Source organism: Periweissella fabalis (assembly GCF_012396505.1).
Taxonomy (GTDB): Bacteria; Bacillota; Bacilli; order Lactobacillales; family Lactobacillaceae; genus Periweissella; species Periweissella fabalis.
The window spans coordinates 1-115,343 of record NZ_JAAXPN010000005.1 but is presented as its reverse complement, the minus strand read 5'-3'; the positions used below and the strand labels follow the sequence as shown (position 1 = coordinate 115,343).

118 protein-coding genes, 4 tRNA genes and 1 other annotated feature (1 of these 123 running past the window's edge) are annotated in these 115,343 nt (G+C 35.6%); of the genes, 113 read left to right on the top strand and 9 right to left on the bottom strand.

The window, feature by feature from the left end; genetic code table 11:
- The 13 genes from HF964_RS06085 to tsaD all read left to right on the top strand — a co-directional run.
- Positions 1 to 78 carry the end of a redox-sensing transcriptional repressor Rex gene (locus HF964_RS06085; RefSeq protein ID WP_168722157.1) on the top strand. Its footprint begins 567 nt before the window's first position, so only the last 78 of its 645 coding nucleotides appear in the window; the start codon falls outside the window, past its left edge; the stop codon is at positions 76 to 78.
- Positions 79 to 394: 316 nt separating this feature from the next.
- Positions 395 to 679, top strand: coding sequence for a co-chaperone GroES (groES, locus tag HF964_RS06080; RefSeq protein WP_168722156.1), 285 nt, complete (start codon positions 395 to 397; stop codon positions 677 to 679).
- Between the two features lie 28 nt (positions 680 to 707).
- A complete protein-coding gene (gene groL, locus HF964_RS06075; RefSeq protein ID WP_168722155.1) occupies positions 708 to 2,330 on the top strand; it encodes a chaperonin GroEL in 1,623 nt (540 codons plus the stop codon).
- 179 nt (positions 2,331 to 2,509) lie between these two features.
- Positions 2,510 to 3,151: a dTMP kinase gene (gene tmk, locus HF964_RS06070; RefSeq protein ID WP_168722154.1), complete on the top strand. Its 642-nt coding sequence runs from the start codon at positions 2,510 to 2,512 to the stop codon at positions 3,149 to 3,151.
- A gap of 43 nt (positions 3,152 to 3,194) precedes the next feature.
- Complete coding sequence (locus tag HF964_RS06065; RefSeq protein WP_168722169.1) at positions 3,195 to 3,524, top strand: cyclic-di-AMP receptor; 330 nt, start codon at positions 3,195 to 3,197, stop codon at positions 3,522 to 3,524.
- 16 nt (positions 3,525 to 3,540) lie between these two features.
- Entirely contained in the window at positions 3,541 to 4,542 is a 1,002-nt protein-coding gene (gene holB / locus HF964_RS06060; protein ID WP_168722153.1) for a DNA polymerase III subunit delta', read from the top strand.
- Positions 4,543 to 4,576: 34 nt separating this feature from the next.
- Positions 4,577 to 4,903 (top strand): DNA replication initiation control protein YabA, encoded by a 327-nt coding sequence (locus HF964_RS06055; protein ID WP_168722152.1) that lies wholly within the window; start codon positions 4,577 to 4,579, stop codon positions 4,901 to 4,903.
- A 9-nt stretch (positions 4,904 to 4,912) separates the two neighbouring features.
- Positions 4,913 to 5,800, top strand: a complete 888-nt coding sequence (gene rsmI, locus HF964_RS06050; protein WP_168722151.1) for a 16S rRNA (cytidine(1402)-2'-O)-methyltransferase — start codon at positions 4,913 to 4,915, stop codon at positions 5,798 to 5,800.
- Positions 5,800 to 6,549 carry an acyl-[acyl-carrier-protein] thioesterase gene (locus HF964_RS06045; protein ID WP_168722150.1) on the top strand — a complete coding sequence of 250 codons (750 nt, stop codon included), beginning with the start codon at positions 5,800 to 5,802 and terminating at the stop codon, positions 6,547 to 6,549. Before rsmI ends, HF964_RS06045 begins: the two co-directional genes overlap by 1 nt.
- A gap of 145 nt (positions 6,550 to 6,694) precedes the next feature.
- Positions 6,695 to 7,408 (top strand): tRNA (adenosine(37)-N6)-threonylcarbamoyltransferase complex dimerization subunit type 1 TsaB, encoded by a 714-nt coding sequence (tsaB, locus tag HF964_RS06040; protein ID WP_168722149.1) that lies wholly within the window; start codon positions 6,695 to 6,697, stop codon positions 7,406 to 7,408.
- A complete protein-coding gene (gene rimI, locus HF964_RS06035; protein WP_168722148.1) occupies positions 7,389 to 7,985 on the top strand; it encodes a ribosomal protein S18-alanine N-acetyltransferase in 597 nt (198 codons plus the stop codon). The genes tsaB and rimI (HF964_RS06035) overlap by 20 nt, the downstream gene beginning before the upstream one ends.
- Positions 7,986 to 8,417, top strand: coding sequence for a ribosomal protein S18-alanine N-acetyltransferase (gene rimI, locus HF964_RS06030; protein ID WP_168722147.1), 432 nt, complete (start codon positions 7,986 to 7,988; stop codon positions 8,415 to 8,417).
- On the top strand, positions 8,414 to 9,424 hold the full coding sequence (gene tsaD, locus HF964_RS06025; RefSeq protein WP_250786652.1) for a tRNA (adenosine(37)-N6)-threonylcarbamoyltransferase complex transferase subunit TsaD: 1,011 nt from the start codon (positions 8,414 to 8,416) through the stop codon (positions 9,422 to 9,424). Before rimI (HF964_RS06030) ends, tsaD begins: the two co-directional genes overlap by 4 nt.
- 118 nt (positions 9,425 to 9,542) lie before the next feature.
- Here tsaD and HF964_RS06020 read toward each other — a convergent pair whose 3' ends face one another.
- Positions 9,543 to 10,229 carry a carbonic anhydrase family protein gene (locus HF964_RS06020; RefSeq protein WP_168722146.1) on the bottom strand — a complete coding sequence of 229 codons (687 nt, stop codon included), beginning with the start codon at positions 10,227 to 10,229 and terminating at the stop codon, positions 9,543 to 9,545.
- Positions 10,230 to 10,364: 135 nt separating this feature from the next.
- On the opposite strand from HF964_RS06020, the gene HF964_RS06015 reads away from it, so the two are divergent.
- The 9 genes from HF964_RS06015 to HF964_RS05975 all read left to right on the top strand — a co-directional run bounded on the left by HF964_RS06015 (position 10,365) and on the right by HF964_RS05975 (position 20,020).
- Positions 10,365 to 10,436: transfer RNA gene (locus HF964_RS06015), tRNA-Arg, on the top strand.
- A gap of 170 nt (positions 10,437 to 10,606) precedes the next feature.
- Entirely contained in the window at positions 10,607 to 10,990 is a 384-nt protein-coding gene (locus HF964_RS06010; protein WP_168722145.1) for an aggregation-promoting factor C-terminal-like domain-containing protein, read from the top strand.
- Between the two features lie 212 nt (positions 10,991 to 11,202).
- A complete protein-coding gene (locus HF964_RS06005; protein WP_168722144.1) occupies positions 11,203 to 12,903 on the top strand; it encodes a septation ring formation regulator EzrA in 1,701 nt (566 codons plus the stop codon).
- A gap of 86 nt (positions 12,904 to 12,989) precedes the next feature.
- Complete coding sequence (locus tag HF964_RS06000; protein ID WP_168722143.1) at positions 12,990 to 14,225, top strand: nuclease-related domain-containing protein; 1,236 nt, start codon at positions 12,990 to 12,992, stop codon at positions 14,223 to 14,225.
- 31 nt (positions 14,226 to 14,256) lie between these two features.
- Complete coding sequence (locus HF964_RS05995; RefSeq protein ID WP_168722142.1) at positions 14,257 to 14,694, top strand: hypothetical protein; 438 nt, start codon at positions 14,257 to 14,259, stop codon at positions 14,692 to 14,694.
- Between the two features lie 54 nt (positions 14,695 to 14,748).
- Positions 14,749 to 14,821 (top strand) — tRNA-Val (locus tag HF964_RS05990).
- 160 nt (positions 14,822 to 14,981) lie between these two features.
- The gene (gene murB / locus HF964_RS05985) at positions 14,982 to 15,878 is read left to right on the top strand and encodes a UDP-N-acetylmuramate dehydrogenase (RefSeq protein ID WP_168722141.1); all 897 of its coding nucleotides are present in this window, start codon (positions 14,982 to 14,984) and stop codon (positions 15,876 to 15,878) included.
- Between the two features lie 213 nt (positions 15,879 to 16,091).
- Positions 16,092 to 18,203 carry a cation:proton antiporter gene (locus tag HF964_RS05980; protein WP_168722140.1) on the top strand — a complete coding sequence of 704 codons (2,112 nt, stop codon included), beginning with the start codon at positions 16,092 to 16,094 and terminating at the stop codon, positions 18,201 to 18,203.
- A gap of 260 nt (positions 18,204 to 18,463) precedes the next feature.
- A complete protein-coding gene (locus HF964_RS05975) occupies positions 18,464 to 20,020 on the top strand; it encodes a YfhO family protein (protein WP_168722139.1) in 1,557 nt (518 codons plus the stop codon).
- Positions 20,021 to 20,477: 457 nt separating this feature from the next.
- Here HF964_RS05975 and HF964_RS05970 read toward each other — a convergent pair whose 3' ends face one another.
- The 4 genes from HF964_RS05970 to mscL all read right to left on the bottom strand — a co-directional run bounded on the left by HF964_RS05970 (position 20,478) and on the right by mscL (position 22,513).
- Positions 20,478 to 21,014: a 3'-5' exonuclease gene (locus tag HF964_RS05970; protein ID WP_168722138.1), complete on the bottom strand. Its 537-nt coding sequence runs from the start codon at positions 21,012 to 21,014 to the stop codon at positions 20,478 to 20,480.
- 21 nt (positions 21,015 to 21,035) lie between these two features.
- On the bottom strand, positions 21,036 to 21,548 hold the full coding sequence (locus HF964_RS05965; RefSeq protein ID WP_168722137.1) for a GNAT family N-acetyltransferase: 513 nt from the start codon (positions 21,546 to 21,548) through the stop codon (positions 21,036 to 21,038).
- Positions 21,545 to 22,006: a tRNA (adenosine(37)-N6)-threonylcarbamoyltransferase complex ATPase subunit type 1 TsaE gene (gene tsaE, locus HF964_RS05960; protein WP_168722167.1), complete on the bottom strand. Its 462-nt coding sequence runs from the start codon at positions 22,004 to 22,006 to the stop codon at positions 21,545 to 21,547. Before tsaE ends, HF964_RS05965 begins: the two co-directional genes overlap by 4 nt.
- 114 nt (positions 22,007 to 22,120) lie before the next feature.
- Positions 22,121 to 22,513, bottom strand: coding sequence for a large-conductance mechanosensitive channel protein MscL (gene mscL, locus HF964_RS05955; RefSeq protein ID WP_168722136.1), 393 nt, complete (start codon positions 22,511 to 22,513; stop codon positions 22,121 to 22,123).
- Positions 22,514 to 22,902: 389 nt separating this feature from the next.
- Here mscL and HF964_RS05950 point away from each other — a divergent pair, with 389 nt between their 5' ends.
- The 76 genes from HF964_RS05950 to HF964_RS05575 all read left to right on the top strand — a co-directional run bounded on the left by HF964_RS05950 (position 22,903) and on the right by HF964_RS05575 (position 97,781).
- Entirely contained in the window at positions 22,903 to 23,535 is a 633-nt protein-coding gene (locus HF964_RS05950; protein WP_168722135.1) for a hypothetical protein, read from the top strand.
- Entirely contained in the window at positions 23,535 to 23,753 is a 219-nt protein-coding gene (locus HF964_RS05945; RefSeq protein WP_168722134.1) for a hypothetical protein, read from the top strand. Before HF964_RS05950 ends, HF964_RS05945 begins: the two co-directional genes overlap by 1 nt.
- On the top strand, positions 23,737 to 24,432 hold the full coding sequence (locus tag HF964_RS05940; RefSeq protein WP_168722133.1) for a CPBP family intramembrane glutamic endopeptidase: 696 nt from the start codon (positions 23,737 to 23,739) through the stop codon (positions 24,430 to 24,432). The genes HF964_RS05945 and HF964_RS05940 overlap by 17 nt, the downstream gene beginning before the upstream one ends.
- A 12-nt stretch (positions 24,433 to 24,444) precedes the next feature.
- Complete coding sequence (locus HF964_RS05935; RefSeq protein ID WP_168722132.1) at positions 24,445 to 27,261, top strand: DUF3427 domain-containing protein; 2,817 nt, start codon at positions 24,445 to 24,447, stop codon at positions 27,259 to 27,261.
- Positions 27,262 to 27,342: 81 nt separating this feature from the next.
- Entirely contained in the window at positions 27,343 to 29,562 is a 2,220-nt protein-coding gene (pcrA, locus tag HF964_RS05930) for a DNA helicase PcrA (RefSeq protein ID WP_168722166.1), read from the top strand.
- Positions 29,563 to 29,582: 20 nt separating this feature from the next.
- Entirely contained in the window at positions 29,583 to 31,616 is a 2,034-nt protein-coding gene (gene ligA / locus HF964_RS05925) for an NAD-dependent DNA ligase LigA (protein WP_168722131.1), read from the top strand.
- 9 nt (positions 31,617 to 31,625) lie between these two features.
- Positions 31,626 to 32,777 carry a CamS family sex pheromone protein gene (locus tag HF964_RS05920; RefSeq protein WP_168722130.1) on the top strand — a complete coding sequence of 384 codons (1,152 nt, stop codon included), beginning with the start codon at positions 31,626 to 31,628 and terminating at the stop codon, positions 32,775 to 32,777.
- 337 nt (positions 32,778 to 33,114) lie between these two features.
- Complete coding sequence (locus HF964_RS05915) at positions 33,115 to 34,461, top strand: glucose-6-phosphate isomerase (RefSeq protein ID WP_168722129.1); 1,347 nt, start codon at positions 33,115 to 33,117, stop codon at positions 34,459 to 34,461.
- 73 nt (positions 34,462 to 34,534) lie between these two features.
- Positions 34,535 to 34,606, top strand: a tRNA-Glu gene (locus HF964_RS05910).
- Positions 34,607 to 34,729: 123 nt separating this feature from the next.
- Positions 34,730 to 36,652 carry an HAD family hydrolase gene (locus tag HF964_RS05905; protein WP_168722128.1) on the top strand — a complete coding sequence of 641 codons (1,923 nt, stop codon included), beginning with the start codon at positions 34,730 to 34,732 and terminating at the stop codon, positions 36,650 to 36,652.
- Positions 36,653 to 36,673: 21 nt separating this feature from the next.
- Positions 36,674 to 37,474 (top strand): recombination regulator RecX, encoded by an 801-nt coding sequence (gene recX / locus HF964_RS05900; protein ID WP_168722127.1) that lies wholly within the window; start codon positions 36,674 to 36,676, stop codon positions 37,472 to 37,474.
- Positions 37,475 to 37,579: 105 nt separating this feature from the next.
- Entirely contained in the window at positions 37,580 to 38,131 is a 552-nt protein-coding gene (ntdP, locus tag HF964_RS05895; protein ID WP_168722126.1) for a nucleoside tri-diphosphate phosphatase, read from the top strand.
- Positions 38,132 to 38,248: 117 nt separating this feature from the next.
- Positions 38,249 to 39,175 (top strand): glycosyltransferase, encoded by a 927-nt coding sequence (locus tag HF964_RS05890; protein ID WP_168722165.1) that lies wholly within the window; start codon positions 38,249 to 38,251, stop codon positions 39,173 to 39,175.
- A 175-nt stretch (positions 39,176 to 39,350) separates the two neighbouring features.
- Positions 39,351 to 40,493, top strand: coding sequence for a D-alanine--D-alanine ligase family protein (locus HF964_RS05885; protein WP_168722125.1), 1,143 nt, complete (start codon positions 39,351 to 39,353; stop codon positions 40,491 to 40,493).
- Between the two features lie 118 nt (positions 40,494 to 40,611).
- Positions 40,612 to 42,069 (top strand): cardiolipin synthase, encoded by a 1,458-nt coding sequence (gene cls / locus HF964_RS05880; protein ID WP_168722124.1) that lies wholly within the window; start codon positions 40,612 to 40,614, stop codon positions 42,067 to 42,069.
- A 33-nt stretch (positions 42,070 to 42,102) separates the two neighbouring features.
- Positions 42,103 to 43,368 carry an EF-P 5-aminopentanol modification-associated protein YfmF gene (gene yfmF / locus HF964_RS05875; RefSeq protein WP_168722123.1) on the top strand — a complete coding sequence of 422 codons (1,266 nt, stop codon included), beginning with the start codon at positions 42,103 to 42,105 and terminating at the stop codon, positions 43,366 to 43,368.
- On the top strand, positions 43,355 to 44,650 hold the full coding sequence (yfmH, locus tag HF964_RS05870; protein ID WP_168722122.1) for an EF-P 5-aminopentanol modification-associated protein YfmH: 1,296 nt from the start codon (positions 43,355 to 43,357) through the stop codon (positions 44,648 to 44,650). The genes yfmF and yfmH overlap by 14 nt, the downstream gene beginning before the upstream one ends.
- Positions 44,651 to 44,766: 116 nt before the next feature.
- Positions 44,767 to 45,693, top strand: a complete 927-nt coding sequence (locus tag HF964_RS05865; RefSeq protein WP_168722121.1) for a helix-turn-helix domain-containing protein — start codon at positions 44,767 to 44,769, stop codon at positions 45,691 to 45,693.
- A 2-nt stretch (positions 45,694 to 45,695) separates the two neighbouring features.
- Positions 45,696 to 46,280 (top strand): CDP-diacylglycerol--glycerol-3-phosphate 3-phosphatidyltransferase, encoded by a 585-nt coding sequence (pgsA, locus tag HF964_RS05860; RefSeq protein WP_168722120.1) that lies wholly within the window; start codon positions 45,696 to 45,698, stop codon positions 46,278 to 46,280.
- 136 nt (positions 46,281 to 46,416) lie between these two features.
- Entirely contained in the window at positions 46,417 to 47,679 is a 1,263-nt protein-coding gene (locus HF964_RS05855) for a competence/damage-inducible protein A (RefSeq protein WP_168722119.1), read from the top strand.
- An 84-nt stretch (positions 47,680 to 47,763) separates the two neighbouring features.
- Positions 47,764 to 48,837, top strand: coding sequence for a recombinase RecA (gene recA / locus HF964_RS05850; RefSeq protein ID WP_168722118.1), 1,074 nt, complete (start codon positions 47,764 to 47,766; stop codon positions 48,835 to 48,837).
- Positions 48,838 to 49,016: 179 nt separating this feature from the next.
- Entirely contained in the window at positions 49,017 to 49,874 is an 858-nt protein-coding gene (locus tag HF964_RS05845) for a bifunctional 5,10-methylenetetrahydrofolate dehydrogenase/5,10-methenyltetrahydrofolate cyclohydrolase (protein ID WP_168722117.1), read from the top strand.
- 12 nt (positions 49,875 to 49,886) lie between these two features.
- Entirely contained in the window at positions 49,887 to 51,221 is a 1,335-nt protein-coding gene (gene xseA / locus HF964_RS05840) for an exodeoxyribonuclease VII large subunit (RefSeq protein WP_168722116.1), read from the top strand.
- Between the two features lies 1 nt (position 51,222).
- The gene (locus tag HF964_RS05835) at positions 51,223 to 51,456 is read left to right on the top strand and encodes an exodeoxyribonuclease VII small subunit (RefSeq protein WP_168722115.1); all 234 of its coding nucleotides are present in this window, start codon (positions 51,223 to 51,225) and stop codon (positions 51,454 to 51,456) included.
- Positions 51,457 to 51,467: 11 nt separating this feature from the next.
- Positions 51,468 to 52,328: a polyprenyl synthetase family protein gene (locus HF964_RS05830; protein ID WP_168722114.1), complete on the top strand. Its 861-nt coding sequence runs from the start codon at positions 51,468 to 51,470 to the stop codon at positions 52,326 to 52,328.
- 2 nt (positions 52,329 to 52,330) lie between these two features.
- Positions 52,331 to 53,179 carry a TlyA family RNA methyltransferase gene (locus HF964_RS05825; RefSeq protein ID WP_168722113.1) on the top strand — a complete coding sequence of 283 codons (849 nt, stop codon included), beginning with the start codon at positions 52,331 to 52,333 and terminating at the stop codon, positions 53,177 to 53,179.
- Entirely contained in the window at positions 53,176 to 53,628 is a 453-nt protein-coding gene (locus HF964_RS05820; protein ID WP_168722112.1) for an arginine repressor, read from the top strand. The genes HF964_RS05825 and HF964_RS05820 overlap by 4 nt, the downstream gene beginning before the upstream one ends.
- A 23-nt stretch (positions 53,629 to 53,651) precedes the next feature.
- Positions 53,652 to 55,352 carry a DNA repair protein RecN gene (gene recN / locus HF964_RS05815; protein WP_168722111.1) on the top strand — a complete coding sequence of 567 codons (1,701 nt, stop codon included), beginning with the start codon at positions 53,652 to 53,654 and terminating at the stop codon, positions 55,350 to 55,352.
- Positions 55,345 to 55,740: an MFS transporter gene (locus HF964_RS05810; protein WP_168722110.1), complete on the top strand. Its 396-nt coding sequence runs from the start codon at positions 55,345 to 55,347 to the stop codon at positions 55,738 to 55,740. Before recN ends, HF964_RS05810 begins: the two co-directional genes overlap by 8 nt.
- Positions 55,741 to 55,852: 112 nt before the next feature.
- Positions 55,853 to 55,985: a sequence feature (ribosomal protein L20 leader region), on the top strand.
- A gap of 56 nt (positions 55,986 to 56,041) precedes the next feature.
- Positions 56,042 to 56,539 (top strand): translation initiation factor IF-3, encoded by a 498-nt coding sequence (gene infC, locus HF964_RS05805; protein WP_168722164.1) that lies wholly within the window; start codon positions 56,042 to 56,044, stop codon positions 56,537 to 56,539.
- Positions 56,540 to 56,597: 58 nt separating this feature from the next.
- The gene (rpmI, locus tag HF964_RS05800; protein WP_168722109.1) at positions 56,598 to 56,795 is read left to right on the top strand and encodes a 50S ribosomal protein L35; all 198 of its coding nucleotides are present in this window, start codon (positions 56,598 to 56,600) and stop codon (positions 56,793 to 56,795) included.
- A 53-nt stretch (positions 56,796 to 56,848) separates the two neighbouring features.
- A complete protein-coding gene (gene rplT, locus HF964_RS05795; protein ID WP_168722108.1) occupies positions 56,849 to 57,208 on the top strand; it encodes a 50S ribosomal protein L20 in 360 nt (119 codons plus the stop codon).
- Between the two features lie 91 nt (positions 57,209 to 57,299).
- Entirely contained in the window at positions 57,300 to 57,632 is a 333-nt protein-coding gene (locus tag HF964_RS05790; RefSeq protein WP_168722107.1) for a hypothetical protein, read from the top strand.
- Between the two features lie 93 nt (positions 57,633 to 57,725).
- The gene (locus tag HF964_RS05785) at positions 57,726 to 58,256 is read left to right on the top strand and encodes a YqeG family HAD IIIA-type phosphatase (RefSeq protein ID WP_168722106.1); all 531 of its coding nucleotides are present in this window, start codon (positions 57,726 to 57,728) and stop codon (positions 58,254 to 58,256) included.
- Positions 58,249 to 59,385, top strand: a complete 1,137-nt coding sequence (gene yqeH / locus HF964_RS05780; protein ID WP_168722105.1) for a ribosome biogenesis GTPase YqeH — start codon at positions 58,249 to 58,251, stop codon at positions 59,383 to 59,385. The genes HF964_RS05785 and yqeH overlap by 8 nt, the downstream gene beginning before the upstream one ends.
- 16 nt (positions 59,386 to 59,401) lie before the next feature.
- Positions 59,402 to 59,716 carry a ribosome assembly RNA-binding protein YhbY gene (yhbY, locus tag HF964_RS05775; protein ID WP_168722104.1) on the top strand — a complete coding sequence of 105 codons (315 nt, stop codon included), beginning with the start codon at positions 59,402 to 59,404 and terminating at the stop codon, positions 59,714 to 59,716.
- Between the two features lie 35 nt (positions 59,717 to 59,751).
- Positions 59,752 to 60,393, top strand: coding sequence for a nicotinate-nucleotide adenylyltransferase (locus tag HF964_RS05770; RefSeq protein WP_420850126.1), 642 nt, complete (start codon positions 59,752 to 59,754; stop codon positions 60,391 to 60,393).
- Positions 60,380 to 60,982, top strand: a complete 603-nt coding sequence (yqeK, locus tag HF964_RS05765; protein ID WP_168722102.1) for a bis(5'-nucleosyl)-tetraphosphatase (symmetrical) YqeK — start codon at positions 60,380 to 60,382, stop codon at positions 60,980 to 60,982. Before HF964_RS05770 ends, yqeK begins: the two co-directional genes overlap by 14 nt.
- Before the next feature lie 42 nt (positions 60,983 to 61,024).
- A complete protein-coding gene (rsfS, locus tag HF964_RS05760) occupies positions 61,025 to 61,384 on the top strand; it encodes a ribosome silencing factor (RefSeq protein WP_168722101.1) in 360 nt (119 codons plus the stop codon).
- 2 nt (positions 61,385 to 61,386) lie between these two features.
- The gene (locus HF964_RS05755; protein WP_168722100.1) at positions 61,387 to 62,130 is read left to right on the top strand and encodes a class I SAM-dependent DNA methyltransferase; all 744 of its coding nucleotides are present in this window, start codon (positions 61,387 to 61,389) and stop codon (positions 62,128 to 62,130) included.
- 57 nt (positions 62,131 to 62,187) lie between these two features.
- Positions 62,188 to 62,724, top strand: a complete 537-nt coding sequence (locus HF964_RS05750) for a 3'-5' exonuclease (RefSeq protein WP_168722099.1) — start codon at positions 62,188 to 62,190, stop codon at positions 62,722 to 62,724.
- A gap of 60 nt (positions 62,725 to 62,784) precedes the next feature.
- Positions 62,785 to 62,868, top strand: a tRNA-Leu gene (locus tag HF964_RS05745).
- A gap of 458 nt (positions 62,869 to 63,326) precedes the next feature.
- A complete protein-coding gene (locus tag HF964_RS05740; protein WP_168722098.1) occupies positions 63,327 to 64,244 on the top strand; it encodes an ATP-binding cassette domain-containing protein in 918 nt (305 codons plus the stop codon).
- A complete protein-coding gene (locus HF964_RS05735; RefSeq protein ID WP_168722097.1) occupies positions 64,241 to 65,047 on the top strand; it encodes an ABC transporter permease in 807 nt (268 codons plus the stop codon). The genes HF964_RS05740 and HF964_RS05735 overlap by 4 nt, the downstream gene beginning before the upstream one ends.
- Before the next feature lie 209 nt (positions 65,048 to 65,256).
- The gene (locus HF964_RS05730) at positions 65,257 to 66,144 is read left to right on the top strand and encodes a 3-hydroxyacyl-CoA dehydrogenase (protein WP_168722163.1); all 888 of its coding nucleotides are present in this window, start codon (positions 65,257 to 65,259) and stop codon (positions 66,142 to 66,144) included.
- 28 nt (positions 66,145 to 66,172) lie between these two features.
- Positions 66,173 to 66,391 carry a 3-hydroxyacyl-CoA dehydrogenase NAD-binding domain-containing protein gene (locus HF964_RS05725; protein ID WP_168722096.1) on the top strand — a complete coding sequence of 73 codons (219 nt, stop codon included), beginning with the start codon at positions 66,173 to 66,175 and terminating at the stop codon, positions 66,389 to 66,391.
- 173 nt (positions 66,392 to 66,564) lie between these two features.
- On the top strand, positions 66,565 to 67,032 hold the full coding sequence (locus HF964_RS05720; RefSeq protein WP_168722095.1) for a DUF1453 domain-containing protein: 468 nt from the start codon (positions 66,565 to 66,567) through the stop codon (positions 67,030 to 67,032).
- Between the two features lie 189 nt (positions 67,033 to 67,221).
- On the top strand, positions 67,222 to 69,849 hold the full coding sequence (gene mutS, locus HF964_RS05715) for a DNA mismatch repair protein MutS (protein ID WP_168722094.1): 2,628 nt from the start codon (positions 67,222 to 67,224) through the stop codon (positions 69,847 to 69,849).
- Between the two features lie 14 nt (positions 69,850 to 69,863).
- A complete protein-coding gene (gene mutL, locus HF964_RS05710; protein ID WP_168722093.1) occupies positions 69,864 to 71,903 on the top strand; it encodes a DNA mismatch repair endonuclease MutL in 2,040 nt (679 codons plus the stop codon).
- Between the two features lie 33 nt (positions 71,904 to 71,936).
- Complete coding sequence (gene ruvA, locus HF964_RS05705; RefSeq protein WP_168722092.1) at positions 71,937 to 72,533, top strand: Holliday junction branch migration protein RuvA; 597 nt, start codon at positions 71,937 to 71,939, stop codon at positions 72,531 to 72,533.
- Between the two features lie 34 nt (positions 72,534 to 72,567).
- Complete coding sequence (ruvB, locus tag HF964_RS05700) at positions 72,568 to 73,584, top strand: Holliday junction branch migration DNA helicase RuvB (RefSeq protein ID WP_168722091.1); 1,017 nt, start codon at positions 72,568 to 72,570, stop codon at positions 73,582 to 73,584.
- A 95-nt stretch (positions 73,585 to 73,679) separates the two neighbouring features.
- Entirely contained in the window at positions 73,680 to 74,081 is a 402-nt protein-coding gene (gene yajC, locus HF964_RS05695; protein ID WP_210726996.1) for a preprotein translocase subunit YajC, read from the top strand.
- A 117-nt stretch (positions 74,082 to 74,198) separates the two neighbouring features.
- A complete protein-coding gene (gene dinB / locus HF964_RS05690) occupies positions 74,199 to 75,275 on the top strand; it encodes a DNA polymerase IV (protein WP_246220256.1) in 1,077 nt (358 codons plus the stop codon).
- Between the two features lie 90 nt (positions 75,276 to 75,365).
- Positions 75,366 to 76,322 carry a DHH family phosphoesterase gene (locus tag HF964_RS05685; protein ID WP_168722089.1) on the top strand — a complete coding sequence of 319 codons (957 nt, stop codon included), beginning with the start codon at positions 75,366 to 75,368 and terminating at the stop codon, positions 76,320 to 76,322.
- Between the two features lie 14 nt (positions 76,323 to 76,336).
- On the top strand, positions 76,337 to 77,704 hold the full coding sequence (locus HF964_RS05680; RefSeq protein ID WP_168722088.1) for a DEAD/DEAH box helicase: 1,368 nt from the start codon (positions 76,337 to 76,339) through the stop codon (positions 77,702 to 77,704).
- 70 nt (positions 77,705 to 77,774) lie between these two features.
- Positions 77,775 to 78,341 carry an elongation factor P gene (gene efp / locus HF964_RS05675; protein WP_168722087.1) on the top strand — a complete coding sequence of 189 codons (567 nt, stop codon included), beginning with the start codon at positions 77,775 to 77,777 and terminating at the stop codon, positions 78,339 to 78,341.
- A gap of 105 nt (positions 78,342 to 78,446) precedes the next feature.
- Positions 78,447 to 78,881 (top strand): Asp23/Gls24 family envelope stress response protein, encoded by a 435-nt coding sequence (locus HF964_RS05670; RefSeq protein ID WP_168722086.1) that lies wholly within the window; start codon positions 78,447 to 78,449, stop codon positions 78,879 to 78,881.
- Positions 78,882 to 78,883: 2 nt separating this feature from the next.
- The gene (gene nusB, locus HF964_RS05665; RefSeq protein WP_168722085.1) at positions 78,884 to 79,300 is read left to right on the top strand and encodes a transcription antitermination factor NusB; all 417 of its coding nucleotides are present in this window, start codon (positions 78,884 to 78,886) and stop codon (positions 79,298 to 79,300) included.
- A gap of 78 nt (positions 79,301 to 79,378) precedes the next feature.
- A complete protein-coding gene (locus HF964_RS05660) occupies positions 79,379 to 79,951 on the top strand; it encodes a xanthine phosphoribosyltransferase (protein WP_168722084.1) in 573 nt (190 codons plus the stop codon).
- A 116-nt stretch (positions 79,952 to 80,067) separates the two neighbouring features.
- On the top strand, positions 80,068 to 80,508 hold the full coding sequence (locus HF964_RS05655; protein ID WP_168722161.1) for a universal stress protein: 441 nt from the start codon (positions 80,068 to 80,070) through the stop codon (positions 80,506 to 80,508).
- A gap of 28 nt (positions 80,509 to 80,536) precedes the next feature.
- The gene (locus HF964_RS05650; RefSeq protein ID WP_168722083.1) at positions 80,537 to 81,547 is read left to right on the top strand and encodes a lipoate--protein ligase; all 1,011 of its coding nucleotides are present in this window, start codon (positions 80,537 to 80,539) and stop codon (positions 81,545 to 81,547) included.
- An 18-nt stretch (positions 81,548 to 81,565) separates the two neighbouring features.
- A complete protein-coding gene (locus tag HF964_RS05645) occupies positions 81,566 to 81,946 on the top strand; it encodes a hypothetical protein (protein WP_168722082.1) in 381 nt (126 codons plus the stop codon).
- Between the two features lie 9 nt (positions 81,947 to 81,955).
- The gene (locus tag HF964_RS05640) at positions 81,956 to 82,459 is read left to right on the top strand and encodes a hypothetical protein (protein ID WP_168722081.1); all 504 of its coding nucleotides are present in this window, start codon (positions 81,956 to 81,958) and stop codon (positions 82,457 to 82,459) included.
- Between the two features lie 399 nt (positions 82,460 to 82,858).
- Positions 82,859 to 83,782: an aspartate carbamoyltransferase catalytic subunit gene (locus tag HF964_RS05635; protein WP_168722080.1), complete on the top strand. Its 924-nt coding sequence runs from the start codon at positions 82,859 to 82,861 to the stop codon at positions 83,780 to 83,782.
- A gap of 1 nt (position 83,783) precedes the next feature.
- Positions 83,784 to 85,040, top strand: coding sequence for a dihydroorotase (locus tag HF964_RS05630; protein ID WP_168722079.1), 1,257 nt, complete (start codon positions 83,784 to 83,786; stop codon positions 85,038 to 85,040).
- Between the two features lie 10 nt (positions 85,041 to 85,050).
- Positions 85,051 to 86,130, top strand: coding sequence for a carbamoyl phosphate synthase small subunit (locus HF964_RS05625; protein WP_168722078.1), 1,080 nt, complete (start codon positions 85,051 to 85,053; stop codon positions 86,128 to 86,130).
- The gene (gene carB / locus HF964_RS05620) at positions 86,130 to 89,303 is read left to right on the top strand and encodes a carbamoyl-phosphate synthase large subunit (RefSeq protein WP_168722077.1); all 3,174 of its coding nucleotides are present in this window, start codon (positions 86,130 to 86,132) and stop codon (positions 89,301 to 89,303) included. The genes HF964_RS05625 and carB overlap by 1 nt, the downstream gene beginning before the upstream one ends.
- Before the next feature lie 27 nt (positions 89,304 to 89,330).
- Positions 89,331 to 90,044: an orotidine-5'-phosphate decarboxylase gene (pyrF, locus tag HF964_RS05615; RefSeq protein WP_168722076.1), complete on the top strand. Its 714-nt coding sequence runs from the start codon at positions 89,331 to 89,333 to the stop codon at positions 90,042 to 90,044.
- Between the two features lies 1 nt (position 90,045).
- Complete coding sequence (gene pyrE / locus HF964_RS05610; protein WP_210726994.1) at positions 90,046 to 90,684, top strand: orotate phosphoribosyltransferase; 639 nt, start codon at positions 90,046 to 90,048, stop codon at positions 90,682 to 90,684.
- A gap of 20 nt (positions 90,685 to 90,704) precedes the next feature.
- On the top strand, positions 90,705 to 91,640 hold the full coding sequence (locus HF964_RS05605) for a dihydroorotate oxidase (protein WP_246220255.1): 936 nt from the start codon (positions 90,705 to 90,707) through the stop codon (positions 91,638 to 91,640).
- Positions 91,641 to 91,833: 193 nt separating this feature from the next.
- Positions 91,834 to 92,289, top strand: coding sequence for a transcriptional regulator NrdR (gene nrdR / locus HF964_RS05600; RefSeq protein ID WP_168722075.1), 456 nt, complete (start codon positions 91,834 to 91,836; stop codon positions 92,287 to 92,289).
- A 17-nt stretch (positions 92,290 to 92,306) separates the two neighbouring features.
- Entirely contained in the window at positions 92,307 to 93,704 is a 1,398-nt protein-coding gene (locus HF964_RS05595) for a DnaD domain protein (protein ID WP_168722074.1), read from the top strand.
- The gene (gene dnaI, locus HF964_RS05590; protein WP_168722073.1) at positions 93,701 to 94,639 is read left to right on the top strand and encodes a primosomal protein DnaI; all 939 of its coding nucleotides are present in this window, start codon (positions 93,701 to 93,703) and stop codon (positions 94,637 to 94,639) included. The genes HF964_RS05595 and dnaI overlap by 4 nt, the downstream gene beginning before the upstream one ends.
- A gap of 71 nt (positions 94,640 to 94,710) precedes the next feature.
- Positions 94,711 to 95,835 carry a YibE/F family protein gene (locus HF964_RS05585; RefSeq protein WP_168722072.1) on the top strand — a complete coding sequence of 375 codons (1,125 nt, stop codon included), beginning with the start codon at positions 94,711 to 94,713 and terminating at the stop codon, positions 95,833 to 95,835.
- On the top strand, positions 95,835 to 96,599 hold the full coding sequence (locus tag HF964_RS05580; RefSeq protein ID WP_168722071.1) for a YibE/F family protein: 765 nt from the start codon (positions 95,835 to 95,837) through the stop codon (positions 96,597 to 96,599). The genes HF964_RS05585 and HF964_RS05580 overlap by 1 nt, the downstream gene beginning before the upstream one ends.
- 222 nt (positions 96,600 to 96,821) lie before the next feature.
- Positions 96,822 to 97,781 carry a peptidylprolyl isomerase gene (locus HF964_RS05575; protein ID WP_168722070.1) on the top strand — a complete coding sequence of 320 codons (960 nt, stop codon included), beginning with the start codon at positions 96,822 to 96,824 and terminating at the stop codon, positions 97,779 to 97,781.
- A 47-nt stretch (positions 97,782 to 97,828) separates the two neighbouring features.
- Here HF964_RS05575 and HF964_RS05570 read toward each other — a convergent pair whose 3' ends face one another.
- Together HF964_RS05570 and HF964_RS05565 are read right to left on the bottom strand one after the other, a co-directional pair.
- Positions 97,829 to 98,119 (bottom strand): hypothetical protein, encoded by a 291-nt coding sequence (locus HF964_RS05570; RefSeq protein WP_168722069.1) that lies wholly within the window; start codon positions 98,117 to 98,119, stop codon positions 97,829 to 97,831.
- A gap of 11 nt (positions 98,120 to 98,130) precedes the next feature.
- Entirely contained in the window at positions 98,131 to 98,559 is a 429-nt protein-coding gene (locus tag HF964_RS05565) for an HIT family protein (protein WP_168722068.1), read from the bottom strand.
- Between the two features lie 185 nt (positions 98,560 to 98,744).
- Here HF964_RS05565 and HF964_RS05560 point away from each other — a divergent pair, with 185 nt between their 5' ends.
- The 8 genes from HF964_RS05560 to msrB all read left to right on the top strand — a co-directional run bounded on the left by HF964_RS05560 (position 98,745) and on the right by msrB (position 107,725).
- Positions 98,745 to 99,473 carry an ABC transporter ATP-binding protein gene (locus HF964_RS05560; protein WP_168722067.1) on the top strand — a complete coding sequence of 243 codons (729 nt, stop codon included), beginning with the start codon at positions 98,745 to 98,747 and terminating at the stop codon, positions 99,471 to 99,473.
- Between the two features lie 2 nt (positions 99,474 to 99,475).
- Positions 99,476 to 100,681, top strand: coding sequence for an ABC transporter permease (locus tag HF964_RS05555; RefSeq protein ID WP_168722066.1), 1,206 nt, complete (start codon positions 99,476 to 99,478; stop codon positions 100,679 to 100,681).
- A gap of 21 nt (positions 100,682 to 100,702) precedes the next feature.
- A complete protein-coding gene (gene trmB, locus HF964_RS05550) occupies positions 100,703 to 101,365 on the top strand; it encodes a tRNA (guanosine(46)-N7)-methyltransferase TrmB (RefSeq protein ID WP_168722065.1) in 663 nt (220 codons plus the stop codon).
- Between the two features lie 127 nt (positions 101,366 to 101,492).
- Positions 101,493 to 102,788: a bifunctional folylpolyglutamate synthase/dihydrofolate synthase gene (locus HF964_RS05545; protein ID WP_168722064.1), complete on the top strand. Its 1,296-nt coding sequence runs from the start codon at positions 101,493 to 101,495 to the stop codon at positions 102,786 to 102,788.
- A 24-nt stretch (positions 102,789 to 102,812) separates the two neighbouring features.
- Positions 102,813 to 104,351: a UDP-N-acetylmuramoyl-L-alanyl-D-glutamate--2,6-diaminopimelate ligase gene (locus HF964_RS05540; protein WP_168722063.1), complete on the top strand. Its 1,539-nt coding sequence runs from the start codon at positions 102,813 to 102,815 to the stop codon at positions 104,349 to 104,351.
- 317 nt (positions 104,352 to 104,668) lie between these two features.
- Positions 104,669 to 106,618, top strand: a complete 1,950-nt coding sequence (gene thrS / locus HF964_RS05535) for a threonine--tRNA ligase (protein ID WP_168722062.1) — start codon at positions 104,669 to 104,671, stop codon at positions 106,616 to 106,618.
- Between the two features lie 296 nt (positions 106,619 to 106,914).
- Positions 106,915 to 107,271: an iron-sulfur cluster biosynthesis family protein gene (locus HF964_RS05530; protein ID WP_168722061.1), complete on the top strand. Its 357-nt coding sequence runs from the start codon at positions 106,915 to 106,917 to the stop codon at positions 107,269 to 107,271.
- A 16-nt stretch (positions 107,272 to 107,287) separates the two neighbouring features.
- Positions 107,288 to 107,725: a peptide-methionine (R)-S-oxide reductase MsrB gene (msrB, locus tag HF964_RS05525; RefSeq protein WP_168722060.1), complete on the top strand. Its 438-nt coding sequence runs from the start codon at positions 107,288 to 107,290 to the stop codon at positions 107,723 to 107,725.
- 118 nt (positions 107,726 to 107,843) lie between these two features.
- On the opposite strand, the gene HF964_RS05520 is transcribed toward msrB, so the two are convergent.
- On the bottom strand, positions 107,844 to 108,173 hold the full coding sequence (locus tag HF964_RS05520; protein ID WP_168722059.1) for a hypothetical protein: 330 nt from the start codon (positions 108,171 to 108,173) through the stop codon (positions 107,844 to 107,846).
- Between the two features lie 93 nt (positions 108,174 to 108,266).
- Here HF964_RS05520 and HF964_RS05515 point away from each other — a divergent pair, with 93 nt between their 5' ends.
- The 4 genes from HF964_RS05515 to HF964_RS05500 all read left to right on the top strand — a co-directional run bounded on the left by HF964_RS05515 (position 108,267) and on the right by HF964_RS05500 (position 112,479).
- Positions 108,267 to 109,808: a patatin-like phospholipase family protein gene (locus HF964_RS05515; protein ID WP_168722058.1), complete on the top strand. Its 1,542-nt coding sequence runs from the start codon at positions 108,267 to 108,269 to the stop codon at positions 109,806 to 109,808.
- 171 nt (positions 109,809 to 109,979) lie between these two features.
- Complete coding sequence (locus HF964_RS05510; protein WP_168722057.1) at positions 109,980 to 110,675, top strand: response regulator transcription factor; 696 nt, start codon at positions 109,980 to 109,982, stop codon at positions 110,673 to 110,675.
- 48 nt (positions 110,676 to 110,723) lie between these two features.
- A complete protein-coding gene (locus HF964_RS05505) occupies positions 110,724 to 112,181 on the top strand; it encodes a HAMP domain-containing sensor histidine kinase (RefSeq protein ID WP_168722056.1) in 1,458 nt (485 codons plus the stop codon).
- 19 nt (positions 112,182 to 112,200) lie between these two features.
- Positions 112,201 to 112,479, top strand: a complete 279-nt coding sequence (locus HF964_RS05500; RefSeq protein ID WP_168722055.1) for an acylphosphatase — start codon at positions 112,201 to 112,203, stop codon at positions 112,477 to 112,479.
- A 146-nt stretch (positions 112,480 to 112,625) separates the two neighbouring features.
- Here HF964_RS05500 and HF964_RS05495 read toward each other — a convergent pair whose 3' ends face one another.
- Positions 112,626 to 113,276, bottom strand: coding sequence for a VTT domain-containing protein (locus HF964_RS05495; RefSeq protein ID WP_168722054.1), 651 nt, complete (start codon positions 113,274 to 113,276; stop codon positions 112,626 to 112,628).
- A gap of 120 nt (positions 113,277 to 113,396) precedes the next feature.
- On the opposite strand from HF964_RS05495, the gene HF964_RS05490 reads away from it, so the two are divergent.
- The 3 genes from HF964_RS05490 to HF964_RS05480 all read left to right on the top strand — a co-directional run bounded on the left by HF964_RS05490 (position 113,397) and on the right by HF964_RS05480 (position 114,966).
- The gene (locus tag HF964_RS05490; protein ID WP_338091085.1) at positions 113,397 to 113,984 is read left to right on the top strand and encodes a peptidylprolyl isomerase; all 588 of its coding nucleotides are present in this window, start codon (positions 113,397 to 113,399) and stop codon (positions 113,982 to 113,984) included.
- Positions 113,985 to 114,199: 215 nt separating this feature from the next.
- A complete protein-coding gene (locus HF964_RS05485; RefSeq protein ID WP_168722052.1) occupies positions 114,200 to 114,595 on the top strand; it encodes a CvfD/Ygs/GSP13 family RNA-binding post-transcriptional regulator in 396 nt (131 codons plus the stop codon).
- Positions 114,596 to 114,612: 17 nt separating this feature from the next.
- Positions 114,613 to 114,966 (top strand): hypothetical protein, encoded by a 354-nt coding sequence (locus HF964_RS05480; protein WP_168722051.1) that lies wholly within the window; start codon positions 114,613 to 114,615, stop codon positions 114,964 to 114,966.
- Positions 114,967 to 115,343: the final 377 nt, after the last annotated feature.

The window sequence follows — 115,343 nt, the reverse complement described above, 5'->3', positions numbered from 1 at the left end:
CAAAACGTTGATTTGACGAATGAATTACAAACATTAATTTACTTTATTGAAAATTATGCCGATAATGAAATCAAGTAAATTAAAGGTTTAGATATTCTTTACGGTAAGTGTGATAAAAGGTAATTAGCAAAAATCCTAGGGAAGAAAATGAAATTCCCTGGGATTTTTGTGTATATGTTGAAGTATATCAAGATTTTGAAGTACGTTTTAACTAGAAATTACTGTTGGAAAATATTTATGGCATATTTTCTTGTATTTGTTAACAAAATTTTTGACTTTATTTGACCTTTAACTGTTGCAATCTTTATTCATCGTGATAGTATATATATTGTAATTAGCACTTTGATAACAAGAGTGCTAATTACAATAAAAGTCATTTTTGGAGGTGTGTAACGTGTTAAAACCACTTGGAGATCGCGTTATTTTACAAGTTGAAAAAGAACAAGAAAAAAGTATTGGAGGCATTGTGATTGCCGGAGCTACTGAAGAAAAACCAATGACTGCTAAAGTAGTAGCAGTTGGAAATGGTTACTTGTTGCAAGACGGAACGATTACTCATCTGACAGTTAACGAAGGTGATACGGTTATCTTTGATAAATTCGCAGGTAGCGAAGTTAAATACGATGACAACGAATATTTAGTTGTTCATGAAAAAGATATTATTGCAATTGTTGATTAATTAACCAAAGTAGACGAGGTAAATAATAATGGCTAAAGATTTAAAATTTTCTGAAGATGCCCGTAGTGCAATGCAACGTGGTGTTGATAAATTAGCAAATACAGTTAAAACAACAATTGGTCCTAAGGGACGGAATGTCGTTTTAGAAGAATCATATGGTGCACCGACTATCACTAATGATGGGGTAACAATTGCCAAAGCGATTGAATTAGAAGATCACTTCGAAAATATGGGTGCTAAATTAGTTGCGGAAGTAGCATCTAAAACTAATGATATTGCTGGAGACGGAACAACGACTGCTACAGTCTTAACACAAGCAATTGTAAATGAAGGACTTAAAAATGTTACTGCCGGTGCTAATCCAGTTGGTATTCGTCGAGGAATTGAATTAGCAACTAAGGCAGCTGTGGCAGAATTACATAAGATGTCACATGAAGTTGCGACTAAAGATGATATCACTCAAGTAGCATCAATTTCTGCAGCTAATCCTGAAATTGGTGCATTAATCGCTGACGCAATGGAAAAGGTTGGTAACGATGGTGTTATCACTATTGAAGAATCTAAAGGAATTGAAACTTCACTTGACGTAGTTGAAGGAATGCAATTTGATCGTGGTTATATGTCACAATATATGGTCACCGATAATGATAAGATGGAAGCTTCTTTAGACAATCCATATATCTTGATTACTGATAAAAAAATTGGTAATATCCAAGACATCTTGCCACTACTTCAAGCAATTGTTGAACAAGGTCGTTCATTATTAATTATTGCCGATGATATTACAGGTGAAGCTTTACCAACACTTGTGCTAAATAAGATGCGTGGTACATTTAATGTTGTTGCTGTTAAAGCACCTGGCTTTGGTGATCGTCGTAAAGCCATGCTTGAAGATATTGCAACATTGACTGGTGGTCAAGTAATTACGGAAGATTTAGGTTTAAACCTAAAAGATACTACGCTTGAACAATTAGGACAAGCTGCTAAGATTACAGTGACTAAGGATAGCACAACGATTGTTGAAGGCCACGGTGATAAGACAGCAATTGCTGAACGAGTTGAAAATATTAAGCGTCAAATTGCAGAAACAACTTCTGAATTTGATCGTGATAAGTTACAAGAACGTCTTGCAAAATTAAGCGGTGGTGTTGCTGTTATTAACGTCGGAGCTGCAACTGAAACTGAGTTAAAAGAACGCAAGTATCGCATTGAAGATGCATTGAATGCCACACGTGCCGCTGTTGAAGAAGGGTTTGTGTCTGGTGGTGGAACTGCTCTTGTTAATGCTATTCCAGCAGTAGCAGCTCTTGAAGAATCTGGGGATGTCCAAACAGGGATTAACATCGTTAAACGAGCTCTTGAAGCACCAGTGCGCCAAATTGCCATTAATGCTGGTCTTGAAGGCTCAGTGATTGTTAATAAGTTGAAGGAACAAGAAATTGGAATTGGTTACAATGCCGCTGATGATACATGGGTCGATATGGTTAAAGCTGGAATTGTTGATCCAACAAAGGTGACCCGTTCTGCGTTACAAAATGCAGCCTCAGTTTCTGCATTATTACTTACAACTGAAGCAGTAGTTGCTGAACAACCTAAGCCAACTGGTACGGATGCAGCTGCCCAAGCTGCTGCCATGGGCGGTATGATGTAATCAAACCGTTCCGTATGTAGAATTAAATATTTATTAAAACGCCGTGCGAAAATTTATTCGTACGGCGTTTGGCGTATATGAACGCCTATTGATACTTAATTCTAAATTGCATTGCATAGACAAGCTAACTAATTTCAAGTAAAATTAATCTATTAATAGTTGAACAGGAAGTGAAATCATTGGCGGGTATATTTATAACATTCGAAGGCCCTGACGGAGCCGGGAAAACAAGCGTATTAAACGAAATAATAACTAAACTCTCAGCTAGACTGGGTCCAAAGCTAGTTGTTACTCGAGAACCGGGGGGTACGCAAATTGCCGAAGCAATTCGCAATGTGATTTTGGATACACAAAATACCGAAATGGATGCACGGACTGAGGCACTATTATTTGCAGCGGCACGGCGGCAACATATTAGGGAAATTATTCAACCAGCACTAGATGAAAATAAATTTGTTTTTTGTGATCGATTTGTTGATAGTTCAGTTGCTTATCAAGGAGCTGGACGACAAATTGGTGCTGATGAAGTGTGGCAAATGAACAAATTTGCCACAGAAGGTCTGATGCCTAATTTGACACTATATTTTGATGTTCCGTCAGAGGTTGGCTTAGCGCGTATTCAAAACTTCCGAGCAGATGAAATTAATCGTTTAGATCAAGCATCTTTGAGTTTTCACAAAAGAGTACGCGAGGCATATTTAAATTTACAAGCAACTTATCCACAACGAATTATTTTAATTGATGCAGCGCAACCTTTTGAAAATGTTGTTGCAGACGCTCTTGAAGCGATTATTCTCCGTTATCCAGAGTTGAATTTATAAAATTAAATAATTTAACTTATATTTCAGAAAGTAGGGTTATATGATGAAAATGGTTATGGCGATTGTCCAAGACAAGGACAGTAATAAAGTTAGTAGCGAATTAGCTAAAGCACGTGTACAAGCAACACGCCTTAATTCAGCAGGAAGTTTTTTACGTTCAGGAAATACCACCTTCATGATTGGAGTGGATGATGAACGAGTTGAAGAAGTTATTGAAATTGTTAAGACTTATTCACGTGCTCGGAAACAATTTATGACACCACCATTGAGTATGGATTCAATTATTGATTCTGGTTCATCATTTCCAATTGAGGTTGAAGTCGGTGGTGCAACAGTGTTTGTTCTTCCAATTGAAGGCTTTTATCACTTTTAAGTTGTAGGAGTAAATTGTGAACCAAATAGCAAATAAAGAGCAATCAATGCCCAATGATCAAATAATTATGGCGTATTTTAATAAAACCATTACAAAACAAAAACTTGCCCATGCATATTTGTTCAATGGTCCCAAAGGTGCAGGTCAGGAAGTCATGGCACAGTGGCTTGCTATGCGCCTTTTTTGTCAGGAATTAAGAGCTGATCAACCATGCGGTCAATGCCGTAACTGTCGGCGAATAAAAGCTGGTGAGCATCCCGATGTCATTAATATAAAATCCGAAAAAGCAACGATTAAAGTGGACGAAATTCGGCTACTTAAGCAAGAGTTTACCAAAAGTGCGGTTGAAGGTACTCACAAAATTTTGATTATTTATCGGGCTGATACAATGACAGTTAGTGCTCAAAATAGTTTACTTAAATTCATTGAAGAACCAGTTGGTGACACAGTGATTATCCTATTAACTGAAAACCGGAGTTTGTTGTTACCGACAATTATTTCACGAACTCAAATTGTTGAATTTGAGCTACCAGGTTTTAAAAAAATTGAAGAACAATTAAAAAATAACTATCAGCTAGCTGAAGTTAGATTAGCATTACGGTTAACTGGTGATGCTGATATTGCTCAAGAATGGCTAACAAATGGTTCAATCACCAAGTTAAATAATTTAATTTGGCGTTGGTTTAATGTTTTGTTGCAAGGTGACAGTGCAGCTTTTGCGATGGTTCAAACAGGCTTTATCCCACTGTTACAAGATCCAGAATTACCATTTACTGCAAATAATATTTTGGATAGCATGATGTTTATTTTTCGAGACCTTTTAATAATTGAGGATAGTCGACAATTAGTTTTTGAAGATAATCGCCAAAAGTTAGGTATATTAGGACAAAAAATTGCACTAACTAAGCGCATAGTATTTGTTGATATTGTTTTACAAGCTCGTCAAGACGCACAAATGAATATCAATATTCAAACGACTTTAGAGGCGCTTACTTTAAAAATTTTAGCTAATTTATAATTTTAAAATAGCTAATTAATGGAGAATTCAAGCAATGGAAAAAAAACAGATTTATGATAAATTCTCGGATGTAATTATAGAGTTACAAACTTTAATTACCGAAACCACAGAAATGAAACAGTTAATTAGTACATTAATTGAAGAAAATGCGGAATTAACAATTGAAAATGAACATTTACGTAATCAAATAATGACTAAACAAAATGCTAAAAAGCAGCCACGATTATCACGCTCACGTGAAAATTTACGAAAATTATATGAATCGGGCTTTCATATTTGTAATCCATCATATGGACGCCGCCTTGATGATGGAGAGTCTTGTTTGGAATGTTTAGACATTATTTATGGTAGCAACTCATAAGGAGATATTATGCATACGCAATCAAGTTTTGCCAAACAAGTGACGGGGTCATTATATTTAGTACCGACACCGATTGGGAACCTAGAGGATATGACTTTTCGTGCATTAAATATATTAAAGGAAGTAGATTTAATTGCAGCTGAAGATACTCGCCATACACAACAGCTATTAAATCATTTTGAGATTCAAACTAAACAAATTTCATTTCACGAACATAACACACAAATGCGGATTCCAGAACTAATTGATAAAATGATAGCTGGTGAAAATATTGCTCAAGTTAGTGATGCGGGGATGCCGTCGATATCTGATCCAGGGGCTGAATTAGTGGAAGCCGCAATTGCAGCTGGGCTTGCAGTTATTCCGTTACCAGGAGCTAATGCTGGGTTAACTGCTTTAATTGCCTCCGGTTTAGTACCACAACCATTTTATTTTTATGGTTTTTTGGGTCGTAAGGCAACAGAGCAAAAGGTTACGTTAGCAGGACTTGCCAATCGTGAAGAAACAATGATTTTTTATGAATCTCCATACCGTTTGAAAAAGACGTTAGCAACGATGATAGCGGTAATTGGTGCTGAGCGCCAAGTTGTACTAGCACGTGAATTAACAAAGCGATATGAGGAATTTATTCGTGGTTCATTAGCTGAAGTCAGCCAATGGGCCCAGGAAAATGAGATTCGTGGCGAGTTTGTTATGATTTTAGCTGGAAATGAAAATCCCGAATTAGATACTAAAATCAACGAAACTGATGATTTATCAATTGTGGACTATGTTAATCAATTGATTAATCAGGGAAATAAACCAAATGATGCAATCAAAGTGGTTGCAAAAAATCGTGGTTTGAAAAAACAGCAAGTTTATAATATTTATCATGAACTTGATGATGGAGAAGAATAATGAGTGGTGAAATATTTTCGCAGGAACATCAAATAGTTTATTACGAAACTGATCAGACAGGCAAGCTATCAATTCCAATGATTTTTAATTTGGCGATTTTAGCTTCCGCTAACCAAAGTAAATTACTTGGTCAAGGAGAAGAACAAGTCCATGCTAACAAGAATGGTTGGGTTGTTTTACAATATGATTTACATATCACTAAGCGGCCCCAAAATGGCGATGTAATTGTTATTAAAACTCAGGCCCAAGAATATAATCCGTATTTTGCAGTCCGCAATTTTTGGTTAGAAACTTCAACAGGTGAAGAGTTAGTAAAAATTAAATCCATTTTTGCGATGATTGATATGGAACAACGAAAAATGATTCGAATTCCACAAGATATTATGGATGCTTATCAAGCAACTAAAGTAAAGTACATTGATAAGATTCCTGCACCTCAAACTATTGACGCAACACTGCCTACGGTCAAGCAAGCTTATCATGTTCGCTATTTGGATATCGATTCAAATCAACATGTTAATAATGCACAGTACTTTGATTGGCTAATTGATCCTTTAGGCACCGAATTTTTACAAAGTCATGAATTAGTTAATCTAAATATCAAGTACGCCACAGAGGTTCGCTACGGTCAAGAAGTGGAAAGCCATTTTCAAGTATTTGATAACCAAATGACTACCGTCCATCAAATTAAAGTTGGTGAGTCGATAAATACCGAAGCAAGTCTTAAATGGCGAAAAATTATTAATTAATATATTATATGGATGAATGAATAGAGATGTAAGTCTTTTATTTATTCATCTTTTTTAATTTAAAAGCAATTTAAAGTCGTTAAATATCGTGCTATCATAGACACTGAAACGATAAATAGAATGGGTGTTATAGGAGATAAAAGAAGTGAAAATATTGGCAATTGATACATCTAATCAGCCTTTGGCCGTGGCATTATATGCTAACGGCCAGGTATTAGCACATCGTGAAACTAATCAGAGCCGTAATCATAGCTTGCAGTTATTACCACTAATTGTAGAAATGATGCAAACAGTAGGGTGGCAACCAGCTGAATTAGACCGTATCGTGGTCGCTCAGGGACCGGGGTCATATACGGGTGTTCGAATTGGAGTGACAACAGCTAAAACACTAGCGACAACATTAAATATTGAATTGGTTGGTGTTTCAAGTTTAATGACACTAGCAGCAAATATTGATAATCCAAAAGTACTAGTTGTGCCAATTTTTGATGCGAGAAATGATAATTTATATAGCGCAGTCTATCAAGATGGGCAAGTGATTTGGCCGGATAAGCATACTAATATTAACGATTTAATAGCTTTCTTAACAACAACTAGCGGAGCAATTCGGATTATTGGAGAATATGAAGGCTTTGCGGAACGGTTAGCGACAATATTTGGATCACGGGTCAGTTTTGGTAAGGATGATGAAAATCGGCCACAAGGAGCTCGTCTGGCTCAAATTGGGTCAAATATGGTGCCAATATTATCACCACATTTATTTGTTCCTAATTATTTACGTGTATCTCAAGCTGAAGCTGATTGGCAAGCAGCACATCCCAATGAAATAGGACAGAACTATGTTGAAGAAGTTAACTAAAGACCACTTACACAAGAAATTTAAGCGGTTATTTGATAATATTATTGGTGTTAACGAGCAACAAGCCGCAATGGCAATGAAAGCTTACCAAGTAAATATTAATGGTTTAATGTATTATGTTGGCCGAGCACAAGTTTCAGATATCGACGAGATACTAGATATTGAACGAGCAGTTTATAATGGAGCGACACCTTGGAATAAACAAGCTTTTATCAGTGAGTTACATCGAAAACATGACCGGCTATACTTGGTGATTCGTAAGGATGATCAATTAATTGCTTTTATTGGTTCGAGTTATTCGCGTGGGACTAAAGATATGCACATTACAAACATTGCAGTATTACCGGGTTGGCAATGTCGTGGCATCGGGAGCTTTTTATTAAATGTTATTATTGATAAAGCACGTCAGATTAATGCATGCCAAGTATCGTTAGAAGTTCGAGTCTCAAATACCAAAGCTCATAAAGTATATAGCGAGTTGGGCTTTGAATCACAGGGAATTTCTGCTGGTTACTATTTTGGTGATCATGAAGATGCTTTAAAAATGGCTTTGCTACTCAGTGAGGATAAAAATTAGATGAAATATAAATACCGGCAACCGGTTAATGCAAATGAGGTATATAATATTGCCGATGTAGCTTATCATGGATCGCCGTGGAGTAGTGATGTGTTTCACCATGATCTAGCCAATGAACATGCTTCTTATTTAGTCCTAACAGTCGACGAACAACCCATTGGTTTTGTTGCTGGAACATTGATTATTGATGAATTGTCGATTTCTAATGTTGCTATTTTGCCAGCCTTTCAACGGCAACATATGGCCGAGCTTCTTTTGAAAGAATGGTTTAGCTTGTTTGATGATGGCATCCGTGTTTTATTAGAAGTTCGAGCAAAAAATATAGCAGCTCAAAAGCTTTATATCAAATTAGGCTTTCAAGAAATTGCACAACGTCAATCTTATTACCAGCATCCTATTGATGATGCCTTAATTATGGAGAAAATATTGTGAGTATTATATTAGCATTTGAATCAAGCGCAGATGAAACAAGTGTTGCGGTTGTTAAAGATGGAACAGAAATTTTAAGTAACGAGATTGCCACACAAATTAAATCTCATCAGCGATTTGGCGGTATAGTCCCAGAAGTTGCTAGTCGCCATCATATTGAACAAATTACAATTTTAGTTGAAAAAGCTTTAGCTGATGCTGAGGTAACTTATAAAGATTTAGATGCAGTGGCAGTAACCTATGGACCAGGTTTAGTTGGATCACTATTAATTGGTTTAACAGCTGCTAAAACAATTGCCTGGGCCCATAATTTACCGCTTGTTCCGACAAGTCACTTAGCTGGTCATATTATGGCAGCACGTTTTGTTAAACCCATCGTGTACCCTGCATTGGCATTATTGGTTAGTGGAGGCCACACTGAATTAGTGTACTTACCTGAGGAAGGCACCTTCAAAATTATTGGTGAAACACGTGATGATGCTGCTGGGGAATCTTATGACAAAGTTGGCCGTGTAATGGGAATCCCTTATCCTGCCGGTAAAACAATTGATGAGATGGCTCATCGTGGTAAGGACACATTTAAGTTCCCACGAGCTATGGAAAATGATGGTACATATGATTTTAGTTTTTCAGGTTTGAAGTCAGCATTTATTAATACTTACCATAATGCAGAACAACGCAATGAGATATTGAATAAAGATGACTTGGCAACAAGTTTTCAAGCTGCAGTTGTGGATGTTTTAGTCGATAAAACTAAAACAGCTTTAAAGCAATACCCAGTAAAACAATTATTGTTAGGAGGAGGAGTGGCTGCAAATCAAGGGCTACGTGCGGCATTAAATGATATGCTTATTGAATTTCCAAACACCGACTTTATTCCGGTACCTTTAAAATTAGCTGGTGATAATGCTGCCATGATTGGTGCGGCCGGCGAGATATTTTTCCGTCAAGGCCGCCGTGGTGATTGGAGTTTAAATGCTGATCCTTCACTAGAATTTGATTATGAATAAAATAAAAACCTGAAGAACAAACAAATGCTCTTCAGGTTTTTATTTTATTTTTTTGATAAATATTATTACTAATTTAATGTAAAACGTTTACCAAAGGAAAAACGTTTTCCTACATAGATTAATACATATGGACATGGCGACCGTTAAGTGGTTGCGTAGGTCGATTATTGTCCCCACATGGAAGTTCTTGACGAATACTATCAAGCCACGTAGCAGAAGCGGTCTGGATGTCTTTTAATAGTAGCCAAGTAACCGGTCCGTTAGTAGGTGGGGTTGTTAGTGATCCTGAATAATTAAAGAAATGAGTAGTAGGGCCTAACAATGAAGCAGGATTTAGACTTAATTTAGTATCTTTAGTCCAACTTATTGTCGGTAACTTAGGGCCATTCTCACCAATTTTTACAAATAAAGCCATAACCAAGATCTCTTGGTTTTCATTACGATGAACAAAGTGAATTTCAAGTGGCTGCATGACACCATCGATGACGTGTTCATTTGGCATATGCACATGAATGTCTTGTAATTGATACGTTTTATTATCAAACTGAAGAGAATTGCTAAATGTATCTGGAACAAGATGAATACTTTGTGTAAATTTATCAACTGTAAACAATTGTTCCTGATAATTAATTATTAGTGAATTCAATGCTGAACCCGAAAGACAATTAGCAGTATTAAATGCAATAGGTGACTGGTATTGATAAGCTGCAGCAGTAGCGAATTCTGGACAAAGAGAAGCCCATTGATTTGGACCGAGTGTGTTAGAATAATCCCAAAAAGGAATTGTTTCAATTGATGTACTCATGTAAAACTCCTTCTTAATCAAATTGTTAATATTATATACTATTATTTTGTAAAGTGTAATGGAAAGTTTCAAATTAAAAATAACATTGTACAATTTTGGTACAACCGTGTATAATATAGTATGTTGTTTAAATATGCGTCCGTAGTGTAATGGATATCACTCTAGATTCCGGTTCTAGCAATGGGGGTTCGACTCCCTCCGGACGCACTAATTTGCACCTAACAGTTGACTTAGTCGGTTGTTAGGTGTTTTTTCTATTTTAGAATGACGCCCCAATGTAATATTAATTTTTTAATGTTACATAAATGAAATATCCGTTGTTGAATTGGCATCTTTTGATAACACTTATGAAACGGACTAATAGTACTATTGTAGGTATGAAAAAAAATAATAACAATAAACTCATTAAATTAATTAAAATTTTGACAGTTACATTCGCCTTAATGATGGCGATTGTTGCTACTAATAATAAACATGCAGAGGCTTCTGTAGCTTCTGATAAAGCAACTATCTTTTGGGCAGCGCAACGTTATTACCATTGGGATGGATCACAACAATATTATCTTAACCGAATTATTACTCGTGAATCGGGGTGGAATATTAATGCACGTAATGGTCGCTACTATGGATTATTCCAAACCACAAATGTTTGGGGACGAAATGCACTTGACCAAGGTTGGCAAGGGATGAACTACATTCGTGCACGATATGGGAGCCCTTATTGGGCATGGATGCATATCTTACGTACCGGTTGGTATTAGAATTAAATTTAACTTTAAAATCTGGGCAAAACAAATGTTTTGGCTAGATTTTTTTGTGAAAGTTTTGAGATAGATATTTAAATATTCGGGTACTATTTATGCAAATTTCTTGAATGTATTTTTAGTATAGAACTCTTGATGTGCTATACTTATTCAAAAGGTAACTTGTCTAAAAAACAAGTTAGTAAAATTAGATTACGAAAGGATTATTTATGAATAGCGGGCCTTTACGTGTAATTATAGGGATTGTAATTGTTGCAATTGTTGTATACGTGGTAATTTTTGTGATGCAACGCACCACAACAAAAAAAGTTAAAGAACTACAGGATAAAAAACAAAAATTAACGGAATTGGATACTAAATTAAGTCTGGTCGAAGGTAAAAAACTTAGTTTAACTGGACAATCATTAAAAAGTTTTGATGATTTACAAGCCGAATATAGTCAAATTGAAGATGTTGATTTTAAAACATTTGATCAAAATGCAGAGGATGTTCTTTTTGAAAGTAAAGGTTGGAATGTCGTTAAAGCAAAACAAAGTTTAAAAAGTTTAAATACGTTCCTTGACGACATCGCTGCACATATCGTGGAAGTTCGCCAAGGAATTGAAGAATTACAACGAGTTGATGCAGAGCATCGTGAAGCAGTTAAAAATTTAGAAGTAGAATATCAAGCGTTACGTAAAACGTTATTAACGCGTAATTTTGAATTTGGGGAATCAATCGATAAATTAGAAGAAATGTTAGCTAATTTAGAAGACGATTTCGATGAGTTTACGCGTTTAACTGAACAAGGGGATCACACCGCTGCTTCGGATATTTATACGCAATTACATTCTGAAACCGAACACTTAGAACAAATAATTGAACAAATTCCATCTGTCGAAAAGCAGTTACAAACAGATTTTCCAGCGCAAATTAAGGAACTTGAAGCAGCCTATCAACAATTAACAGCCGATGGTTATTTATTTCCAAATAAGCGCATATTAACTGAGATTAAAGAAATTGAGACTAGCCGAGTAATTTCAAACAATATGTTACGTGACTTAGCAATTGATGAAGCTAGTGCAAATACTGAAGTTATTTCAAAACAAATTGATAGCTTATATGCTCAATTTCAAGTTGAAATGGATGCTAAAAAAGCTGTTAGTCACAGTAAAAAACAAGTTGAAACTTTTATCAATCACGCACGACATCAAAATCATTTATTAATGATTGAACTTGATCGAATTGGTCAACGATATATTTTAACTGATCGTGAAGAAGCAAAAACTCAAGAGTTTGCTCAGCAAATTAAGCAAATTGAAACTGAATATCGCCAAACGGTATTGGATATGCAGTTTGGTAAAGCAATTTATAGTCAAATTGGTCAACAATTTACAAAATTTGAAGATGCTTTAACTAATGTTGAGACTAAGCAACAAGATATTTGGGAAGAACTTCAAGGACTTAAAGATCTTGAAAAAGATGCACAAAAACAATTTGAAGCAGCTGCGTTTACAGTCCGAGATATTAAACGTGAGGTTGAACATTGGAATCTACCAGGATTACCCATTGATTACCGGCAATTATATGAAAAAATTATTAATCAAATTGATCGCTTAGATCGCATAATGCAAAATTCACATATCAATATGCATGAGATAAAAGCACAATTAGATAATATTCAATCTGATATTGTCACATTAACGCATGCAACAGATCGATTATATTACGATGCTAAATTTGCTGAACAATTATTTCAATCATCAAATCGTTATCGGATGAAGAATAAAGCGATTGCTACCGCGTATAATGATGCTTTACTAGCTTACCAAAATCATTTTGATTTTGGTAATGCTCGAGAAATTTTAGGAGCCGCACTTGAACAAGTGGAGCCAGGGATACAAGCAAAGATTGATGAACAATTAAGATAATTAACAAATAATTGAAGGTGTAAGTGACTAAACGACTAAATTCGATAAGAAGATAGTCGTTTTCGCTTTATTTAAGAGGATGTAAAATGGAATTTCATGGTAAAGTACGAGAAATCGTGCCTTATGACCATCGTCGGCATACTGGAGGGTATGGCTTTATTCAAAGTGAGGATAATCAATCAATTTTCTTTCTGTTGTCATGGGCTAATTATCAGCCGGTACAAGTGGGAGATTTAGTTGAATTTGAAACAGAATATGATGAGAATCAGCGCCTACATGCAAATCCAGTTGCTCGAGATGAAAGCAAATTAGTTAAAAACTTAAAACAGTGTTTAGAACAAGGTGGTTATAAATCATCACGCAAAAAATTACCGGTGCCAGGTGTTACGGCAATTAATACGAATATGACAGCCGCATATGAAGCCTTGAATGCGATGCAAAATAAATTTGGTATTGATAATGATGTCCAACCAGCTTCAATGCTATCAACTATTAATGAATGGATTTCTTTGACTGTTGAATTAAGTAATAAATTTGAAGATGAAACAACTTTACAATCAATGCTAATTAAACGTAATATTTTGCCTAAACGAAAGCAACTTGAAGAACTGCAAAATTTACAGGTTATGATTCGTAAGATGAATTATGAGCAACGTGGACGTTATTATGGGGTACGTGGTGAACAAATTGTGCAAGCCAAGCTTGAACAACACCATTTACAATATATTAAAAATCCGACGTTACCCGAATTTGATACTAATGGCAATGTTGTTGGGGCAACCGAAATTGATTTTATTGTGATTTCAATGTTTGGAATTCATGTGTTAGAAGTCAAAAATTATGGTGCTAATAAAAATCAAGATCAACGTTTGACAATTAGTAAAGATGGGCAATGGAATCGAATTGGTGCCACACAAGAAAATGTAACTAATCAGAATGATTTACACATTGCAGCAGTTGAAGGTGTGTTATTTGATGCACCTGAACTTAAGAAAATTAACCCGGTCAAGTTATTAGCAACGCCAGTGTTTGTGATTCCAAATGAAAATGTTGAAATTGTTAATCATTCAGCAGAGTACGTTGTACGCACAGGATTGTTATATGATACGTTAGTACAGGATGTTCGTCGAGCACGCCAAGCAGTTTTAGAAAAAGCAGAGATTGAAAAGGTTATGACAGTATTGAAATCAGCATTAGAAGAAAATCGTGAATTTCAATACTTTTTACCAAATAGCGAATTTTTAACTGATGCATATGAACTTAAACGGCGTTATAATATTGCACAATATATCTATGATCAACGTGAAAGTATATATCAATAAATAATGTATCAATGAAATAGAAGGTGGATAAATGATTTTTAAAAAGAAAATAGAAGCAGTTAGTCCCAGTGGGCAAAATGATGAACTACGAGATTTATATTTAGTAGAAGTACAGCAAATTGTAACAGAAGCTATCGAGGATCGTTTTGGGACATCGGTAGTTGTTTTTCCGGCTTTTTCATGGACAGAAGATGCTCTAACAGCGGATTTTATTGTTTACCGTAGTTTTGCAGCTCGAATCCAAATTATTTTTAAAACTAAGCATCATGCTGAACAAGGTGAGCTTAAAATCATGTTAGGGGTTGGTCCTTTATGGGAAGAGTTGAGTGGTTTGTTAGAAACAGAATTACGTAACAATGTTGCTAAAGAATTTAGTCAAGATAATTTAATTAATAATCTTGAATTAGCAGATCATTACTTCCAATGGCGCTTAACACCTGATCAAAAGGCTAAGTTTGGTAAAAGTTAAAAATAAGCCTTGTAAATAAATATGACTGTGCTATAATTTTATGTATAGTCATTTGGAAGATTAGCTCAGTTGGGAGAGCATCTGCCTTACAAGCAGAGGGTCACAGGTTCGAGCCCTGTATCTTCCATTAATTAAAAAGCATGTGCTTTACAAGTGAAGCTAGATTCGCAATGCGGGTCTAGCTTTTTTGTTTAGATTTGAGCTAAAATTACCTATAGTTGCACAGCTAATACTAACGTATGGGTGTAAAATGATTATTTGGAATTATAAAATAAGAAGGTTAAGATATGACAACTGATTTGATGCAAAAGTTTCCAACAATTGAAATTTTAAAAAATGAACCATTAAATAAATATACGCATACAAAAATTGGTGGACCAGCTGATTGGTTAGCATTTCCTACGACGATTGCTGAAACAAAAGTTTTAGTTGATTATGCACGTCAAGTACAATTGCCATTGACTGTCTTAGGTAATTCATCAAATTTAATCATTAAAGATGGTGGCATTCGAGGATTAGTATTAATGATGACGAAACTCTTAGGCATCAAGAGACAAGGCAACGAAATTGCAGCTATGGCCGGAGAATTAACAATTGCAACCTCAGAATTTGCCTACCGAGAAGGGCTAATGGGACTTGAATGGGCAGCTGGTATTCCTGGCTCAATTGGCGGAGCTATTTTTATGAATGCTGGTGCTTACGGTGGTGAAACTAAGGATGTTATGAGTAAAGTTGATGTTTTGACGCGCGAAGGTGAGTTTAAAACATATACTTTAGCAGAAGCAAAGTTGGCTTATCGTGATAGCATCATGCAACATAATCATGATGTTGTATTATGTGCTTATTTCACACTCAAACCGGGAGATAAAAGGGCAATTAGGGCCGTGATGGACGACTTAAACTTTCGGCGTGCATCTAAGCAACCACTTGAACTTCCTTCGGCAGGATCAACTTTTAAACGCCCTGTTGGCTATTTTGCCGGTAAACTAATTATGGAAGCTAATTTACAAGGCTATCGTGTTGGTGGAGCAGAAGTGTCAAAAAAACATGCGGGATTTGTTGTTAACATTAACAATGCAACTGCTAAAGATTTTTTAGCAGTTATCAAACATGTTCAAGAAACGGTCTGGGCTAAAGATAAAGTTAAACTTGAGACTGAAGTACGTATTTTAGGTGATGATTAAAACCTAATTAAGGGTAATATTAGAAATAATAGCAAAATGGCTGGTGAAAATTTATTTTCGCTGGCTATTTTATTTCGTGCAGGTATGATGTATTTTAAATCAATTTACAAGATTATATAAAATCAAATAATCTTTTTTAACCACATAGTCTAAATAAATTCTAATAGTATGCTAAACTTAAATAGTACAAATAAATTGACAGGGGGATATTAGATGCCAATTTTAGAATTAGTATTATTACTAATTGTTCTTGTGATTACTTCACATGTTATTGGTCAGGTGTTACCTAAAATTCCAGTAAGCATTATCCAGATTGCACTAGGAATTTTAGTTGCCTTGACATTAAATGTTTCTATTAAACTAGAAACAAGTTGGTTCCTATTATTATTCATTGCACCGTTACTATTTAACGATGCATGGTGCTTTCCAAAGCGTGAATTGTGGGAATTACGTGGCCCAATTTTTGGAAATGCGATTATTTTAGTTTTAATTACAACCGGAGTCGGTGGATATTTAATTAATCTATTAATACCAGAAATGCCACTAACGGCAGCTATTGCCTTAGCAGCTATTTTATCACCAACTGATCCGGTCGCAGTGCATGCAATTGGGAAATCGGTTCATTTACCAGAAAACATTATGCACTTGGTTGCTGGTGAAAGTCTAATTAATGACGCTAGTGGATTAGTGGCATTTAAATTTGCGGTTGCAGCTACTGTTAGTGCAACATTTCACTTCACATTTAGTTCAGCGATAAATATCTTTAGTTCAATGTTTACAACAACAGTTTTAGGAATCATTGTTGGGCTACTGGCAATGCAAATTATCAATGCTGCACGTGATTATTTATTGATGAAGGGTATTGATGATATTATCTTTCATGTTGTCTTACAATTAATTACTCCTTTTGTTGTATTTTTCATTGCTGAAGAAGGATCCCACGCTTCAGGAGTTATTGCCGTAGTAGCAGCCGGAATTTTGGCTAATTTACACGATAGTAAAAAAATTGGAGATTCACCTGAACTATCATTGATTGCAGTTAACTCTTGGAATATTATTTCTTACATACTAAATGGGTTATTATTTGTTATCTTAGGTATTGAATTACCATTGGCAACACAGATTAATACTAGTAAAAATGATTTTGATTTGTTAACAGTCATCTTATATGCATTTATAGTTTGGCTTATTATTTTTGTAATTCGCGTCTTATGGGTTTACGGTGGCCAATTAATTAGGAAAGCTATTACCAAAGATAGCTCTGCACAGGTTTCATTCAAAGTAGCGGTACTATCAGGATTAACTGGGGTTCGTGGTGCGATTACCATGGCCGGAATATTATCAGTTCCTGTAGCAGTCGAAGGTGGGGCTCCATTTCCGATGCGTGAATTAATGATAGGGATTGCGGCTTTGGCAATTCTATTTAGTTTAATAATTGCCATAATTACATTGCCATTTGTTGCTGATAAAATTGGTAAAGTAACTTTTGATGATGACGATGATGAATTAGTAATTGATGATGATTCTGAGACAGAAACTATTGTAAAAATGAATGAAAAAGATGCGCGTATTTTTACCCTTCAAATGGCAATTCGAACATTAGAAGGCAAGCGCCGTGAAAATAATCAAACGACAGTTTATGATATTATTTTAAAATATCAGTTTTTAATTCGAAAACTACAATTACAAGCGCACACTGATGCAGAAATCGCTCCGGTAATTAAAGAGGAAATTGAAGTTCGTAGTGTAGGCTTTGATATCGAACGGCAATGTTTGATGCGACTACTAGCTGAAGAACGGATTGATCCATTGGTATATCATTCTGAACTTCGTCAAATTGAGCGCCAAGAAAGAGAATTAGAAAGTTATTTACAACAACATTTCGTATTTTCAAGTAAATGGATTGAACGTTCAATTCGTAGTTTTTTCCGATTATTAAGAATTTGGCTTAGTGATGGACACACGGCTGAATTACGTGCGCAATATGATCTTGCAAGGCATGAGATGGCTAAAGCAGCTATCAAGGGTTTGTCAGAATATATTGAACAACATAATCGCGAACATCAGTATAAACATCAAGCAGTTTATAATTTGATTATTCAATATCGAAATCGTATTGAAAAAATTAAATTAAGAAATCAAGTTGATTCTATTGATACTAAACAACAATATTCAGAATTAGCAATGGTTGCATTAAACACTCAGCGTGAAGGGGTAAACTTACTTCAAGAAACACAACAGATAACTAGTAAGACGGCCATGAATTTACGACAGTCAATCAATTATGCTGAAAATGCAGTTTTAAACGAGTTTTTATCACATTAATTAAAAATAAGTTGTAATATAATTATTTGCTAGTATTAAATTGCAGTTAAAATGTATTTCAAAAATTTGATATATTCAAAATATACACAAAAACCAGGAAATTATTTTTCCTGGTTTTTGTGTATATTTATTAAGAAGGCTCGACTTTTAGCACACTCTAATTATCGAAACCAAGCATAGTTCATTTTAATTAAAAGGCTACTAAAAATAAACAAAGTAACATATAATTAATAGAATTATCAAAAATAAGGAGTGCGGACGTGTTAAAAAATAAAAATTTTAGGCATAATCTGTATGTAAACATCTTTTTTGTATTAATAGCAATTATTTTTACTATGGTGTTTGCAAAAACAGGGTCAATTGTTATGGGGGATGACGCATTATGGCATTTAAATCGTATCAGTGAATTTATTAATGCTATCCATAACCATAATGACATTATTAATTTATATAGCTTTGCTAATGTTGGGAGTGCAGTTCAAAATTTCTATCCGAATATATTATTATTCCCGTTTGCAATTTTTTTCTATTTTACACATAGCTTAGTAATGAGCTTTTATTTAGGAGTAATTTTATTTACATATTTAACCTTGAGTATAGGATATTACTGCTTCAAAAATTTTAGCGGTAAGATATCTGCATCGTTACTTTTTACAATACTCTACACCTTTTCTAATTATCGATTAACAAATATTTTTATTCGTTTTGCCGTTGGTGAATGGATTGCTATGACTTTTTTCCCGATAGTTATTTTAGGTTTATACAAACTTTTTGTAACGAAGCAAAAGATAGGTAGTTACTTATTAGCAGCTGGAATTGGTTTGATATTGTATTCACATGTATTATCAGGATTTATTGCGATTGGTCTTGTGATTCTTACATGGTTAATAAGTTTAGTTGTAGATTACAAAAATTGGCGTCAAGCAACTATTAATTGTATTAAAAGTGGCATCTTAGTTTTGATAGTCGCTTTACCATTATTTAGTAATTTAATAAAGTTAAAAGGTTACATTGTAACACCAACTGCTCATCAACTAGTACAGGGATCTATTCCAATTAAGCAATTAATTGATTATAATTGGCATAATTATATTGGGATTGATACTGGATTTGTTTCAATTGTGATTATAATTGGGTTTGTTTTCTTGGTAAAACGCGCACCCAAAATATATGTTTATGCATATATTTTAATGTTAGTATCTATTTTTGTAACCACAAATCTTTTTCCATGGGCAATATTTCAAAAGACACCGATTACAATTATTCAGTTTCCATCCCGGTTCTTAGTAATTGCGAATATTTTTATTGCTATTACTGGTGCATATGTATTTGAAAATGTACTAGTAGTATTTAAAAGATATCATTGGTGGGGATTATTTATAATTTTAGCAGCAATATTAAGTGTTAATTTACGAGCAGAGCAACGTTTAGCTAATGCACGTTTTGCAACTTATCAGCAAATAACCACAGTGCAACCAACAAATGTGAGTACGATTGTTATTAATGATAAGACAATGCCAATTTTTCTAAATTATTTACGAACGGTAGGTAATTTACAAGATTATTGGCCTAAAATTAGTTTTAATCATCGACAATCAATTGCAAATCAAATTATCTTAAGTAAAGATAACACTGTTAAGTTTATTAAAATGCCAATACAGCAATATAATATTGTTAAATTTAGTGTTGTTAATAGTGGAAAAAGTCAAATGGTTGACTTACCAATTTTAAATTACAAAAATCAATATCAATTTTTAGATAATGGTAAAGAAAAAAATATACACTTTCACAACGAGGTACAATTAACGTTGAACTAGCACCAGGTAAACATGAAATCCAATTAATAACTAAGCCTTTATTTTTACAACATGTAATTGAGATATTAATGATAGTTACATGGCTTTTTATAATAGGACAATTAATTAGATACAGAGCTGAGAAAAATTAAGGCCTTAAATAATATAAGACTAGCTATACAATTAACTATTTTAAAATCAATGTGATACAACTATTCACTTTAGTAGCAAATGGTTATTAAAACCCGATTCAAGAGTTTGATATATGTAAAGTATACACAAAAAATCCCAGGAGAATTCAATTTTTTCCTGGGATTTTTACTAGTATATTACCTGACTTTTAATACTTAATAATACATGGTTAATAACTTTATAACTAACTATCGTAGAAGTGTTTAGATAAGACATATAATGAATAGTATTTTCTTGAAACACATATTATATTTAAATTTGTCATTCTCGTTAAATAATTTCACTGCTATTCCAGTGTTTTGATAAACGGTTGAATAATACTAGGACCAAATTGACGGTTAATATTTAATAAAATATTAGCAGCAGCAACGCTATCATCAAGTGCATTATGGTGATGATCAAGCGGAATACGTAGATATTTAGCAACTGTGTTTAACTTGTGATTATCTAAATTAGGAAATACTTTTTTAGCCACGCGTACAGTGTCTAGTGATTGATATGACGGCACTTGAATTTGATTAGCTAATAGTGAAGCTTTTAAGACACTGTTATCAAAAGTAGCATTATGGGCGACAACTAATTTATCAGGTTCAAAAAATGGTGCAATAACTGGCCATAATTCATTAAACGTTGGGGCATTAGTAACGTCACTAGCATGAATACCATGAATTTTGATATTCCGCCAGTGAAAGTCAGTATGTGGATTAAGTAAACTATAAAATTCATCAACAATACGATCATTACGGACTACAGTTAGTGCTAGTGAGACTGCACTATTCCGACTAGCATTAGCCGTTTCAAAATCAAAAGCAACAAAATCCATTTAAAAAGCCTCCAAAAATAATTAGCCGATTAATGGGGCTAAATCATAAGTCATCGCACGCAAGTTAGTAACAATATCAGGTTGAATATCATTATCTTCAAAACCTAATTTTTCATAGATTTTAATTGCAGCAGTATTATTGTTTAAAACAGTTAATACAAGTTTGTCTAGGGTACTATATGATTCAGCCCAATAGATAAGCTCATCAACCAATGCAGTACCAAGACCGTTGTTATAGAATTCTTTAAGTACAGCAACGCCTAATTCACTTGTATTAGAATGATCATTGCGTTCAATAGCAGTTGCTACCCCGATAAGCTGATCATCAAGAGCAGCAACTAAAATAATATTAGTCGTAGTTGCTTGGATTAATTCGATTTGATGAGTCTCTTTTGCAATCGTTAATTCATTAAGGTTATTTGCGACTTCAAAAGTTGAGCTTTCTGTTTGGAGCTGTTTAAGCAATTCTAATAGAGCGGCAGCATCAGTTGGTATCGCTGGCCGGATACTTACTTCAGTTTGGTTAGTTGTCATAATTGAGCCATCATTCCTTCATAATGTGCATCAGAAGCGGTGATTGTAATTGTACGATTGGTTGAATCTAAATTGCTGTCATCACGTTTAAATGAAATTGTTAGATGATTTTTGGGTAATTCATTGGCTACAAACTGTGACCATTCAATAACACAAACACCATTACCATTAAAGTACTCATCAAGACCAAGTTCATCGCCACCACCATCTTCAAGTCGATAAACATCCATATGATAGAGTGGGAGACGTCCAGTTTTATATTCTCTAATAATGGTAAAAGTTGGACTTTTGATGTTACGTTGGATACCTAGGCCAAGTGCAATGCCTTTAGTAAAAGTTGTTTTACCAGCACCAAGATCACCATCCAAAAGGATGACATCCCCAGGGCTAACAATTTGACCAAGACGTTGGCCTAAAGCTTGGGTAGTTTCAGAATTATTAATTTTAAAAGTTTTCATGTCCATATTATAGCAAACTCCATAAAAGAAAATACGTCGATAGTTAAAATGAAAGAAAAAAACGACAGAGAAAATTTCCCCACCGCTTTTTACTTGTTTAGATAAAATAGAAATTTAGTGCTTTTCAATACTATTAGTATTTTGTGCTTTTAATAAATCACGAATTTCTTGTAGTGTATCTAATTCTTCGTTTACAGTTACTTCTTCTTCATCTTTTTTCTTCATGAAGAATGTATTAACAGTTTTAACTAGGATAAATAATACAAACCCAGTAATTACAAATGAAATAACAGCTTCAAGGACAGGTCCAATTTGGAACGTTGCTTGGCCAATACTAAATTTTAATTTACTTAAGTCAATTTTGAACATAAATAAGTTAACTAAAGGCAAAATAATCCCTGATGACAAAGCTTTAACAATAGCTGTTAAAGCAGTCCCAATAATAACCCCCACAGCTAAGTCAAGAACGTTACCACGAAGAAGGAATGTTTTGAATTCTTTGAGCATGAAATGCCTCCTATAAAATTAAATAATTTCAGTTTATAAAGCTTATTATACCATAGCGTTTATATATATGAAAAAACTTGAATTTTGTGGATAGTAAATTTAAAGCTATCTAGATAGCGGGGATGATTAACGTTTGTTAAAATAAAATAGAAAGTGAAGGTTAATTATGTATAAAATAAAAGTTAGTTAGATATAATGCTAAATATTGACGGATTAATTAGATAGCCATTTGTTAAGTATAATTATATATACGTAATTAGCCGGCATAACATGCAATTTTTTATAACAGCTAATGGCACGGCTAGAATGATAAATCATAGTTACGGGTACGAGTATAGCTAGTAACAAAACAAATAATAAAGGAGTACCTACTGGAGCTTGAAATAAAAATGTTGCCAGTAGTCAATAAAGTAGTGATAGTAAATTCAGAAAGTATTAAAAACTTACAAGAAGCACAGCAGCTAGTTGAAATTCATCATTTTGTTAGCCCTGACACGTATACAATTGGCGTGGTTGTTGCATATGATAGCCAGTTTTGCATGGTTAAAGGAATTGATCCAGATGGTAAGATAAACGGTTTATTATTAATTAATCGAGCGGATATTTATAATATAGAAACGCAATCAGATTACTTGTGGGCATTGAATGTTAGAATTAAATTAGCTCAAATAGAAGGCTATTATGATATTTGGAAAGTTGACGCATTAATTAGCAAGATTGATTTAACGCAAATCAATTTTTTGTGGACTTTTTTACAATCTGCTTTTCAACAAAGACAAGTTTTAACGATTGGTTTTACTGATGATGCTCAGTTAGACGCAACAGTGACTGGTTACATTAAGCAATTAGACCATGAAGATGTTCAAGTTAATTATGTGGATGATTATGATTTGAGTTCACTTTGGACGTTAACATGTCGACTTGAACAAATTAATTACTTAAGGCTATCATCTTTTCAAACGCATGAGTATGCAGCATTAATGCGTACAATTTTTAATGAACAAGTAAGAGGGGAATATTAGTGAAGGTTGTAATTCAAATTTTTGTTGGCTTAATAATTATTAGTATGTTTATTGTAGCGACAATTCTAGGCATTTACTATCATTTAAGTACTGGCCTCTTAATTTTAATATATGGAATTTTATTTATTTTACTTAGTGGCTTAATGACATGGATTGTTTATTGGTTGCAGAAAGCAAAATTGGAAAGTGAGCGTGAACAGGATGAAAAGAACCGGTGATCAATTAACCATTATTACCAGAATTTTAATATTAATTGGGATGTTTCTTTTAGTATTATTTGTACCAAGTATTCTACAAATTGGTGGTCTTTTTCAAAAGACTCCAGGGGTAATTTATATTGCAGCGATATTATTTTTAGTGGTATATATCGGGATTGCAGTACTAGGATGGTGGATTTTAAAGCCTAACCTTTCTAAACCGCAATTTAAACGTTTTTCTAGTGAAGAGATTAATACCGTTTTTAAAACGTATGGATTAATATTAGTTTTAAATATTGTCTTTAATTATTTTATGAAAATTGTTTTTAATAGTGGTTCAACAGAGAATCAAGCCAATATCAATAGTCTACTATCGAGTAACGTAGTAACGTTAATTGTTTTTGGTTTTGCAGGGGCCTTCATTGCTCCATTTGTAGAGGAGTTTATATTTCGAGGAATTGTTATTAATTATTTTTTTAAACACCGAGCTTGGTGGCTTAATGTTGTTTTAAGTGGCATTATATTTTCATTAGGGCATGCAAGTAGCAATCCTATTAGTTTTGCCTTGTATGCAACCATGGGGATGATTTTGGCATATACATTCAAAAAGAGTGGTCAGATAAAGATGTCAATCGCAGTACATATGCTCAATAATACTGTGGCAATGATTATTACAATTGTCAGTTTATTATTCATGTGATCGGAGAAAGATATGCAAAAGGATTTATTAGCAAGTTTGACGCATGGAATGGTAAATGCTCAAACGAATTTTCAAAGTCCTTTAACACCAACTTTAATTACAAATACTGACTTTAATTTAGGCGATTGTTTAAATAATGAATTAGCGACGGCTGAGACATTTATTTTTGCAGTCGCCTTTATCACTGAAGGTGGGCTTTTAATGCTCAAAACAAAGTTAGCTGATTTGGCATTACGAGGAGTTAAAGGGAAAATTATTACCTCAACATATTTAGGATTTAATCAACCTAAAATGTTTGCTGAACTTTTAAAAATACCAAATATCGAAGTCGAAATTGTAACAGAAAATGCCTTTCATACTAAGGCATATTATATTAAACATGCACAACACCATACGATTTTGGTTGGTAGTGGGAATTTAACCGCCACCGCCTTAAAAACTAACTTAGAATGGACGGTTAAGTTAAGTTCATTAACGGAAGGAGCCTTTACCCAACAATTTCAACATGCCTTAGCGCAATTAAGTAGCCAAGCCGTGCCGTTAACACCGGCGTGGTTAGCCGAATATACCGTGCAATATCAAGCGCCATTACCTACTAAGCCATTTGTGAGAGAAGATCCAAAGGTTACCCCAAATAAAATGCAAGTGGCCGCTTTGACGGCGCTCCAAGCGTTACGGAAGCAGGCTGCTAAACGGGCTTTGGTGGTATCAGCAACCGGAACAGGGAAAACATATTTAGCGGCATTTGATATTCAACAAGTTCAACCAAAACGGGTATTGTTTATTGCTCACCGGGAACAATTATTACAACAGGCAATGACGACTTTTAAACGGATTTTTACCACTACAGAAGATACATTTGGGATTTATAGTGGTAGCCAACATACCAGTTCGACACGATTTGTCTTTGCATCAATTCAGACTTTAACCAAGCATTATGCTGAGTTTGATGCAACTGCATTTGATTATATTGTTATCGATGAAACCCATCGAGCCAAAGCACCATCATATCAACAATTGTTTACGTATTTTAAGCCAAGCTTTATGTTAGGGATTACTGCTACTCCTGAACGGACAGATGGCTTTAATGTATATGAACTATTTGATTATAATTTAGCATATGAAATTTCATTGGCCGATGCCTTAGCAGCCGATATGTTAGTGCCATTTAATTATATTGGGGTCGCAGATTACCAAGTAGATGGTGAATTAATTACGGATTTAACGGCTTTAAAATATTTGGTAGCCGATGAACGGGTCGAACATTTAATTACCAAAACAAATTATTATGGCTATGCTGGTGAACAATTACGGGGCTTAATTTTTGTCAGTCGGATTGAAGAAGGGGAGATTTTGGCCGCTAAGTTAACTGAAAGGGGCTTGGCGAGTCAATTTTTAAGTTCCCAATCAAGTAATGGTGTCCGTGAGGAAGCGGTGGCAGCGTTGGAAGCTGGGACATTAACGTATTTAATTGCGGTTGATATATTTAACGAAGGGATTGATATTCCATCAGTTAACCAAATTGTGATGTTACGTAGCACCCAATCTAAGATAATCTTTTTACAACAATTAGGCCGCGGGTTACGTAAATTTGGCGGCAAAGACTATTTAACAGTGATTGATTTTATTGGTAATTACCAAAATAACTATTTAATTCCCCAAGCTTTTGAAACAGGCACAATTACTGATAAAGATCATTTACGATTACAAGTTTTACAACCACAAATAAGTGGCCTTTCAACGATTAATTTTGAAGCAATTGCCGCCCAACAAATTTTACAAGCGGTGACGGCTGTTAAATTTGACAAGATTACGGAATTAAAACAGCAATTTCAAGCGTTATGTAATCGTTTTGGCCGGCTACCAACGCTGGTGGAAGTTTATCAAAGTAATCAAATGGATGTCCGGCTAATTCTCAATAAGTTCAAAATGTATCCGGCCTTTGTTAGTAAAATGACGGGGACAGTTGCACCTGAGTTAGCACCTGATTTTACTGCGTGGCTCCAATTTATTAGTCAGGAATTGGCATTTGGTCAGCGGCGCCATGAATTATTAATTTTAAAAGCATTATTAAAACAAGGCCCATTAACAACAATGGAAGTATTAACTATTCTAGAAGATGAGTATCATGACCAAGCCACGTTAAATTCAATCATTAATGTCTTAGGCATCAAAGATTATTTCACCGCGATTGATCGGCGTAAATATGGGGAGCAATCAATCGTTGATGTGATAGGCGATACATGGCAATTACCACGATTATTTAATGATTTAGAACAAATAATGTTATTAGATGTGATTGAAGTGGGATTATTAATGATTAGTGCAAGTAATGATAGACAAAATCAATTTACGTTATATCAAAAATATCGCCGTAAAGATGTCGTCCGGCTATTGAACTGGGCGAGTGATTTACCAAGTATTGATATTGGAGGATATAAGTATGATGTGCCCACGCAAACCTTACCAATTTTTGTCACAGTTGAAAAAAGTGGTCAAGCAGCAACGGCACTCACATATGATAATAATTTTATCGCACCCAATCGGTTACCATTTTATAGTAAAGCCAATCGAACGTTAAGTTCACCAGTTGAAGCAGCATTATTTGATGCCCAAAAACGTAATATTTTCGTACCATTATTTGTTAAGAAATCAGATGATGAAGGTGCAGCGTTTTATTATTTAGGCCCAGTTACAGTTGATCAACAAGCAACCTACGCGACGGAATTATTAAATCAACGTACGCAAAAAATGCAACCAGTTGTCCGTTTTGAATTGGTATTAAATACGGATGTGCCAATGCATTTGTGGGAATATTTGGTACAATAATAAATGAGATGCCATTTTTATTTTGGCGAGACAAGTTGATGTGTGGAGGAACAATTCGTGGAAAAAAATTTTTTAGCTGGTATGAATAATCGGCAACAAGAAGCAGTTGTACAAACTAGTGGCCCGGTATTAATTATGGCGGGAGCTGGTTCAGGTAAGACGCGGGTCGTAACGCATCGGATTGCTTATTTAGTTGAAACAATGAATGTTGCCCCATGGCATATTTTAGCAATTACTTTTACGAATAAAGCAGCGCGTGAAATGAAGGAACGGGTTGGTAAACTCCTTGATGAAAAGGAAGCTAATGAGGTTTGGATTTCAACTTTCCATAGTTTAGCGGTTCGGATTTTACGGCGTGATATCGAGCGGTTAGGATTTAATCGCAATTTTACGATTGCTGATCCTTCAGCGCAGCGAACATTAATCAAGCAGATTTTAGCTGACTTTAATATCGATAGTAAACAATATGATCCCAAGGCAGTTTTAGGAACAATTTCTAATGCCAAAAATGACCTGATTTATGCAAAAGAATTTCAGGAAAAGGCATACAGCCCATTTGAAAAAATTGTTGGTCAAGTTTATGTTGAGTACCAACGTCGCTTGAAGCTAAGTCAAAGTGTCGACTTTGATGATTTGATTATGTTGACAATTGAATTGTTCAAACAAGAACCCGAAGTCCTAGAATATTATCAAAATAAATTTCAGTATGTGCATGTTGACGAGTACCAAGATACAAATGATGCCCAATATACGATTGTTAACATGCTAGCTGGTGGTTACCGGAACCTATGTGTAGTGGGGGATGCTGACCAAAGTATTTATGGTTGGCGTGGTGCTAATATGAATAATATCTTGAATTTTGAAAAAGATTATCCAGATGCCCACACAGTGATGTTAGAACAAAACTACCGCTCGACGAGTACGATTTTAAATGCCGCCAATGCCGTTATTGATAACAACGTTGTGCGACAACCTAAAAAATTATGGACTGAAAACGTTGGCGGTGAAGAAATTACGTACTACCGGGCTCAAACGGAAGCCGAAGAAGCGTTATATGTAGTTGCTGAAATTAAAAAAGCAATTGAAGCTAAAACGGCTACTTTTAATGATTTTGCTGTGCTTTATCGGACTAATGCCCAATCACGGTCAATTGAAGATAAGTTAGTGAAAGCCAATATCCCATATACAATGGTCGGTGGGAGTAAATTCTATGATCGTAAAGAAATTCGCGATATTTTAGCTTATTTAACCTTAGTAACTAACTCTGCCGATAATATGAGCTTTGAACGAATTATTAATGAGCCCAAGCGTGGAATAGGGACAACCTCTGTTGAGAAGTTACGGGCCTTTGCCATTGATAATAATATGTCAATGCTAGAAGCTGCGCATAATGTTGATTTAGCTAACGATTTAAGTAGTCGTGCTAAGCAAAATTTTGCTGATTTTGCCGTATTAATTGATAATTTTATTAAACAACGTGAATTCTTAAACATTACTGATATGACTGAAGAAATTTTAGCAAAATCAGGTTATCTTGATTTTTTAGAAGCACAAAAAAATTTAGAAGCCGAATCACGTATTGAAAACTTACAAGAATTTTTATCAGTTACCAAACAATTTGACGAGCGTTATGTCGATGAAAATGAAGACGATACTAATAATATGTTTGTTGATTTTTTGGCTGATTTAGCATTAGTTTCTGATTTAGATAATGTTGAGGAAACAACAGCTGAAGTTACCTTAATGACTTTGCATGCAGCTAAAGGATTGGAATTTCCAACGGTCTTTTTGATTGGAATGGAAGAAGGTATTTTTCCATTATCACGAGCAATGATGGAAGAAGATGAATTAGAAGAAGAACGTCGCTTAGCATACGTTGGGATTACCCGTGCTAAAGAAAAATTATATTTAACAAATGCTTATTCACGTTTGCTATATGGAAGGACCCAAAGTAATCAAGCATCTCGCTTTATACGTGAAATTCCAGATGAATTACTTGAATTTGTTGGAAATAATGCCGGTGCAATGGTTACCGGTACGGGACGGTCACCTTGGCAACAAACTAATAAAGTTTCTAAGCCTGTATATAAGCGACCAACTGAAACTACTAAAAGTAACAATGGCACCGGTGCAGACCGTGAGGCATGGATTCCTGGTCAAAGAGTTCAACACAAAGCTTGGGGAATTGGGACAGTTATTAAAGTTGACGGTCAAGGTGAAGATACAGAATTAGATATTGCGTTTCCAGAAAAAGGAATAAAACGCTTATTAGCGGCTTTTGCTCCAATTACTAAAGCTTAAAAGTAAATGAGGAAGATAAAATGGATGAATTTGATGCTGCCTTAGATGTCAAAACTGCTAAGGAACATATTAGTAAATTACGTGTGCAAATTAAACAATGGGGGCAGGAGTACTATGAAAATGACGCTCCAACGGTTGAAGATGCTACGTATGATGCAGCTTACGCCTCATTAGTTGCTTTAGAAGAACGTTTCCCACAATTAATTACTAAAGATTCACCGACTCAGCAAGTTGGTGGTTCAGTACAAAAATCAGCTTTACCTAAAGTAGAACATCCAATACCAATGCTATCATTAGGTGATGTTTTTTCGATGGAACAGTTAACCATGTGGGCGACTCGTACAGAAAAAAATGCAGTCTCAAAGTTGGATTACAATTTGGAATTAAAAATTGATGGTCTAGCAATTGCATTGGATTATCAAGAAGGTAAACTTGTTCAAGCATCAACGCGTGGTAATGGAGTTATTGGTGAGGATGTTACGGCCAATATTTTGACGATTGATGCCATCCCTAGGCAACTAACTGAACCACTAACAATTGAAGTACGTGGGGAGGTTTTCATGCCCAAACAGGCTTTTGTTAATTTAAACAAGCAACGAGAAGCTGATGGGTTAGCAACATTTGCTAACCCACGGAATGCTGCTGCAGGTTCCTTACGTCAGCTAGATGCTAAAATCACTAAAGCTCGTCAATTAAGTGCATTTATTTATTACACTGATCAGGCTGATATACTCAATGTAACCACACAGGCACAAGTATTAAAACGTTTTGCTGAACTGGGCTTACCAGTTAATTTGACAAATCGAGTAGTTACTAATGCAAATCAATTTGAAACAGTCATTAAAGACTTTAACCAACAGCGTGAAGAACTACCATATGGAATTGATGGTATTGTAGTTAAAGTTAATTCGTTGGATGAACAAGCTAAACTTGGTAATACCGTCAAAGTTCCCCGATGGGCAATAGCATATAAATTTCCACCAGAAGAGGCTATTACCCAAGTGCTAGATGTTGAATGGACGGTTGGTCGTACTGGTGTGGTAACACCGACCGCTATTATGACTCCAGTACAATTAGCTGGTACAACTGTAAGTCGAGCTTCATTGCATAATCCAGATTATTTAGCACTTAAAGATTTATACAAAGGTGATTATGTTGATTTACACAAGGCGGGTGATATAATTCCTGAAATTGGTCAGGTATATACTAAGCGTCGAAAAAAGGATGCATCCAAATTTATGGTACCGACTATATGCCCATCGTGTGGGCAACAATTAGTTCACGTTGATGGCGAAGTAGCTTTACGTTGCATCAACCCCGCTTGCCCAGCTCAGTTACTTGAGCAGTTAACACACTTTGCAAGCCGGAATGCGATGAATATTGACGGATTAGGGCCACAAATTATTAACCAACTGCTTAATAAAGGTTTGGTAAAAGATGTTGCAGACCTCTATCAATTAACATATGATGAACTTATTATGTTAGATAAGTTTGCAGAAACAGCAACTAATAATTTGTTAGCAGCTTTAACAGCCTCTAAAGCAAATTCAGCTGAGCGCCTTTTATTTGGCTTAGGAATTCGTGGGGTTGGTGCTAAGGTCGCTAAACAAGTAGTTAGCCACTTTGGTAATATTCCAGCACTTATGCAAGCAACAACTGCTGAAATTGCTGAAATTGCTGGAATTGGGTTAGTTATTGCTGAAGCTATTACGCAGTTTTTTGCTAATCCTCAAGTAGTAATTTTAATTAATCGCTTAAAAGAATTAGAGTTGAATATGGCGTATTTAGGAACAGAAAGTTCAAAAATCACTGATAACGCTTTTAGTGGTCAAAAGGTTGTATTAACTGGTAAACTTACTACATTAACACGTGAAGGTGCAAAAGAATGGTTAGAAGCTCACGGAGCTGATGTCGTTGGAAGTGTTTCAAAAAAGACTAATTTAGTAATTGCTGGAATGGATGCTGGAAGTAAACTAACCAAGGCTGAAGCTTTAGGAATTGAAGTATGGTCAGAAGAACGCTTTGTTTCAGCGATGAATGAACAAGGAGAATAAATTAGTTTAATGGCAAGATTTAAAAAAATTACAATGCTAGTTGGTGGTGTTGCAATGGCAGCGTTGTTAGCAGCGTGTGGAAATATTGGTAGTTCTACTGGTGGTGGAACAGCAAGTACAAATTCAAACCAAGCCGGAGTACAGACAACTGGGCAAATTTCCAAAAGTGAATATTCTGGTGTTATTAAAAACGGTCATTATTTGACTAGTAATGCACGTGGGCTGACCGCTACTACAATGAACAATACTTTTAATTTAACTAGTTTTGAAGGTGGACTATTAAATATTTCAAAACAGTTCTATGATCCAGCCAATTATATCTTTCAAGAAGGGCAGTATTTAAGTGGTAGCACGTTACGCAGTTGGTTAGGTCGAAAATCAAAAAATAATCCGAATGGTTTAAATCCTAAAGACAACGGTAAGAAAGATGATAGTCGTAATCCAATTTATGTTCAGTCAATTGAAGAACAAGACTTTATGCAAAAAAATGGTGACAATTTAGTACTCAAAGGGATTACTATTGGGATTGCAATGAACGCAATTGATTACTATCAAAAAGAACAATATGGTGCGACTTTTAAGCAAAATATTAGTAAAGCCGCAATGCAAAATTATGGAAATGATGTTGCCAAACAAGTTGTACAACGTTTACGTAAAACTCGAGGTATTTCAAGTGACTTACCGATTGTAGTTGCCATGTATGTTCAAGCACCGACTGATAATTTATCTGGAGGGACTTTTTATGCAAGCACACAAACAAAGAGTTCAACAATCGATAACTGGAATAAATTAGATGTGGTAAATAAAGTATTTCCATTGATAGGTGCAAGTACAAAAGATTTTGCAAATAACGATAGTAAAAGTTTTCAAAATTTCCAATCACAGGTTGAAAATTTTTTCCCAACAGTTTCTGATATCACTGCACAAGCACAGTATTTAGATCAAAAAATTCAAGGCGAACACGTGACAATCACAACGCAGTTTTATAGCCAAACAGAAATTATTAGCTTCACCAATTTCGTAGCACAAGTTGCTCCTAAATTTCTACCAAGTGGTGTCCCAGTTGATATCACAATAAACTCTGCCAATGGTATTCAAGCTTTCTTAAGCCGTAATAGTAATGATCGGAATTTTGAAAGCCACGTATTTACTAGCTATTAAGTATAATATTACAGTTTCACTGGAAACAGCTAAGTTTATAATTAAAGCCGAACCGCTTTTATTTGCACATGGTTCGGCTTTTTTATTATTTATTTTTTAAATAATAAAAAAATTAAAATGTATATTGTTGTTGATATGAAAGCTTTTTTAGGTTTTTTATTAATTTATAATTAGCAAGAAAAAAATTTTTTGATTAATCAAAGTAATAAGAATATGCTAAAATTAAGAAAATGTTGAAAAAACGCAAATTTTTCGAAAAATTGGACTATACCACTGGTTTTGAAAGCGCTTTTACAATATAATATAAGTATCTTAATTATCTAGGAGGCTTCACATAATGGCACGAATTAAATTTGATTATTCTAACGTTAAGAATTTTGTTAACGATCACGAACTTGCGCAAATGCAAACAATGGTTAATGCTGTTGACCGTGATTTACGCGAAGGTACAGGTGTAGGTTCTGATTTTACGGGTTGGGTTACTTTGCCAACTGATTATGATAAAGATGAATTTGCCCGTATTCAAGCTGCAGCTAAGAAAATTCAAAGCGATTCTAAAGTTTTAGTGGTTATCGGAATTGGTGGATCATATCTTGGTTCACGTGCTGCAATTGATTTTTTACATGAATTCTATAATAATTACTTACCAGATGATCAACGTGAATTTCCACAAGTTTTATTCGCGGGTAATTCAATTAGCCCAGCCTATATTAATGATTTAATTAAAGTAATTGGTGATCGTGATTTCTCAGTTAATGTTATTTCAAAATCTGGTACAACTACGGAACCAGCAATTGCTTTCCGTATTTTTAAAGATTTATTGGAAAAGAAATATGGTCAAGAAGGTGCTAAGAGTCGTATCTATGCTACAACTGATGCTAAACGTGGGGCTTTAAAGAGTGAAGCTGAAGCCGAAGGTTACGAAACTTTTGTTGTTCCTGATGCCGTTGGTGGTCGCTTTACAGTCTTAACTGCATGTGGTTTATTGCCAATTGCTGCTTCTGGAGCCAACATCGAAGAGTTAATGGCAGGTGCACGACAAGCCCAAGCTGATTACGCTGATCCAGACTTACAAACTAATGGTGCTTATCAATATGCCGCTATGCGTAACATCTTATATCGTAAAGGATATACCACAGAAATTCTTGCTAATTGGGAACCTACTTTACAATACTTTGCTGAATGGTGGAAACAATTGCAAGGTGAATCTGAAGGTAAAGATCATAAAGGTATTTACCCATCATCAGCTAATTACTCAACTGATTTGCATTCACTAGGCCAATATATCCAAGATGGTCGTCGTGATTTAATGGAAACAGTTGTTAAGATAGCAACGCCAGTTAGTGATTATGTTGTCCCTGTAGCTGATGAAGATTTAGATGGTTTAGGTTACTTACAAGGTAAGAACATGTCATATGTTAACGATACTGCAGCGCAAGGCGTTGTTATGGCTCACGTTGACGGTGGAGTGCCTAATATGATTGTTGAAATTGAAAAACAAGACGAATTCTCATTAGGATACTTATTCTATTTCTTTGAAATTGCAGTCGGTATTTCAGGTTACTTAAACGGCATTAATCCATTTGACCAACCCGGCGTTGAAGCGTATAAAACAAATATGTTTGCCTTGCTTGGTAAGCCTGGATATGAAGAAAAAACAAAAGAATTACAAGCACGATTATAATTAATGGTTATAAAAATATAATTAATAATATATTGACTACAGGTTTAAAAGGACTATAATTTAGTATTGAAATGGCCTGTTGGTCAAGTGGTCAAGACGTCGCGTTCTCAGCGCGGAATCCTGAGTTCGATCCTCAGACAGGCTATTTAAGTACTAGGTAGTAGCCTAAATTGTAGAAGTATTGTATATTAGCTATTAAATCTAGCATTAAAAAATCCTTATGGTGGTTATTCATCATAAGGATTTTTTTATCATAAAGGGGGATGTGATGCTTAGACAATTTAAACGTAAATTAGCAACTTATCCGATAATTAATTATGACCAATTATGGTCACAATTAATTGATGCAGAGGTTGTCATCTTTGATATTTTCAACACATTATTGAAAAGTAGTATACCGAATAAGCCAAGTATGTTTATGTTAATAGCTAATATTTGGCAACGGGAAAATCAACTTGAACTTAAAAATTTTGTTAAGCTACGTTTGAATGCGGAAAGTAAAGCACATAAAAAATATGGAAATAAAACGACACTAGCCAATATTTATGAATTTTTATCAGTTCCCAAAAGTGTGATGGAAGTTGAAATATATATAACCCATGAACTTAATCAAGCAAATGCACCAATGCAGATGCTATATCAGGCGTTAAAGAGAATTGGTAAGAGGCTAATAGTAATTGCCGATACTAATATCGATAAACAAGTAGTAGCACAACTATTAGCACAAAATGGGTATAGTGATTATGAAAAATTATATGTAGCTAATGAGTATGGAAGTAGTAAAAAAAATAGTCTATTGTTTGAACGGATATTAAAAGAGTTAAATATTAAGCCTAATAAAGTGCTACATGTTGGGGATGAATGGCAGGCTGATTATTTTGCAAGCTTGGGTGCACATATCAAGTGCTTTAAGATACCTAGGGTTAGCATTAATAGTCTACAACCATTAATTGCTAATGATGCGATACTTAATACGATTCAACTCTTTAGTAATAATATGCTAGATAAATATGAGTTTGATAGTTACCAAGAATTTGGATATAGTGCTTTTGGGCCGGTTATTCTAGGCTTTAGCCAATGGATAGATGCTAATGTTGCAAGTGATTATAGAATCTTTTTCTTTGCCCGTGACGGATATATCTTGCAAGAAGCCTATCAGAAATTATATCCTAACCAAGTGACGGATTATTTGTATGTATCACGGCGTGCGTTACAAGTTCCATTACTGAAAAATTCGTTGAATATTGAGGATGTACTAAACTATATCAATTTACCTCGTGAATTTACGGCTAGTCAATTTTTAAAAGCATGTGGGATTGATAAAATACGAATGAAAGACTCTCAAAGTAAAGTTAAGTACACAAAAGATATTACGTCTCTTTCTTGGCTTAATGCTTTATATCAAGAATACAAAATCGAAATAATAACTAATGCACAGTTAGAATTTGATTATCTAAAAGAGTATTTGTTAAAAATCGGATTTACCGATAAAGTTGCAGTTGTTGATATCGGGTGGCATGGTAATAAACAACGAGCATTGGAGAAATTTTGTCAGCTAGCTGATATCCCAGTTATCATCAAAGGATACTATTTTGGTGTAGCAAAGACTGCTAAACGAGACCAAGTTACATCGTATGGATTTTGGTTCGATCAAGTTAAGAACCAAAATCAAAATAATTTAGCACGACCTATTAACGGAATATTAGAATTTTTATTTTCGGCTAAACATGGTACAACGATTCGATATGACAAAAGTAATGGTCAAGTGCAACCAATTTTGGCACCATATGAATTTGAAGGAAATCATGATTTGATTGTTCAAGGCCAATTACTTAAAACAATTCGACAAGCAGCTTTGCAATTTGTAGTTGATTTTACAGATTCCAAGTTAAATCCAATTATTCAGTTAGCACCTAAGAGTGCTATGAAATTATTTGAATTAAATGTATTTAAACCGAGTAATGATTTCATGCGTCGGTTTGGCCATTTTGTATTTATTGATCGTAACGTTAAATACTTAGTAACACCTAGAAGCAATTGGTATTATTGCTTTCATCCAGGTCAATTCAAACGCGATTTTTTACTTTCAAGATGGGCAATTGGTTTTTTAAAACGTATATTCAAATTGCCAATAAATTATTTTAATATATATGCATTGCTAATGAAATATTTTGATAAGATGCATTATTAAAAGAAAGGAATTTATGAATTAATGCAAGTAGTAAGTAAAGTGGAACAACAAAAAAGGCCTGGCCGCTTTAATATTTATATTGCGGATGAATTTTCTTTTGCAGTGTCCGAGACAGTATTAATAAAGTTCAATTTATTTAAAGGCCGTGAATTAACTAAGGCCTTGATTGAGGAAATTAAACAAGCAGATCAAGAAGCTAAAGCATTACAAACAGCATATGTATATTTAAGTCAACAATTACGTTCACGATATGAAGTTAAGCAAAAATTACAGCTAGCTGAAATAAATACAGTAACTATTGAAAATATTTTGAAAAGACTAACTGAAGAACGTTTAATTGATGATGTAGCTTTTGCTCAAAGCTTTGTTCGTACTATTGCTAATACTAGTATAAAAGGCCCTAAAGTTATTCAACAATTACTATATCAAAAGCGGATTACTAATGATGTAATTGAAATTGCCCTTACTGAGTATTCCATTGAATTACAATTAGAAAACGCGACAAAATTATATTTTCAATTGGCTAAACGTTATCAAAAATTAGCTGGCTTTGCCAAACAACAAAAAATACAACAGGCAATGCTCCAAAAAGGTTACGATATGGAAATTATTGAGCAAGTAAAAGTACGTAATGTTTTACCAGTCGATATAGATCAAGAAAAACAAAATTTACAGCGTGAAGCGGAAAAAATTTGGTACCGCAATCGAAAATTTGAAATGGGCAAACGAACTTTAAAAACAAAACAAGCACTATATAATAAAGGCTTTCAAAGCGATGATATCAATACAGTAATGGTAACGTTATCAGATGAAAATGATTAAAATTTTTATTATATCAACGATATATTTATAATCTTTACACAACTTATCATATTCCGTGTATAATGAATAATGAAATTCGATGTTTAGTCAGAAAGTTGGTTTGGTATGGTCAAGGAACGCGGACCGCGTGAGGGCGACTTTATTACCATTAAAAGCTATAAGCATGACGGGAGTTTACATCGGACTTGGCGCGATACCATGGTGTTAAAAACCAGTGAAAATGCAATTATTGGGGTGAATGATCATACTTTAGTGACCGAAGATGATGGTCGCCGATGGGTGACACGGGAACCAGCAATTGTATACTTTCATAAACATTATTGGTTCAATATTATCGCAATGATTCGGGATAATGGCGTTTCGTATTACTGTAATTTGGCATCGCCATATACTTTAGATAAAGAAGCATTAAAATATATTGATTACGATTTGGATGTTAAGGTTTATCCAGATGGTGAAAAACGATTATTAGATGCAGACGAATACGAGGCCCATGGTAATCAGTGGCATTACTCAAAAGAAGTCGATCGGATTTTAAAAGAGAATGTGAAGATATTAGTAGATTGGATTAATAACGGTAAGGGCCCTTTTTCAAAGGAATATATTAGCCTTTGGTATAGTAGATATCAAGAGTTGTCTCGTCGTGCAGACAGCTAGTCGCTGTAGCGTATAAAAGGGTGGGGGGTATTATCCTCCATCCTTTTATTGTATATTCATAAAAATAAGATAAAATGGTTGTATTAGTATTTTATGCAAAAAAGAAATAGGAGCTAAATTTTGAGATTATCAATTATTGTACCTGTATATAATGAAGAAGAAACCGTGGCACTTTTTTATGACGCAGTTGAAGCAGTACATTCAGAATTAACTGATATCGAATACGAATACTGGTTTATCGATGATGGTTCATCTGATCAGACGATGGCAGAAGTTCGTAAGTTACAGGCTAAAGATGATGCAGTTCATTATGTAACCTTTGCTCGGAATTTTGGGAAAGAAGCTGCTTTATACGCAGGCTTAAAAAATGCTACGGGTGATTTAGTTACAGTGATGGATGTTGATTTACAAGATCCACCAGCATTGCTGCCAGAAATGATAGCTGGTGTAGTATCAGGTGAATGGGATTGTATTGGAACTCGGCGTGTAAGTCGTGAAGGTGAGTCTAAAATTCGGACTATGTTCGCTAATACTTTTTACTGGCTAATTAATAAGATATCACCAGTTGAGATGGTTCCTGGAGCTCGCGATTTTCGTGTGATGACGCGTCAAATGGTTGATGCGATTTTAGAATTAGGAGAATATAATCGATTCTCGAAAGGTATCTTTAGTTGGGTTGGATTCAAAACTAAATACTTGGAATATAAAAATATTGAACGAGTTGCAGGAACTACATCATGGTCATTTTGGGGTTTGTTCCGATATGCAATTGAAGGAATTGTAACATTCTCTGAGACGCCATTGATGATAGCATCAGGTCTTGGAGCTGCTATGGCTGGGGTTGCAACAATTTCATTGATTTTTGTTATTATTCGTGCCTTAATTAATAACTCAAGTGTTGCGGGCTGGGCTTCGACTATTTCAATCTTACTATTTATTGGTGGGGTTCAATTATTAGTATTAGGTATTATTGGTCGATATATTGGTAATATTTATATGGAAGTTAAGCGGCGTCCGATTTATGTTGCACGTGAAATAAAATAATTTAGCTTAAAATGGTGTTTATTTTGTAAATATCATTTTTTTGTTGGGGTTGAATACGCCATTTGGAGAGTTACAAAAATTTTAACGTGATACAAATTTAAAAAGGTTACAGTTATGCTTAATATGGTATAATAATGTGTCAATGGTATGGACAAAGATAAGGATGGAATATTTAATGGCAACTAAAAAAATACACGTAGGATTACTTTTTGGAGGAAATTCTTCAGAACACGACGTTTCAAAGCGTTCGGCACGTAATGTTTACGATGCTCTTGATAAAGAAAAATATGAGATTAGTATTTTTATGTTCTCAAAAGACGGTATTTTGATGGGAACAGAAGTATCAAATAAAATTTTGGATGGCGCAGCTGAAGATGAGTTAGTTGCAGCTGAAATGGCCAAGATGGATACTAGTAACCCATTAGCACCAATTGCTGCATTGAGTGAAGTAAGTGATATTGATATTTTTTGGCCAGTAATTCACGGTAACTTAGGTGAAGATGGTACGATTCAAGCGCTTTTCAAATTACTTAATAAACCATTTATTGGAGCACCTCAAACTGCTTCAGGAATGGCATTTGATAAAGAATTAACAAAACGTATTTTAAACCAAGCGGGTGTTCGTAATACGAAGTACGTATTAATTACACCAGAAAATAAAGATCAATATACTTATGAAACATTGGCTGCAGAACTTGGTGAAACCTTATTTGTTAAACCAGCTAAGCAAGGTTCATCTGTTGGAATGCAAATGGCCCACAATGCTTCTGAATATGAAGCTGCTTTGAACAATGCATTACAATATGATTATAAAGTACTGGTTGAACAAACAATTGATCAACCACGTGAACTTGAAATTTCGATTTTAGGAAATGAAAAGCCTAAGGTTTCTAAATTAGGTGAAATTATTGTTCCTGAAAATGAAGAATTTTATGATTACAATAATAAATTTGTTGATGCTTCAGGAGTTGTCTTTGATTTACCAGCTGTTATTGAACCAGCTTTAGCTAAAGAAATCGAAGAAATGTCATTGAAGGCCTATAAAGCACTTGAACTTAAAGGATTGACACGAATTGACTTTTTAGTTGATAAAAATGGGGTACCATACTTAGGTGAACCAAATACGTTACCGGGTATGACTAATATCTCATTATATCCACAAATGTGGCAAGTTTCTGGTATCGGTTATACTGAATTATTGGATGAAATCATTAATTATGGTTTTGCTGAGTTTGAACGTAACTCAAAGATTAGTTATGCTTTCCAAGAACTTGGTGAAGAACGTGTTGGTGAAAAACGTTATACTGAAGAAATTTAAATTTGCATAAATATGGGGAGGTTGACATTTTTAGTGTCAACCTCTTTGCCTTTTTAGGTGTAATCGAGTAGAGTAGTTCTGATAAAGGTTTATTAAAAAATTAGGGGGACTACTTATCATGGATGTATTACTAATCGTTGAAATTACAACATTGATAGTAATAATTAATACCATTGTGGCAGTAATAACAGTTTTTCATGAAAAACGTGATATTTCAGCAATTTGGGCCTGGTTATTAGTTTTAATTGTTTTTCCGATTATTGGCTTTTTTGTTTATGCTATTTTTGGTCGCAAAATGACTGATAAAAAAATTTTTAATATGAAGTCGCAAATCAGATTAGGGATTGATACTATTGTTACTAATCAAGAATTACGTTTAAATAGTTCGCAATTCACGGAGACCCAAAAGATAACTAAAAGCGCCAAAGAATTAGTGAATATGTTTTTGAAAACTGATAAAGCAATTTTAACTGAACAAAATCATGTTGAAATATTTACAGATGGTAAAGAAAAATTTGCTAGTTTATTTAGGGATTTACAGCAGGCACAGCATCATATTAATATCGAATATTTCACAATACGCAATGATAAAACTGGACAGAAATTAGTCCAAATTCTAGAAGAACGTGCAGCAGCTGGTATTCGGGTTCGGGTGATTTATGATCAATTTGGCTCGCATGGCCGCAATAAAAAATTATTCAAGAAATTAGTTGAACTTGGCGGAGAAGTAGAACCATTTTTGGCAAGCCGATTTCAAATCTTAACTTTTCGGGTTAATTTTCGTGACCACCGCAAGCTAGTAGTTATAGATGGTAAGATTGGGTATATTGGCGGCTTTAATGTATCTAATCAGTATATTGAGCCTTCAAAGAAATTTGGTTATTGGCGTGATACTCATTTACGAATTCAAGGTGATGGTGTCTTAGCATTACAATCACGTTTCTTTCTAGATTGGAATGCTACCCATAAGACAAGTCGAGTTGAATTTAATGATAAGTATTTTCCACGAGCAACAACGATTAATGGCTCAACGGCGATGCAAATTGTTTCTTCAGGCCCTGACAGTGATTTACAACAAATTAAACGAGGGTATATGCAAATGATTGCCACTGCAAGAGAATCAATTCTAATTCAAACCCCATATTTTATTCCAGATAGTGGGATGTTAGAAGTTATTCAGAATGCTTCATTATCAGGCATTGATGTGCATGTTATGATTCCAAGTGTTCCTGATCATCCATTTGTATATCAAGCAACTAAATATTATGCAAATGAAATTCTTCAATGTGGTGCAAGTGTATCAACTTATAATGGTGGTTTCTTACATGCTAAAGTACTAGTTGTTGATGGTAAAATGGCGTCAGTAGGTTCAGCTAATTTTGATATTCGTTCATTTAGACTCAATTTTGAAGGCAATGCATTTATGTATGACAAAAAGGTAGCACAAGAGTTACAAAATATTTTCAATGAAGATTTAAAAAGATGTACACCATTAACATTACAAGATTTTTTAAATCAATCATTATGGCAAAGCTTTAAACAGCGTTTTAGTCGGTTATTAAGTCCGATACTATAAATATTATTTAATTAAGAAACCGAGGAAACAATATTGGATTTTGAATTACGTGAAGGGGTTCGACTACATATATTACCGAACCAACAATTTAAGACGACACAGATTGTGGTCAATTTGACAACTAAGCATCAACAAACAACGATAACTAAACGGTCACTTCTGGCAAATATATTGGAATTAGGAACCCAACGATATCCTGATCAAACTAAAATTGCTCAAAAATTAGCGAGTATGTATGGTGCTAATTTCGGGACTGATTTGCAAAAATATGGGCAATTACATAGTTTCAGGTTTATGATGCGGATTGTAAATGAAAAATTTTTACAAACCTCAGATAACTTACTCACTGAAGCAGTTGCCTTTTTACAAGATGCTATTTTTAATCCGCTTACTGAAAATAATCAATTTAATCAGGCTATTTTTGATCGGGAAAAGGAAAATATGCAAGCTGACTTTGAAGCCCTTGTCGACGATAAACAAAGTTATGCTAACAGTCAACTAGCTCAACTTTATTTTCAAAATGAGATGGCAATTCCGAGTTATGGTCAAATTAATGATTTAACACCTTTAACAGCTGAAAATTTGTACACCTATTATCAAACAATGTTAGCAGAAGACTTAATTGATATTTTTGTGATAGGCGATGTTGATGAACAACAAATAGTTACGCTTTTTGAAAAATTACCATTTTCACCACGGCCAGTTATAGATATTAAATTAAACTATCAACAACCATTAAAAGAAACTGTTAGTCAAAAAATTGAACAACAGCCACTGAAGCAAGCTAAATTAAATATGGCATTTCAGATTCCACACCAAAATGCCCCAATTGAGCGATACGCAGCAATTGTATTGAATGCATTATTAGGTGGCTATCCGTTATCAAAATTATTTGTAAATGTGCGTGAAAAGGCCAGTTTAGCCTATTATGCTCAAAGTGGCGTAAGCTTAGCAACACAAACGCTGACGGTTCAAACGGGAATTCAAAGTAGTGATTTATCACGCGTAATTGCACTAGTTCAAGAACAAGTTGTAGCAATTCAACAAGGTGATTTTACTGAAGAAGAAATTCAACAAATTATTGCTTATTTGATTAATTCATTTGAAGCATCACTTGATTCACCGCGTTCGATTGTTGAACGTGCAACAATTCAAGCACTCAGTAAAAAAGTAACAGCACCTGCGCAATGGGTAGCTAATTTACAAAAAGTAACTAAAGAAGATGTACAGCATCTTGCACAAAAAATTAAATTACAAGCAATTTTTGCCTTGGTGGAGGAAAATTATGAAACAAATTAATTATCCAAATTTAGAAGAAAAGCTCTACACCAAGCAGTTAACGAATGGGTTGACAGTTAACTTGTTGCCTAAAAAAGGATTTCATAAAACTTATGCGGTAATGACAACTGACTTTGGAGCGTTAGACTTAAGTTTTATTCCTATTGGTGATAAAGAAATGCAAACAATGCCAGCAGGGATTGCGCACTTTTTAGAACATAAATTATTTGAAAAGGCTGACTATGATGCATTTGCCTTATTTGGCAAGTATGGTGCCAATGCTAATGCTTACACGAGTTTTACGCGCACAAGTTATTTATTTTCAACAACGCGGCGTTTACATGAAAATTTAGATATCCTATTAGATTTTGTTCAGGATCCATATTTTTCTAAAGAATCAGTCGCAAAAGAGCAAGGTATTATTGGCCAGGAAATTCAAATGTACGCCGATGAACCCAATTGGCAAGTATATACAAATTTGTTAGGTGCAATGTATCCTAACCAAGCATTGAGTGAAGATATTGCAGGAACAATTCCATCAATAGAAGAAATTACTCCTGAGATGTTGTATACGACATATGCGACTTTTTATCAACCAAGTAATATGAATTTATTTATTGTGGGTAACTTTGACGTTACCGAAACTTTAACGTGGATTGAAGCTAATCAAACTAACAAAAAATTTGTGCCAGCACAAAAAATTAAACGTGGTAATAATGTTATTGAAAATAATGTTATTCCTGAGATGACATTGAATCTGAATGTTCAACGACCTAAAGTTGCTATTGGAATTCGAGGATATGATCAATTACCAGCTGGTATTGAAGGTTTGAAATATAGTTTGGCTATTAGCTTAGCTTTTGATTTATTATTTGGTGATACAGGTAAACATTATCAAACACTTTATAATAATGGTATTATTGATGATAGTTTTAGTTATGATTTTGAAGCACAACGTGGCTTCCATTTCGCAACAATTAGTAGTGAAACGCAACAAGCAACAGAATTTAAAACAAATATATTAGATATCTTAACTCATGGATTTAGCGAGTTGTCTGCAGTTGCTGATAATTTTGATTTAATCAAAAAAGAAGCCCTAGGTAGTAATTTTGGCATGTTAAATTCTTTAGAAGCAATTGCTAATCAGTATGATGGTGAATTATTTGATGGAGCCAATCTTTTAGATGAAGTTGGCTTACTTGAAAATTTGACATTTACTGATGTCCTAAATTACTTTAAAATATTCATTGATGCTAGTCAAATAACCACGATTACAGTTCAACCTAGAGAAGATAATAACTGATAGCAAATAAACTAAAATTAGTTGGTAAAAGTATAAAATCGACACTAAATGAATAAAAAAATTATGCTATACTAAATTGTATGTATAAGTAGATCAGTATGGAGAAGTGTGTAGACATGAGTGAACAACGCAACATTGAAATTGGGGAAAAGCTTCGGGCAGCCCGTTTGGAAAAAGGATTCACGTTGGATGATATTCAACAAAGTACAAAAATTCAAAAACGCTATTTGAATGCCATTGAAAATGGGGACTTTGATCAATTACCGGGAGATTTTTATGTCCGGGCTTTTACTAAACAATTTGCCCAAGCAGTTGGTATTGATGCGGATGAACTTTTAGTTAATGCCCCAAAAGAGGTTATTGAACCAACTACAGATCTAAGTAATTCACGCACTGATTTAGATAATGTTACCCGTACAGGGATGGATATGGAGCCAACTAAGGCAGACAAGATTCAATCATTTGTTCCTAAAATTATCATCGGTGTGCTAGTAGTTGTAGTCCTATTAGTTATCTGGGTAATTGCTAACTCCCTTTCGACTAAGTCTAATAGCCAACAAAATGCGGATAATTCTTCAGTATCTGTTTCGAGTTCAAAAGTAAATAAAGCTGATAAAGTTGCTGATAGTTCGTCAAAAGCATCTTCAGAGAAAAAGCCAACTAAAAAAGCAAAATCAGAAGATAAAGCAAAAGATTTAAAAATATCTGATGGTCAAGTCACTGGTAATGAAACTAGTTTTAATGTGACCGGAGCTGATGCAGTTAGCAAGGATCATACAATGGTAATCAGTTCAAAAAATCGTACATGGGTAACGGTTCGAGTTAATGGATCAAGTGTTGTTAATCAAATGATTCAAGCTGGCGATTCAAAAGAAGTTAGTTTACCAGCTAACACAACCGCTGTAAAAGTAACGTCTGGCTTTGCAACTGGTACAAGTATTCAATTAGATAAACAAGATGTAAATATTCCTGATAGTTCAAGCTTGACACGTAACTACGACTTTAATTTTGCCGCTGGAAGCGATGCAAAGGATGATAATTAATTATGAATTTACCAAATAAATTAACTGTTTTTCGAATTTTTTTAATTCCAATATTTATCTTATTATTGGTTATACCATCACTGGGAACGATGAATTTTCTTGGTGCAACTAATACATCAATAAATCAAGTTATTGCAGGTGTAGTCTTTATTATCGCTTCATTAACCGATTTGCTTGACGGTAAAATTGCACGTGCCCGTAAATTAGTAACTAACTTTGGTAAGTTTGCCGATCCATTGGCAGATAAATTGTTGGTTATGACGGCGTTAATTTTCTTAGTTCAATTTGGTAAGGCCAGTGCGTGGGTTATCTCAATTATTGTTATTCGTGAATTAGCAGTTACAGGGCTACGCTTATTGATTGTCGAAAACAATGGTCAGGTGATGGCAGCTGCTTATCCAGGTAAAATTAAAACAACTACACAGATGATTGCGATTATCCTATTTTATTTTAATAACGCCTTTTTCAATCCATTTAATATCCCAATGGCAGAAATTATGCTATGGATTGCACTATTCTTTACTGTTTATTCAGGTCTTGACTATTTTATTCAAAATCGCAGTGTCTTTAGCGATGGATTCAAATAATTAACTTAAAAACATTAGCTTGCTACTTAATTAAATCTTGCTAATGTTTTTTTGTGTTTTTAAGCGTTTTTTTTGCTAAAATTAAGAACATAAAGACTGAAGAAGTACGTAGTATATTTCATAAGGGAGGTTAGCAATGCAAGCTGAAATAATTGCAGTTGGAACAGAGATTCTATTAGGGCAAATTACAGATACTAATAGTCCCTTAGTAGCCAGATTATTAGCAACTCTTGATATCGATACCTATTATCAAACAGTAGTTGGTGATAATCGTACACGGCTCTTGTCAGCACTTGATATCGCACAGAAACGAGCAGAGTTAATTATTACAATTGGTGGGTTAGGACCAACACCAGATGATTTGACTAAACAAACAGTTGCCGAATTTGTCAATCAAAAGCTAATTGAAGATCAAGTTGCATTAGATAAAATTCTTGACTATCATGCTCGTACGCAACGACCAATGTCAGAAAATAATCGTTTGCAAGCGTTATATATGGCCGATGGTGTACCTTTAAAAAATGAAGCTGGATTTGCTGTAGGGTGTTTTTACCAAAACCCAAATGTGCCTGACATTTTATTACTTCCTGGACCACCTTGGGAATTAGAGCCGATGCTAGTTAAACATGCATTACCACTGTTAGCAGAGAAATATCAACAATCGGGAGTTTTATTTTCACGAGTGCTCCGTTTTTATGGGATTGGTGAATCTCGTTTGGTTACACAATTAGCCAATTTGATTGAACAACAAACGAACCCAACTATTGCACCGTATGCTAAAGCCCATGAAGTGACTTTACGAATTACGGCTCAAGCGGCAACAAGAGATGAAGCAATTAAACTAATTGATAAAATGGAAGCTGATATCATGCTAGAGGTGGGTGACTACTTCTATGGTTATGGTGATGATTTTTCTTTAGAAGAGTGCGTAGGACAGCTATTAATTGATAGTAACTTGCATATCACTGCTGCTGAAAGTATGACGGCCGGATTATTCCAAAGTACATTAGGTAAAGTAGCTGGTATTTCACAAGTGTTCGATGGTGGTTTTGTCACTTATTCACCAGCTACTAAAGTCGCATTGCTTGACGTTAATGCGGAAATTATTGGCCAACATGGTGTTGTTAGCGAAGCAACCGCGTGTGCAATGGCTCAAGGTGCTAAAGATAAATTAGGTACAGATATTGCAATTAGTTTTACCGGTGTTGCATCTGGTGAATTAGAGTCTCAACCGGTAGGAACCGTCTGGATTGGTATTGCCTTTGAAGATGAACCTGTCGAAGCAGTATTATATCATTTTGGGACAGAACGCCAAAAAAATCGTGAACGTGCAGTTATGGCAGGCCTTGATTTAGTACGGCGGAAAATTTTAGGCTTGCCCTTAGTGAAGTATAAATAAAAACATTTGTTCGATTTAGCTTGCCTTTTGGCGAACGTAAAGGTAAGATAACTATATTGAAAAGTAGTGAATGGAGGAACCGATTTGGCTGATGAACGTAAAGCAGCACTTGATGCTGCACTAAAAAAGATCGAAAAGAATTTTGGTAAAGGTTCAATTATGCGTTTGGGTGAAAATGCACAAACGCAGATTTCTACAGTACCATCTGGGTCATTGAAACTTGATATTGCATTGGGAGTTGGCGGTTATCCCAAGGGACGAATTATTGAAATTTACGGACCTGAATCATCTGGTAAGACAACTTTAGCTTTACATGCAGTTGCTGAGATCCAAAAAGCTGGGGGAACTGCAGCTTATATCGATGCTGAAAATGCATTAGACTCTAAATATGCCGAAAATTTGGGTGTCAATATTGACGACTTACTTTTATCACAACCCGATACTGGTGAACAAGGGTTAGAAATTGCTGATGCCTTGGTTTCTTCTGGTGCTATTGATATTTTAGTTGTTGATTCGGTTGCGGCATTAGTTCCACGTGCTGAAATCGAAGGTGAGATGGGTGATGCTCACGTTGGTTTACAAGCACGATTAATGTCACAAGCATTACGTAAGCTTTCAGGATCAATTAACAAAACAGGAACTATTGCAATTTTTATCAATCAAATTCGTGAAAAAGTTGGTGTTATGTTTGGGAACCCAGAAACTACACCTGGTGGCCGAGCATTGAAATTTTATTCAACTGTTCGTTTAGAAGTACGTCGTTCTGCACAAATTAAAGATGGAACTGACATTATAGGTAATAATACTAAAATTAAAGTTGTTAAAAATAAGGTTGCACCACCATTTAAAGTAGCAGAAGTTGATATCATGTATGGTGAAGGGGTATCCCAAACTGGTGAATTAATTGATTTAGCAGTTGAAAAAGATATCGTTGATAAATCCGGCTCATGGTTTGCATATAATGGTGAACGTGTTGGTCAAGGACGTGAAAATGTTAAACGATACCTTGATTCAGAAGAACATGCCGATATGCGTCTAGAAATCTATAATCGCGTACGTTCAGCATATGGAATTGGTGATGACGTAGAGGACACTTATGATGAAAAATCAGGCTCTGAAGATGGTGAATCAACAATTTTAAATAGTAGTGAAGATTAATAAGAAGAAAGTTCATACTTATAAAGTGTGAACTTTTTTGCGTAAAAAATAAATTTTACGTAATTTAATTGAATAATCAATATTTAATTGATAATCAATAGAAATTATCCAATATATCAGCAATCAATATCCTAAAAATGTTATAATTAAGCACTATTATTTGTGAAAGGGATTTTAAAATGACGAAATTAATTGATGGAAAACAGGTTGCCGAAAACCTTAAAGTACAAATTGCTAGTAGTGTAAAAAAGTTGATAGCATTGGGAATTACACCAGGAATTGCAGTAATTCTAGTCGGCGATGATCCAGCTTCACAAATTTATGTTCGAAATAAACAGCGAGCTGCCGAAAAGCTGGGCATTGATTCAGAAGTAATTACCTTTCCAGCAACGGTAAGTGAAGAAAAAATACTAGCTAAAATTAACGGATTAAATGCTAATCCAGCAATTGATGCGATTTTAGTTCAATCACCGTTACCAGATCACATTGATGAACATCATATTCAAAGTGCTATTGCACCTGAAAAAGATGTTGATGGTTTTCATGCGCATAATGTAGGAGCATTATTTGCTAATTCTGAAGGCTATTATCCAATGGCTAATACGCCACGAGGAATTATGACCTTGCTAAAAGAATATGTGCCTGACTTAACTGGTAAAAACGCTTTAGTAATTGGTCGCTCGATTTTAGTGGGCCGGCCAATGATGGCTATGTTAAATAACGCGAATGCGACAGTAACTTTAGCTCATCGGCATACCAAGAACTTGGCACAATTAGTTGCAACTGCAGATGTGATTATTGTGGCAGTTGGTAAACCACATTTTCTCAAAATGAGTGCTGCTAAGGCAGATGCTGTTGTAATAGATGTTGGTATTAATCGCTTAGAAGATGGCCAATTAGTTGGTGACGTATTAGATGATATGCCGGATTCAGAACAATTATTAACACCGGTTCCTGGGGGCGTTGGTCCGATGACGATTGCAACTTTGATGCAAACGACAATTGAGTTGGCACAACAACACAGTATATTTGAATAATTGGCAATAATTATGGAAAAACAACAGTATTTATCAATTAGTGGATTGACAAAGTATTTAAAACGTAAATTTGATGCAGATCCGTATTTAGAAAAGGTTTTTTTAACTGGCGAAATTTCAAATTGGCGTTTACGCCCGACTCATCAATATTTTAGTTTAAAAGATGATAATGCTAAAATTAATGCAACGATGTTTCAAGGTAATTTTAAAAAGGTTAAATTCCAACCAGAAGAAGGGATGAAGGTTTTGGTTACCGGTCGTATTTCATTATACGGTCCATCGGGATCTTATCAGATTATAGTAGACTCAATGCAACCAGATGGAGTTGGGGCACTTTATCAAGCCTATGAACAATTAAAGCAGAAATTACAAGTTGAAGGTTTATTTGATCGCCCTAAAAAATCATTACCACGTTTCCCTAAACGAATAGCGGTAATTACTTCACCCAGTGGGGCCGTGATTCGTGACATTATAACAACAACACAACGACGTTATCCAATTGCACAATTAGTATTGTACCCGGCAGTTGTACAAGGTGATAATGCAGTTGCTAGTTTGGTTGAACGGTTACATCAAGTTGCACAAGCAGATTATGATGTAGTAATTATTGGCCGAGGTGGTGGATCGATTGAAGATTTATGGCCATTCAATGAAGAAGCAGTTGCACGGGCAATTGTTAGCATGCCTATGCCAGTTATAAGCTCCGTGGGTCATGAAACGGACACCACCATTGCTGACTTAGTGGCGGATATACGTGCAGCGACACCTACTGCTGCTGCAGAATTAGCTACACCACGATTAGATGAAGAAATAATTAATTTACAACAACTAGAAAGTCGCTTGCAAACAGCGATGCTTAATCGTGTAAAATTCGCTAAACAACAAGTTGCTCGGCAGATGAATTCAGTGGTATTTAGTAATCCACAGCGTCTGTATGATGGCTATGTTCAACGAGTTGATTTAGCCAATGAGCGATTAATTAAAGCGTTTCAACAGCGGATTGCTAATGCTAATAATCGGTATCAGTTGGCAACACATCGGATACCATTATTACAGTATCGCCAACAAATAGTACAATTAGTTAAACATATTAATGTGACTGATCGGCAATTAATACAAGCAAGCTCGCAGATTCTTAAAGATAAGCAACAACAAGTAGCTAAGCAAATGCAAGCATTAAATTTAGTATCGCCACTAAATATTTTAAACCGAGGATACGCATTGGCTTCAATAGATGGCCAAGTTATCAAACGAACGACCGATGTTGAAATTGATGAACAAATTACATTGCGAGTAAGTGATGGGACTGTGACAGCCAAAGTTACTGATATTAGGAAGGAATCTTAAAATGGCAACTAATGATAAAAAAACATTTGAAGAAAATTTAACAGATCTTGAAGCAATCGTAGCACGCTTAGAACGTGGCGATGTACCACTTGAAGAGGCATTAAATCAATTTCAAGCTGGGATAGCTTTAAGTAAAGATTTACAAAAAACATTAACAGAAGCTGAAAAAACATTAACAAAAATGATTAATGAACAAGGGCAAGTAGTTGCCTTTGATACCAGCGACGCTAATTAAGGATTATAATTATGCAAAAATATCAAAACTTCTATGAGGAATATGTGCCCAAAATTGAATACACAATGGATCAAGCATTATTAAAGTTAGCCGCACCTACTTGTTTGCTTGAAGCAATGCGTTATTCAGTAAATGCCGGTGGTAAAAGGCTTCGACCAATTATGACATTGGCAATTTATCAGGCTTTTGGTGGTGAAATTAACGAAGATATAATTCAAATTGCATGTGCAGTTGAATTAATTCATACTTATTCATTAATCCATGATGATTTGCCTGCTATGGATAACGATGATTTTCGACGTGGAAAGCTTACTAATCACAAAAAATTTGGTGAAGCTCAAGCAATTTTAGCTGGGGATGGTTTATTAACTTTAGCTTTTAGTTGGATTGCCGAAAGTAAGATTGACGATACTAGTAAGATAAAGCTGATGACAAGTTTGGCCCATAACGCGGGACCAATTGGTATGGTGGGTGGCCAAGTTAGCGACATGCTTGGAAATGAGTTGAATTATTCACATGAGCAATTAGTTGCAGTTCATAATTTAAAAACAGGTGCATTAATCAGTTATGCAGCACTTGCAGGTGGTATTTTGGCCCAAGTATCAGAGGATATTGAGCAAGAACTAAAAATGTTTGGATTAAATTATGGTTTGGCTTTCCAAATTGAAGATGATATTTTAGATGTAAATGATAGTGTGGATGTTGAAAAAAATACCTATCCACATTTACTAGGAATGGTCGGTGCTCAAAAAGAGTTAGCGACTATTATAAACCAAACACAACAGTCATTGACAACAATTGCTAGTATGCAATCATTTGATTACGAATTGGTGGCAGGATTATTGAGTTATTTTGAAAGGAAAAATGATTAAGGATGGCGGATAAGGAACGCGTCGATATTTTATTAGTACAACAAGGGGTATTTCCAACCCGAGAACAAGCAAAGCGAGCGATTATGGCCGGCCTTGTTCTTGGTGCAAACGAAGAACGTTTAGATAAAGCAGGTGTTAAAATACCGGTAACGACAGAACTACATTTAAAAGGGACTCCTATGCCATATGTTTCGCGTGGAGGCTTTAAATTAGCGAAGGCATTGACAGCTTTTAATATTGATGTCACTGATCGAATTGTGTTAGATATTGGCTCTTCAACTGGTGGCTTTACGGATGTTGTATTGCAAAACGGTGCAAAAAAATCATATGCATTAGATGTTGGTACAAATCAATTAGCTTGGAAACTACGCTCTGATGAACGCGTTATTGTAATGGAAAATACGAATTTTCGTTATTCAAAATTAGCTGACTTTACAGAAGGTCAACCTAATTTTGCGACTATAGACGTTTCGTTTATTTCATTACATCTTATTTTGCCACCGCTTCGTGATATCATTGCTACCAATGGTGAAGTTATCGCCTTAATTAAACCACAATTTGAAGCAGGACGTGAAAATGTTGGGAAACATGGTATCGTTCGAAATCCTGCCGTGCATAAAGCTGTTCTTGAAGATATTATAAACTTTGCGATTTCTGCTGGCTTTACGGTTGAACATTTAGATTTTTCACCGATTAAAGGTGGAGAAGGAAATATTGAATTTTTAGCACACTTGAAAGCAGCTGATGCACCAGTAATATCTACTAATGTAAATATTGATGATGTTCAAGCAAGTGCTTATGATCAATTAAATCGAAAAGAGGACAACCTTGAAAAGGGGAATGAGCAATGAGAAAGCAAGAACGACATGATCTAATTAGAAGATTAGTACAATCGCAATCATTTGAACGGCAAGATCAATTAGTATATGCAATTGAAGAACAGATTGGTAAAAAAGTTACCCAAGCAACTATTAGCCGTGATTTGCGCGAACTTAACCTGATTAAAGTTCGTAATAATAATGGTAATTTCAATTATCAATTTGCACCAAATGAATTTTCTTTGGATCGTAATCGCCTAGCACGGTTACTAAGCCGAAATATTGAATCATTAGCGTTACAGGATTCGATGATTTTATTAAAGGTAATTCCAGGTACAGGAGAAGTGATAGGTAACTTAATTGAGGCTATGGATATTGATGAAATTTTTGCTGTGATGGTTAATGATGCAAAAGTTATGTTATTTATTAAAGATCAATGTGATAGTAAAATTGTTGCCAATAAAATTCGGGATTTGCTCTAATAATAATGTGAGGAGATGATGGAATGCTGCAAGAGTTGTCAATTGATAATTTTGCGATAATCCCCCATCTGCAAGTTGATTTCAACCATGGTATGACGGTCCTTTCAGGTGAAACTGGTGCCGGTAAATCAATTATAATTGATGCGGTTGGGTTACTTGCTGGTGGTCGTGGTTCGCAAGAATTTATTCGTACAGGTAGCCCAAAAGCTGTTTTGCAGGCATCGTTTATTATCGATACTACAAATCATAAATTTATGCAACTTTTAGCTGATTTAGGGATTGAAGCGGGCGATGCACAACTGATTATTCAGCGTGAAATACATCGTAGTGGGCGCAATGTCATTCGCGTAAATGGAATGCTATTAAATCTAACAACATTAAAACAAATTGGTGAATTTCTAGTTGATATTCATGGGCAAAATGAGCATCAAGAATTGATGCAACCTGAAAAGCATTTAGGAATGCTTGATCAATACATTGGTGAGAGTTTAATTGAGTTAAAAGAACAATATCAACAGGCTTTTCGTGAGTACCGTAAAGTATTAAAGGCTGTTAAAGAGAAACAACAAAATCAGCAAGCTTGGGCACAACGCTTTGATATGTTGAAGTTTCAAGTTGAAGAACTGGAAGAAGCTGATTTAATAGCCGGTGAGGAAGAGCAATTATTAGCAGAGCGTAGTCGATTAAATAATTTTCAAAAAATTATGGGTGCACTTGAATTAGTTAATGTTAAATTAAGCGGTAGTGAAGAAACCGGTGCACTTGACAATCTTGGTGAAGCAATGCAAGCAATGCAAAGCATTGAAAGTATTGATGAGAGTTATCAAGAAATTAGTGAGACAATTGATAGCAGTTTTTATGCTTTACAAGAAGTTGTCAAAGATGTTAGCAATCAAATTGATTTGCTTGAATATGATGAAGAACGATTGAACCAAATTGAGCAACGGCTTGATTTGCTTCATCAATTGGAACGTAAATATGGCCCTGATGTAGAAGCAATGTTAGCATATTTAGCTAAAATCAAAGCTGAATTTCTACAAATGGAAAATATGGGGGCTAACAGTGATCAGTTGGACGAACAACTCAATAAGCTTATAACACAATTAACCACTTTAGGAAATCAACTTTCGACGTTGCGACAAAAGAATGCAAAGACGTTGGCTGAAAAAATTCATCAGCAATTAAAAGATTTGTATATGGAAAAAGCTCGTTTTAGTGTTAATTTAGGCCAACGTACTGATTTTCAATTAGATGGACTAGATGATGTTGAATTTTATATTCAAACTAATCCTGGTGAAAGTGCTAAACCATTAGCTAAGATTGCGTCTGGTGGTGAATTGTCACGAATGATGTTAGCAATGAAAACAATTTTTGCACAAAATCAAGGTGTGATGTCAATTGTTTTTGATGAAGTTGATACTGGTGTGTCTGGCCGAGTTGCACAAGCAATTGCTGAAAAAATTGCAACTATTGCCAAACATTCACAAGTACTAACTATCACGCATTTACCACAGGTTGCAGCAATGGCTGATCAACATTATTTAATTCAAAAGACAGTTATTAATGAGCGTACCGAAACTTCTATTAGTCCACTTGATGAACAGCAGCGAGCGAGTGAATTAGCACGTATGATTAGTGGTACAGAAGTAACCGACTTATCATTAGCTAATGCAACTGAATTACTGGCACTTGCGATTAGCAAGAAAAAGGAGTCGTATGAATAAGATAATTGGCATGTTTCGATTAGAACCGCTTGTTAAGTTGGATGATTTGTGGCGTGCAGCTTACCGTAATGGCTATGATAAGCCGCGATTATTGCGCCGGCTTGGGATGTATGAAATGTTATGGTTTCTTATTTGGGCAATTTTCACATATCGTACAGTACAAGATAAAATTGCATTATTGGGCTTAGCCATGTTAATCGTTTGGTTGTTTTGGATGGGATTTGGTCCGATAGTTTCAATTATTGATGCCGACACTAATCGGATTAGAAGGTTGAAGCGAAATGATTATCGTCGTTATCGGCAACAAATACGCGGCAAACTTCCTTTTCCAAAACCTAGTGAAGTTGGCATTGGAGCCGGTGAAAAATTACCACTACAAAAAAAATAAAATGATAGTGCCTGTTAACAAGTTTTGTGGTACAATCAGTATTGTTAGTCTAAAGGTAAGTTAAAAATGCTTGACATACCTTTAGGTTTACGGTAAGATATATTTTGTTGAGAAAACAAAGTAGGAGCACCCGCTTCTCGCCTCAGTGATAATTGTGTTGCTAGGCTTGATATTCTTTAAAACCATGATGAATGATTTTATAAGCGGGTTTGCGTAATTTTTTACGCGAACCCTCTTTTGTTTTCACGCAAAATAAAATTTGGAGGACAAAACCATAGCACAAGCTCGACCACAACAAGATTTGATTAATGATAAAATTCGCGCACGTGAAGTTCGCTTGATTACAGATGCTGGCGACAAGGGTATTATGCCTACGTCAGAAGCTTTGAAACTCGCTGAAGATCAAGATTTGGATTTGGTGTTAGTACAAGCTAACGCTAAGCCACCGGTCGCTAAAATCATGGATTATGGGAAATTCAAGTTTGATGCTCAAAAGCGTCAACGTGAAGCTCGTAAGAACCAAAAAATCGTCACTGTTAAGGAAGTTCGACTTTCACCAGTTATCGATGAAAATGATTTTAACACCCGTTTGAAAGCAGCGCTTAAGTTCTTGGGTCAAGGTAACAAAGTTAAAGCGTCAATTCGTTTTAAGGGACGTGCCATTACGCACAAGGAAATTGGACGTGCTGTCTTAGATCGTTTAGCGGAAGCAACTGCTGAAGTTGCTAAAGTAGAACAACGTGCAAAGATGGACGGTCGTAGCATGTTCTTGGTTCTTGCGCCAAAAGATAGCAAGTAGAACAACATCTACGAGCTAATAAAAGAAAGCTACTAAATTATTTGGAGGAATTGTAATTATGCCTAAGCAAAAGACACACCGCGCTTCAGCAAAGCGTTTCAAGAAGACTGCCAATGGTGGTTTGAAGTCAGGTAACGCCTTTACTTCACACCGTTTCCACGGTAAGACTAAGAAGCAACGTCGTCAACTTCGTGGTACTTCAATGATGAACCACACTACTTTGAAGACTTACAACAAGCTTCTTTCAACTATCTAATTTTAAATTTAAAACGTAAACAAAAAAACAAGTATTTTTAGGAGGACTTTCCCATGCGTGTTAAGGGTGGAACAGTGACGCGTGCTCGTCGCAAGAAAATGATTAAGTTGGCTAAGGGTTACCGTGGTCAACGTCACATCAACTTTAAGGTTGCTAAGCAATCAGTTATGCAATCTTACTACTACGCATTCCGTGACCGTCGTAAGACTAAGAGCAACTTCCGTAAATTATGGATTGCTCGTATCAATGCGGCTGCTCGTATTAACGGTTTGTCATACAGCAAGTTTATGCACGGTTTGGCACTTTCAGGTTCAGCATTGAACCGTAAGATGTTAGCTGACATTGCAGTTACTGACGAAGCATCATTTGCTAAGTTAGCTGAAACTGCTAAAAAAGCACTTGAAACTAAGTAATTAAAAAAGAGTTGTGAGTTGAATTCTCTACAACTCTTTTTTATTTGCATGCTAAAATAGAAGAGAAGTTATTTTATGGAGGCAAACTTTGATGAGTAAAGAAACAATATTTTCAGCAATACAGGATTTTTGTAATCGTGATTCACGAGTTCGAACATTGGGGCAAACAGATACAAACGAGTTTGATTTGAGTCTTACGTTGTTTGTTACTCAACTTTCGCTATTTAATAATACAACGTGGCTAGAGTTTCTCCCACCATACGAGTTAGTTGAGACTAGTTTGACAAATGACGCAACGACACCAACTTTAATAAGGTTGAAATTTGTAAATAATATTGAAATTACACTTGTCGTCGCACCGGTATTTATGAAAGCCAGTTTTTTGTTGAACTCTGATAATAAAATAATTGTCGACAAAGATTAATGGCTAGCTTGTAAACTAGTTTTTAACAACAAAATACTCTATAATATAGTAATTGCATAAAAGTGAAAAGTGATAAATAAAAGGATAATTTGAATGATAAATAAATTTGCACCGACTTGGATGGTTGATGTTATTTATAATGTCACGCCAGAGCAATTAAAGGCGCAAGGCATTAAAGCTGTGTTAACTGACTTAGATAACACGCTAATTGCATGGAATAATCCCGAAGGAACCAACGAATTACGGCAGTGGCTACGTGATTTGGAGCAAGCTGGAATTCCATTAATTGTAGTTTCTAATAATTCAGAAGAACGAATTAGTAAGGCAGTCGCTCCATTAGGTGCACAGTATGTTTCACGAGCTTTAAAACCTTTGACACGTGGAATTAAACAAGCTATTCGTCAATTGGATTTGAAACCAAATGAAGTAGTTATGGTTGGCGATCAATTAATGACTGATATTTGGGCAGCTAATAACGCCGGGATTAGAAGCATTTTAGTAAAACCGTTGATTGAAACTGATCAATGGAATACCCGTATTAACCGCTTTATTGAAAAGCCGGTTAAACGTTCAATGTTGAAGAAGTTTCCGAACTTGAAATGGATGGATAAGATTAATGACTGATGAAGAATTACAAGAAGCCCTTGCTGATGGTATTAACTGTGTTGGCTGTGGGGTTCAATTACAAACTGTGCACAAAGGTGAATTGGGTTTTACACCAATGAGTGCTTTGAAAAAAGGGCTGGAAAGTGACGAAGTATATTGCCAACGTTGCTTCCGGTTACGACATTATAATGAGATTCAGCCAGTTTCACTAACTGATGATGATTTTCGGCGCTTACTTGGACAGATTGCTGATACAAAATCTTTGATCGTGTATGTGGTTGATATCTTTGACTTTACCGGTTCATTAATTCCAGGTTTACATCGCTTTGTTGGTGACAACCCGGTCCTATTAGTAGGAAATAAAGCTGATGTAATGCCAAGTTCATTGAAACGGACTAAACTAACTGATTGGATGCGGCAACAAGCAAACATCAATGGAATTCGACCAATTGATGTAGCACTAGTATCAGCGGCTAAAAATCACTCTATAGATCAATTATTAGCTAAGATTGATAAATATCGTGATGGTCGCGATGTATACGTTGTTGGAGTTACCAATGTTGGTAAATCAACATTGATTAATGCCATTATTAAACAACAAACTGGTATCCAAGATTTAATTACAACGTCACGCTTTCCTGGGACAACATTAGATAAGATTGAAATTCCATTTGATGATAATACTAGTTTGATTGATACACCAGGGATTATCCATCAAGATCAAATGGCTCATTACCTTGGTGCTAAAGAGTTAAAATATGTGTCACCACAAAAAGAATTGAAGCCGGTTGTATTTCAACTGAATGCCGAACAAACATTATTCTTCGGTGGTTTAGCACGATTAGACTTTATTCAAGGTGAGCGGAGTCCTTTTGTAGCATATTTTGAAAATAATTTGATGATTCACCGGACTAAGTTAGCTAACGCTGATAGTTTCTATCAAAAGCATGCTGGTGAATTACTTGTACCACCAACTAGTGATGAAATGGGCGATTTTCCGCCATTACAACGGCACGAATTCCGGACTAAAGTTAAGTCAGATATCGTGATTAATGGTTTAGGATGGGTAACCGTACCAGCAAATGTCACTGTAGCAGGTTGGGCACCCAAGGGCGTTTCAGTCCTGGTGCGTGCAGCCATGATTTAAGAATAGAGAGATAAAAATGAGTACTTTACGTGGAAAACAAAAACGTTACCTTCGGGCACAAGCACATTCAATGCACCCATTGGTTAACGTAGGTAAGAATGGTTTATCAAAGATTTGGTTAGACCAAGTTGAAGATGCAATTGAAAAACGCGAACTATTTAAAATCGCAATTTTGCAAAATGCAGATGTTGATGTTAATGATGTAAAAACATATATTGAGGACAATTCACGAATTGAAATTGTACAAACAATTGGTCGAATCTTAGTTGTGTATAAACGCTCAGATAATCCCGATAATCGTGAATTTTCAAACGAAGTTGATGCAATCTAATTGATATTTTTAATAACAATAGTGAGGTGAACAAAGTGGTGACAACGGTTTTTAAATCAGATGTGGCTCTGGCACTTGAAAGTGAGACTAGTCAAGTTAAGCGTCGAGTTGGTATTATGGGTGGTACTTTTAATCCTATTCATAATGGACATTTAATTATGGCCGAACAAGTGCGATCACAATTGGGATTAGATGAAATTTTATTTATTCCCAATAATATACCACCACATATTGATACTAAAACAGCGATTGATGGTAGTATGCGTGCTAAGTTAATTGAATTAGCGATTAAAGATAATGCAAATTTTGAGTTAGAACGCATCGAATTAAATAAAGGTGGTGTAAGCTATTCAATTGATACTATTATTGAATTAAAACGCCAACATCCAGATACCCAATATTATTTTATCATTGGTGGTGATGAGGTAGCATACCTACCAAAATGGCATCGAATTGATGAACTTATAACGATGATTACTTTTGTTGCGGTTAAACGTAATGGATTTGAACAGCACAGTAAATATCCGGTTATTTGGGTTGATACACCACTTATTGAAATTTCGTCAACAGATATAAGACAGCGAATTATTCAACAACGATCAATCCGCTATTTAGTACCAGTAAAAGTTGCCGAATACATTGTAAAGAATGGATTATATCAAGATGAAAGACATTAATTATCAAAAACATTACTATGCAGGTACACGAGATGAGTTGGTGACAATTTTAGCCGATACTTTGTCTGAATTTCGCTTTCAACATATTTTGCGAGTAGAAGCTAAAGCTCTAGAGTTAGCTGATCATTTTGCGATTACTGACTTAGAGAAAGTTTCTGTTGCTGCGTTAGTCCATGATTATGCCAAAGAACGTTCCGATGATGAGTTTAAAACGATTATTGTGCGTAAGCATCTTGATCAAGATATGTTAAATTGGGGTAATTACGTCTGGCATGGTTTTGTTGGGGCGGAAATGATTCATGATGAATTAGCCATTACTGACGAAGATATTTTAAATGCGGTGCGGCGTCATACGACTGGGGCACCATATATGACAATCTATGATAAATTAATTTTTATGGCTGATTATATTGAGGATGGTCGTGATTTTCCTGGAGTTGATGATTGTCGTGCAACAACGTTTGCTGACCTGGATGCTGGGGTTGCTTGGCAACTTAAGCATACGTTAAACTATCTTTTAACTAAACAAACGCCAATTCATCCAAAAACAGTGTTAACATATAACGCATTTGTTGCAAATAACAAATAAACGCATGGTTAGTCATAACTAACCACAATAAAGAGGTATAAAATGAATTCAGAAAAAATGTTAGAAATTGCCGTTAAAGCCGCTGATAGCAAGCGTGCCGAAGATATCGTGGCCCTTGATGTTCAATCAGTGTCATTACTTGCTGATTACTTTGTAATTATGAATGCTGGTTCAAAGCGTCAAGTTAAGGCGATTGTTGACGAAATTGAAGATCAATTAAACGAAAACGGCATCTTCGCTAAGCAAATCGAAGGTAAGGCTGAAGGTAGTTGGGTATTACTTGATTTTACTGATATTATCGTGCACGTCTTTGATGATGAAACACGTAGCCACTACAACTTAGAAAAACTTTGGGGTGACGCACCTTACGTTGACTTGACTGATTACATCGTTGAGGACTAATTATGGCTAATTATCAAACGTTTGCTCAATTATATGATAATTTGTTTGATGGTGAATTGTATTTACAATGGCGTGATTATGTCCAAGCAAATGTCCCTGATAAGCAAGGTAAATTACTTGATTTAGCTGGTGGTGCTGGTCGCTTGGCCGTTTTATTGGCGCAAGCAGGTTATCAAGATGTGAGTGTCTTTGATTTATCACCAGAAATGTTATCTTTAGCAATGAAACACGCTGAAGAAGCTAAGGTAACGATTCCTTTAATTGAAGGTGATATGACAGAATGGTCAGATTTACCAATTCAATATCAAACCATCACATCATTTGCAGATTCTTTTAACTACTTAGGTAAAAAAGCCCAGTTAAAAGAAACGTTCACCCAAGTTTATCAGCATTTACTTGCGGATGGCCAATTCTTATTTGATATGATTACGCCATATCAAATTAATGAAGTTTATCCGGGGTATATGTATAATTGGCATGATGAAGAAACGGCTTTCTTATGGAGTTCATACGAAGGTGAACGGCCTAATTCCGTTGAACATGAGTTAACGTTCTTTGTTTATCAAGAAGAAATTGATGGTTATCAACAACTTCAAGAATTACACTATGAATATGCCTATACCTTAGCTGAAATTAAGGACCTCTTAGCGGAAGTTGGTTTTAAAGATATTGAAGTACATGCTGATTTTGGCCAAGCACCGGTATCTGACACAACGACGCGATGGTTCTTTAAAGCACGTAAATAAGGAAAAGTTAAAGCGGCCAAGCCTATTAAAGCATGGCCGCTTTTTTGAGGAAAATAAATGTTAGATTTTGTTGCATTAGATTTTGAATTTGGTTTACACATGAACGATCGCATCTCAATTGTTGAAATCGGGATGCAAAAAGTCGTTGGAGGAAAGCTTGTAGATAACTGGCAAACGTTAGTTAATCCAGAGTCTAAATTAGACGGCTACGCATCAGATAACATCCATCATATTTACGCGAGTGATGTTTTATTTGCGCCAACTTTTGCTACGATTTGGCCACAAATTATCGCATTTGTCGGTGATTTACCATTAGTCGTGCATGGCGTTAAAAATGAGCAGCATGCGATTATCACAAATTGCCACTTTTATGATTTGCCACTGCAAGCATTTAAATACATTGATACGTTAACCTTAGCTAAAAAATTATTACCTGATTTACCCAAATATAATGTTAACTATTTAGCCGATTATTTTAAATTACCGATGACGGCGGATCATGCGGCGTTAGATGATGCCCAATTAACGGCCCAAGTGTTAGTCGCAATGCAAACTAAGTACGGGACTGACGTTATTAGTAAAATAATTAAATGATAATTAAAAGCTTTAAAAAGATAGCAAAAACGAGTACACTTAAGTAGTTAGTGATGCTATGCCTATATGGCGGAATTGGCAGACGTGCTGCGTTCAGGTCGCAGTGAGGGCAACCTCGTGCAGGTTCGACTCCTGTTATAGGCAGTAAATTAGATAAAACAAAAGAATTCGTTTGGCAGAGATGCTCGACGAATTTTTTTGTTTTATTTTTATGAGACAAACTTTTTCGGATATTTTAGAAATAAATAGAATTAAAAAGATCTAAACGAATTTATTTTTTATAATAAATGGTTGACATTATCATAATAAAAGTTTTATAATTCTTAGCAACAAGAAATTTATGTGAAAAATCTCATTAAATTCATTCTTGAAAGCTAAAAAATAAGGAGATTACAATGAGAAGTTTAGACGAATTAATTCATGATGGACAGTCGAATGTGTCTGTTATTTATGATTTTATAGTTGATTCAAAGAAATTTTAAAAGAAACAAATGACGACACAAAAAATTTTATGAAAAAATCAGTGTTTGAAAATATAGTTATGTAAATAAACATGAGTATATTAAAATAATTGATTTTATACAGAATTAAAGGAGTTTTTTGTGAGCGAAATTTTAAAAGTAACCAATTTAAACTATCGATACGATAAATCTAAGGGTGATATTCTCAAAAATATCAATTTTTCAATTAATTCTGGCGAAATTATTGCGCTAATTGGATCAAATGGTAGTGGTAAATCCACGTTGATGAATAACATTACCGGTTTCTTAAAACCAACATCTGGGACAGTCCAATATTTTGAGAAAGGTTTTAGTAAATATGATGTTAAGCAACCGTTTGCGTCAATCGGATACTCGCCTCAAATTCAGATGATGGATTGGTATAGTGATGTTTTTGATAATGTAATACTAGGTTCATTACTATTTGGAAACTCAATTAAGGAGTCAAAGCGATTATCGTCTGAAGCGTTGAAAAAAGTAAATTTAGATGCTCAGCAACTTATTAAAAAATTACCGGAAACACTTTCAGGTGGGCAACAACAGCGCGTACAATTAGCGCGGGCGATTGTTCATAATCCAGAATTTTTAATACTTGATGAGCCTACTGTGGGCTTAGATGTTGAGTCGGCAGAAATGTTCTTACAAAGTATTCAAGAAGCTAAGGTTACAGCACTGATTTCTTCACATGATATCAACATTTTAGAAAAATATGCTGATAAATTATTATTTATCGACAAAGGAGAAGTACTATATTTTGGTGACTTACAAACCTTCATTACAAAATATAGTACCCAAGGCTATAAATCAATTGTGTTTACCAGTGATCATACTCCAAAAATAACTGATGAATTGACTGCTCAAATCATCAATTTCAAGTTAGACAATAATAAAGTTGTCGTATTAGCTGAGGATGTTACGGAAACGGTAAAGATACTTATTAAGTATGGAACCGTCGATGAAATTCTTGAATTGAAAAAGAGTTTACGAGATATTTATTATGAAATGAAGGTGAGCAAATGATTAATGCTGAAGATTTTCGAAATAATAGTCATATTGGGATGATAGCGGCAGTTAAGTTTATGGTCATCTCAGAGTTCAATGCATATAAAACCTCCGTGGCGCAGTTGATTAGACAAATCTTAAGTCCAGTATTGTATTTCATTTTTTTAGCTCAAGGATTAGGGGCATTAATATCTAAAATTAGCTTTCTTGGCAATGATGTTGATTATAAAACGTATGTGTTTTTCGGGATATTTGCGTATATATTAATTAATTTTTTTAGTGAAAGTATCTATAGAACCACAGTAGATAAAAGATATGGCCTATTAGCTTTTAAATTGCAAAGTGGGATTAAACCTTTGTACTATGTTATCGGTGGCGGAATATTTTCTGCATTTAGTATGCTATGTCAGACATTAATTTTGTTTATGGTCGCCGTATTTTTTGGCATAAAAGTGCATATAACACTGTATGTGATGGCTGTTTTATTTGCAATCGTGTCGCTATATTTTTGGCGCTCGCTTGGTGTTCTAATAGCGATTGGTATCAAAGACTATCGCACAAGAGATTTAATTATGACTTTTGGGGTACTACCACTTTCTTTTGCAGCACCGGTGTTTTATTCACTTGATCATTCACCGCTCCTAATTAAATTAGTTGCTAGCGTTAATCCGCTTACTTACCAAATACAGGCTATCCGAAGTATTGCCTTTGGAAAATATTCAATATTCAATATTGGTATCTCTTTGATGATAACGATAGTGACAATTTTGATTACCAATGTCATTATTAATAAATTGAATATTTCACTTACTGAGAGGTGAATAGTGGATATTAAGTAGAGTTAGGCCTGTTATAGGCAGTAAATTAGATAAAACAAAAGAATTCGTTTGGCAGAGATGCTCGACGAATTTTTTGTTGGGAAAATGCAAACTAGCAAGCGTTATCGTGATAGTTCAATAATTTGACCCTCATAATTTGACAATGCTATCATCATGGCAGTTACAACTTTAAATTCACTTAAAGGAGAATGCTGATGTTTAAAAAAGTTTTAATTGCTGGTGGTGGTGTGTTAGGTAGTCAAATTGCCTTACAAAATGCAGTACATGGTAAAGAAGTCACCGTTTATGATATTTCAGACGATGCGGTCGCTGCTGCTAAAAAGCGCGTCGCTAGTTTTAAGGATTTACTAGTAGCCGATATTAAGGAAATTAGTGATGAACAAGCACAAGCTGATATTGCTAAAATTACGTATACTTCCGATTTAGCAAGTGCCCTTAAAGGAATTGATTTAGTAATTGAGGCGGTCCCAGAAAGTTTAGCGATTAAAAAAAATTTCTGGAATAAGGCGTCTGAAGCAGCTGATGAACAAACCGTCTTTGCGACAAATTCATCATCATTATTACCAAGTAAGATTGCAGAATTTGTTGATCGACCAACTAAATTTATCGCCTTACACTTTGCCAATATTGTATGGTCACATAATACTGCTGAAATCATGGCCCAACCTAAAACTGATGCTGATTTACCCGCGCAAATGGAAACGTTTGCCCAAGAAATTGGCATGGTGCCGATTTTAGTTAAAAAAGAACAACCAGGTTATGTCCTTAATACCATTTTGATGCCATTTTTAAGTGCCGGCATGCATCTTTGGTATCACGGAATTGCTGATCCAGATAAGATTGATAAGACGTGGATGATTGCAACCGGGTCACCATATGGTCCCTTTGGAATCTTGGATGTTGTGGGCCTTCGCACGGTTGGTAATATTTTAAAAACAAATCAAGATGCCGAATCACAAGGAATTGCTGAAAAATTGCAAAAAGAATTTGTTGATCAAGGTAAGCTAGGAACTGAAACCGGCGAAGGCTTCTACAAGTATCCTAACCCATCATTCCAACAGGCCGACTTTTTGAAGTAAAATAAATTTTTAATTTGGGGGAATTAAAGTGTTAACCAAAGTATTAGTAGCTGGTGGTGGTGTTTTAGGAAGTCAAATTGCACTCCAAAATGCAGTCCATGGTAAACAAGTAACGGTTTATGATGTTGCTGATGACGCAATCACTAAGGCTAAGCAACGGATTGAAAATTATAAAGATTTATTAGTGGCTGATATGGCAGCTATTTCTGACCAAGACGCCACTGCGCGAATTGCGACAATTAAGTAATATACTAGCAAGTTTAATTATAAAAGCTTAGTCGTTGTACAATGACTAAGCTTTTGTTTTTGCCAAGCATTAAATACGTGTTAAGTCGTTTTTTATGCATCTTATCTGTAATCTCAACATCACTTGTCAGTGAGTGATACAATAACTAATAAATATAATTAGGGGTGAAAGAAATGTTTAACTTAAGTGACTACATCGGTCCAATTCTGATTTTTTTGTTTATTTTGATGCGGATGTTACGTGAACAAGAATTAAAAGATTCGTTTAAAGGAATTGCTATTATTATTGTGATTGGCTTATATAGTTTATATAAGGCCTTACCAAGTTTGAATTTAAACTTAGCTACCATTATGGCAATTATTACTTCATGTGCTACCGGGATTGGTTTTGGGGTATTACGTGGGACAACCGTAAAAATTTATCAAGATACAAATACTGGTGTGTGGATGCGCCGCGGAACATTTATGACTATTTTAGTTTTTATCATTGGGATTGCAGTTAATGAAATCATTGCACATGTGTTAGTACATGGTATGAGTTCAATTTCAAGTGTGACACAAACTCTACACATGGGATTATCAATTTTAGGCGGACGGCTTGTACATTTAAGTAAGCGAGCTGCTGCGCAAAAGCGTCTTTAAATACTAGTTCATAATTAAGCATAGTAGATCGAAACATCTTAGTAAAACTAAGGTGTTTTTTGTTGTTTAACCGGTAATGTTTCACATGAAACACAAGCATAAAAGATGATTTACTTGACCCTGTAATGTTATTAAAGCTAAAAAATGCTAAAATATTAAGGACAATAACAAAGGAAAAGGGCAAATAGCATGGCAAAAACTGCAAAAGAAACGCCGATGATGCAGCAATATAATGCAATCAAAGCACAATATCCAGATGCATTTTTATTTTACCGACTCGGTGATTTTTACGAGTTATTTAACGATGATGCGATCAAAGGAGCACAGATTTTAGAACTTACATTAACAACGCGTAATAAGAATGCGGATAATCCGATTCCAATGTGTGGGGTGCCCCATCATGCAGCACAAAATTATATCGATATTTTAGTTGATAAAGGGTATAAAGTAGCCATTGTTGAACAGATGGAAGATCCAAAACAAGCCGAAGGGATGGTTAAACGTGATGTGGTTCAATTAGTGACGCCCGGAACCAAATTTGGAACCCAAGCGGATGCTAAAGAAAATAACTATATTACGGCTTTAACCCACACCCAAGCGCATTATGGGTTAGCCTATGCTGATTTATCAACTGGTGAAGAAAAAGTAACGACCTTAATGGAAAGCGAAGAGGTCTTTAACGAAATCCTTAATCTCCAAACTAAAGAAGTCGTCGTTGATGCCAGTGTTGAAGCTGCCATTACGGAAAAATTAGCTAAATTAGGGATTTTAGTGTCGCAACAACCAAATACCCCAACGCAAGCGGAAGTGAGCTTTTTAACGCAAACGTTAACGGATACTACCCAACAATTAGTTGCTAGTAATCTAGTCGGCTATTTAACTTTGACGCAAAAACGGTCCTTGGCGCACTTACAAGCATTTGTGGCCTATGAACCAATGCGTTTTTTGAAGATGGATCACAATAGTCGCTATAACCTCGAACTAACGCAAAACATTCGCACTGGTAAGAAGCAAGGTACTTTACTGTGGCTACTTGATGAAACCAAAACAGCCATGGGTGGTCGAATGTTAAAGCAATGGCTTGATCGACCTTTATTAACGCAAAGTACGATTATTAAGCGTCAAGCAATTGTGGCTGGCTTACTTGAAAATTATTTTGAACGAACAGCTATTCAGGAAGCCTTAGTTAAGGTTTATGATCTTGAACGACTTGTTGGCCGAGTGGCATTTGGTTCAGTTAATGGACGGGATTTAATTCAATTAAAAACTAGTCTACAGCAAGTACCAAAATTACGATCGGTTTTAAAAACATTGCCTGGCAATATTTTTGGACCATTAGTTGAACAACTCGATCCGGTTAGTGAGGTAACCGAATTAATTGTAACTGCCATCAATGAAGAAGCACCGCTATCAGTTACTGAGGGTGGTGTTATCATGGATGGTTATTCAGACCAGTTAGACCAATATCGCGATGTTATGAAGAACGGGAAACAATGGTTAGCCGAGCTTGAAGCTCACGAACGAGAAGTTACCGGAATCAATGGCTTAAAGATTGGTTATAACCGAGTGTTTGGTTACTTTATTGAAGTAACCAAAGCCAATATTGCTAAGCTAGATCCTCAGCGCTATGAACGCAAACAAACGCTAACAAATGCCGAGCGCTTTAGTACGCCTGAATTAAAAGAACGTGAAGCCCTAATTTTAGAAGCTCAAGATAAGTCAACGGAGTTGGAATATCAATTGTTTGTTGAAGTTCGCGAGATTATTAAGACAATGATTAGTCGTTTGCAATCTCTAGCTCAAGCTTTAGCTGAATTAGACGTACTACAGAGTTTTGCAGTTGTTGCTGAAACATATCATTTTGTACAACCGACGTTTACTGATGACGCCAATTTAGAGATTATTGATGGCCGACACCCAGTAGTTGAAAAAGTTTTGGGTCGTCAAGACTATGTGCCCAATGATATTATAATGGCCCCAGATAATAGTATTATGTTAATTACTGGACCGAATATGTCAGGTAAATCGACTTATATGCGACAATTGGCGTTAATTGTTATTTTGGCACAAATTGGTTCATTTGTACCTGCTTCAGCAGCTATATTACCAATTTTTGATCAAATTTTTACGCGAATAGGAGCTGCTGATGATTTAATTTCTGGTGATTCGACATTTATGGTTGAAATGGGAGAAGCTAATAATGCGTTAAAGCATGCTACTCCTAGCTCATTAATTTTATTTGATGAACTCGGTCGTGGAACGGCCACTTATGATGGGATGGCCCTTGCCCAAGCCATTATTGAATATGTTCATCAAAATGTGCATGCTAAGACCTTATTTAGTACGCACTATCATGAATTAACTGCATTAGCTGATGAATTAACCGGTTTGAAAAATATGCATGTTGGTGCCATTGAACAAGATGGTGACTTAGTTTTTGTCCATAAAATGGAAGATGGCCCAGCTGACCAAAGTTATGGAATTAATGTTGCTAAACTTGCAGGGATGCCAGATGCTTTACTAGTACGAGCTAAAGTCATTCTTAATCATTTAGAAAACCAAGGTACAGCAAGTTTGATTCAAGTTGAAACAAATTCGTCAACAATAGCAACCGAATCAAACATCGAGGCCAACGAAACGATTCCTACTAACCAGCAAGCTGTCACAGCCAGTGAGGTACAACTTGATTTATTTGCCCAGCCGGTAACGGATTCAAAGCAACAAGCGGTATTAGATGAGTTAAAAGGTATGAATCTAGCAATGATGACGCCATTAGATGCATTAAATAAATTATTTATGCTTCAACAAAAACTTTAATTAAAGGGGGACGTATGGCTAAGATACATGAATTATCAGTTAACCTGGCAAACCAAATTGCGGCCGGTGAAGTAATAGAACGGCCCGCATCGGTGGTTAAAGAATTACTTGAAAATTCACTTGATGCCCAGGCGACACAAATTGATATATTAATTGAAGCAGCTGGGACAAAATTAATAGAAATTATTGATAATGGAGATGGAATTGACGATGATGATGTTGAAATTGCATTTCGACGCCATGCAACCTCAAAGATAATTGATCGTCAGGATTTATTTAAAGTTCGAACTCTTGGTTTCCGAGGAGAAGCTTTACCCAGCATAGCATCAATTGCAGATGTTGAGCTAACAACAAGTACTGGTCAGCAAGCGGGAACTTATGTGCATATTAAGGGTGGTGAGGTACTAGCAAAGAAATCAGCTAGTGCCCGTCGTGGAACCCGAATTAAAGTTACGGAATTATTTTTTAACACCCCAGCACGGTTAAAATATTTAAAATCACAACAAACTGAGTTAGCAAAAATTGTTGATATTGTTAATCGACTATCGTTGAGTTATCCACAAGTCACGTTTCACTTAGTTCATAACGGTAAACAAATTATACGTACAGCGGGAAATGGCGATGTTAAACGAGTAATTGCTGAAATTTATGGGCTTACGGCAGCACAAAAAATGGTCCCCATAAATGCTGAAGATAATGATTTCCAGGTCGAAGGTTTTGTTTCACTACCAGAATTAACACGTGCTTCACGTGATTATATTTCAGTGCTGATTAATGGTCGTTATATTAAAAACTTCCAGATAACTAAAGCAATTATTAAAGGATATGGTAGTAAATTAATGGTTGGTCGGTATCCATTTGCGGTCGTTAATATTAAGATGGATCCACTGTTAGTTGATGTTAATGTGCATCCAACTAAACAAGAGGTTCGCTTAAGTCAAGAAGAGAGCTTAGTAAGTTTGATCACCCAAGTAATCCAGCAAGTTTTTACTCATGTGAGTTTAATACCTGATGGATATCAAAATCTGGCTGGACCAATTGCAACTTCATTAAATGACCAAGTAACACAAGAGGATGACAGTACTAAAACTATTGATTCAACAGATTTTATTAATCAGTTGAATCAGACTTCGATGAAGTATCATTTAAATCCTGATGAAACAAAAACACGAATAAGTAAAAGTAGTTTTCAAAAATTAGCTGACGTCGATGCTGAAAACACATTAATTAAGCCTGCTGTCACTCCAATTAATGTGTTAAGTAAAACAGATTTGAATAGTTCTGCAGTGAAAGCCTTTAAGACTAGATATGCAAACGAACCCCAAAATGAATTGGCTCAATTAATACCAGTAGATGTTACCAAAGAAAGGCAACAAACAGCATTAGAGGTTGAACCAAAAAACATTACAGAGATTGAACTATCTGCTAAGCCTTGGCCAAATTTACGCTATATAGGACAAATGTTTGGAACTTTTTTATTTGCAGAAGGGCCACAAGGGTTATATTTAATTGATCAACATGCAGCTCAAGAGCGGATTAATTATGAATATTATCGTGAAGAAATTGGCCATCTTGGGACTGCTAGCCAACAATTATTGATTCCTTTGGTTTTGGATTATCCATTAGTTGATGTAGTTAAAATCAATGATAAACTTACGCTTTTGCAAGCAGTTGGGCTGGATTTAGAAATGTTTGGTGATAATAGTTTTATTCTGCATCATCATCCAAGTTGGTTTGTAGCTGATCAAGTTGAAAGTACTACTCGAGAAATGATTGATTGGGTTCTACGTGAAGGTCAGATTACTACGGCAGACTTTCGTGAAAAAACAGCAATTATGATGAGTTGCAAGCGAGCTATTAAAGCAAATCAACATTTAAGTGATTTAGAGGCTAAAGAATTAATCAAAAATCTAGGTGTAACTAAAAATCCATACAATTGTCCACATGGTCGTCCGGTTTTAGTAACGTTATCATTAACTGATATGGAAAAAATGTTTAAAAGGATTCAAGATTCACATGGTTCTTGGATTGATTATGATGGTCATCCTTATTAAAAAACGACTACGGAAAGAGAATGGTTTTGAATAATGTATGAATATTTAACAGGAAAAGTGACCCTCATTTTACCAACACATATTGTGGTTGAAGTCGCAGGAATGGGATATAAGCTGTTAACGGCTAATCCGTTTATTTATCAAGAAGAGCAAATAGTGACCATTTATGTTGAGCAAATCGTTCGTGAAAATGAAATTTCATTATATGGGTTTGCTGATATCTCAGCAAAAATGTTGTTTAATAAATTATTGGGTGTTTCCGGAATTGGACCTAAATCAGCATTGGCGATTTTAGCTAACGCTGATCAAAGCGCCTTGATTGGTGCAGTTGAAAGCCAAAATGTAGAGTATTTAGTTAAGTTTCCAGGAATTGGTAAGAAGACAGCGCAACAAATTGTGCTTGATTTAAAAGGTAAACTAGCTGATATTCCAGGAGCTACATTGGATTTATTTAACGAACCTATAGCTATTCCTAGCGTTAATAAGGAATTAAATGATGCAATTTTGGCATTAGAATCATTAGGCTACGGTAAAACAGATATTAAACGTGTTGAAAAGCAGTTAGCTAAAGAAAAACCTACTGATACACAAACTTACTTAAGTTTAGGGTTAAAATATTTAATGGGCTAAGTGACATAATAGAATAAGTGTGAAAGGAGTGAGTATGGCAGAATTTGACGAACAAATCTACCAACAAGGTGTGCAAAATGATCAAGAAAATTCACTTGAAAAATCATTGCGCCCCCAAAAATTTGCTGAATATATTGGCCAAGAAGCGGTCAAAAATGAACTGCAAGTCTATATTAAAGCTGCACGTAGTCGCGAAGAAGCATTGGATCATGTCCTCTTATACGGTCCACCAGGTTTAGGAAAGACCACTTTGGCCATGGTAATTGCTAATGAAATGGAAGTTGGGTTAAAAACAACTTCGGGGCCAGCTATTGAAAAGACGGGGGATTTATTGGCATTATTAAACGAATTACAACCGGGTGATATTTTATTTATTGATGAAATTCATCGCCTCCCAACTACAGTTGAGGAGATGTTGTATTCTGCAATGGAAGATTATTTTGTTGATATTGTAATTGGCCAAGGACCAACAGCGCATCCTGTTCATTTTCCATTGCCACCGTTTACTTTAATTGGTGCAACAACGCGAGCGGGAATGCTTTCAGCGCCATTACGTGATCGTTTTGGAATTGTTGAACATATGAGCTATTATAATGTCGCTGAACTTGAGGAGATTGTTAAACGAACAGCTGATATTTTCCATAGTTCGATTGCAAGTTCAGGGGCTCATGAAATTGGGCGCCGATCACGAGGAACACCACGAATTGCTAACCGATTATTAAAACGAGTACGTGATTTTGCGTTAGTAGCCGGTAAAGAAGCAATCGATGTTGAAATTGTTAATCATGCTTTACAAATTTTAAATGTTGATCAAATGGGACTTGATCAAACTGATATTAAGTTATTAACTACTATGATTACACAATATAATGGTGGACCAGTTGGAATTGGAGCTTTAGCAGCTAATATAGGTGAAGAGATTGAAACTCTTGAATCAATGTATGAACCGTACTTACTCCAAATTGGCTTTGTGCAACGCACGCCACGGGGCCGCGTTGCCACAGTTAAGGCATACGATCATTTAGGATATATAATGCCAACAGAAAGCTAAGTTCGCGATTATTGAATGTAAGGTACCAAATTAGTGTAATGTACGCTACAATAAACTTAATGTTTTTTTAAAACTAGGACAAAGGAGTATTACAAATGGGATTATTTAACATTGTTATTTTAGTTGTATTAATCGGAGGGATGTTATTTATGACAACCCGCTCTCAGAAGAAACAACGCGATATGCGTAATGACATGATGTCAAAGCTTCAAAAGGGTGCACATGTAGTAACAATCGGACGGTTACATGGAATGATTGATTCAATCAATGAAGCTGATAAAACTGTTACGTTAGACTGTGATGGTATTTTCTTAGTATTTGATATGGATGCGATCGCAAAAGTTATTGATCAACCACACGTTGATGCAAGTACAGAAACAGTAATGGCAACTGAAAAGCCAGCTGTTACATCAGAAATGGCCGAAGAACCTAAATCAGATGATGCAGCAAAATTAACTGATCCGGCTGAAACTAAAGAAGTTTCAACTGATAAATAATTAGGATTTATAATTAAATAACTAACAAACAAATCCTTATGGGCTTAATGCGCCGTAGGGATTTTTTTGTTAATATGAGATAAGATAATGTTACTTTTTGAACAGGGAGCGGCAACTATGCGGAAAATAATTCATGTTGATATGGATGCTTTTTATGCACAAGTTGAAATGCGTGATAACCCCAAACTACGGCATGTACCGCTGATTTTAGCCAAAGATCCGGCTAAAACTGGTGGGCATGGGGTCGTTGCAACGGCTAATTATGTTGCTCGACAATTAGGAATTCATTCAGCAATGAGTGCAATAGAAGCTAAAAAATTAGCCCCAGAAGGTGTTTTTTTAACACCGAATTTTGTTAAGTATAAAGAGGTATCTGCACAAGTTCATGCTATATTCCATGAATATACTGAAAAAATTGAACCAATTGCATTTGATGAGGCATATTTAGACGTGACAGAGAATAAATTAGGTATTAGTAATCCTGTAATCCTGGCACATCGAATGCAACAAGAAATTTGGGAAAAATTGCATTTAACTTGTTCAACGGGTATTAGCTATAATAAATTTATTGCTAAATTAGCATCGGAATATAATAAACCAGTTGGCGTGACGATTGTTAGGCAAGAAGATGCTATTGAATTTTTAAGTAGGCAACCAATCGGTGCGTTTCGAGGGATTGGCAAGAAGACCTTACCACAAATGGAAAAACTAGGTATTTTAAATGGGTCAGATTTATATCAACAAACTGAATCATTTTTAATTCAACATTTTGGTAAGTTAGGTTACGATTTATATCGTCGTGTACGTGGTATTGATGAGCGGCCCGTCCAATGGCAACAAGAGCGTAAGTCAATTGGTAAGGAATCAACCTATTTACCACCACTTGAATTACCATCACAAATTAATAAGGCATTGACTAATTTAGCAACTGATTTAGTTAATGCTTTGCAACAAAATCAACGTCATGGACGCACTATTGTTTTAAAGATTCGGTATAGTGATTTTACAACATTGACCAAGCGCTTGACACAAACTGATTTTTATCCAAATGATATTGCAAATATGGTTAAAGTTGCTGAAGAAATTATAGCAACTTTACCATTTACGACGCAGGCAGTTCGTCTATTAGGAATTACGGTAACTAGCTTAGCACCAATTACGTTTGAAAATATAAATTTAGCACTTTTTGAATAATTAAGCCTTAAAATAAGGTATACTAAAATGTTAGGTGAATTTTAGCGAGTATAAATTATATAGATAATAAAAAATGAAAAGAGTAGATGCATGACGATTCAAGAGCAAATTATTGCCAAAATTGAGGAATATGACACGATTATTATTCATCGCCATCAACGTCCAGATCCTGATGCATTTGGATCTCAGGCGGGATTAGCAATGATTATTCGCAATTCATATCCAAATAAGCATGTTCATATTATTGGAAAACCCGTTCCTGGGTTGGCGTGGATTGCCGAAATGGAAACAATTGACGATGAAATATATGAAAATGCCTTAGTTATTGTAACTGATACTGCCAATGCGCCGCGAATTGATGATCAACGTTACCCGAATGGAAAAGAGATGATTAAAATTGATCATCATCCTAATGATGAGCCTTACGGTGATCTACAATGGGTGATAGCAGATGCCAGTTCAACATCAAGTTTAATTTATGAACTCGCTGAGCAATCACATGGTAAAATGACATTGAATGCAGAAGCAGCCCGTGTTTTATATGCAGGAATTGTCGGTGATACCGGACGCTTCTTATATTCTGTCGACAGTGAAACCATGCGGGTAGTGTCAGAACTGTTTAAGTTTGATTTTGATATTATTAATGTTAATCAAAAAATGGACGCAATTAGTCCGGAAGCAGCTAAGTTGTCAGGCTATGTGTTGCAAAACCTAAACATTGTTGAAAATGGCCTTGCTTATATGGTTTTAAGCAATGAACTTGTAAATTCATTTGATCTTGGTGAAAGTGGAACGGCTTTTGTCGTGCCCTTACCAGGTCGAGTTGATAGTGTCCGGACATGGGCAATATTTGAAGAACAAGATGATCATAGTTACCGTGTTCGTTTACGTTCCAAGGATATGGTAATTAATAATATCGCTCGTAATCATGATGGTGGTGGTCATCCACTAGCATCTGGGGCTAAGGCGCGTGATATGGATGAGGTCAATGATATTATTGATGAACTAGCCCGTGCTCTTAAACGATACAATGATCGTTTAATATAGAAAGGATTTAATTAATGACGAAACAATTTACTGATTTTAATTTAAAACCAGCAATTATGGACGCCTTAGCGGAAATTAACTTTAACACGCCCACAGCAGTGCAAGAACGCTTAATTCCAACGGTTATTAGTGGCCGTTCAGTTGTTGGGCAATCACAAACGGGTTCTGGTAAGACACATACATTTTTATTACCAATTTTTCAAAATCTTGATGTGAATTTTAACCAAGTACAAGCAGTTATCACAACACCATCACGTGAATTAGCCCAACAGATTTATAATGCGGCTAAACAAATTGCTAAGCACTTTGATACCGAAATTCGAATTGCTAATTACGTTGGTGGAACTGATAAGGAACGCCAATTAAAACAATTAGCAACCGCACAACCGCACATTGTAATTGGTACACCAGGACGGATTGCTGATTTATTAAAAACACAAGCACTCGATGTGCACTTTAGTAAGACATTGGTTGTTGATGAAGCAGATATGACCCTTGATTTAGGATTCTTACCTGAAGTTGATGCAGTTGCTGGTGCGATGCCAGAAGATTTACAAATGTTAGTTTTCTCAGCAACCATTCCTCAAAAGTTGCAACCATTTTTACGTAAATATTTAAGTAACCCAGTGGTGGAAGAAATTCCGGTAACAACAGTGATTTCACCAACAATTGAAAACTGGTTAATTTCAACTAAGAGTGCTTCAAAAAATGAAGTTATCTTAAAATTATTGACCCTTGGACAACCATACTTGGCCTTAATCTTTACTAATACTAAAGAACGCGCCGATGAATTAAGTCACTTCTTGCGTGGTCAAAACTTAAAAGTTGCTACCGTCCACGGCGGGATTGCACCACGTGAACGTAAGCGGGTGATGAAGCAAGTGCAAAACCTTGATTTCCAATATGTAGTGGCCACTGATTTGGCTGCTCGGGGGATTGATATTGAAGGGGTATCACACGTAATTAACGATGATATTCCGGCTGATTTAGACTTCTTTATCCACCGAGTTGGTCGGACTGGCCGTAACGGAATGAGCGGAATTGCGATTACGTTATACACGCCTGATAATGATGATCAAGTTGCCGAATTAGAAAATCTCGGGGTTAAATTCCAACCAAAAGCCATTAAGGGTGATCAAATTGTCGATACGTTTGACCGTAAGCGTCGTGAGAAACGTAATAAAACCCAAAAGAAGCTTGATCCAACAATGATTGGTTTAATTAAGAAAAAGAAAAAGAAGATTAAACCTGGTTACAAACACCAAATCAATCAAGCCATCAAACGTAAAGCACAAATGGATCGTCGAATTGAACAACGAATGGAACAACGTGCAACACGAAAAGCCAATAAGATTGCTGCTGATAAGGCGCGCGGTAAATAATTTTACTTGTCGAATGTTAGTTTGACTGGTAGAATAGGTAAGAATTACGTATTTTAAGGAGATAATTACAATGGCAATTACACCAAATGATTTAAAAACTGGTTTGACTATTGAATACAATAACGCTATCTGGCGTGTGATTGAATTCCAACACGTTAAACCTGGTAAAGGTTCAGCCTTCGTACGTTCAAAGTTAAAGAACTTGCGTACTGGTGCAGTTAACGAAATTACTTTCAGTAACACTTCTGAAAAGTTAGTTCCTGCTGAAATCTTGACACAAAAAGCTACTTACTTGTACGCTGAAGGTGACCAACATGTCTTCATGAACGTTGAAACTTACGATCAATTTGCATTGAACGAAGAAAACATCAAAGATGCTTTGAAGTTTATGCTTGAAGGTATGGAAGTTTCTGTTACTACATTTGGTAACGAAGTTCTTGGTGTTGAAGTACCAAAGGTTGTTACACTTGAAGTTAAGGAAACTCAACCTGCTATTAAGGGTGCTACTGCTAATGGTGGTGGTAAGCCAGCAACTATGGAAACTGGTTTAGTTATCCAAGTACCTGACTTTATCAATGCTGGTGACAAGCTTGTTATCAACACTGACGATAACGGTACTTACAAATCACGTGCCTAATTTTAATAATTTAAAAAGTCTGTCGTGAAAGCGAGAGGCTTTTTTGATATAATTAAAGCTGTATATCTAGACTAGTTAAACTAGTAATCCATGGAGGAGACTGAAATGGCAGAAGAGACAAATATTACACTTGCAAATGACGGTAAGGTTTTAGGCCATACTGAGGTAAACCCAAGTGTCCTAGAAGTAATTGCTGGAATCGCTGCGAGTGAAATCGATGGTGTGATTAAAATGCAAAGCTCAATTGGTAATCAAGTATCTGAATTATTTGGTCGCGTTGAGCATGGTAAGGGTGTTAAAGTAAGCATGAACGACGATACTATTATCTTTGATGTTTATGTTTATCTTGAATATGGTGTTAGTGTACCTAAAGTGAGCTTGAAGCTACAAGAACATATTAAGTCACAAATTAGTGCCATGACCGATTTAACAGTAGCAGAAATTAATATCCACGTTGAGGGTATTGTGCCTCAAAAGGCCGACCAACAACTTGATCCCAATAATTTGTTTGGGGATGATGAAGAAGAAAAAGGTGAATAATTGTGACTATTAGTCGACATCAAATACGTGAAAAAGCATTTCAAACGCTCTTTGCATTAGCTGGAAATTCAGAAGCTAATCTTGATACTCTTTACGAAGATGTATTGGAAGATATCGTACCTACTCCAGCTGTGCCTGATTACTTAAAAGAATTAGTAACTGGTGTTTTAAGTAATCGAGAAATGCTTGAACAAGACATTACGCCATTCTTAGCTAGTGGATGGACTTTTGATCGGTTGGCTCGTGCTGATCGGATTATTTTAGAATTGGCAATTTTTGAACACAAATATGTTGATGCTCAAAATGCAGTTCCAAGTAAAGTTATTATCGATGAAGCATTAAATTTGGCTAAAACCTTTAGTGATGAACGTTCACGTAAGTTTATTAATGGAGTTTTAGACCACGCCTTTAAGGATTAATAATTAAATAGCTATCTATAAAAACGACGTTGCATTTTGCTCGTCGTTTTTTAGAACATACTAACTAGGAGAAATACAATGGAAGCTTTAAAACAAAAAATTATTGCCAACGGGCGCGTATTACCAGGAAATGTATTAAAGGTTGATTCATTTATTAATCAACAAATAGATGTTGAATTAATGACGGCTATTGGGCAAGAGTTTGCTAAACGGTTTGCTAATCAACAAATAGATAGAATTTTAACAATTGAGTCATCAGGGATTGCACCCGCTATAATGGCGGCCCAAGCAATGAAGGTTCCATTAGTGTTTGCACGTAAACGTAAATCATTAACTTTATCTGCAGATATTTATGCTACAAAGTTATTTTCATATACAACGCAACAATATACAGATGTCATGGTAGATAAACGATTTATTCAACCAGGGGAAAATGTTCTAGTAATTGACGATTTTTTGGCTAATGGTCAAGCAGTTGAAGGTTTAATTGATATTCTTGAGCAAGCACAAGCAACATTAGCTGGAGTGGGAATTGTTATTGAAAAAAGTTTTCAACCTGGCCGTCAAACAATCGAAGATAAGGGATTTCAAGTCGAGTCACTAGTTAAAATTGCTAGCCTTAGTGATAACCAGGTTCGATTTGCAGATTAGAAAATATTGATTCACAAAAAATTACCTAATAATTAGATTTGTATAAAGGAATCGCTTACATTCTAGAAAATCAAGTGTATAATTGAGCTAGATTCTAACTATTCAAGGAGTGTAAGATTATGCAAGAATATAAGAACATTTTAGCGCCAGTTGATGGATCAAAGATTACTGAAAAAGTTTTAGCAACTGCGATTCAAGTTGCTAAACGTAATGATACACGTTTAGACATTTTAAATGTGCTCGAAATTAATCAATTTGCTGATGGCTATGGTGGTGCGGTGTCTGGTGACGTTGTTTATCGTATGGTTGATGAAGTTGAAAAACGTTTGAAAATTTATCAACAACAGGCTCTTGATGCTGGGGTGAAGGAAGTTGAAATTCATGTGCGATTTGGTAATCCTAAAGAAGTCCTTGCAAAAGACTTTCCAGCTGATCATGACACCGGCTTAATTGTGATGGGGACTACAGGAATGAATGCCGTTGAACGTTTAGTCGTTGGTTCAGTAACAAACTTTGTTACTCGCACGGCACCTTGTGATGTTATTATTGTTAAATAATTAAGGTATTTTTGGGGGATCGACTATTATGTTTTATTATGTAATGCCAAGTGACGATATTCGTCATAATTTAGCTACTGAAGAATACTTAATGTACAATCGTGAGTTTGATGAACCTTTAGTGCTTTTCTATTATGAAAAGCCATCAATTATTGTTGGGCGTAATCAAAATACACAAGAAGAAGTTAATCAAAAATTTATTGATGATCATAATATTGTAGTTACACGCCGGCGTAGTGGGGGTGGAGCTGTTTATCATGATTTAGGTAATCTGTGTTTTAGTTTTGTATTAGATACTAAAAATGCTGAATTTGGTGACTTTAAAACGTTTGTCTCACCAATTATTAAAGCTCTTCATGAAATGGGGGCTACAACTGCCGAAGTTTCCGGACGCAATGATATGATTGTTGATGGTAAGAAATTCTCTGGTAGTGCGATGTTTAAGCATGGTTCTAAAATTTATGCCCATGGAACATTAATGTTAGATGTTGACTTGGATGTGGTCACCAAAGCATTAAACGTGCCCGCTGATAAGATTGCTTCTAAGGGAATCAAATCAGTTCGTTCACGAGTTACTAATTTAAAACCTTATTTAGATGAAAAATATCAAGATTTAGATGTTATAGGTTTCCGGGATGCTTTATTAAAACACTTATTTGCCGTTGAAGATTTAGCCGATATTAAAGATAAAGAAGTTAAAATTTCAACTGCTGAAGAAGCTAAAATTGAAGAAATCTATGAAACGGTTTATAACAATTGGGATTGGGTGTATGGAACATCTCCTGCATTTACCGTCCAAAAGCGACAACATTTTGCGGCAGGGACAATTGATGCCCGCTTAGACGTAAAAGATGGTATCATTGATAAAGTTACTTTCTATGGTGACTTCTTTGGGACGAGTGATGTTTCAGAACTTGAAGCCAAATTTGTTGGGATTAAGTATAACCGTGAAGAATTAGAAAAGGTTCTTGCTAGTGTTGAATTAGGAAATTACTTCCTTGGAATTGATCACGCCCAAATTTTAGATTTATTAGCATAATTTAAATTTGAGGTAGATATGGTAAACAAAGTAAAACGAGTCGTGGGATATGGTATTTTAAACTTTATTTTATTTGCCATCGTTAGTTTAAGCTTTTCTGTTAAGGGGCATGTTGAATGGCATTCGCTGATAACGGTAATCGCAATTATGTTAATTGCATCTGCCTTACTGTATCGTAAGCAACCAATGGCAATTTATTTGATGGCGTTGGCAATGTTATTTATCGGTATTACAATTGCCACAGCACTTGTTCAGTTAGTTGTAGGTAAATTAGCATTACATGGTGTTATGCTTGGGGTAGGTTGGGTAAGTGTTTTACTTAATCTCATTGCCTTTGGCTTGTGGATTAAAGCTGCGGTGCAATATCGGCGTGCAGCAGGTATATACTTTCGGAAATAAAAGGATTAAATGATGGAAATTTTAGGTAGTGAATTTTTAGAAGTTGTAAAAGACCAACAAGTACTTGAAGTAAGTGAAAGCCTTGTTAATTTTAACGAACTTGATTTTACGGCGGCTTTTGCCGATTTAGATCAAAATATTAAGCACCAAAAGGTGACGCGGATTGCAATTACGGTTAATGAATTGGTCGAAGGCGAACCATTAACATTTAGTTTGGAAACTTCAGCTATTAACTTACCGGTCCGGTATACAAATGCTTTGACTAAATTAATTGATGAAGCAACGATGTATCCAGTTAACATTTATATGATTATCGAACATCCAATGATTTCGCAATCAAGTTTGTTTATTCAAAAAGCAGCTTCAGTTGCGGCTTATTTGGATGATCCAGCTAGCGTCCAAAAGCGAATTACCACGTTCTTTAATGACCAAGTCGCTTTAATTAAAGCTGGTGGCTGGGAAAGTTTGCTTGTACCGGTTGAAGAAGAAACTATTGTTGAACCAACTGAATAATTTATAATACGAGCAGGAAGCCTTCTGGAGAACAGACGGTTTCTTGCTTTTTATTTATTTAGATTAGATAAATAAAATTAATAAAAAAGGTCATTGCATCTTAAAAATAACTCTGATATAATAATTTCTAATGTAAATGTCCTTTAAAGGTCGACCAGAGAGTCACTAAGGTAAGTTAAAAATAACAGTAGGGATACTGTAACTTTATTTAAGCTAACCTGTAAACTCTTTGGATATTCCAAAGAGTTTTTTTGTATTTACAGCACCAAATAAAATTTCATAACGTCTATTTAAGAAACTCCAGAGAGAGCACAATCAGGCAATTAATCGTTACGATCACAACAATCGGAAACTGCCCTCTCTTTGGAGAAGGCAGTTTTTTTTTGAAAGGAAACCGACATGGTACAGTTCGCAAATTTTTTAAATATTAATGATTTATCAGATAGTGAGTTACACGAATTACTTACAAGCGCATATGCCTTCCGTGATGGTAAACAAGTAACGTTAAAACGTCCTGTATATACGGCAAATTTGTTTTTTGAAAATAGTACGCGGACGCACAGCTCATTTCAAATGGCAGAACAACGTTTAGGCGTCAAGCTAATTGATATTAATCCATCAACTAGTTCAGTTACTAAAGGTGAGTCATTAGGTGATACTTTAAAAACTTTGCAAGCGATTGGCGTTGATTTTGTAGTTATCCGCCACCGGTTAAACAACTGGTATGGTCCAATGGTTGAAGATAAAAATATTGAATTAGGCCTGGTAAATGCAGGTGATGGTAGCGGTCAACATCCATCACAAAGTTTACTTGATTTAATGACAATCCATGATCAATTTAAAACTTTTACCGGTTTAAATATTGGGATTATCGGTGACATCGCGCATTCACGTGTGGCTCGTTCAAATGCTGAAATTTTAAATCGCTTAGGCGCCAACGTCTTCTTCAGTGGTCCAAAAGAATGGTTTAATGAAGATTTCGCCGCCTTTGGTACGTATGTTGAGATTGATGAATTACTACCTAAATTAGATGTTGTGATGTTATTACGCGTTCAAACAGAACGATTGCAAGAAGATGATTTAAATGCCTTCACGGCGGTTGAATACCACCAACAATATGGCTTAAACAAAGCCCGTTATGATGTGCTTAAAGATAATGCCATTATTATGCATCCAGCTCCGGTTAATCGCGATGTTGAAATTTCATCCGAGTTAGTTGAAGCACCAAAGTCAAAAATTTTCACGCAAATGCACAATGGAGTTTTTGCTCGCATGGCAATTTTAAACGCTGTGTTAACAAGTAAAGGTTTAGTGGAGGAATAACATGCAACGTTTGATTAAAAATGGTCGCATCAATGGCCAAATTCAAGACATTTTAATTGAAGATGGCCGCGTAACAGCAATCGCAACCAACATTCAAGCATCAACTAGTGAAGTGTTTGACGCTCAAGGTAAAGATGCTTTACCAGGGCTCATTGACGTGCACGTCCATTTCCGGGAACCGGGATTTGAATATAAAGAAACGATTGCTTCTGGTAGTAAAGCTTCGGCCCATGGTGGTTTTACTAGTGTAATTGCCATGCCAAATTTAAATCCAGTCCCTGATACAGCGGATAAATTTGCAGCACAAATTAAGCGTAATGCGGAAAATTCAGTCATTAAAACATATCAATTTGCCCCAATTTCAGGTGGTTTAATTGATGATCATGTTACAAACATGGCTGAAATTGCGCAACACCATCCAGCCGGTTTTACCAATGATGGTCATGGAGTGCAAACATCAATGACGATGCTCGAAGCAATGCGCCAAGCTAAAAATTTGGATTTGCCAATTGTGGCTCACATTGAAGATGACAGTCTAGTAAACGGTGGGGCAATGAACGCTGGGGCAGTTGCTGATCGTCTCGGGTTACCTGGCATGGAGAGTTTGAGCGAATCAACCCAATTAGCTCGTGATTTAGTAATGGTTAAACAAACAGGAGTACATTATCATGTCGCCCACATTTCAACAAAAGAATCTGTTGAAATGGTGCGCCAAGCTAAGCGTGAAGGTTTACATGTAACGGCAGAAGTATCACCACACCACGTTTTATTAGATGAAACGATGGTTGAATTTGATAACCCATTTATGAAAATGAATCCACCATTGCGGGCAACGACTGATCGTTTAGCATGTATTGCCGGTTTGATGGATGGCACAATTGACATGGTTGCAACGGATCACGCCCCGCATAGTGTTGAAGAAAAAAGTGGTTCAATGAAGACGGCCGCGTTTGGGATTGTCGGGATTGAAACATCCCTAGCATTAATGTATACACACTTTGTGAAGAGTGGTCTAGTAAACTTAGCAACGTTACTTGATTGGATGGCGGTGAAACCAGCGCAAGCATTTAACTTAGCAGCTGGTAAATTAGCGGTTGGGACAGCTGCTGATTTAACAATCGTTGATTTTGATGAAGAATATGAAATTAAGGCATCTGACTTTATTTCAAAAGGCACTAACTCACCATTCCTTGGTGAAAAAGTATTTGGACAAGTATTAGCAACCTTTGTAGATGGACAAATAGTATACAGCAAATAGGAGAGAAGATATGGGATTACGATATTTAGTACTAGAAAATGGTTCAGTTTACCCGGGTGAAGGTTTTGGTTCACCTAAAACTGTACACGGCGAAATTGTTTTTAGTACAGGGATGACCGGTTATCAAGAAACAATGACGGATGCCAGTTACCTTGGCCAAATGATTACTTTTACTTACCCAATGATTGGAAACTATGGGATTAACAAGGATGATTTTGAAAGCTTAACGCCAACGGCTGATGCGATTATTACTCACGAGATTGCCCGCCGTCCAAGTAACTTCCGTTCACAAATGAGCCTGGCTGAATTTGCTGAGAAAAAGAGCTTACCAGGAATTACTGGAATCGATACACGAGCTTTAACGAAAGAAATTCGTGATTCCGGAGCGATGGAAGCCGTGATTGTTGATTCACTAGATGAAACAGTGGTGAAGGCTGCTTTTGCAATGGAACTTGCTTCAACGCAAGTTGCCGAAGTTTCAACTAAAACTATTTACCAAGCCCCAACTGATGGGATTGGTATTGCCGTGATTGACTTTGGAATTAAAAACTCAATCTTACGTGCCCTTGCTAAGCGTGGTGTAAACGTAACAGTTTTCCCAGCCACAGTGGACGCCGAAACTGTTTTATCAGCCAACCCAGATGGAGTCTTACTTTCAAACGGCCCTGGAGATCCAAAAGATGCCGCTTATGCACTTCCAATGATTCAAACTTTACAAGCTCAATTACCTTTAATGGGGATTTGTTTAGGTCACCAATTGTTCTCATTAGCCAATGGCGCAACTACTTACAAAATGAAATTTGGTCACCGGGGCTTTAACCACGCGGTCCGTGATTTACGTAAAGAGCACGCTGATTTTACATCACAAAACCACGGTTACGCCGTTGACGCCGATTCGCTTGTCGGGACGGATTTAGAAGTAACCCACGTCGAAGTAAATGATAAAACCGTTGAAGGGGTTCGCTTGAAGAGCCGCCCAGCCTTCTCAGTCCAATTCCACCCAGATGCAGCACCTGGTCCACACGATGCTGAATATATCTTTGACGATTTTATTGCTATGATTAAAGAAGCCAACAAGGGAGATAAATAATGCCAAAACGTACTGACATCAAGAAAATTTTAGTTATCGGTTCAGGTCCAATTGTAATTGGTCAAGCCGCTGAGTTTGATTACTCAGGTGCGCAAGCATGTATCTCACTTAAAGAAGAGGGTTATGAAGTTATTTTAATTAACTCTAACCCTGCAACAATTATGACCGACGTTGAAATTGCTGATAAGGTGTTCATCGAACCAATTACCTTAGACTTTGTTTCAAAAATCATACGGCAAGAATTACCAGAAGCCATCTTACCAACGCTCGGTGGTCAAACTGGTTTAAACATGGCTAAGCAATTATCTGAATCAGGTATTTTAGACGAATTTAATGTTGAATTACTTGGTACTAAGCTTGAAGCCATCGAAGAAGCTGAAGATCGTGAAGAATTTAAAATGTTGATGGAACGCTTAAATGAACCTGTTCCAGAATCAACAATTGCGGTGACAACTCAAGAAGCCCTTGATTTTGCTAATCAAATTGGTTATCCAGTTGTTGTCCGGCCAGCCTACACATTAGGTGGTTTCGGGGGTGGTTTTGCCAATAACGAAAAAGAATTAGCTGAAACGGCTGCCAATGGTTTGGAATTATCACCAGTTACGCAAGTGTTAATTGAAAAATCAATTGCCGGATACAAAGAAATTGAATTTGAAGTGATGCGTGATGCCGTTGATAACGCCTTAATCGTAGCATCAATGGAAAACTTTGATCCCGTTGGGGTGCACACTGGGGACTCAATTGTTGTGTCACCAGTCCAAACCCTTTCAGACCGTGAATACCAAATGATGCGGGATGTCGCTTTAAAGATTATTCGGGCCTTGAAAATTGAAGGTGGTGTTAACATTCAAATGGCATTGGACCCTCTCAGCATGCAATACTACATTATTGAAGTTAACCCACGAGTTTCTCGTTCATCAGCTTTAGCTTCAAAAGCAACTGGTTACCCAATTGCTAAGATGGCGGCTAAAATTGCCGTTGGATTAAACTTAGATGAAATCACTAATCCAGTTACTGGAACAACATTAGCTGAATTTGAACCAGCCCTTGATTATGTGGTTGCTAAGATTCCACGTTGGCCATTTGATAAATTTACAGCCGCTGATCGTTCACTTGGAACGCAAATGAAGGCGACAGGGGAAGTTATGGCGATTGGTCGTAACATGGAAGAAGCACTACTTAAAGCGGTGCGTTCACTCGAAATTGGAGTTATCCACGGTAACGAATTAAAATACGCTGATCTTTCTGACCAAGAACTTAAAGCTGCACTTGTACCAGCTCGTGATGATCGTTTATTCATGCTCTTTGAACTTATCCGTCGGGGTGTAACGATTGAAGAAATTCACGATATCACTAAAATTGATATTTGGTTCTTAGATAAGTTACTGCACATCGTTGAAATCGAAGCCCTTTTAGTTAATGACCAATCAATTGCGGCCTTAACTTTAGCTAAAAAGAATGGGTTCAGTGATGAAGCCATCGCTGGTTTCTGGAACAAAACGGCGAGTGAAGTACGTGCGATTCGAAAAGCTGAAAATGTGCAACCAGTCTACAAGATGGTTGATACGGTGGCCGCTGAATTTAAGTCAAAAACACCATACTACTATGGCACTTACGAACAACAAAACGATGTGATTGTTAATGATAAGCCATCCGTCCTTGTCCTTGGCTCAGGTCCAATCCGAATCGGTCAAGGGGTGGAATTTGACTATGCTACGGTGCACTCAGTCCGGGCAATTCAAGAAGCTGGTTATGAAGCCATCATCATGAATTCAAATCCTGAAACAGTGTCAACGGACTTCTCAATTTCAGACAAGCTTTACTTTGAACCATTAACGATTGAAGATGTTCTAAACGTGATTGATTTAGAACAACCAATTGGGGTTGTGGTGCAATTTGGTGGCCAAACAGCAATTAACTTAGCTAAGCCATTAGTTGAAAACGGTGTTAAAGTTTTAGGGACGAGTGTTGAAGCCCTTGACCGTGCAGAAGACCGGGAATTATTTGACCAAGTTATTAAAAAGCTTGCCTTACCACAACCTGTTGGTGCCACTGCGACAACCGTTGACCAAGCCGTTGAAGTCGCACAAAAAATCGGTTATCCAGTCTTAGTTCGGCCTTCATATGTACTTGGTGGTCGTGCCATGGAAATTGTTGCTTCAGATGATGATTTACGTGATTACATGCAACGGGCCGTGCAAGTATCCAATGAACACCCCGTCTTAATTGACTCATACTTGGTTGGTTCAGAAGCCGAAGTTGATGTTATTAGTGATGGTGAAACCGTTGTTATTCCCGGAATCTTAGAACACATCGAACGTGCTGGGGTCCACTCAGGGGACTCAATGGGCGTTTACCCACCACAAACAATGTCAGCTAACGTTAAAGATCAAATTATTAAGGCCTCAATTGCCTTAGCCAAAGAATTACAAACATTTGGTTTGATGAACATTCAGTTTGTTATCCATGATGATGTGGCGTATGTTATCGAAGTAAATCCCCGAGCATCACGAACAGTACCATTTATGTCAAAGGTTACTAAGATTCCAATGGCTCAAATTGCTTCTAAGATTATGTTAGGGACTAAATTAGCTGATCTTGGTTTTGAAACAGGTTTATACCAAGAAAGTGCGGGCGTACACGTTAAAGCCCCAATCTTTAGTTTCAATAAATTACCAATGGTTGATAGTACTTTGGGACCTGAAATGAAGTCAACCGGGGAAGTTATGGGCTCTGACATCACGTTCCCTAAAGCTTTATATAAAGCATTCTTGGCCGCTAATGTTTCAGTGCCAAAACATGGTAATATTATGTTTACAGTTGCTGATGCGGATAAACCAGAAGCAATGGGCTTAGCTAAACGCTTCCGTGCCCTTGGATTCCAAATCTATGCAACCCAAAATACTGCTAACGTCTTTGAAGACGGTGGTGTTAAGACACATGTAATGGGTAAATTGGCCGAATCAGATAACAATGCTGTTTCAGCTTTGAAAGATCGTAAACTGCAAATTGTTGTCAATACTATGGATAACAGCCGCCGGACTACTAATGATGGTGCTGAAATTCGTGAAGCAGCAATCGAAAATGCGGTCCCATTATTTACATCTCTTGATACAGTTGCCGCCTTCTTAGATGTACTAGAAGATCAAGCTTTAAGTTTGATTGCCCTTTAAGAAATAAGTTAAACGAGGAAAATATTCATGAAACCGGTTATTGTAGCCCTAGATTTTGATAATAAAGCCGCCGCCTTTGCATGTGTAGAACAATTGGCTAACTACGAAAATGTTTTCGTTAAAATTGGAATGGAAATGTTTTACGCTTATGGCCCTGAATTCGTGAAGGAATTAAAACAACTTAATGTGAAGATTTTCCTTGATGTAAAGATGTATGATATTCCTAATACAGTAGAGCATGCTGCTTTCCAAATTGGAAAGTTAGGCGTTGATATTGTGACGGTTCACGCCGCTGGTGGACCCGCGATGATTGAAGCTGCTAAACGTGGTTTACAAGCCGGTGCTGCTGAAATTGGCAAAGTAACACCAATGTTACTTGCAATTACGCAATTAACCTCATTTTCTGAAGCTGATGTGCAATACACACAGGGGATTAGCATGTCATTGCAAGATTCTGTGATTCATTTAGCACGGATTGCAGCTGCTTCAGGTGCCGATGGTGTAGTTGCTTCAGCCTTTGAAGCACAACTTATTCATGACAATGTAAAGCCTGAGTTTAAAGTTATTACCCCAGGAATTCGCTTAGCCGGGGATGATGCGTCTGATCAAAAACGTGTGGTGACACCAAAACGTGCTGCCGAATTTAGTAGTGATGGGATTGTGGTTGGCCGTTCAATTACTCAAGCCCACGACATGCGCCAAGCCTACCAACAAGTATTAACAGAATTTGAGGAGAAGTAAGATGAGCAACGTTGATTTAAATGCAATCGCCACTGAAATTTCAGCTGGTTTATTAGAAATTGGTGCCGTTAAGTTACAACCAAACGATCCATTTACTTGGGCTTCAGGTATTAAGAGCCCGATTTATACGGATAATCGTCAAACAATTGGTTACCCTAAAGTGCGATCAATTATCGCTCAAGGGTTGGCAACGTTGATTAAGAATAAATTCCCGGATGTTGAAGTTATTGGGGGTGTGGCAACGGCTGGAATTCCTCACGCCGCTTTAGTAGCCGATATTCTTGATTTACCAATGATTTATGTGCGCGCCCAACCTAAGGATCACGGTGCTAAAAAGCAACTTGAAGGTTACGATGTTACTGATAAAAAAGTTGTTTTGATTGATGATTTAATCTCAACGGGTGGCTCGGTCCTTGGAGCAGCCAAGGCAGTGACTGCTGAAGGTGGCAACATGCTCGGGGTGGCCGCCATCTTTACTTACGAATTACCAAAAGCGGATGAAAATTTTGCCGCACAAGGTTTAGAATACTTTGCAGTAACTAACTACTCAAACTTAATTAACACCGCGGCCAATGAAGATTACGTTTCACATGATGATGTTGAAATGTTAACTAACTGGCGTAATGAATTAGCAAAATAATATCAAAATTGGGAGATTTAATGATGGCAATTGATTTTAAAACAACGATGGCAAGTGTAGAATTTCCAAGTATTTTCTTGAATGCGTCTGGGGTTAACTGTATGACAGTTGCTGAAATGGACGAAATGATTAACGCAGCATGTACTGGTGGGGTTGTCACTAAGAGTGCCACACCACAACAACGTGAGGGGAATCCCCAACCACGCTACTACCAATTGGAACATGGTTCAATTAACTCAATGGGCTTACCAAATGCCGGTTTTCCATACTACTTGGACTATGTAACGAGGGAACATGCTAAGCCAACGATTTTATCAGTTGCCGGATTACAAATGTCTGACAATATTGAATTACTCCACAAAATTCAAGCTAGTGAATACACTGGTTTAACGGAACTTAACTTGTCATGTCCAAATGTGATTGGTAAGCCACAAGTTGCCTATGATTTTGAAGAAACGGATGCACTTTTAGCCGAAATTTTCAGTTTTTACACGAAGCCATTAGGGGTTAAATTACCACCATACTTTGATTTGGTGCACTTTGATCAAATGGCGGCCATCTTAAACAAATACCCATTAACGCACATTAACACCGTTAATTCAGTGGGAAATGGTTTATGGATTGATATTGATACTGAAAAAGTTGTTATCAAGCCTAAACAAGGTTTCGGTGGTCTTGGTGGCGCGATGATTTTGCCAACTGCTTTGGCCAATGTCCGTGCGTTCCGCCAACGCTTAAACCCAAGTATCAAAATTATTGGTACCGGTGGGGTAACGAGTGGTAAGGACGTCTTCATGCACTTATTGTGTGGTGCTGACATGGTTAGTGTTGGGACCGCTTTATTACATGAAGGGGTTGGTATTTTCCAACGCTTAACTGATGAATTAGCTACAATTATGGCGGAAAAAGGTTACACTTCAATTGAAGACTTCCGTGGTAAAGTTCAAGATTTCTAAATTAAAAAACGAGTTTGGCTTAGCCAAACTCGTTTTTATTTTCTTGGATTTTGAGGTTAGTTAACTTATTAAATAAATAATTACGTGTTTCTACAGTGCTATTTAGATATATCGCTATCGAAATTTCTGTTATAATTTAATAAATGTGGCGTTTAAAAGCCCCAATATTTTCCTGAAAGAAAGGTAGTAACGCATGCAATGTCCTAATTGTCATTTTAATGATTCGCGGGTTGTAGATAGTCGCCCGGCTGATGAAGGTCGTGCGATTCGTCGTCGTCGTGAATGCCCTAATTGTGGTACACGTTTTACAACATTTGAGCGGCTCGAGATGACGCGGCTGTTTGTAATTAAAAATGATGGTACACGTGAAGAATTTAACGGTGATAAATTACTACGTGGTTTAATTCGAGCGGCAGAAAAACGTCCAATTAAAAGTGATCAATTAATGCAAGTAGTAGCACAAGTTGAAAAAGATTTACGTAAACTTGGCGAGAGTGAAGTAACTAGTCAAATTATCGGTGAATATGCACTTAAGTACCTTAAAGATATTGACAAAGTGGCTTATATTCGCTTCTCAAGTGTTTACAAACACTTCGATAGTCTCGAAGTATTTTTACATGAGCTACATGACATTATTGACGAAAAATAATAATTTAAGGAGTATTAATGACTGATTTTAAACAACAGCTCAATCCGATGAGTGGCTTTATTTTATCTGAAGGTGCTAAGTTGACAGACTATGATCAGTCAATTATTACAGCCCTTTATCAACCAATTATTGGCCCAGAGGCAATGGTTTTATTAAATACATTGTGGAATTTAATTGACCAAAAGCCACTACTCTCAGAGCGAATTTTACACACCACACTGATGAATATCGTTAATTTATCACCACAAGCAATAGTAATTGCACGTGGCCGTTTAGAGGCGGTTAATTTAATGCAAACATGGCACAATGTTGATACTTTAGGTGAATATTATGTGTACGAAATGCATGCACCACTACAGCCACAGCAATTTTTTACTGATGAATTGATGAGTGTCTTACTGCTAAGTGCCGTTGAAAGTAGCTACTATCAAAAATTACAACAACGTTTCCAATTGCGCCAATTAGCTAAGATTGACGGCGAAAATATCTCCCAAAAAATTACCGATGTTTTTAATATTAATTCAGAAGCATTTAAAACGGTAGCAGATTTGCCAACTAATCCTGTGCAACGGCAAACAAATGCCACAATTGCATATGATGAAATAGTTACTAAAAATAAAGCAACTTTTGATTTTGAATTATTAGTCGATAGTTTGCAAAATACAGGAATTAATCGAAAAACATTAGAACTTAAAAGGAATATGTTATTTGCACTTCATCAAACCATGGGTATTAATGAATTGGAATTAAGTAAATATATCCGTAGAACAATGACATTTGATACTTTTGAAATTAATGATGATTTACTTAAACAGCAAGTTATTGAAGCTTATCGTCCACAAAATAAACAAGGCATAGAAACAAATAAAGTTGATGTATCATCAAGTACAAGCCTTAGTGAAAATGAAATTAGTTCATTACCGGTTGCTGTTCAAACTGTTTTACGAAACGCTCAGGAATTAAAGCCTCGTGAATTTTTACAAAGTATTAAAGAAGAAAAACATGGTTTTCCAACTACTAATGAGGTTAAGACAATTACCGATGTAATTGAGGCGAACGTTTTACCATTGGAAGTTGTAAATATCTTAATTTTTTATGTATTAATCACATTAGGTCGTGACAATATCAACCGGGCATATTTTAATAGTATTGCTAATACTTTAAGTCAAAATCGTATTACTGATGCATTAAAGGCATTAAAATTTTTGGGTAAGTTCCAACGTGAACAGCAAAACAAAGTAACAAAAAGGTATGCAACTGGTCGTGCTAATAAAAAAGTTGAAACGAAGCCAACCTATGTAGATACACCGGCACCTAAAGTTACAGCTAGCGAATTAGCTGCCACTAAGGCAAGTCTTAATCGTCTCAAAAAAAGTCGGCTTCAACAAGATAAAGTGCGAGGAGGGCAAGGATGATGGAAGATTTAGGTGCTAAATTACGTGGGTATTTAGCTACCCATAAAGAGCATGGTGCAGTTGTGCAAGCAGCATTACAAGAGGCTTTTAATAATCCAGAAGTTCAGGCGTTTTTAGCAGCACAATCAGTTGAATTACCACATGATTTCTTTGAAAAATCGGCCGCAAAGATTTTTGAATTCGTTAAACAAAAAAATAACTTGGCACAAGGTAAACAAACCATTGCACCTGGATATGTACCTGAGTTACGGTTAGAACAAGGTTATGCAACTGTTGTTTATCGGCCAACGCAACAAGCAATTATGGCAGATAAGTTACGTAAACGCCAAGCTAGGATTAAGGCAATTAATATGCCTAAAACGATTCGGCAAGCCAGTTTTGATAATTTTGATTTGGATGTAAGTCGCCAGCCAATTGTTGGTCAATTAGTTACATGGATTGAGAATTATCTAGCTAAGCCTAATCAATACCATCAGGGGATGTATCTTTACGGTAATTATGGTATTGGTAAAACCTACTTAATGGGTGCATTAGCTAATGAATTAGCTGATCATGGGCTTGGTGTTACAATGGTTCATTTTCCGACATTTGCAGTTGAAATGCGTAATTCAATTGCCAATAAAGAAACTAATACACTTGAACAAATTCAAGTTATTAAGGAAAGCCCAGTTTTAATTATTGATGATATTGGCGCAGAATCAATGAGTGCTTGGATTCGTGACGATGTTTTGGGTGTTATTTTGGAATATCGAATGCAAAATGAATTAGCTACATTTTTTACATCAAATTTTGATTTAAAGCAATTAGAACATGAACATCTAGCGGAAACTAAACAAGCAGTTGAACCGGTTAAAGCGGAACGTTTAATGCAGCGAGTACGTTTTTTAGCTAAAGAAGTTTTTATGAATGGTCATAATCGGCGTCTAGATGTTTAATATTTTTAATATTGGTAAAAAGAAAAGTGGTGGCGAAGCCATCACTTTTCTGTGTTTATTAAGGAGACCAAATGATCAAACAGAATGTAATTAATTATCTACGGCCTAATTCAATACGGCAACTTTTAATGTATATTATTATCATATTAATGGGGGTAGGGGTATTTTTGACCCGTTATGATGCACCATTATACCAAAATCATATTGTTGGGGTAGTGGAAACTGCAACGCAGCAAAGTAAACAAAAAACGACTGATCAATTTAATAACGTTGATTACTCTATTACACAGGTATTAAGAATTAAAATTTTAAATGGAGATCGTCACGGCCAAAAAGTTAAAGTTAAAAATAACTATTTTAAAAGTGGTGGTTTAAATCAAGCATACCGCCCAGGGCAACAACTATTTTTAAATCACGAGGCGGGTAATGATATTAGTATTATTGGTCAAAAACGCGATACTTTGGTTGCCTTAATGGCTTGGATTACGGTTAGCTTATTATTAATGCTAATGCGGCTACCAGGATTAATGACGTTAATAAGTGTCATAATTAACGTTACTTTACTATATTTGGCAATTAAGCTTGATTTAAATGTAACAAATATTAATGTTGTTTTTTTATTTAGTAGTGTTGGTATTTTAATGGCGTTTGTTACCTTAAGTCTGGCCTTAGGGTGGAATAAAAAAATGGCAATTACATTGACGGCAACTTTATTGAGTAGTGTAGTTGCCTTAATAATCGCCAATATTGTTATGAGCCTTACCCATCAACGTGGTTTAGAATTTGAATTAATGGATTATATTACTCAATTACCACAACCAATCTTTTTAGCAGAAGCATTCTTGGCAGCCTTGGGAGCAATTATGGATGCATCAACTGATATCATTGCAACACAATTTGAAATTCAAGAGGCACATCCAGAAGTTTCTCGGCGTAACTTATTTAATGCTGGTTTAGGGGTAGGACGTTCAATTATGGGAGCGTTAACCAGTGTCTTATTCTTAATCTTTATTTCTGAAACATTTGCTATGAGTTTACTCTATTTGCGTAATGGGAATACATGGGGCTATACAATTGAAATTAATATGGTTTTAGGGATGGTACAAACAACTATTGCTGGGATTGGAATTGTACTAGCAGTACCAATTGCAAGTGGCCTAGCAGCTTTCTTCATACGTAATAAGGAGGTTGCCTAATGAGTACAATGACGGCTTTATTTATTATTCTAGCACTGCTATTGATCCTAATAGGTGGCAAAATGGGGCTAGAAGCAATTGTTAGTTTAGTATTTAATTTTTTCTGGCTATTTTTAACGATTACTTTAATTGCATGGGGCTTTTCGCCATTAATAGTGGTTACGATTACAGGTGTGATTATTTTAGCCATGACGATTTTCCTAAGTGACGATAATGATCAAGTAACGCGAGTAGCATTTGCCACAGGGGTTGTAATTATGTTAATGTTGATTGCAATTATTGTACCAGTTGAGCACTTTGCGACGGTGCAAGGATTTGCCAATGAAGATTCAGATGCACTCGAAGGCTTATCTTTAAATATTGGGATTAACTTTTTACAAATTACAATTGTAGCGACTATTCTTAGTACACTTGGAGCAATTGCAGAAGCAGCAATGGCTGTTGCTGCTGGGATGCAAGAATTAATTAGTGACAGTCCAGATATTCCGACAAGCAAATTATTTGGCCATGGAATGCACATTGGGCAACAAATCATATCAACTGCGATTAATACTTTATTTTTTGGCTTTATGGGAAGCTTTTTAGGGTTAAGCATTTGGTTTATTCGTTTGAATTATGGCTTTGCAGATATGATTAATGCTAAAATTTTTGTATCAGAGTTTTTACTACTTATCTTTTCAATGATTGCTGTAATTTTAGCAGTACCATGTACCGCATGGTTTATGAAATTGGATTTACAACGGCAATCTAAAAGTAAAGTTTAATGCAATTATTAGTAATTAAATAATTAATATGATAGAGTATAAAAGGTATTAGATAGGTATGTGACGCTATTTAATATCTTTTTTGTTGTATATAATGTACAAAAATTGCATAGAAAATGTTTAATCTTCAATTAATTTTCTTACAATAAAATCTAATATTGTGATAGAAATATGGTATCATTAAAGTATATTGATTATTTTAGAAAAGGATGTGTCGTTATAATGAAATTTAAAAAAGCGGTTTTAGGTGTTGCAGCTGTTGCAACTGCTATGTTACTTGCTGCCTGTGGTGATAAGACTATCGCTACAATTAATGGGGGTCAAAAGATTACCGAAAGTGAATATTATTCAAGCTTGAAAGCAACTGCTTCAGGAAAGCAAGTACTTTCAACTATGATTATTAATAACGCTTTGGACGCACAATTTGGTAAGAAAGTTTCAGCTAAGGATGTTAATGCTGAATTTAACACTTACAAAAAGCAATATGGTAGTCAATTCTCACAACAACTTGCAGCATCAGGTTTAACTGCTGCTTCATTAAAAGAAAATATCCGGACACAAAAGTTATTAAACTTTGCAATGCAATCATACTCACCAGTAACAAAGAGTCAACTTGATAAACAGTTTAAAGCTTACCAACCAAAAGTGACTGTTCGTTATATTTTGTTGAAAAACAACGATGATGGTAAAAAACAAGCCGGTCAAGTTGTTAGCGATTTAAACAATGCTAAGGGTGACAAAGAAGCTGAATTTATCAAATTAGCTAAGAAATTCTCAACTGACCCATCAACTGCAAATAATGGTGGTTTATACACACCATTTGATAATACTGATACTAATACTGATCCTGCCTTTAAGGCTGCAGCTTTCAAGCTTAAGAAGGGTGAATATACTACAGAACCAGTATTTTCAAAACAATTTGGTTACTTTGTAATTTACATGAAGAGTGACAACAATAAACCAGAAAAGATAACTCCAGCAATCAAAAAGACTTTGGAAAAGCAAATTACAACTGCTAATTTAAATGACCAAACTAAGGTTTCTGCTGTAATTAAGAAGGTTATTAAGAAAGCTGATCCACAAATCAAAGATAACGATTTAAAGAATGTTTTACAAGCATACTTACAACCTAACTCAGCTGCTGCACAACAACAAGCACCTGCTAATCCAGCTGGTAACTAAAAATAAATAATAAAAAAGCACTGACGTAGTATGTCAGTGCTTTTTTATTATTTATTTTTTGGTTTATATTTATTAAGTTCAGCTTGAATACGATTAAGATGTTGCTGAATCCGTTCTAAACGTGGCTGAGTTTTAAATTCAAATTTAGCAACTGAACGTTCTAAATCGGTTTGTAAAGCTTCAAGTTGCGGCAAAGTCGCTTGTAATTGTTCGCTTGATACTTTAAGGCTTGAAATAGCTTGCTTAAGTTGGCTAACTTGAGCAATTAGTTGTCGAAAGTTTGATTGAATTTGGTTAAATAGGTGACGCCAACGATTATTTAATTGGGCAAACATCATCAAGTCCTCCTTTATTTGGTTAAGTGATTAGCAATGGCTTTTTGAACATCTCCGTATTGTTCAGGAGTGTATAAAGCTGAGTTGTCTGAAAATTTAATACTCATGTCATCGTCTGAACTGTATCGTGGAATTAAATGAATGTGTGAATGAAATACTGACTGGTAAGCAATTTGGCCATTATTATTAATAATATTCAGACCTTTAATATCACTATTAATCGCCTTAATAGCACGTGCTAATTCAGGAAGCTTCGTAAAGACTTTCGTAGCTAGATCAGTATCGTATTCAAAAATATTTGTAACATGCTTTTTGGGAATAAGGAGGGTGTGTCCAGGCGTAACTTGAGTAATATCAAGGAAGCCAAGAACATCATCATCTTCATAGACTTTGTAACTTGGAATATCACCGTTTACGATTTTGCAAAAAATACAATCTTCCATTAAAAAACTCCTTAAAAATATATTATTAGTTGATAATTTAATTTTAGCCCATTTATAAAACTATTGGTAATACTTTAGTGAATTAATTCTAACATAACTTAGATAATTGAGTATGGTATACTGATTTGATAGGATTATTATTGAATAGTTTAAACTAAAATTACTTTAAAACGAGAGGCACGGTAATGACATTAACAATTAATCATTTAGTTGGTGGATATTCACAAGTTCCTGTAATTAAAGACGTTAACTTTGAAGTCGCAGATCAAGAATTAGTTGCCTTGATTGGACTTAACGGAGCCGGTAAGTCCACAACTATTAACCATATTATCGGATTATTAACACCACAGCATGGTGATGTTTCAATTGATGGAACATCATTAATGGCTAATCCAGCTTTATATAAGCAAAAAATTGCTTATGTACCAGAACAACCAGTTTTATATGATGAACTAACACTTAAAGAACATTTAGAATTAACCATTATGGCTTATCAGCTAGATGACGCAACAGCATGGAATCGTGCTAATGAGTTATTGAAGATATTTCGTTTGGATAACAAACTAACATGGTTTCCGGCAAATTTCTCCAAAGGTATGAAACAAAAAGTAATGTTAGTTAATGCTTTTATGACTAATGCGGATGTATTTATTATTGATGAACCATTTATTGGCCTAGACCCATTAGCAGTTCATGACTTACTTGGCCTAATTGCAGAAGTTAAAGCTCGGGGAGCAGCAGTTTTAATGTCAACCCATGTCTTAGATACAGCTGAAAAAATTGCCGATCGTTTTGTATTATTGCATAATGGTGAAATCCGAGCTGACGGCACCTTGGCTTATTTACGCGATCAGTTTCCTGAAGCGGGTTCCTCTTTGAATGATATCTATTTGACACTTGCGAAAGAGGTCTAAAAATGGATAAATTATTTCAACAACGCCGACAAAAATACATGCAGAAAATGTTACGTTATCTACGATTAGTATTTAATGATCAGTTTACAATTGCGTTTGTATTTTTAATTGGTGGTCTAGGGTATTGGTATGCTGGTTTTTTGCAGACATTACAATACACATGGTGGGAAAAATTCATCGCCATGTTTTTAATGATTGGCCTACTTCAGTTTGGTAATTTAGCAACATTATTAAAGCCTGCTGATAAAGTATTCTTAATGCCACAAGAAATTAATATGGAACGGTATCTAAAAGCTGCACTGCGTCATAGTTTATGGCTGAGTTTGTTAGTTCAAGTAATCGGAATAATTTGTTTATTACCATTCATTGAGGTTGCATTTCAAGCTAATCTAATTGAAACATTATGGCTAATTCCAACATTTATTGTGTTTAAGAGCTTGATTTTATATGATCAAATGCAAAGCTATTATAGCCATCATAATTTATTGTGGTTACGAGTTGTATTACCATTATTAACGTTTGCTTTATTTGGTGTCCGACTTGATATGGCCTGGGCATTTATCTTTGTCCTACTTGTGGCGGTTGGGCGCTTAGGGATTCGAGATAAATTTTGGAGCGGTATTTTTGATTGGAATGAAGCAATCGAAATTGAAAATAGTCGGCAATTAAATATACTCCGTTTCTTTAATTTATTTACGGATGTTCCACAAATTGGTGGACAGACTAAACGTCGGCGTTGGTTAAATTTTTGGTTTGACCGACTACCCAAAAACCCACAACATGTGTATACTAATTTATACTGGCGTGGGTTATTACGAAGTAGTGAATACTTTGGTTTAATTATTAGACTAACCATAATTGGTGCATTAATTGCATATTTTGTACACAATGAAATTGTAACGCCAATAATTTTAGTACTGGTCTTATACTTAATTGGTATTCAATTGTTGCCACTTTATCATAAATATGATGAAATAGTATTTACCCACTTGTATCCTATTGATGCAAAAATCCGCCAACGTAACTTCAAGCAAGTGATAACTAAAGTGTTGAGTGTGATTGGGATTATCTTGCTTCTAGCTAATTTAATTGGTAGTGCTCCATGGTCTACTTTTTTTATTAGTATAGTGATTATTATTGTTGAAATTGTGCTTTTTAGTTACTGGTTAGTACCAAAACGAATTGCACGTAAAGAAAAGAATTATTGAAATAGAAATTGAGGAACTCAGATGCGTTTACGTCGAAAACCTTGGGCAGTAAAATGGCTTGCTGACCATGCTGATTTAGTTATTACACAAGCTAAGGCAGAAACATTAAAAAATAACTGGCAAAGTATTTTTCCAAAAGAACAACCAATTATGATTGAAGTTGGAACTGGGAAAGGTCAATTTATTATTGGAATGGCTAAAAAATTCCCTGACATTAACTTTATTGGGATGGAAATCCAAGAAGGCGCAGTAGCGGTTGCAGGACGAAAGGCGTTTGAAGATGCCGATGAACTACCTAACTTGCGTTTTGTATATGGGGATGGAGCCGGCGTTGATACATACTTTGCTAAAGGTGAAGTAGCTAAAGTATATTTGAACTTTTCTGATCCGTGGCCAAAGTCAGGACATGAAAAACGGCGATTAACTTATAAATCATTCTTACAAAGTTATGAAAATATTTTACCAGCCAATGGTGAAGTTGAATTCAAAACTGATAATCGTGGTCTATTCGAATATTCATTAGGCAGTTTTGCAAATTATGGCATGACTTTTGATAAAGTGTGGCTTGATATGCACAATGAAGATCCAGCTAATCTTGAACAAAATGTTGAAACTGAATATGAGCAAAAATTCAAAGTAAAAGGGCCAATTTACAAGTATTTAGGTCATTTTAACGCAAAGTAACTCCAAATATCGAATAAGGTAGATTCTACTTAGTGGAATCTGCCTTTTTTGCACGTGTAATTGCTTAATTATGATAGAATTGGACTAATAGTTTTAAATCATGTAATTTCGGTTGGAGATATTTAAAATGATAAATAACGATGAATATTTAAAAATAACCAAACAAATGGATAAAGGTTGGCGAGTAATTGATGAGAATCGGGTTCCATTTTTACGTAAAGTATTAAGTTGGCTTGATAATCCGGATCAACAATATAAAATTATTCATATTGCGGGTACAAACGGAAAAGGTTCGACGGGGGAAATGTTGAACCAAATATTGCAAGCAAGTGGTTATCGTGTTGGAAAATTTTCAAGTCCAGGATTATATACACACCGTGAACAAATTATGGTTGATAGCACTTATATCAGTTCGAACGAGTTTGTGACCGAATTTAATAAAATCCTAGTGATTTTAAAACAGCATGCTTTAGATATTCAAGCGTTATCGTTCTTCGAATGGTGGGTCATTATTGCATTAGACTTTTTTGCTACACAAGAATTAGATATTGCGATTATTGAAGTTGGCGTTGGTGGTGAACTAGATGCAACCAATGCCATTACAACTTCAATCGTTAACATCTTCACTAAAATAGCACTTGATCATCAAAATATATTAGGTGACAGTTTAGGTGCAATTGCGGAAGCTAAATGTGGTATTTTACGTCCAGGGGCCCACGTGATTAGTTATAGTGGTCAGCAAGCTGAAGTTCAAGCAATTATTGAAAAACGCGCACAAATAATTGGGGCCAAAATATATCATGGGCCACGCCCTAAGATTACTAGTTATAAAGTAACGCCAGCGGGAACAAATGTGAAAATTGATGATGACGCCGAAGTTTTTTTGAGCTTAGGTGGCCAATTTCAGTTACTTAATTTAAATACAGTTTTACAAACAATAAATGTCTTAAGAGAATTAGAATATGTAATTTCTACTGCGGCAATTAAGCAGGGGTTAGGTCAAGCAAGGTTACCTGGACGAATGGAATATGATGCGAAAAATAATATTATTCGTGATGCTGCACATAATCCAGATGGAATCGAAGCTTTAGTAGCTTCACTTAAATCGTGGCGCTTACCATTTAAACCAACGGTCATTTTAGGAATTTTACGTGATAAAAATTATATAACAATGCTAGAAACTTTGTTACCACATGTTGCACGTGTAATTGCAATTACACCTGCAAATCCAACCCGCTCATTGACTGCTGATGAGCTTGCAGCACAAATTTTAGAAATGGATGATAATGTTGAAGTTTCAGTTGCAGATGATCCGACTGCAGCCATTACAGTTGCAAGGCAAATTCGGGAGTCTAGTGATGCAATGATTGTTATCACAGGGTCTTTTTATACCTTGCGAGCAGTTAAGGGAATTAAATTTTAGAATTAACGAAAGAAGAGAATGCATATGGCCATTAGTTGGCAAGAAATTATTGATATTTTAACTAAGTATGAGTTATTAGTTAGTGTAGAGCGACCTAATGTTATGGAATTTAAAGCAATTGCATATGATTCGCGAAAGGTAAGTGCGGATACGTTGTTTTTTGTTAAAGGTAACTTCAAGCCGGCGTTTCTGACAAGTGCTATTGAAAGTGGTGCCCAAGCATTTGTTGCCGATAAAAATTATGCAGAAGGTGCTAACATAGCAGCAATTATTGTCAAAGATGTTCAAAAAGCAATGTCGCTTTTGAGTGCAGCATTTTATAATTATCCTCAAAATGATTTATTTATCGTGGCTTATACGGGAACAAAAGGTAAAACAACAGCAGCATACTTTACCCATGAAATTTTGCAAAATAGTACCCATGGAAAAACAGCACTTTTTTCAACTATTGATCGCATTTTAGGACCTAACGAACAATTTAAATCTGATTTATCAACACCAGAATCTCTCGATTTATTTCATGATATGCGCCGAGTTGTTGATAATGGGATGACACATTTGGTGATGGAGGTTTCTTCACAAGCATATAAAAAAAGCCGAGTTTATGGTTTACGATTTAATGTCGGTATTTTCTTAAATATATCACCTGATCATATTGGTCCACTAGAACACCCAACATTTGAAGATTATTTAGCTCATAAACTAATGTTACTTGATAATAGCGACCAAGTAATTATTAACGCTGAAAGTGATCATTTTGCGGAAATATACAATCGTGCTCAAAAGGGCCATGCGAGTGAAGATATATTTGTTTATGGTCACAAAGGATCTCAACCAGTTGTAAATGTGCAACCAGATGTTAGTTTTACTGGCCATGCAGATTTAACGCGAAGCCAACTTTTAGTTACAGCTCAAACAAGTAAAAGTAAGAAATTAGGTATTGCCGGAGAGTATAATTTAAACGTACCTGGTGATTATAATGAAAGTAATGCGGCTAGTGTTTTAATTGCAGTTGGATTGGCACATGCTGATCACCAAAGTATGGTTATAGGATTAAATGAAGTGACGGTTCCTGGTCGCATGGAGTCTTTTGCTACTAAAAACCATGGAATGGTATATGTTGATTATGCACATAACTATATTTCTGTTAAAGCATTACTCAGCTTCCTGCATCAGCAACATCCAGTAGGTAAAGTAATTGTCGTTTTAGGTTCACCTGGTAATAAAGGTGAATCACGCCGAGCTGGCTTTGGGCAAGCAGTGAGTGAAGAACAAGCAGATATTGTTTGGTTAACAGCTGATGATCCTCAATACGAGGATCCACAAGCAATTGCAGCGGAAATTGCAGCGGCTACTGACGAGACGGTTGTTGAATTGCACTACGAAATGGATCGACCAACGGCAATTAAGAAGGCTTTATTAATGAGCACGGATGATGATGTTGTAGCTATTGTTGGTAAGGGGCTTGATCCATATCAAAAAATAAATGGTGTCGATACACCCTATCGTGGTGATATGCAAGTGGCAAGAGATGTTATTGCAGAAATTGAGGCAAGCGTTTAAATTATTCTTGCTTAATTAAAATAAACGTGCTTTAATTAAAGCATAAATTAGTGATCAAGACACCTTCAATGGATATTTCTATTTTAAGAGAACGCAAAGCTTGGCTGGAACTTTGCGAATAGAAAGCTATTGTTGACTACTTGTGAAATGGCATAGCCAACTATGTTCGGGTTGTTTCCGTTATAAAACAGCTGAGGTTTTAGCTAGGAAAGCTAAAATGAATTTAGGTGGTACCACGTTTGTATATAACGTCCTTCATGACACAAATTAAGTGTCGTGGAGGACTTTTTTATTTTAAAAATTTGAGGAGCAAGTAGATGGCAGAAATTAAAATTACATTCCCTGATGGTTCAGTAAAACCATTTGAAAGTGGAATCTCAACACTTGAAATTGCTAAAAGTATTTCAACTTCTTTGGCAAAGAAGTCAATAGCAGGTAAGTTCGAAGGAAAATTTGTGGGCTTAAATGATGCATTAGCTAGTGATGGTTCATTAGAAATCATTACCAAGGATTCAGAAGAATCATTGGAAATTCTTCGCCATTCAGCTGCACATTTATTAGCTCAAGCGCTTAAACGGTTACATCCAGACACCCACTTTGGAGTAGGACCAGCGATTGCTAATGGATTCTATTACGATACTGATCGTCCAGCTGGCCAAGTGTCTGTTGATGAATTTTCACAAATTGAAGCTGAAATGAAAAAGATTGTTAAAGAAGATTTACCAATTGTGGGTCGTGAAATCTCACGTGCCGATGCGTTGGAATTATTCAAAAATGATCCATACAAGGTTGAATTAATTAACGATTTACCTGAAGATGAAAAAATAACAGTATATTCACAAGGTGAATTTACAGATCTTTGCCGTGGGGGCCACGTCGCTTCAACTGGTTTGATTAAGAACTTTAAACTTACTTCAGTAGCTGGTGCTTACTGGCGTGGTAAGTCATCAAACCCAATGATGCAACGAATTTACGGAACTGCCTTTTGGAAGGCTGCAGATGTTGATGCAGAACTTGCACGTCGTGAAGAAGCCAAAGAACGTGACCACCGTAAGATTGGTAAAGATTTAGACTTGTTCTTTACTTCACCAGAAGTTGGGGCTGGGTTACCAGTTTGGATGCCAAATGGGGCTACAATCCGTCGGACGTTGGAACGTTACATTGTTGATAAGGAATTACAACACGGTTACGAACACGTTTACACACCAATCATGTCTAACTTGAACTTGTACAAGCAATCAGGTCACTGGGACCACTACCATGATGACATGTTCCCACCAATGGATATGGGTGATGGTGAATTCCTTGAATTACGGCCAATGAACTGTCCTTCACACATTCAAGTGTACAACCACCATGTGCACTCATACCGTGAATTGCCAATTCGGATTGCTGAAATTGGGATGATGCACCGTTACGAAAAATCAGGTGCCTTAACTGGTTTATCACGTGTACGTGAAATGTCATTAAACGATGGACACACTTTTGTGATGCTTGAACAAGTTGAAGAAGAATTCAAATCAATCTTGAAGTTGATGGTTGAAGTGTATGCTGACTTTAACATTACGGACTATCGTTTCCGGCTTTCATACCGTGATCCTGAAAATACTGAAAAGTACTTTGATGACGACAACATGTGGATTAAGAGCCAAAAGATGTTAAAAACTGCCATGGACGACATGGGTCTTGACTACTTTGAAGCCGAAGGTGAAGCAGCCTTTTACGGTCCAAAACTTGATGTTCAAATCAAGACAGCTCTTGGTGGTGAAGAAACGCTTTCAACAATTCAATTGGACTTCTTATTACCAGAACGTTTTGATTTAACTTACGTTGGTGAAGATGGTCAAAATACACACCGGCCAGTTATGATTCACCGTGGCTTGATTTCAACGATGGAACGTTTTACGGCTTACTTAACTGAATTATACAAGGGTGCTTTCCCAACTTGGTTAGCACCTAAGCAAGCAGTAATCATCCCAGTTAACCAAGAAGCTCACGGTGCTTATGCTGACGAAATTATGCGTAAGTTACAAGTAATGAACGTGCGGGCAACGGTTGATACTCGTAACGAAAAGATGGGTTACTTGATTCGTGATGCCCAAACAAGTAAGGTACCATACACCATTGTAGTTGGGGATCAAGAAAAAGAAAATGGCACCGTTACAGTTCGTCGTTATGGAGAAGAAAAGACGACACCAATGGCTGCTAGTGAATTCTACGATGTTATCTTGAGTGATATTGCCAACTACTCACGTGAAACTAAGTAATTTATTTTCATACTATCTTTGGCCAATAGAAAGAATAAGCTATAGTTTTGATGGCGATATGTGGGAATTTGATAAAAATCCCCAGGTAAAAGAATAAATTAGAAAAGACCGATTTTGTAAAAAAGTCGGTCTTTTTCGTATTTTATGAAATTATCTATTCTTTGACTTTAGACAAAAAAACGAGTAAACTAACGACAATTATATTACTAACTAATTACTAGTGAATTTAATATTCACTTAATTATATGGCTGTATGATGTTTACAAGTTAATATATTAATATACTAGGAGGTTGCAATGTATAACTTAGAAATTACAGGGAAACTAGAAGAACGATTGATGAAAGCTGTTAAGGCTGGTGCCAAAATCTTACTTGATTTAGATGATGGGACAGGTCAATTTGCAACTGGTGCGGCTTCTTGTACAATGGATACTGCTTTTAGAATAATAATTGTCAAACAAACACAAGATACACCAGACTACCAACTTGAAATTAATTCTAATATTGGTAAAATTTATGTGAAACCACACTCAAAGGACATGCTTATATCACAGATGAAGCTTGCTTATATACCTCCATTTAACCAGTTAACTTTGAGTGGACTTGGAGAAGTTATTGATCCCAATGTACAAATAAAAAACTTATTTGATTGAAAATAGGAGAACTTCGATGATTAAAAACAAAGATGAGTTAATTAAGCAATTGGACAAGGAAAGTTATCACGTTACACAAGAAAAAGGGACTGAAGCACCCTTTATGAATAAATATGATAATTTTTTTGAACCAGGAATTTACGTTGATATTGTTGGCGGTCAACCACTATTTTCATCGACAGCTAAATATGATTCTGGATGCGGTTGGCCAGCTTTTTCTAAGCCAATTGATCGAAGTTTTATTCAAGAGCATCGAGATCGTTCTTTTGGAATGGAACGAGTTGAAGTTACTAGTGGACAAGCTGAAAGCCATTTAGGGCATGTTTTTAATGATGGCCCAACTGAACTTGGTGGGCTTCGATATTGTATAAATTCAGCATCACTAAAGTTCATTCCTAAAGCTGAAATGCGAGCACAAGGATATGGCGATTATCTTGACTTAGTTGAAGATTAATATTAAGTGATCATTATTAAGTAAGTGATAAATTAAAAAGTCGAGAGAATTTTCTCTCGGCTTTTATGTTTTAAAGAAGCTAATCTAAGAATGTATTGATGATGCTTGGAGGTATTAACTAGTTATTATATGCAATATGCCGAATTGATGTTGGCCATACAATGGTTGAAACTTTATTATCGATACTATGCAAAATAAGATTATTTGATGCCGATAACGTTAAATAACCTGAAAGTTGGTAAATATTTTCAGTGTAAAATGAAACATTACATTGAATGGTAATTTCAATATGTTCTGCTAATGCAATCTCAAGGCGATTAATAATTTCATCAGCCGACATTTGGCGAGCTCGTAATATTTTGTTATGCTTAGACATACGTTTAAAAAGTTTAAATTTGTTAGCGACGTGTGTAACATCGTTGGTAATCAAATTAAATGGCATTTGCATTTTAGCACCTCCAGGCACGCAGTATGTTTTACTTTTATATCATTATACGAACAAATGTTCTTAAATGCAAACTAAAAATCGAGGTAGTTTATTTTGAAAGTCTTTCAATCAAATCAAAATATCACGCAATTAACTGATTTTACACAATTATTAGCGTTTAATCTAGATAATGAAGTAGCACGTTTTAAATATATACAGCAACCGTTAGGTGATCAGATAAAACAATATATTGTAGTGGAGCAACAAAAGATTGTTGCAGTAGTAATTGTTGATATAACCACAAATATTCGAGTTGTTAAGCATGGATTAATTCGAAAAGGGGTAAGTAAACCTAATGTTTTTGATGCACTTAGTACATATTTTCAATCCTTACGTTGGTCAGGTGTCCAATACCAATTGGTAAGTAATTGGGATGAACACTATTTATTACAACGTGACTTCGAAGCGAATGGATTAATTTTTACGAAGAAGTATGATTATCCAATCTATTTTATATTTGGTGGTGGTGGTGCACATGGGGCTTTTCAGACAGGGGCTTTTGATGTATTAAAGGCAGCTGGTATTATTCCAGAAGCAATTATTGGAGTTTCTGTAGGAGCTATTACAGGAATGTCTTTAATGCATCTTGACAGTGCAACGGCACATGAGGTTTGGCAATTTTTAACAACCAAACATGTTTATGGGGTACCAGAAATTGGACCAACTAGGGAAAAGTTTACACGTGCAATGATTAATCAAATAATTTCGCGCGATTTCAAATCGAAACGCTCATTGTATAATCTATTTTTACCAGTTGCAACTAAAGAATTACAAAATCCCCAAGTAAAGTTTATGCTAATAACAACTAATGCCAAGGCTTTAACGCAAAAACTTATTACTGTTAATAAAGATATGACACCTCAAAAACTTGCACAATGGGTTGTCGCTTCAAGTGCATTTTATCCAGTTGTTTCACCAATGGAAATTGATGGTGATAGATATATTGATGGTGGTTATTCAAATGATGTACCCATTAATGAAGCTATTAAGCAAGGTGCTAAGGATATTTATATATTTGATATTCAGGGGATGGGGCGCTCACGGCGTTACCAAATTCCTAGAGATGTTAAACTACATTGGATTAAAACTAAATGGGATTTAGGTCCGATGTTAGATTTTAATCCAGTTAAGTCACAGGATAATTTAAAATTAGGTGAATTGGAGGCACAAAAATTTTTAGGCCAATTAGTGGGGGCACGGTACTTTTTTAGTGAACGTCCTAAGTTTAATACGTTTGACTGGGAAAACTTAATCGAGCAATTTGCTAGTACTGATTTTACAACCAAGTTTATTCCCCTGTTAAATAATCCAGTACTTGAACATTTATTGCGGTTAAAACTTAGTAAATTTCTTGGTAACAAAATTAAACCTAATCAGATTTCAGGTCAAATGTTAGTTGAATTTAGCGCATACATATTAGGCATCAAGCCGACTGAAACGTATACTCATCAAACATTTGTTACAGCAATCAAGCAGCATGCAAATCAAGCTAATATAATTACTAAATTTAATTTGCCAGCTGATGAGTGGAGCCTAGCGTATCTATATCAACACCCAGAAGTTATATTAATTGCAGTAATATATTTACTAGTTTAATGGCAAAAAAATGAGAAAAAATGTAAATTAAATGACATTTTTTACTATAAAAAGTCCTTTTTTTTTCTAATAAAAGTCAAAAAATTATTGAATTGATGCAATTAACTATCAATTCTTAGAAAAAAATGTTAAAATTAGAGAGCTTAAAAAAGATAGAACGAGGAGTTGCCGATGAGTAAGATTTTGGTCATTGAAGACGAAAAAAATTTAGCCCACTTTGTGGAATTAGAGTTACAACATGAAAATTATGAAACTGATGTACGAGATAATGGTCGTGCTGGTTTAGAGGCTGCTATTGCTAATGATTATGACGTGATTTTGTTAGACTTAATGTTACCTGAATTGAGTGGCTTAGAAGTCGCACGTCGATTGCGTGAAGTTAAAAATACGCCAATCATTATGATGACAGCTCGTGATTCAGTAATCGATCGTGTTTCAGGGTTAGACTATGGTGCAGATGATTACGTTGTTAAACCATTTGCAATTGAAGAGTTATTAGCACGTGTACGGGCTTTACTACGACGGATTAATATTGAAACTGAGGCTCATGCACCACACCAATCAACCGTTAAATTTAAAGACTTAGTTATTGAAAAAGAAAATCGGATTGTTCGCCGAGGTGATGAAGTAATTAATTTGACGAAACGTGAATATGAATTGCTACTTACATTGATGGAAAACGTTAATGTAGTACAAGCACGTGATGATTTATTGAAGCGGGTTTGGGGTTATGAATCTGAAGTTGAAACGAATGTTGTTGATGTGTACGTTCGATATCTTCGTAATAAGATTGATGATCCAGAAAGTGCACGTTCATATATTCAAACGATTCGCGGAACTGGGTACGTAATGCGTAGCTCAAATTAATTAGGATAAAGGGCTGGACAAGCGTCAAGCCCTTTTTTGGTATATTTAATGACACAAGAAAATGTTTATCGCCGTTTTTCCGTTAAATGGAAATGGGCATTAGGAACGACTATAGGAGTGTTTGTTGTTTTCTTAGTATTTAGTTTACTGATGTTTCGTGCGTTTACACAGAATGCATTAGATTCACAACATCAAGAAATTGATAATGCCCTTAATGCAGTGAGCCAACGATTTACTTCAGTAAATACACGTAACCTAACTTTGGACATGATTGAACCATCTTTACAGCCAGGTAATGATCATGTGCATACAATTTTAAATGATGAATTAATTGCTAACGTTGCCAGTAAAAATTTAACACTGACAATTTTTGACCGCCAAGGAGTACAACTATTTACTAGTCATACTAATTTAGTTGCTATGGAGCATAAAAGCCGCTTTGTAGGACAACGCCTAGTTAATGTTAATGGCCAACAATTATTAGTCGGCCGAGTACCGGTGTATGCTAAGAACTCTAATCGGATAGTTGGATACGTTCAAATAGTTGACAGCCTTGAACAATACCATCATATGTATATAAAATTAGTCAAAATCTTAGTTGTGTTGATGCTATTGGGATTAATGGCAATTGCATTGTGGGGTTATTTATTGGCTGATTGGTTATTAAGGCCAGTGGAACATATTGCTAAAACGATTGCTGAAGTTGAGCATGATCCCAAAACAACCGAGCGTGTACCAGATTTATTACGTAATGATGAATTATCAGATTTAGGTGTCATTTTAAATGAAATGGTTGATCGGATGCAACGTTATATTGACCAACAATCACGATTTGTCGAGGATGTGTCACATGAACTAAGAACCCCAGTAGCAATTGTTAAAGGTCATATGGATTTATTAAATCGTTGGGGAAAAGATGATCCACAGATTTTAAATGATTCGATAAAAGCTTCTTTAGATGAGATGAAACGAATGGAAACACTTGTACAAGAGATGCTTGATTTAACACGGGCTGATCAAGTTGAGATTAATTTCCGACATGAAGCAACGGATGTACAAGATGTCGTTTATCAAGTTTATAATAATTTTTCATTAATTCACCCAGATTTTAAGTTCAGCTTAGAGGATGATATTCATAAAAGTACAATTATATCGATGTATCGTAATCACTTAGAACAAGTGTTGATTATTTTATCTGATAATGCCTTTAAATATTCACAAGAGCGCAAGGAAATTCATTTTGCGATGTCGCGGACAAGTCGTGAAGTTCAAATAGCAGTACAAGATTTTGGTGAAGGGATTTCGCAAGAAGATGCTAATCATGTTTTTGATCGCTTTTATCGAGTCGATAAAGCACGTTCTCGTGAAAAAGGGGGGAATGGTCTAGGCTTAAGTATTGCTCAAAAGTTAATTGAAGGGTATGGTGGTTCGATTAGTTTAGAAAGTTCGTTAGGTCACGGTTCTATTTTTCGAATTACATTGCCGATTACAAATACCGATAAATAATAAATAATGGGGGAAACTAATGCAAGTACAAGTAGGGTATCGAATTCAAGTATGGGGGCGTGTACAAGGTGTAGGTTTTCGTTATCAAACACAACAACTTGCGCGTGAATTAGGGATTACTGGATTTGTAGTTAATAAGATTGATGGTTCAGTGTTAATTGAAGCTGAAGGGGTTGCAACGAATATTATTAAATTTATTAATGCGGTCAAGGCATCGCCATCTCCATTTGGTGAAGTTATGCGTAGCCAAATTGATAAAATTGATATGGTGGGTTATCAAACTTTTGAAATACGCTAAACGGAGTGTAATAAAAGGTACCCAGATAATGAATGAAATTAGAAAAAGACTGAATTGTGAAAATTCAGTCTTTTTCGTATCTTATGAAATTATCTACTTTTTGGAACATATTGCTAGTAGCAAATCAATACTAAAAAATAGTTATGCTAGTTTACTTTGTTTTTCGAAAACTTTGATCGAACACCAGCAATAACGGCTGGTAAAAGAGTAACAATAATAATACCAAAGATTACAGCTGAAAAGTGATTTTGAACAAAGGGGATGTTACCAAAGAAATAACCAGCACCAGTACCAATGATTGTCCAAGTTGTTGCACCAATGATTGAATACTTTAAGAATAACTTGTATTCAACACCTGAATTAGCAGCAACAAATGGTGCAAAAGTCCGAATGATTGGCAAGTACCGAGCAAAAATAATTGCTATAGCACCATACTTAGCAAAAAACGCTTCGGATTTTTGAACAGATTCACGCTTAATAAACCGTCCTAAAATGTGGTGATCCATCATAGCGTGTCCGATATATTTTCCGATAAAGTAATTTAGAGAATCACCAGATAGTGCAGCAATCCAAAATAGCAATGCAAATAGCCAAGGATTTAGATGGTAAATTGGGTTTGCACTAATTGCTCCAGCAGCAAATAGTAAAGAGTCACCAGGCAAAAAAGGTAAGATTACAGCGCCAGTTTCAATAAAGATAATGGCAAAGAGAATCGCATAAGTCCAATTACCAAACTGGGTTACAATTTGGATAACGTGTTTGTCGATATGGAGAATAAAATCAATTAGGTAACTCATTTTAGAATATTTCCTTTATCTTTTTTAGTTGTTATAATTAAGTTTACCAGATTTATTTGTTTTTTTTTGCTAAACTTGAGTAAGTTATCAATTTTAAGAAATAGAGGTTTGAGAATAATGATTGAATATCCCCAATTAACTCCTAACGAATACAAGGGACCAAAGGCAACTTTGCACACTAACTACGGTGACATTGAAGTCATCCTTTTTCCAACCCAAGCACCTAAAGCCGTTGAAAACTTTTTAACACATGCTAAAGATGGTTACTACGATGGTATTATCTTCCACCGCGTTATCAATGATTTCATGATTCAAGGTGGTGATCCTACTGGGACTGGTTTCAATGGTGAATCAATCTGGGGCCACAATTTTGAAGATGAATTTTCAGATGACCTCTTTAACATTAACGGTGCTCTTTCAATGGCCAATGGTGGTCCAATGACGAACGGTTCACAATTCTTTATTGTGCAAAATCAACACATGGAACCAGCTTTTGCTAGTCAATTAGCTGGGGCTGGCTACCCACAAGCTATTATTGATGCCTATGTTAACAATGGTGGTACACCATGGCTTGATCACCGACACACGGTTTTTGGTCAAGTTGCTAATGGCATGGACATTGTTAATAAAATTGCCCTTGTTAAAACAGATAGTGCTGACAAGCCACTTGAAGATGTTGTGATTGAAAATATCACGGTAAACGATTAGTAAAAAGTTACTACAATACTAACTAAAAAGATTCTAGCGGTAGCTAGAATCTTTTTTATTTCTATAGTAAGCTTCCAAGTAAATAGTATTAATTTTACAACTTGACTACCTATATAGTTAGAATATAGTAATTTGTGATGTAAACATGTATACTAGTTTTAGTAAAAATATTATTAAGCAAAGATATATAAATTATAAGTAAAGGGGGGCGAGAAATGTCAGAATATCGTGTTGGCATGCATGTTCATGGGAAAGTGACTGGTATTCAACCATACGGGGCTTTTGTTAGCCTAGATGAAAAACATCAAGGCTTAATTCACATATCAGAATGTAAGTACGGCTTTGTGGGAGACATTAATAAGTTGTTACAAATTGGTGATATGATTGAAGTAGTGATTCTTGATATTGATGAGTACACGCAAAAGATTAGTTTATCATTGCGTTGCCTTACAGAGCCACAAGTAACTAATTTGAGAAAACTAGAAAATGTACATCAAACGCACAAACATTATTGGACTAATCGGAATACAGTAATTGGATTTACACCAATTGAACAAAATATTGAACAATGGATTAGTGAAGGCTTGAAAGATACGGTAAAAATAAAGTAAGTTAGGTGGGAATAAAAATGTCAATGGTTGCAGGAACGATTGTAATGATCAATGATGGTATGCCACTATACCTAGTTAAGTATGTAGGAGAAATAGCCAGCTTTTTAACTGTCAAAATGCATAAACATGCAGGTGATACAGCATTAGGAACGTTGCTTAGGGCAATGCAAAAAGATTTTGACATCAATAATTTAAGGCTAGATGAGCTAGATAGCATTAATGTTGATAATCAGATTGGTTCATTATATGTATTTAATATAGTAGAACCAATCGAAATGTTACCTAATAATGGGTACAAATTTGTGGAAGCATCTAGTTTACATAGTCTATTAGAAACGGTTGATATGTCTAGTGCACCTAAGTTACTTTAACTTATTTAAATTTATTGAATAAAGAGCTTGCGTTTATTAATTCAAGGTGTTATTATTTAATAACTGTCCTAAACAATGATGTTTACGACAGCAAATTAAAATTAAAATTAAGTATTGACTTACTTTTTAAAAACTGATATTATATAAAAGTTGTCAGTTAATAACTAATATGATTCAAATTAAAATAATCAAAAAAGTTGTTGACATAACGGGATTAATAATGTATATTAGCTAGTTGTTGCTTCATTAGGAAGCACAAACGTAGATCTTTGAAAACTGAATAAAGTTTTGACAATCAAATGTGTAAGTACTTTGAAATTAATTTTCAGAGTTAAACAAATTTGCGAATGTCAATTTCGCTAGTAAATTATGCTTCA

Coding starts and splice junctions, on each gene's coding strand:
- groL (WP_168722155.1), top strand. CDS start 708: ATGGCTAAAGATTTAAAATTTTCTGAAGATGCCCGTAGTGCAATGCAA.
- HF964_RS06065 (WP_168722169.1), top strand. CDS start 3,195: ATGAAAATGGTTATGGCGATTGTCCAAGACAAGGACAGTAATAAAGTT.
- HF964_RS06055 (WP_168722152.1), top strand. CDS start 4,577: ATGGAAAAAAAACAGATTTATGATAAATTCTCGGATGTAATTATAGAG.
- rsmI (WP_168722151.1), top strand. CDS start 4,913: ATGCATACGCAATCAAGTTTTGCCAAACAAGTGACGGGGTCATTATAT.
- HF964_RS06045 (WP_168722150.1), top strand. CDS start 5,800: ATGAGTGGTGAAATATTTTCGCAGGAACATCAAATAGTTTATTACGAA.
- rimI (WP_168722148.1), top strand. CDS start 7,389: ATGTTGAAGAAGTTAACTAAAGACCACTTACACAAGAAATTTAAGCGG.
- rimI (WP_168722147.1), top strand. CDS start 7,986: ATGAAATATAAATACCGGCAACCGGTTAATGCAAATGAGGTATATAAT.
- HF964_RS06020 (WP_168722146.1), bottom strand. CDS start 10,229: ATGAGTACATCAATTGAAACAATTCCTTTTTGGGATTATTCTAACACA.
- HF964_RS06010 (WP_168722145.1), top strand. CDS start 10,607: ATGAAAAAAAATAATAACAATAAACTCATTAAATTAATTAAAATTTTG.
- HF964_RS06005 (WP_168722144.1), top strand. CDS start 11,203: ATGAATAGCGGGCCTTTACGTGTAATTATAGGGATTGTAATTGTTGCA.
- HF964_RS06000 (WP_168722143.1), top strand. CDS start 12,990: ATGGAATTTCATGGTAAAGTACGAGAAATCGTGCCTTATGACCATCGT.
- HF964_RS05995 (WP_168722142.1), top strand. CDS start 14,257: ATGATTTTTAAAAAGAAAATAGAAGCAGTTAGTCCCAGTGGGCAAAAT.
- murB (WP_168722141.1), top strand. CDS start 14,982: ATGACAACTGATTTGATGCAAAAGTTTCCAACAATTGAAATTTTAAAA.
- HF964_RS05980 (WP_168722140.1), top strand. CDS start 16,092: ATGCCAATTTTAGAATTAGTATTATTACTAATTGTTCTTGTGATTACT.
- HF964_RS05970 (WP_168722138.1), bottom strand. CDS start 21,014: ATGGATTTTGTTGCTTTTGATTTTGAAACGGCTAATGCTAGTCGGAAT.
- HF964_RS05965 (WP_168722137.1), bottom strand. CDS start 21,548: ATGACAACTAACCAAACTGAAGTAAGTATCCGGCCAGCGATACCAACT.
- tsaE (WP_168722167.1), bottom strand. CDS start 22,006: ATGAAAACTTTTAAAATTAATAATTCTGAAACTACCCAAGCTTTAGGC.
- mscL (WP_168722136.1), bottom strand. CDS start 22,513: ATGCTCAAAGAATTCAAAACATTCCTTCTTCGTGGTAACGTTCTTGAC.
- HF964_RS05950 (WP_168722135.1), top strand. CDS start 22,903: ATGTTGCCAGTAGTCAATAAAGTAGTGATAGTAAATTCAGAAAGTATT.
- HF964_RS05940 (WP_168722133.1), top strand. CDS start 23,737: ATGAAAAGAACCGGTGATCAATTAACCATTATTACCAGAATTTTAATA.
- HF964_RS05935 (WP_168722132.1), top strand. CDS start 24,445: ATGCAAAAGGATTTATTAGCAAGTTTGACGCATGGAATGGTAAATGCT.
- pcrA (WP_168722166.1), top strand. CDS start 27,343: ATGAATAATCGGCAACAAGAAGCAGTTGTACAAACTAGTGGCCCGGTA.
- ligA (WP_168722131.1), top strand. CDS start 29,583: ATGGATGAATTTGATGCTGCCTTAGATGTCAAAACTGCTAAGGAACAT.
- HF964_RS05920 (WP_168722130.1), top strand. CDS start 31,626: ATGGCAAGATTTAAAAAAATTACAATGCTAGTTGGTGGTGTTGCAATG.
- HF964_RS05915 (WP_168722129.1), top strand. CDS start 33,115: ATGGCACGAATTAAATTTGATTATTCTAACGTTAAGAATTTTGTTAAC.
- HF964_RS05905 (WP_168722128.1), top strand. CDS start 34,730: ATGCTTAGACAATTTAAACGTAAATTAGCAACTTATCCGATAATTAAT.
- recX (WP_168722127.1), top strand. CDS start 36,674: ATGCAAGTAGTAAGTAAAGTGGAACAACAAAAAAGGCCTGGCCGCTTT.
- ntdP (WP_168722126.1), top strand. CDS start 37,580: ATGGTCAAGGAACGCGGACCGCGTGAGGGCGACTTTATTACCATTAAA.
- HF964_RS05885 (WP_168722125.1), top strand. CDS start 39,351: ATGGCAACTAAAAAAATACACGTAGGATTACTTTTTGGAGGAAATTCT.
- cls (WP_168722124.1), top strand. CDS start 40,612: ATGGATGTATTACTAATCGTTGAAATTACAACATTGATAGTAATAATT.
- yfmH (WP_168722122.1), top strand. CDS start 43,355: ATGAAACAAATTAATTATCCAAATTTAGAAGAAAAGCTCTACACCAAG.
- HF964_RS05865 (WP_168722121.1), top strand. CDS start 44,767: ATGAGTGAACAACGCAACATTGAAATTGGGGAAAAGCTTCGGGCAGCC.
- pgsA (WP_168722120.1), top strand. CDS start 45,696: ATGAATTTACCAAATAAATTAACTGTTTTTCGAATTTTTTTAATTCCA.
- HF964_RS05855 (WP_168722119.1), top strand. CDS start 46,417: ATGCAAGCTGAAATAATTGCAGTTGGAACAGAGATTCTATTAGGGCAA.
- HF964_RS05845 (WP_168722117.1), top strand. CDS start 49,017: ATGACGAAATTAATTGATGGAAAACAGGTTGCCGAAAACCTTAAAGTA.
- xseA (WP_168722116.1), top strand. CDS start 49,887: ATGGAAAAACAACAGTATTTATCAATTAGTGGATTGACAAAGTATTTA.
- HF964_RS05835 (WP_168722115.1), top strand. CDS start 51,223: ATGGCAACTAATGATAAAAAAACATTTGAAGAAAATTTAACAGATCTT.
- HF964_RS05830 (WP_168722114.1), top strand. CDS start 51,468: ATGCAAAAATATCAAAACTTCTATGAGGAATATGTGCCCAAAATTGAA.
- HF964_RS05825 (WP_168722113.1), top strand. CDS start 52,331: ATGGCGGATAAGGAACGCGTCGATATTTTATTAGTACAACAAGGGGTA.
- HF964_RS05820 (WP_168722112.1), top strand. CDS start 53,176: ATGAGAAAGCAAGAACGACATGATCTAATTAGAAGATTAGTACAATCG.
- recN (WP_168722111.1), top strand. CDS start 53,652: ATGCTGCAAGAGTTGTCAATTGATAATTTTGCGATAATCCCCCATCTG.
- HF964_RS05810 (WP_168722110.1), top strand. CDS start 55,345: ATGAATAAGATAATTGGCATGTTTCGATTAGAACCGCTTGTTAAGTTG.
- rpmI (WP_168722109.1), top strand. CDS start 56,598: ATGCCTAAGCAAAAGACACACCGCGCTTCAGCAAAGCGTTTCAAGAAG.
- rplT (WP_168722108.1), top strand. CDS start 56,849: ATGCGTGTTAAGGGTGGAACAGTGACGCGTGCTCGTCGCAAGAAAATG.
- HF964_RS05790 (WP_168722107.1), top strand. CDS start 57,300: ATGAGTAAAGAAACAATATTTTCAGCAATACAGGATTTTTGTAATCGT.
- HF964_RS05785 (WP_168722106.1), top strand. CDS start 57,726: ATGATAAATAAATTTGCACCGACTTGGATGGTTGATGTTATTTATAAT.
- yqeH (WP_168722105.1), top strand. CDS start 58,249: ATGACTGATGAAGAATTACAAGAAGCCCTTGCTGATGGTATTAACTGT.
- yhbY (WP_168722104.1), top strand. CDS start 59,402: ATGAGTACTTTACGTGGAAAACAAAAACGTTACCTTCGGGCACAAGCA.
- yqeK (WP_168722102.1), top strand. CDS start 60,380: ATGAAAGACATTAATTATCAAAAACATTACTATGCAGGTACACGAGAT.
- rsfS (WP_168722101.1), top strand. CDS start 61,025: ATGAATTCAGAAAAAATGTTAGAAATTGCCGTTAAAGCCGCTGATAGC.
- HF964_RS05755 (WP_168722100.1), top strand. CDS start 61,387: ATGGCTAATTATCAAACGTTTGCTCAATTATATGATAATTTGTTTGAT.
- HF964_RS05750 (WP_168722099.1), top strand. CDS start 62,188: ATGTTAGATTTTGTTGCATTAGATTTTGAATTTGGTTTACACATGAAC.
- HF964_RS05735 (WP_168722097.1), top strand. CDS start 64,241: ATGATTAATGCTGAAGATTTTCGAAATAATAGTCATATTGGGATGATA.
- HF964_RS05720 (WP_168722095.1), top strand. CDS start 66,565: ATGTTTAACTTAAGTGACTACATCGGTCCAATTCTGATTTTTTTGTTT.
- mutS (WP_168722094.1), top strand. CDS start 67,222: ATGGCAAAAACTGCAAAAGAAACGCCGATGATGCAGCAATATAATGCA.
- mutL (WP_168722093.1), top strand. CDS start 69,864: ATGGCTAAGATACATGAATTATCAGTTAACCTGGCAAACCAAATTGCG.
- ruvA (WP_168722092.1), top strand. CDS start 71,937: ATGTATGAATATTTAACAGGAAAAGTGACCCTCATTTTACCAACACAT.
- ruvB (WP_168722091.1), top strand. CDS start 72,568: ATGGCAGAATTTGACGAACAAATCTACCAACAAGGTGTGCAAAATGAT.
- yajC (WP_210726996.1), top strand. CDS start 73,680: ATGGGATTATTTAACATTGTTATTTTAGTTGTATTAATCGGAGGGATG.
- dinB (WP_246220256.1), top strand. CDS start 74,199: ATGCGGAAAATAATTCATGTTGATATGGATGCTTTTTATGCACAAGTT.
- HF964_RS05685 (WP_168722089.1), top strand. CDS start 75,366: ATGACGATTCAAGAGCAAATTATTGCCAAAATTGAGGAATATGACACG.
- HF964_RS05680 (WP_168722088.1), top strand. CDS start 76,337: ATGACGAAACAATTTACTGATTTTAATTTAAAACCAGCAATTATGGAC.
- efp (WP_168722087.1), top strand. CDS start 77,775: ATGGCAATTACACCAAATGATTTAAAAACTGGTTTGACTATTGAATAC.
- HF964_RS05670 (WP_168722086.1), top strand. CDS start 78,447: ATGGCAGAAGAGACAAATATTACACTTGCAAATGACGGTAAGGTTTTA.
- HF964_RS05660 (WP_168722084.1), top strand. CDS start 79,379: ATGGAAGCTTTAAAACAAAAAATTATTGCCAACGGGCGCGTATTACCA.
- HF964_RS05650 (WP_168722083.1), top strand. CDS start 80,537: ATGTTTTATTATGTAATGCCAAGTGACGATATTCGTCATAATTTAGCT.
- HF964_RS05645 (WP_168722082.1), top strand. CDS start 81,566: ATGGTAAACAAAGTAAAACGAGTCGTGGGATATGGTATTTTAAACTTT.
- HF964_RS05640 (WP_168722081.1), top strand. CDS start 81,956: ATGATGGAAATTTTAGGTAGTGAATTTTTAGAAGTTGTAAAAGACCAA.
- HF964_RS05635 (WP_168722080.1), top strand. CDS start 82,859: ATGGTACAGTTCGCAAATTTTTTAAATATTAATGATTTATCAGATAGT.
- HF964_RS05630 (WP_168722079.1), top strand. CDS start 83,784: ATGCAACGTTTGATTAAAAATGGTCGCATCAATGGCCAAATTCAAGAC.
- HF964_RS05625 (WP_168722078.1), top strand. CDS start 85,051: ATGGGATTACGATATTTAGTACTAGAAAATGGTTCAGTTTACCCGGGT.
- carB (WP_168722077.1), top strand. CDS start 86,130: ATGCCAAAACGTACTGACATCAAGAAAATTTTAGTTATCGGTTCAGGT.
- pyrF (WP_168722076.1), top strand. CDS start 89,331: ATGAAACCGGTTATTGTAGCCCTAGATTTTGATAATAAAGCCGCCGCC.
- pyrE (WP_210726994.1), top strand. CDS start 90,046: ATGAGCAACGTTGATTTAAATGCAATCGCCACTGAAATTTCAGCTGGT.
- HF964_RS05605 (WP_246220255.1), top strand. CDS start 90,705: ATGATGGCAATTGATTTTAAAACAACGATGGCAAGTGTAGAATTTCCA.
- nrdR (WP_168722075.1), top strand. CDS start 91,834: ATGCAATGTCCTAATTGTCATTTTAATGATTCGCGGGTTGTAGATAGT.
- HF964_RS05595 (WP_168722074.1), top strand. CDS start 92,307: ATGACTGATTTTAAACAACAGCTCAATCCGATGAGTGGCTTTATTTTA.
- dnaI (WP_168722073.1), top strand. CDS start 93,701: ATGATGGAAGATTTAGGTGCTAAATTACGTGGGTATTTAGCTACCCAT.
- HF964_RS05585 (WP_168722072.1), top strand. CDS start 94,711: ATGATCAAACAGAATGTAATTAATTATCTACGGCCTAATTCAATACGG.
- HF964_RS05580 (WP_168722071.1), top strand. CDS start 95,835: ATGAGTACAATGACGGCTTTATTTATTATTCTAGCACTGCTATTGATC.
- HF964_RS05575 (WP_168722070.1), top strand. CDS start 96,822: ATGAAATTTAAAAAAGCGGTTTTAGGTGTTGCAGCTGTTGCAACTGCT.
- HF964_RS05570 (WP_168722069.1), bottom strand. CDS start 98,119: ATGATGTTTGCCCAATTAAATAATCGTTGGCGTCACCTATTTAACCAA.
- HF964_RS05565 (WP_168722068.1), bottom strand. CDS start 98,559: ATGGAAGATTGTATTTTTTGCAAAATCGTAAACGGTGATATTCCAAGT.
- HF964_RS05560 (WP_168722067.1), top strand. CDS start 98,745: ATGACATTAACAATTAATCATTTAGTTGGTGGATATTCACAAGTTCCT.
- HF964_RS05555 (WP_168722066.1), top strand. CDS start 99,476: ATGGATAAATTATTTCAACAACGCCGACAAAAATACATGCAGAAAATG.
- trmB (WP_168722065.1), top strand. CDS start 100,703: ATGCGTTTACGTCGAAAACCTTGGGCAGTAAAATGGCTTGCTGACCAT.
- HF964_RS05545 (WP_168722064.1), top strand. CDS start 101,493: ATGATAAATAACGATGAATATTTAAAAATAACCAAACAAATGGATAAA.
- HF964_RS05540 (WP_168722063.1), top strand. CDS start 102,813: ATGGCCATTAGTTGGCAAGAAATTATTGATATTTTAACTAAGTATGAG.
- thrS (WP_168722062.1), top strand. CDS start 104,669: ATGGCAGAAATTAAAATTACATTCCCTGATGGTTCAGTAAAACCATTT.
- HF964_RS05530 (WP_168722061.1), top strand. CDS start 106,915: ATGTATAACTTAGAAATTACAGGGAAACTAGAAGAACGATTGATGAAA.
- msrB (WP_168722060.1), top strand. CDS start 107,288: ATGATTAAAAACAAAGATGAGTTAATTAAGCAATTGGACAAGGAAAGT.
- HF964_RS05520 (WP_168722059.1), bottom strand. CDS start 108,173: ATGCAAATGCCATTTAATTTGATTACCAACGATGTTACACACGTCGCT.
- HF964_RS05510 (WP_168722057.1), top strand. CDS start 109,980: ATGAGTAAGATTTTGGTCATTGAAGACGAAAAAAATTTAGCCCACTTT.
- HF964_RS05505 (WP_168722056.1), top strand. CDS start 110,724: ATGACACAAGAAAATGTTTATCGCCGTTTTTCCGTTAAATGGAAATGG.
- HF964_RS05500 (WP_168722055.1), top strand. CDS start 112,201: ATGCAAGTACAAGTAGGGTATCGAATTCAAGTATGGGGGCGTGTACAA.
- HF964_RS05495 (WP_168722054.1), bottom strand. CDS start 113,276: ATGAGTTACCTAATTGATTTTATTCTCCATATCGACAAACACGTTATC.
- HF964_RS05485 (WP_168722052.1), top strand. CDS start 114,200: ATGTCAGAATATCGTGTTGGCATGCATGTTCATGGGAAAGTGACTGGT.
- HF964_RS05480 (WP_168722051.1), top strand. CDS start 114,613: ATGTCAATGGTTGCAGGAACGATTGTAATGATCAATGATGGTATGCCA.